113 protein-coding genes, 1 tRNA gene and 1 other RNA gene (2 of these 115 only partly in view) are annotated in these 115343 nt (G+C 33.1%); 38 read left to right on the top strand and 77 right to left on the bottom strand.

Annotated features, from left to right (window positions below; genetic code table 11):
- The 20 genes from ABD745_RS02665 to ABD745_RS02575 all read right to left on the bottom strand — a co-directional run.
- On the bottom strand, nucleotides 1-157 hold the beginning of the coding sequence (locus ABD745_RS02665) for a glycosyltransferase (RefSeq protein ID WP_344824758.1). 851 nt of this gene lie to the left of the window's left edge; 157 of the gene's 1008 nt are visible here — the first part of the coding sequence; the start codon lies at nucleotides 155-157; the stop codon falls past the left edge of the window.
- Nucleotides 154-1140 carry a glycosyltransferase family 4 protein gene (locus ABD745_RS02660; RefSeq protein WP_344824755.1) on the bottom strand — a complete coding sequence of 329 codons (987 nt, stop codon included), beginning with the start codon at nucleotides 1138-1140 and terminating at the stop codon, nucleotides 154-156. Before ABD745_RS02660 ends, ABD745_RS02665 begins: the two co-directional genes overlap by 4 nt.
- Nucleotides 1141-1143: 3 nt before the next feature.
- A complete protein-coding gene (locus ABD745_RS21520) occupies nucleotides 1144-2220 on the bottom strand; it encodes an EpsG family protein (protein ID WP_425549778.1) in 1077 nt (358 codons plus the stop codon).
- A gap of 66 nt (nucleotides 2221-2286) precedes the next feature.
- Entirely contained in the window at nucleotides 2287-3399 is a 1113-nt protein-coding gene (locus tag ABD745_RS02655) for an EpsG family protein (protein ID WP_344824752.1), read from the bottom strand.
- A 1-nt stretch (nucleotide 3400) separates the two neighbouring features.
- Nucleotides 3401-4396, bottom strand: a complete 996-nt coding sequence (locus tag ABD745_RS02650; RefSeq protein ID WP_344824749.1) for a CgeB family protein — start codon at nucleotides 4394-4396, stop codon at nucleotides 3401-3403.
- On the bottom strand, nucleotides 4393-5265 hold the full coding sequence (locus ABD745_RS02645; RefSeq protein ID WP_344824747.1) for a glycosyltransferase family 2 protein: 873 nt from the start codon (nucleotides 5263-5265) through the stop codon (nucleotides 4393-4395). The genes ABD745_RS02650 and ABD745_RS02645 overlap by 4 nt, the downstream gene beginning before the upstream one ends.
- Nucleotides 5266-5268: 3 nt before the next feature.
- Complete coding sequence (locus tag ABD745_RS02640) at nucleotides 5269-5880, bottom strand: CatB-related O-acetyltransferase (RefSeq protein WP_344824744.1); 612 nt, start codon at nucleotides 5878-5880, stop codon at nucleotides 5269-5271.
- Between the two features lie 44 nt (nucleotides 5881-5924).
- Nucleotides 5925-7169, bottom strand: a complete 1245-nt coding sequence (locus ABD745_RS02635) for a glycosyltransferase (RefSeq protein WP_344824741.1) — start codon at nucleotides 7167-7169, stop codon at nucleotides 5925-5927.
- Nucleotides 7170-7173: 4 nt separating this feature from the next.
- Nucleotides 7174-8277 carry a UDP-galactopyranose mutase gene (gene glf, locus ABD745_RS02630; protein WP_344824738.1) on the bottom strand — a complete coding sequence of 368 codons (1104 nt, stop codon included), beginning with the start codon at nucleotides 8275-8277 and terminating at the stop codon, nucleotides 7174-7176.
- A gap of 4 nt (nucleotides 8278-8281) precedes the next feature.
- The gene (locus tag ABD745_RS02625; RefSeq protein ID WP_344824735.1) at nucleotides 8282-9586 is read right to left on the bottom strand and encodes a flippase; all 1305 of its coding nucleotides are present in this window, start codon (nucleotides 9584-9586) and stop codon (nucleotides 8282-8284) included.
- A 119-nt stretch (nucleotides 9587-9705) separates the two neighbouring features.
- Complete coding sequence (locus tag ABD745_RS02620; RefSeq protein WP_344827192.1) at nucleotides 9706-11004, bottom strand: nucleotide sugar dehydrogenase; 1299 nt, start codon at nucleotides 11002-11004, stop codon at nucleotides 9706-9708.
- Between the two features lie 12 nt (nucleotides 11005-11016).
- Complete coding sequence (locus tag ABD745_RS02615; RefSeq protein ID WP_344824732.1) at nucleotides 11017-13380, bottom strand: GumC family protein; 2364 nt, start codon at nucleotides 13378-13380, stop codon at nucleotides 11017-11019.
- 4 nt (nucleotides 13381-13384) lie between these two features.
- Nucleotides 13385-14206, bottom strand: a complete 822-nt coding sequence (locus tag ABD745_RS02610; RefSeq protein WP_344824729.1) for a polysaccharide biosynthesis/export family protein — start codon at nucleotides 14204-14206, stop codon at nucleotides 13385-13387.
- 37 nt (nucleotides 14207-14243) lie between these two features.
- Nucleotides 14244-16172, bottom strand: coding sequence for a polysaccharide biosynthesis protein (locus tag ABD745_RS02605; protein WP_344824726.1), 1929 nt, complete (start codon nucleotides 16170-16172; stop codon nucleotides 14244-14246).
- Nucleotides 16173-16513: 341 nt separating this feature from the next.
- The gene (locus tag ABD745_RS02600; RefSeq protein WP_344824723.1) at nucleotides 16514-16978 is read right to left on the bottom strand and encodes a regulatory protein RecX; all 465 of its coding nucleotides are present in this window, start codon (nucleotides 16976-16978) and stop codon (nucleotides 16514-16516) included.
- 60 nt (nucleotides 16979-17038) lie between these two features.
- Nucleotides 17039-18304 (bottom strand): serine hydroxymethyltransferase, encoded by a 1266-nt coding sequence (gene glyA / locus ABD745_RS02595; protein WP_344824720.1) that lies wholly within the window; start codon nucleotides 18302-18304, stop codon nucleotides 17039-17041.
- Between the two features lie 105 nt (nucleotides 18305-18409).
- On the bottom strand, nucleotides 18410-18826 hold the full coding sequence (locus ABD745_RS02590) for an arsenate reductase ArsC (protein WP_344824717.1): 417 nt from the start codon (nucleotides 18824-18826) through the stop codon (nucleotides 18410-18412).
- Between the two features lie 132 nt (nucleotides 18827-18958).
- On the bottom strand, nucleotides 18959-19432 hold the full coding sequence (locus ABD745_RS02585; RefSeq protein ID WP_344824714.1) for a DUF6428 family protein: 474 nt from the start codon (nucleotides 19430-19432) through the stop codon (nucleotides 18959-18961).
- 58 nt (nucleotides 19433-19490) lie between these two features.
- Entirely contained in the window at nucleotides 19491-19817 is a 327-nt protein-coding gene (locus tag ABD745_RS02580) for an ArsR/SmtB family transcription factor (RefSeq protein WP_344824711.1), read from the bottom strand.
- Nucleotides 19818-19924: 107 nt separating this feature from the next.
- Nucleotides 19925-20824, bottom strand: coding sequence for an NAD(P)/FAD-dependent oxidoreductase (locus ABD745_RS02575; RefSeq protein WP_344824708.1), 900 nt, complete (start codon nucleotides 20822-20824; stop codon nucleotides 19925-19927).
- A 122-nt stretch (nucleotides 20825-20946) separates the two neighbouring features.
- Between ABD745_RS02575 and ABD745_RS02570 the strand changes: the two genes are divergently transcribed.
- A complete protein-coding gene (locus ABD745_RS02570) occupies nucleotides 20947-21327 on the top strand; it encodes a Fur family transcriptional regulator (RefSeq protein WP_344824706.1) in 381 nt (126 codons plus the stop codon).
- Between the two features lie 380 nt (nucleotides 21328-21707).
- Here ABD745_RS02570 and ABD745_RS02565 read toward each other — a convergent pair whose 3' ends face one another.
- The 4 genes from ABD745_RS02565 to ABD745_RS02550 all read right to left on the bottom strand — a co-directional run bounded on the left by ABD745_RS02565 (nucleotide 21708) and on the right by ABD745_RS02550 (nucleotide 26320).
- Complete coding sequence (locus ABD745_RS02565) at nucleotides 21708-22904, bottom strand: efflux RND transporter periplasmic adaptor subunit (protein WP_344824703.1); 1197 nt, start codon at nucleotides 22902-22904, stop codon at nucleotides 21708-21710.
- 55 nt (nucleotides 22905-22959) lie between these two features.
- On the bottom strand, nucleotides 22960-24228 hold the full coding sequence (locus tag ABD745_RS02560) for an ABC transporter permease (protein WP_344824700.1): 1269 nt from the start codon (nucleotides 24226-24228) through the stop codon (nucleotides 22960-22962).
- A 79-nt stretch (nucleotides 24229-24307) separates the two neighbouring features.
- Nucleotides 24308-25537: an ABC transporter permease gene (locus ABD745_RS02555; RefSeq protein ID WP_344824697.1), complete on the bottom strand. Its 1230-nt coding sequence runs from the start codon at nucleotides 25535-25537 to the stop codon at nucleotides 24308-24310.
- A gap of 93 nt (nucleotides 25538-25630) precedes the next feature.
- Nucleotides 25631-26320, bottom strand: coding sequence for an ATP-binding cassette domain-containing protein (locus ABD745_RS02550; protein ID WP_047399681.1), 690 nt, complete (start codon nucleotides 26318-26320; stop codon nucleotides 25631-25633).
- A 426-nt stretch (nucleotides 26321-26746) separates the two neighbouring features.
- Here ABD745_RS02550 and ABD745_RS02545 point away from each other — a divergent pair, with 426 nt between their 5' ends.
- From ABD745_RS02545 to ABD745_RS02530, 4 genes are all read left to right on the top strand, one after another.
- Complete coding sequence (locus tag ABD745_RS02545; RefSeq protein WP_344824693.1) at nucleotides 26747-27721, top strand: ribonucleotide-diphosphate reductase subunit beta; 975 nt, start codon at nucleotides 26747-26749, stop codon at nucleotides 27719-27721.
- Nucleotides 27722-27869: 148 nt separating this feature from the next.
- Nucleotides 27870-29573, top strand: a complete 1704-nt coding sequence (locus tag ABD745_RS02540) for a ribonucleoside-diphosphate reductase subunit alpha (protein WP_344827190.1) — start codon at nucleotides 27870-27872, stop codon at nucleotides 29571-29573.
- Nucleotides 29574-29749: 176 nt separating this feature from the next.
- Nucleotides 29750-30640: a DUF72 domain-containing protein gene (locus ABD745_RS02535; RefSeq protein WP_344824690.1), complete on the top strand. Its 891-nt coding sequence runs from the start codon at nucleotides 29750-29752 to the stop codon at nucleotides 30638-30640.
- A gap of 194 nt (nucleotides 30641-30834) precedes the next feature.
- Entirely contained in the window at nucleotides 30835-31065 is a 231-nt protein-coding gene (locus ABD745_RS02530) for a hypothetical protein (protein WP_344824688.1), read from the top strand.
- A gap of 77 nt (nucleotides 31066-31142) precedes the next feature.
- Here ABD745_RS02530 and ABD745_RS02525 read toward each other — a convergent pair whose 3' ends face one another.
- The 6 genes from ABD745_RS02525 to ABD745_RS02500 form a co-directional block, all read right to left on the bottom strand.
- Complete coding sequence (locus ABD745_RS02525) at nucleotides 31143-31736, bottom strand: hypothetical protein (RefSeq protein WP_344824685.1); 594 nt, start codon at nucleotides 31734-31736, stop codon at nucleotides 31143-31145.
- Between the two features lie 41 nt (nucleotides 31737-31777).
- Entirely contained in the window at nucleotides 31778-32422 is a 645-nt protein-coding gene (locus ABD745_RS02520) for an HD domain-containing protein (protein WP_344824682.1), read from the bottom strand.
- Nucleotides 32423-33262 (bottom strand): alpha/beta hydrolase family protein, encoded by an 840-nt coding sequence (locus ABD745_RS02515; protein WP_425549784.1) that lies wholly within the window; start codon nucleotides 33260-33262, stop codon nucleotides 32423-32425. It abuts the gene before it with no gap.
- A gap of 88 nt (nucleotides 33263-33350) precedes the next feature.
- On the bottom strand, nucleotides 33351-34241 hold the full coding sequence (locus tag ABD745_RS02510) for a PfkB family carbohydrate kinase (protein WP_344824676.1): 891 nt from the start codon (nucleotides 34239-34241) through the stop codon (nucleotides 33351-33353).
- A gap of 86 nt (nucleotides 34242-34327) precedes the next feature.
- Complete coding sequence (locus ABD745_RS02505) at nucleotides 34328-34963, bottom strand: DUF4241 domain-containing protein (RefSeq protein WP_344824673.1); 636 nt, start codon at nucleotides 34961-34963, stop codon at nucleotides 34328-34330.
- A 126-nt stretch (nucleotides 34964-35089) separates the two neighbouring features.
- Entirely contained in the window at nucleotides 35090-37705 is a 2616-nt protein-coding gene (locus ABD745_RS02500) for a valine--tRNA ligase (protein WP_344824670.1), read from the bottom strand.
- 128 nt (nucleotides 37706-37833) lie between these two features.
- On the opposite strand from ABD745_RS02500, the gene ABD745_RS02495 reads away from it, so the two are divergent.
- Entirely contained in the window at nucleotides 37834-38319 is a 486-nt protein-coding gene (locus ABD745_RS02495) for a DUF1573 domain-containing protein (protein WP_047399669.1), read from the top strand.
- 157 nt (nucleotides 38320-38476) lie between these two features.
- Entirely contained in the window at nucleotides 38477-39346 is an 870-nt protein-coding gene (locus ABD745_RS02490) for a PPK2 family polyphosphate kinase (protein ID WP_344824665.1), read from the top strand.
- 70 nt (nucleotides 39347-39416) lie between these two features.
- Here ABD745_RS02490 and rnpB read toward each other — a convergent pair.
- An RNA gene (rnpB, locus tag ABD745_RS02485) (RNase P RNA component class A) lies at nucleotides 39417-39739 on the bottom strand.
- 158 nt (nucleotides 39740-39897) lie between these two features.
- Between rnpB and ABD745_RS02480 the strand changes: the two genes are divergently transcribed.
- The 3 genes from ABD745_RS02480 to ABD745_RS02470 are packed head-to-tail and all read left to right on the top strand — an operon-like array spanning nucleotide 39898 to nucleotide 42739.
- Nucleotides 39898-40389 carry an RNA polymerase sigma factor gene (locus ABD745_RS02480; protein WP_072954385.1) on the top strand — a complete coding sequence of 164 codons (492 nt, stop codon included), beginning with the start codon at nucleotides 39898-39900 and terminating at the stop codon, nucleotides 40387-40389.
- The gene (locus tag ABD745_RS02475) at nucleotides 40382-41056 is read left to right on the top strand and encodes a beta-carotene 15,15'-monooxygenase (RefSeq protein WP_344824660.1); all 675 of its coding nucleotides are present in this window, start codon (nucleotides 40382-40384) and stop codon (nucleotides 41054-41056) included. The genes ABD745_RS02480 and ABD745_RS02475 overlap by 8 nt, the downstream gene beginning before the upstream one ends.
- A 60-nt stretch (nucleotides 41057-41116) precedes the next feature.
- A complete protein-coding gene (locus tag ABD745_RS02470; protein ID WP_344824657.1) occupies nucleotides 41117-42739 on the top strand; it encodes an AMP-binding protein in 1623 nt (540 codons plus the stop codon).
- 54 nt (nucleotides 42740-42793) lie between these two features.
- On the opposite strand, the gene rpoN is transcribed toward ABD745_RS02470, so the two are convergent.
- The 3 genes from rpoN to ABD745_RS02455 form a co-directional block, all read right to left on the bottom strand.
- The gene (rpoN, locus tag ABD745_RS02465) at nucleotides 42794-44257 is read right to left on the bottom strand and encodes an RNA polymerase factor sigma-54 (protein ID WP_344824654.1); all 1464 of its coding nucleotides are present in this window, start codon (nucleotides 44255-44257) and stop codon (nucleotides 42794-42796) included.
- A 159-nt stretch (nucleotides 44258-44416) separates the two neighbouring features.
- The gene (asnS, locus tag ABD745_RS02460; protein WP_344824651.1) at nucleotides 44417-45865 is read right to left on the bottom strand and encodes an asparagine--tRNA ligase; all 1449 of its coding nucleotides are present in this window, start codon (nucleotides 45863-45865) and stop codon (nucleotides 44417-44419) included.
- Nucleotides 45866-46000: 135 nt separating this feature from the next.
- Complete coding sequence (locus tag ABD745_RS02455; protein WP_344824648.1) at nucleotides 46001-46600, bottom strand: CDP-alcohol phosphatidyltransferase family protein; 600 nt, start codon at nucleotides 46598-46600, stop codon at nucleotides 46001-46003.
- Between the two features lie 87 nt (nucleotides 46601-46687).
- On the opposite strand from ABD745_RS02455, the gene ABD745_RS02450 reads away from it, so the two are divergent.
- The 3 genes from ABD745_RS02450 (at nucleotide 46688) to ABD745_RS02440 (ending at nucleotide 50180) form a co-directional block, all read left to right on the top strand.
- Nucleotides 46688-47632, top strand: coding sequence for a helix-turn-helix domain-containing protein (locus tag ABD745_RS02450; protein WP_344824645.1), 945 nt, complete (start codon nucleotides 46688-46690; stop codon nucleotides 47630-47632).
- A 1-nt stretch (nucleotide 47633) separates the two neighbouring features.
- The gene (locus tag ABD745_RS02445) at nucleotides 47634-48434 is read left to right on the top strand and encodes a helix-turn-helix domain-containing protein (RefSeq protein ID WP_344824642.1); all 801 of its coding nucleotides are present in this window, start codon (nucleotides 47634-47636) and stop codon (nucleotides 48432-48434) included.
- A 105-nt stretch (nucleotides 48435-48539) separates the two neighbouring features.
- Nucleotides 48540-50180 (top strand): serine hydrolase domain-containing protein, encoded by a 1641-nt coding sequence (locus ABD745_RS02440; RefSeq protein WP_344824639.1) that lies wholly within the window; start codon nucleotides 48540-48542, stop codon nucleotides 50178-50180.
- A 94-nt stretch (nucleotides 50181-50274) separates the two neighbouring features.
- Here ABD745_RS02440 and rimM read toward each other — a convergent pair whose 3' ends face one another.
- The 4 genes from rimM to ABD745_RS02420 form a co-directional block, all read right to left on the bottom strand.
- The gene (gene rimM, locus ABD745_RS02435) at nucleotides 50275-50817 is read right to left on the bottom strand and encodes a ribosome maturation factor RimM (RefSeq protein ID WP_344824636.1); all 543 of its coding nucleotides are present in this window, start codon (nucleotides 50815-50817) and stop codon (nucleotides 50275-50277) included.
- 12 nt (nucleotides 50818-50829) lie between these two features.
- The gene (locus tag ABD745_RS02430) at nucleotides 50830-51390 is read right to left on the bottom strand and encodes a 30S ribosomal protein S16 (RefSeq protein WP_344824633.1); all 561 of its coding nucleotides are present in this window, start codon (nucleotides 51388-51390) and stop codon (nucleotides 50830-50832) included.
- A 149-nt stretch (nucleotides 51391-51539) separates the two neighbouring features.
- Entirely contained in the window at nucleotides 51540-52058 is a 519-nt protein-coding gene (locus tag ABD745_RS02425) for a nitroreductase family protein (RefSeq protein ID WP_344824631.1), read from the bottom strand.
- Nucleotides 52059-52181: 123 nt separating this feature from the next.
- On the bottom strand, nucleotides 52182-52631 hold the full coding sequence (locus tag ABD745_RS02420; RefSeq protein ID WP_047399656.1) for a GreA/GreB family elongation factor: 450 nt from the start codon (nucleotides 52629-52631) through the stop codon (nucleotides 52182-52184).
- A gap of 70 nt (nucleotides 52632-52701) precedes the next feature.
- Here ABD745_RS02420 and ABD745_RS02415 point away from each other — a divergent pair, with 70 nt between their 5' ends.
- Nucleotides 52702-53058, top strand: coding sequence for a DUF805 domain-containing protein (locus ABD745_RS02415; protein WP_344824628.1), 357 nt, complete (start codon nucleotides 52702-52704; stop codon nucleotides 53056-53058).
- A 35-nt stretch (nucleotides 53059-53093) separates the two neighbouring features.
- Here the strand turns inward: ABD745_RS02415 and ABD745_RS02410 are convergent, their stop codons facing one another.
- Nucleotides 53094-53627, bottom strand: coding sequence for an SRPBCC family protein (locus ABD745_RS02410; protein ID WP_344824626.1), 534 nt, complete (start codon nucleotides 53625-53627; stop codon nucleotides 53094-53096).
- A gap of 211 nt (nucleotides 53628-53838) precedes the next feature.
- Here ABD745_RS02410 and ABD745_RS02405 point away from each other — a divergent pair, with 211 nt between their 5' ends.
- The 9 genes from ABD745_RS02405 (at nucleotide 53839) to ABD745_RS02365 (ending at nucleotide 61564) form a co-directional block, all read left to right on the top strand.
- Nucleotides 53839-55857, top strand: a complete 2019-nt coding sequence (locus tag ABD745_RS02405) for a M3 family metallopeptidase (RefSeq protein ID WP_344824623.1) — start codon at nucleotides 53839-53841, stop codon at nucleotides 55855-55857.
- 85 nt (nucleotides 55858-55942) lie between these two features.
- Nucleotides 55943-56671, top strand: a complete 729-nt coding sequence (locus ABD745_RS02400; protein WP_344824620.1) for a hypothetical protein — start codon at nucleotides 55943-55945, stop codon at nucleotides 56669-56671.
- A 70-nt stretch (nucleotides 56672-56741) separates the two neighbouring features.
- The gene (locus tag ABD745_RS02395; RefSeq protein WP_344824618.1) at nucleotides 56742-57563 is read left to right on the top strand and encodes a carboxylesterase family protein; all 822 of its coding nucleotides are present in this window, start codon (nucleotides 56742-56744) and stop codon (nucleotides 57561-57563) included.
- A 38-nt stretch (nucleotides 57564-57601) separates the two neighbouring features.
- Nucleotides 57602-57985, top strand: coding sequence for a hypothetical protein (locus ABD745_RS02390; RefSeq protein WP_344824616.1), 384 nt, complete (start codon nucleotides 57602-57604; stop codon nucleotides 57983-57985).
- 277 nt (nucleotides 57986-58262) lie between these two features.
- A complete protein-coding gene (locus tag ABD745_RS02385) occupies nucleotides 58263-59222 on the top strand; it encodes a bifunctional helix-turn-helix transcriptional regulator/GNAT family N-acetyltransferase (RefSeq protein ID WP_344824613.1) in 960 nt (319 codons plus the stop codon).
- 3 nt (nucleotides 59223-59225) lie between these two features.
- Complete coding sequence (locus ABD745_RS02380) at nucleotides 59226-59525, top strand: hypothetical protein (RefSeq protein WP_344824611.1); 300 nt, start codon at nucleotides 59226-59228, stop codon at nucleotides 59523-59525.
- Between the two features lie 133 nt (nucleotides 59526-59658).
- On the top strand, nucleotides 59659-60294 hold the full coding sequence (locus tag ABD745_RS02375) for a hypothetical protein (RefSeq protein WP_344824608.1): 636 nt from the start codon (nucleotides 59659-59661) through the stop codon (nucleotides 60292-60294).
- Between the two features lie 244 nt (nucleotides 60295-60538).
- The gene (locus ABD745_RS02370; RefSeq protein ID WP_344824605.1) at nucleotides 60539-61060 is read left to right on the top strand and encodes a 3'-5' exonuclease; all 522 of its coding nucleotides are present in this window, start codon (nucleotides 60539-60541) and stop codon (nucleotides 61058-61060) included.
- On the top strand, nucleotides 61061-61564 hold the full coding sequence (locus tag ABD745_RS02365; protein WP_344824602.1) for a hypothetical protein: 504 nt from the start codon (nucleotides 61061-61063) through the stop codon (nucleotides 61562-61564). It abuts the gene before it with no gap.
- Between the two features lie 31 nt (nucleotides 61565-61595).
- Here the strand turns inward: ABD745_RS02365 and ABD745_RS02360 are convergent, their stop codons facing one another.
- The 4 genes from ABD745_RS02360 to panD form a co-directional block, all read right to left on the bottom strand.
- Nucleotides 61596-62270, bottom strand: coding sequence for a TerD family protein (locus ABD745_RS02360; RefSeq protein WP_344824598.1), 675 nt, complete (start codon nucleotides 62268-62270; stop codon nucleotides 61596-61598).
- A 2-nt stretch (nucleotides 62271-62272) separates the two neighbouring features.
- Nucleotides 62273-62848 carry a TerD family protein gene (locus ABD745_RS02355; protein ID WP_047399638.1) on the bottom strand — a complete coding sequence of 192 codons (576 nt, stop codon included), beginning with the start codon at nucleotides 62846-62848 and terminating at the stop codon, nucleotides 62273-62275.
- Nucleotides 62849-63042: 194 nt separating this feature from the next.
- Nucleotides 63043-64065: a lysylphosphatidylglycerol synthase transmembrane domain-containing protein gene (locus ABD745_RS02350; RefSeq protein WP_344824594.1), complete on the bottom strand. Its 1023-nt coding sequence runs from the start codon at nucleotides 64063-64065 to the stop codon at nucleotides 63043-63045.
- Nucleotides 64066-64069: 4 nt separating this feature from the next.
- Nucleotides 64070-64420, bottom strand: coding sequence for an aspartate 1-decarboxylase (gene panD, locus ABD745_RS02345; RefSeq protein WP_047399636.1), 351 nt, complete (start codon nucleotides 64418-64420; stop codon nucleotides 64070-64072).
- Nucleotides 64421-64819: 399 nt separating this feature from the next.
- Here panD and ABD745_RS02340 point away from each other — a divergent pair, with 399 nt between their 5' ends.
- A complete protein-coding gene (locus tag ABD745_RS02340) occupies nucleotides 64820-65134 on the top strand; it encodes an HU family DNA-binding protein (protein WP_047399635.1) in 315 nt (104 codons plus the stop codon).
- Nucleotides 65135-65208: 74 nt separating this feature from the next.
- Here ABD745_RS02340 and pdxH read toward each other — a convergent pair whose 3' ends face one another.
- Entirely contained in the window at nucleotides 65209-65853 is a 645-nt protein-coding gene (gene pdxH, locus ABD745_RS02335) for a pyridoxamine 5'-phosphate oxidase (RefSeq protein WP_344824589.1), read from the bottom strand.
- Nucleotides 65854-65877: 24 nt separating this feature from the next.
- Here pdxH and ABD745_RS02330 point away from each other — a divergent pair, with 24 nt between their 5' ends.
- Nucleotides 65878-66426 (top strand): YqgE/AlgH family protein, encoded by a 549-nt coding sequence (locus tag ABD745_RS02330; protein WP_344824586.1) that lies wholly within the window; start codon nucleotides 65878-65880, stop codon nucleotides 66424-66426.
- Between the two features lie 110 nt (nucleotides 66427-66536).
- Nucleotides 66537-67121, top strand: a complete 585-nt coding sequence (locus ABD745_RS02325) for an N-acetylmuramoyl-L-alanine amidase family protein (RefSeq protein WP_344824583.1) — start codon at nucleotides 66537-66539, stop codon at nucleotides 67119-67121.
- A gap of 85 nt (nucleotides 67122-67206) precedes the next feature.
- On the opposite strand, the gene ABD745_RS02320 is transcribed toward ABD745_RS02325, so the two are convergent.
- The 9 genes from ABD745_RS02320 to ABD745_RS02280 all read right to left on the bottom strand — a co-directional run bounded on the left by ABD745_RS02320 (nucleotide 67207) and on the right by ABD745_RS02280 (nucleotide 78294).
- Nucleotides 67207-68016, bottom strand: coding sequence for an aminotransferase class IV (locus tag ABD745_RS02320; RefSeq protein ID WP_344824580.1), 810 nt, complete (start codon nucleotides 68014-68016; stop codon nucleotides 67207-67209).
- Between the two features lie 81 nt (nucleotides 68017-68097).
- Nucleotides 68098-68484: an START-like domain-containing protein gene (locus ABD745_RS02315; protein ID WP_344824577.1), complete on the bottom strand. Its 387-nt coding sequence runs from the start codon at nucleotides 68482-68484 to the stop codon at nucleotides 68098-68100.
- Between the two features lie 191 nt (nucleotides 68485-68675).
- A complete protein-coding gene (locus tag ABD745_RS02310; RefSeq protein WP_344827187.1) occupies nucleotides 68676-69851 on the bottom strand; it encodes an aspartate aminotransferase family protein in 1176 nt (391 codons plus the stop codon).
- Nucleotides 69852-70302: 451 nt separating this feature from the next.
- Nucleotides 70303-72045: an OstA-like protein gene (locus ABD745_RS02305; protein WP_344824574.1), complete on the bottom strand. Its 1743-nt coding sequence runs from the start codon at nucleotides 72043-72045 to the stop codon at nucleotides 70303-70305.
- Nucleotides 72046-72048: 3 nt separating this feature from the next.
- The gene (locus tag ABD745_RS02300) at nucleotides 72049-72522 is read right to left on the bottom strand and encodes a Fur family transcriptional regulator (RefSeq protein ID WP_047399628.1); all 474 of its coding nucleotides are present in this window, start codon (nucleotides 72520-72522) and stop codon (nucleotides 72049-72051) included.
- A gap of 67 nt (nucleotides 72523-72589) precedes the next feature.
- The gene (locus ABD745_RS02295) at nucleotides 72590-74584 is read right to left on the bottom strand and encodes a KUP/HAK/KT family potassium transporter (RefSeq protein ID WP_344824559.1); all 1995 of its coding nucleotides are present in this window, start codon (nucleotides 74582-74584) and stop codon (nucleotides 72590-72592) included.
- 120 nt (nucleotides 74585-74704) lie between these two features.
- The gene (locus ABD745_RS02290) at nucleotides 74705-75685 is read right to left on the bottom strand and encodes a pyruvate dehydrogenase complex E1 component subunit beta (RefSeq protein ID WP_047399626.1); all 981 of its coding nucleotides are present in this window, start codon (nucleotides 75683-75685) and stop codon (nucleotides 74705-74707) included.
- A gap of 108 nt (nucleotides 75686-75793) precedes the next feature.
- Nucleotides 75794-76210, bottom strand: coding sequence for a DUF2147 domain-containing protein (locus ABD745_RS02285; RefSeq protein WP_344824555.1), 417 nt, complete (start codon nucleotides 76208-76210; stop codon nucleotides 75794-75796).
- A 152-nt stretch (nucleotides 76211-76362) separates the two neighbouring features.
- Complete coding sequence (locus tag ABD745_RS02280; RefSeq protein WP_344824552.1) at nucleotides 76363-78294, bottom strand: LTA synthase family protein; 1932 nt, start codon at nucleotides 78292-78294, stop codon at nucleotides 76363-76365.
- A gap of 135 nt (nucleotides 78295-78429) precedes the next feature.
- On the opposite strand from ABD745_RS02280, the gene ABD745_RS02275 reads away from it, so the two are divergent.
- The 5 genes from ABD745_RS02275 to ABD745_RS02255 all read left to right on the top strand — a co-directional run bounded on the left by ABD745_RS02275 (nucleotide 78430) and on the right by ABD745_RS02255 (nucleotide 81802).
- Nucleotides 78430-79143 carry a CDP-alcohol phosphatidyltransferase family protein gene (locus ABD745_RS02275; protein WP_344824549.1) on the top strand — a complete coding sequence of 238 codons (714 nt, stop codon included), beginning with the start codon at nucleotides 78430-78432 and terminating at the stop codon, nucleotides 79141-79143.
- A 56-nt stretch (nucleotides 79144-79199) separates the two neighbouring features.
- On the top strand, nucleotides 79200-79964 hold the full coding sequence (locus ABD745_RS02270) for an exonuclease domain-containing protein (protein WP_344824546.1): 765 nt from the start codon (nucleotides 79200-79202) through the stop codon (nucleotides 79962-79964).
- Nucleotides 79965-79967: 3 nt separating this feature from the next.
- Nucleotides 79968-80366: a putative signal transducing protein gene (locus ABD745_RS02265; RefSeq protein WP_344824543.1), complete on the top strand. Its 399-nt coding sequence runs from the start codon at nucleotides 79968-79970 to the stop codon at nucleotides 80364-80366.
- 333 nt (nucleotides 80367-80699) lie between these two features.
- The gene (locus ABD745_RS02260; protein WP_344824540.1) at nucleotides 80700-81305 is read left to right on the top strand and encodes a fumarylacetoacetate hydrolase family protein; all 606 of its coding nucleotides are present in this window, start codon (nucleotides 80700-80702) and stop codon (nucleotides 81303-81305) included.
- Nucleotides 81306-81364: 59 nt separating this feature from the next.
- On the top strand, nucleotides 81365-81802 hold the full coding sequence (locus ABD745_RS02255) for a universal stress protein (RefSeq protein WP_344824538.1): 438 nt from the start codon (nucleotides 81365-81367) through the stop codon (nucleotides 81800-81802).
- A gap of 84 nt (nucleotides 81803-81886) precedes the next feature.
- Here the strand turns inward: ABD745_RS02255 and ABD745_RS02250 are convergent, their stop codons facing one another.
- The gene (locus ABD745_RS02250) at nucleotides 81887-82120 is read right to left on the bottom strand and encodes a DUF6341 family protein (RefSeq protein ID WP_047399618.1); all 234 of its coding nucleotides are present in this window, start codon (nucleotides 82118-82120) and stop codon (nucleotides 81887-81889) included.
- Nucleotides 82121-82162: 42 nt separating this feature from the next.
- Between ABD745_RS02250 and ABD745_RS02245 the strand changes: the two genes are divergently transcribed.
- Together ABD745_RS02245 and ABD745_RS02240 are read left to right on the top strand one after the other, a co-directional pair.
- The gene (locus ABD745_RS02245; RefSeq protein WP_344824533.1) at nucleotides 82163-83059 is read left to right on the top strand and encodes a DUF6427 family protein; all 897 of its coding nucleotides are present in this window, start codon (nucleotides 82163-82165) and stop codon (nucleotides 83057-83059) included.
- A gap of 15 nt (nucleotides 83060-83074) precedes the next feature.
- Nucleotides 83075-83659 carry a DUF3109 family protein gene (locus ABD745_RS02240; RefSeq protein WP_344824531.1) on the top strand — a complete coding sequence of 195 codons (585 nt, stop codon included), beginning with the start codon at nucleotides 83075-83077 and terminating at the stop codon, nucleotides 83657-83659.
- Nucleotides 83660-83759: 100 nt separating this feature from the next.
- On the opposite strand, the gene ABD745_RS02235 is transcribed toward ABD745_RS02240, so the two are convergent.
- The 13 genes from ABD745_RS02235 to ABD745_RS02175 all read right to left on the bottom strand — a co-directional run bounded on the left by ABD745_RS02235 (nucleotide 83760) and on the right by ABD745_RS02175 (nucleotide 100291).
- Complete coding sequence (locus ABD745_RS02235; protein WP_344824528.1) at nucleotides 83760-86621, bottom strand: M16 family metallopeptidase; 2862 nt, start codon at nucleotides 86619-86621, stop codon at nucleotides 83760-83762.
- A 404-nt stretch (nucleotides 86622-87025) separates the two neighbouring features.
- On the bottom strand, nucleotides 87026-87712 hold the full coding sequence (locus tag ABD745_RS02230; RefSeq protein ID WP_344824525.1) for a hypothetical protein: 687 nt from the start codon (nucleotides 87710-87712) through the stop codon (nucleotides 87026-87028).
- 115 nt (nucleotides 87713-87827) lie between these two features.
- The gene (locus ABD745_RS02225; protein ID WP_344824522.1) at nucleotides 87828-89162 is read right to left on the bottom strand and encodes a trigger factor; all 1335 of its coding nucleotides are present in this window, start codon (nucleotides 89160-89162) and stop codon (nucleotides 87828-87830) included.
- A gap of 141 nt (nucleotides 89163-89303) precedes the next feature.
- Nucleotides 89304-89891: a hypothetical protein gene (locus ABD745_RS02220; protein WP_344824519.1), complete on the bottom strand. Its 588-nt coding sequence runs from the start codon at nucleotides 89889-89891 to the stop codon at nucleotides 89304-89306.
- 52 nt (nucleotides 89892-89943) lie between these two features.
- Complete coding sequence (locus tag ABD745_RS02215) at nucleotides 89944-92328, bottom strand: TonB-dependent receptor (RefSeq protein ID WP_344824516.1); 2385 nt, start codon at nucleotides 92326-92328, stop codon at nucleotides 89944-89946.
- Between the two features lie 233 nt (nucleotides 92329-92561).
- On the bottom strand, nucleotides 92562-92918 hold the full coding sequence (locus ABD745_RS02210; protein WP_344824513.1) for a hypothetical protein: 357 nt from the start codon (nucleotides 92916-92918) through the stop codon (nucleotides 92562-92564).
- Between the two features lie 288 nt (nucleotides 92919-93206).
- The gene (locus ABD745_RS02205) at nucleotides 93207-95129 is read right to left on the bottom strand and encodes an ABC-F family ATP-binding cassette domain-containing protein (protein ID WP_344824510.1); all 1923 of its coding nucleotides are present in this window, start codon (nucleotides 95127-95129) and stop codon (nucleotides 93207-93209) included.
- Nucleotides 95130-95320: 191 nt separating this feature from the next.
- Nucleotides 95321-96667 carry a T6SS phospholipase effector Tle1-like catalytic domain-containing protein gene (locus ABD745_RS02200; protein ID WP_344824507.1) on the bottom strand — a complete coding sequence of 449 codons (1347 nt, stop codon included), beginning with the start codon at nucleotides 96665-96667 and terminating at the stop codon, nucleotides 95321-95323.
- Between the two features lie 134 nt (nucleotides 96668-96801).
- Nucleotides 96802-97479, bottom strand: coding sequence for a response regulator (locus ABD745_RS02195; RefSeq protein ID WP_344824504.1), 678 nt, complete (start codon nucleotides 97477-97479; stop codon nucleotides 96802-96804).
- Complete coding sequence (locus tag ABD745_RS02190; RefSeq protein WP_052185988.1) at nucleotides 97448-98176, bottom strand: ATP-binding protein; 729 nt, start codon at nucleotides 98174-98176, stop codon at nucleotides 97448-97450. The genes ABD745_RS02195 and ABD745_RS02190 overlap by 32 nt, the downstream gene beginning before the upstream one ends.
- Before the next feature lie 50 nt (nucleotides 98177-98226).
- Complete coding sequence (locus ABD745_RS02185; RefSeq protein WP_344824500.1) at nucleotides 98227-98835, bottom strand: hypothetical protein; 609 nt, start codon at nucleotides 98833-98835, stop codon at nucleotides 98227-98229.
- A 21-nt stretch (nucleotides 98836-98856) separates the two neighbouring features.
- A complete protein-coding gene (locus tag ABD745_RS02180) occupies nucleotides 98857-99588 on the bottom strand; it encodes a hypothetical protein (protein WP_344824497.1) in 732 nt (243 codons plus the stop codon).
- Between the two features lie 82 nt (nucleotides 99589-99670).
- Nucleotides 99671-100291 carry a DUF5715 family protein gene (locus ABD745_RS02175; RefSeq protein WP_344824494.1) on the bottom strand — a complete coding sequence of 207 codons (621 nt, stop codon included), beginning with the start codon at nucleotides 100289-100291 and terminating at the stop codon, nucleotides 99671-99673.
- Nucleotides 100292-100510: 219 nt separating this feature from the next.
- Between ABD745_RS02175 and aqpZ the strand changes: the two genes are divergently transcribed.
- Complete coding sequence (aqpZ, locus tag ABD745_RS02170; RefSeq protein WP_344827184.1) at nucleotides 100511-101245, top strand: aquaporin Z; 735 nt, start codon at nucleotides 100511-100513, stop codon at nucleotides 101243-101245.
- Nucleotides 101246-101282: 37 nt separating this feature from the next.
- On the opposite strand, the gene ABD745_RS02165 is transcribed toward aqpZ, so the two are convergent.
- From ABD745_RS02165 to aceB, 7 genes are all read right to left on the bottom strand, one after another.
- Complete coding sequence (locus ABD745_RS02165; RefSeq protein WP_344824491.1) at nucleotides 101283-101831, bottom strand: hypothetical protein; 549 nt, start codon at nucleotides 101829-101831, stop codon at nucleotides 101283-101285.
- Nucleotides 101832-101860: 29 nt separating this feature from the next.
- Nucleotides 101861-102841 carry a LuxE/PaaK family acyltransferase gene (locus ABD745_RS02160; RefSeq protein ID WP_344824488.1) on the bottom strand — a complete coding sequence of 327 codons (981 nt, stop codon included), beginning with the start codon at nucleotides 102839-102841 and terminating at the stop codon, nucleotides 101861-101863.
- Between the two features lie 172 nt (nucleotides 102842-103013).
- Entirely contained in the window at nucleotides 103014-103808 is a 795-nt protein-coding gene (locus ABD745_RS02155; protein ID WP_047399602.1) for a metallophosphoesterase, read from the bottom strand.
- A gap of 23 nt (nucleotides 103809-103831) precedes the next feature.
- Entirely contained in the window at nucleotides 103832-104278 is a 447-nt protein-coding gene (locus tag ABD745_RS02150; RefSeq protein WP_344824483.1) for a 6-pyruvoyl trahydropterin synthase family protein, read from the bottom strand.
- Between the two features lie 60 nt (nucleotides 104279-104338).
- A complete protein-coding gene (locus ABD745_RS02145; RefSeq protein WP_344824480.1) occupies nucleotides 104339-104722 on the bottom strand; it encodes an acyl-CoA thioesterase in 384 nt (127 codons plus the stop codon).
- A gap of 94 nt (nucleotides 104723-104816) precedes the next feature.
- Nucleotides 104817-106097: an isocitrate lyase gene (aceA, locus tag ABD745_RS02140; protein WP_425549777.1), complete on the bottom strand. Its 1281-nt coding sequence runs from the start codon at nucleotides 106095-106097 to the stop codon at nucleotides 104817-104819.
- A gap of 122 nt (nucleotides 106098-106219) precedes the next feature.
- On the bottom strand, nucleotides 106220-107794 hold the full coding sequence (gene aceB / locus ABD745_RS02135; protein WP_344824477.1) for a malate synthase A: 1575 nt from the start codon (nucleotides 107792-107794) through the stop codon (nucleotides 106220-106222).
- A 126-nt stretch (nucleotides 107795-107920) separates the two neighbouring features.
- Between aceB and ABD745_RS02130 the strand changes: the two genes are divergently transcribed.
- From ABD745_RS02130 to ABD745_RS02120, 3 genes are all read left to right on the top strand, one after another.
- Nucleotides 107921-109396, top strand: coding sequence for a helix-turn-helix domain-containing protein (locus tag ABD745_RS02130; RefSeq protein ID WP_344824475.1), 1476 nt, complete (start codon nucleotides 107921-107923; stop codon nucleotides 109394-109396).
- Nucleotides 109397-109475: 79 nt separating this feature from the next.
- Nucleotides 109476-110129, top strand: coding sequence for a ComF family protein (locus tag ABD745_RS02125; protein WP_344824473.1), 654 nt, complete (start codon nucleotides 109476-109478; stop codon nucleotides 110127-110129).
- A 114-nt stretch (nucleotides 110130-110243) separates the two neighbouring features.
- Nucleotides 110244-110930, top strand: coding sequence for an alpha/beta fold hydrolase (locus tag ABD745_RS02120; RefSeq protein WP_344824470.1), 687 nt, complete (start codon nucleotides 110244-110246; stop codon nucleotides 110928-110930).
- Between the two features lie 3 nt (nucleotides 110931-110933).
- Here the strand turns inward: ABD745_RS02120 and upp are convergent, their stop codons facing one another.
- Both upp and der read right to left on the bottom strand, forming a co-directional pair.
- Nucleotides 110934-111587, bottom strand: coding sequence for a uracil phosphoribosyltransferase (gene upp / locus ABD745_RS02115; RefSeq protein WP_344824467.1), 654 nt, complete (start codon nucleotides 111585-111587; stop codon nucleotides 110934-110936).
- An 83-nt stretch (nucleotides 111588-111670) separates the two neighbouring features.
- Nucleotides 111671-112981: a ribosome biogenesis GTPase Der gene (gene der / locus ABD745_RS02110; RefSeq protein WP_344824463.1), complete on the bottom strand. Its 1311-nt coding sequence runs from the start codon at nucleotides 112979-112981 to the stop codon at nucleotides 111671-111673.
- Nucleotides 112982-113257: 276 nt separating this feature from the next.
- On the opposite strand from der, the gene ABD745_RS02105 reads away from it, so the two are divergent.
- A tRNA-Gln gene (locus ABD745_RS02105) sits at nucleotides 113258-113328 on the top strand.
- Nucleotides 113329-113913: 585 nt separating this feature from the next.
- On the opposite strand, the gene ABD745_RS02100 is transcribed toward ABD745_RS02105, so the two are convergent.
- Nucleotides 113914-115343 carry the 3' portion of a DndE family protein gene (locus tag ABD745_RS02100; protein WP_344824460.1) on the bottom strand. 148 nt of this gene lie beyond the right edge of the window, so only the last 1430 of its 1578 coding nucleotides appear in the window; the start codon falls outside the window, past its right edge; it ends in the stop codon at nucleotides 113914-113916.

Below are 115343 nucleotides of genomic sequence, written 5' to 3'. Positions count from 1 at the left end.
CCTTATTAGTTGACTTTATTTTTATGCTTTCATCTTTTATTCTAAAATCCAAAAGATAAAAAACCTCTTTATCGGTTTTTTCCAATTCGACAATGAGATAGTCTAATAAAACTTTACCACCACTATTGTTTATATATATTGCATCAATAAGAATCATTTTGCTGCTAAAATTTTTTCGTATAGATCAACATACTGATTTACAATCATTTCCGGACTGTATTTTTTTACATTTTCATGCCCTTTTGAGATCAATTCTTTTTTCATATCATCATTAGATATAATTTTTATTAGTGAATTTCTGATCTCTTCTGTATTATAGGGGTCTATGAGCAATGCTCCAGTTCCTGCGACATTGTTCATGGGTGAAAGATTAGAAGTAATTACAATACAATTTCTCGCCTGTGCTTCTAAAATCGGCAGCCCAAATCCTTCATATAAAGATGGAAAACATAATATATCGTTTTCATCATACAATTTTTTAAGCTCATCATCTGAAATATTGACATAATTATTATAATTCTGATTATTCTTCTTCAAAATCTCCAATTGTGTTTCATCTAATTTTCCTACAATTGTAAGTTTAACATCAAGATCTTTGCACGCTTGTAAAACCCTTTCAATATTTTTATTTGATCTTGTACCTACGATAAGAATTTTAGCTCTCCCTAGGTTTTTTTTTAAATCAACAGGTAAAATGTCAATAGTAATACAATTGGGAATTACCTGAATTTTATTTGCAACAGAGGGCAATAATTTTATGATTTCCTGTTTTGTTTTTTCGGAAATTACGGTGATGTATTTTAATTTTTTGAAAGGTAAATATACCCATATTAAATAATATAAGAATTTTTTGATTCCAGTATATTGGTATAACCCGGATAAGTCATGAACAGTAAGTAAAGTTTTTCTAGAGTCCAAGGCTAATGAAACCCAATGTATATCTCCGGTAATATGATTGATCTCTCCCTGATTTTTTTTAAAATAATCGAGAGCTTTAAAAAATTTAGAAAGAGAATAAGGATTGATAAATGTTTTATAACCAATATTTTTTCTGTCCAATTCTTCTTTTATGACAGAAAAAAGTTTTTCTATGCTTATCTGTCCTTCTAAAGGGTTTCGTTCAAAAAAATGAATTTCCATAGCTTACAATGTAAAAAATATAGTTTTATAAGGTAGAAACAGATGTGGATAATACATGATACTTTTTATACAAAGTACAAGAAAAAACGATATTAATCCTACAGTGTACACATATTTTTTTTCTTTCATAAATAGTGATATCAACCATACATAGAAAAGAGCTTCAAAGATATTGAAATAAATACTAATTCTGGATATTATGAATGTAAAATTGAATGATAACATAACATATGCAAACAGTGAGAACAACATTATATTCAGTACATACTGCAATATACTTTCTTCTATCAATATTTTCAACTTATCTTTATAGATAAACAGTAAAGCTATCGGCAATACGCGTCTTAAAATTCCGAATAAATAAATTTTCAGGTTTATAATATTGGATGTAGATAATGACAAATATCCGAAAAACCTTTCGGTATATGCTTTAGGCAGGAGTAAAATTACTTTTTCCATTATAAATCCATTGAATCCACTAAGCTGTGCGAAAACAGCAAATGCAATTAAATAAAACCAATATTTGTATTGTATATTATATGTAAAGAAAACGAAAACCAAACAAATTATTACGGTTCTGTGAAATAGAGAGGCAATAAGGATAGATAAAATAAACCATAATTTTCTCTTCTCCAGAAAATATATGCTTGCAAAAAACATAATAGAAACCGACATTAATTGTCGCGTACTTCCCATTAATCCAACAGCAAAACAAAAGAAAATAAATACAAATAATATAGGATTTTGTGTAGCTTTTTTAATCGAAAAAAAATACATCAGAAATATCACTGCATAGTAAACAGCATTAAAAAAATAGAATGTAGACTTTAGATAATACTTAAAAAAAAAGACAGTAAAATTATATCCCCATTCGTATCTATCTGTCCAAATACCTTCTAGTTTCATCCTATCAAAATTATTATAGTAATTGGAAAAGTCTGTCCCACTCTCCCATCTGAAACTTTCTAAAAACCACCAAAAAAGTAAACAGAAAACGAATATAATTGTTTTCTTAGTCGCTAATAATTTATCATTAATAAAAGAAAAGCTCAACAAAAAAAGGACAAATATTGGTATCACTTAGCAATTCTTTAAATTATTTTCTAAAAAAATAGTCATATTCTAATATACTATTGATGAGTTTTATTAATAAATAAATCTACGATAGTCCATATTATAAAATAATCCTTTATAGGGATCAAAAAGATCTTTGTAAGCACCTATCGACTGATTAAAATCTATAAATGCAATAATAAATAAAGGAATTATTAATATCATTCTTTTTTTCTTATCCTCTACTAATAAGAGAAGAAACCCTATAAGAATTGGCTCCATTGCATTAAAGTACAAACTTCCTCTACTTATCATTACTAATAAAGATTTACTAAATATAAAATAAAAAAGTATTCCCAGAAAATATCCGTTAAAAATCAAATTATATTGAGGAATTTTTTCCTGTAATTTATTTCTGACGATATAAAAAACAAATAGAAAAAATAATCTTTTTAAAAGACCAAATACTGACAATATAGCTGTTTCTTTCTCTGCTGCTTTTACATACAGCTCTGCTTTCTTACTTGCCTCCTCACTAATTCCACCGGCCATTCCAAATATATAGATAGGAATAGATGAATATCCTATTACTATAGCTCCTAGTAATAATGCCAAAAGTAAGTAACCTTTAAACTCTCTATTAATAAAGAAGAAGAATATAAAAATTAAAGATGTTGCATGAAAAAAATACCCTATCAGTATTAATAAAAAATAATATGTATATTGTTTTTTAAATAAAAATGTTAATGAATATAAGCCCAGTCCTAATGCCAGTAATTGCCGATTAGTTCCCAGATTACCCATAAATAAACAATAGAATACGAGTAAAGTAATAAAAAAATACTTAGAAAAAAAATTTAAAGCCTTAAAGATCAGAAAATAGAAAATCAATGCATTTGTAAAAAGAAATATTGAATATCCATAAGCATATTTATAAAAAAAATGGGCAAAAAAATCATATCCCAGCTCCAATTGATCATTATAGCCTATCCATCGATGCTCATTTCTGAAATTTTCATAATGATTCAGGTAAGGAATCCAGTCTGTTCCGGTTTCCCATCTAAGCCCCATCTGAGTAACTAATATTACAAAACTTAAAAACTTTAAAGTATTCAGCAATGTGCCAGATTCTTTTACGTCTTTAAGATTTAACTCTATGAGAGAAAAAAACACTAAGAAAAATATTGTAAAAAAATAAATCTCCATATTAGTTTATTAATTCCAACATTGTTTTCATTCTCTGTTCATATGTATGATGCTCTAAAAAATGTGCTCTCTGCTGTTCACAAATAGCATATCTTTCTTCAGGTTTATGAATATAATACTGAATTTTTTCTATAGCTTCATAGATATTTTTATACGTAAATTTTTCAGGATCAATCACAGAATACTCTTTGATTATTGGTTTATAGTCACAGATTTGGAAACCTCCAATTCCTGCAATTTCAAAAAACTTTACGTTTACAGATTCTATTTCAGCATAGTGAAAATTATTAAATACTATTTTAGAACCTAATAAAACCTCAGACTTTCTTTCTCCGGTTATAAATTCATTAGTGAAATTATTTTCAACTGCTTTTTGGGGAAATCTTCTGTCTGGTATACCAAACAATTTTATATCTATACCGCTATCTACAAGATTTTTCACCATATTAGCGCGATAAGGATACATTGTTCCAAAAGTTACAACATCTATATTGATGTCTTTTTCTAACGCCGCTTTTTCTTTATCTACAGGTTTATGTACTCTTTGATTAAAGGCTTCAGGAAGATAATGAGCATTCAGATTCATCTTACCTTTCATGAAATCAACGATATAAGGATCTTTGGTAAAATAGGCGTCATAATCTGAAACAAATATCTGCTGATATTCAAAGGTTGTCAAAGCATCAGGATTGATATGGATTACCTTTACGTTTTTCAGCTCATTTTTGATTTTTCTGATGCAACTTGGATGGATAAAACGATACACTCCGATTACTAAATCAGGCTTTTCATCTATAATTCGATTCGCTATTTTAGTAAAAACTTGTTCATCATATTTTGGGAAAAATTTTGTTGCCCAATAATTATATTTATAGGGTATTTTAATAACATCTTTTACATCAATATGAAAGATATTGTGCCCCATGAATTCTAAAGAATCATGAAGATGATATTCCAGACTGTCAAAATCCTTACTTCCTATAATCGCTATTTTCATAAAAGCTTATTTATATTATTTTTAAAGAAACTGATATTTTCTTTAAAACTATAATTTGAGTTCAAAAATCTTATGGGGCTGCATAATAATTCAAAAAAAACATATTTCAAAAAATTCTTACTGTCATTTTTTCTAAAATATAATGTCTGGCTATCCTGTATGATTTTTCTCTTCCAATTATTTACCTTAGAACTTGCACCTTCCAAATGAATTATTTTCGTCTGATTGGTAATATAATTTATTTTGGATAAGTTAACGATTCTCTTTTGTAGATCAGTTTCTTCAAAATAGAGGAAAAATTTTTCATCGAAACCACTTACTTCATTAAATAATTTCCTTCTTAAAAACATATCCGCCCCACTCACCATATCCACTTTTGTAATGTCACTAAAACTAATTTTTTTGTATGTCTTATATTTTGTTTTAAAAAATAAATTTAAATAATCCGAAATATAAAATTTAATCTGAGGAAATGAACCTGCAGTATTAATCATATTTAAATTTTCATCACATAAAACTGCTCCTAAAACGCCGATATTTAATTTACTCTCATTAATTTCAAAAAAATCTTTCAAAATTTTTATTGAATTTTCAATTAAGATCGTGTCAGAGTTTAGTATAAATAAAAATTCTCCGGTAGCATGTTGGTTTCCCAGATTATTGGCCTTCCCAAAACCGAGATTTTCCAGGGAATAGATGTATTTTATATCATCTCTTTGTTCAAAATGCTCTTTGGAGCCGTCTGTAGATCCATTATCTACTAATATAATTTCGTATTCTATATCTTGAGTTTTCGAGATGATAGAATCTATGCAGTTATTTGTGATAACTTTTGTATTATAATTTACAATTATAATGGAAACCTGCATTACTTAATTTTTTATTTTTTTTATAGAATCTAAAATATCTTTATCCAGTGTCTTGTAAAATATGCTATTTTCTTTTTTTATTAATTCAATATCAAAATCAATAAGATTAATTTTTTTTCTCTCTTCGACCAATTCTTCAGGAATTCTCCATCTGATAAACTTTGCAGGATTTCCCCCAACTATCGAAAATGGCTCTACGTTCTTTGTTACAATACTCCCCGCTGCTATTATAGATCCTTTACCTAATTTTATGCCCGACATAATTATAGAATTCGCTCCTATCCAAACTTCGTCTTCAACTTCTATTGCGCCTTTTGTCATGGCATCATCTTGAGGACTGTGTTCAATAAAAACCGATTTAACAGGAAATGCAGAAAAAGTATCAATCTGATGATTACCACCCAAGATAAAACGAACATTAGAAGCAATACTTACAAAGTTTCCTATTATTAATCTTTCATCTTTATGATCATAGGCTTCAATATTAAGTTGACCATAAGAATATTTTCCTACTTTTATCTTATCTATACCGGAAATATGTTTTCCTAAAGTGGTACTATTGTGTTTATTAGCCAATCTCCAATCTACAGATTGTAGGTATTGTCTAAATAACATGATTATTTTAGAACGAATTAAATTTAATAGTTTCAAAAACCTGATCATAAAATCTGATTGTAAATTTTCATCAGCTCATCCATATGTTGTGAAGCTGTTTTCGTTCCTTTTATTGTATTAATTACTCTATTGTATAAATTAAAAATTTCTTCCGAATTCATCAATTTTAAAACAGAATCAATACCTATTTCATTATTCTCAAAAAGAAATCCGTTATTTTCATTAACAAAATCAGGAATTCCACCCATTTTAGTCCCGATAACAGGAACTCCGGCATTTAAAAATTCAAAAACAACCTGTGGAGCATTGTCTTCCCAGATCGATAGTACAAGACCCAGATCAATTTGCTTTAAAATATCAACTAAATCGCTGTGCTGATATCTTCCATGATAAAATACATGAGGCATTGATTGTATTTTCTCTAAAACCGAGCTGTCGATCCCACCATAAATATGAAATTCGTGATCACTGTTTTCTACTAATTTCAAAAACAGATTGGCTCCTTTATGAAAATGTAAATTACCAATGAAGCCCAATTTTAGTTTTTGAGTAGGATCTTTTTTCTCTCTTCCTGTAAAATTATTTCTAAAACTTTCATCAGCCGTATAATTACCAATATGGTTTACAATAAATAAATCATTATCATATCCGTTTTCTTGATAAATTTCTTTTACTCTACTGGAAACAGCAATTATAGAATCAACATTTTTAAATAATTTTTGTCCTTCTAAAAATCTTTCATGATGACCGCTTGAATTTCCTAATCTTTTTATTTTCAAGAGTTTTAATCCTTCCCTTACTCCTGCTGAAATATAGCGGTTATCTATAGTTTCTTCAAAAGAAATACAAGAGTTACATTTTTTATTAGCATCACTATTCGTGCATAATTTTCCATCTTTATCCAAAAGTATGATTCTGTTACACACATATGAATAATCATGAAGAGATACAACTACTTTAGCATATTTCTTGAATACTTGTAAAGCTTTCACAGGCAAATCTATCATCATGTGTACATGAATAATATCCGGCGAAATATCTTTTACTATTTTTTCTAGTAAATCAATATCACTATTATTGATAACACTGCTCAAATGAAAAGGTCTAAGTTTAGGATTTATATTGAGCGTCTTAAAGCTGTAATTCTTTTCTTCCTTATTGTCTTTTGAATAAAGTACTGTTACATCATGCCCATTTTCCGCCATTGTACTAGAAATATTTCTCACATAATTTGTTATTCCTCCATGAAAAGAAATATCAAAACCGGTACAAATTTGAAGAACTCTCATAAATTTAATTTATTTTTTTTATCAAATCCAAAGCCTCACCAATCACATGGTGCATATCCATATATCTATAAGTTGCCAACCTTCCTACAAAAGAAATTTTATCGAGTTTCTTTACTTCATCTTCATATAAAGAAAGTTTTTCCATATCATCTTTCAATCTTTTAGGATAATATGGGATATCATTTTCTTCAGTTTCTTTACTGTACTCTGTAAAATATGACGTTTTTTCATGTTGCTCCCAAGGTGTAAAATGCTTGTGCTCATGAACTCTGGTATACGGAACTTCAGGGTCTGCATAGTTGATCACAGGATTTCCCTGATAATCTCCATCTGCAACTGATCTTTCAAAATATACCGTTCTATATGACAATCTTCCGTATTTAAAATCAAAGAAGGCATCTATAGGTCCAGAATAAAAGATATGATCATACTCCGACAAATCCCAAGAAGAATCAAATTTTGTATTTAATTTTACTTGAATATTAGAAGCAGCAAACATTTTCTCGAAAATTGCAGTATATCCGTCTTTTGGAATTCCCTGATATGGGTTTGCATAATAATTATCATTATAATTAAATCTTACAGGTAATCTTTTCAAAATACTTGCAGGCAATTCTGTAGGTTCACAACCCCACTGCTTTTTAGTATATCCATAAAAGAAAGCTTTATAAAGGTCTTCCCCGATGAATTTCATAGCTTGTTCCTCAAAGTTCTGAGGCTCTTCAATATCCTTTTTAGCAACAGATTCTATAAAAATCTTTGCTTCTTCAGGTTTCATTGCCTTATTAAAAAACTGATTTATGGTATGTAAATTAATAGGCATTGAATAAACATTTCCTTTATAAACAGATTTTACACGATTTACAAAAGGCACCATTTCACAGAAATTCTGAATATAATCCCAAACTTCTTTATTATCAGTATTGAAAATATGGGGCCCATATTTATGTACCATCACATTTGTTTCCGGATCTCTTTCAGTATAACAATTTCCTCCGATATGATCTCTGTCGTCTATAACCGTAATATGATTTTGAGGATCTTTGCTCAATTGTTCTGCAATTACAGCGCCTGAAAAGCCAGATCCTATTATTAGATATTTTTTCATTTTATTATTCTTTTCTATTTTTTAGTGTCAAAATAATTTGTTTGGGTTTAAAATATTCTGCTTCAAAAACTCCAATTTTTTCTTTCTTCAGAGCAAAATACATTAATACTGTTACTAAACATTCGATAATTACACAATTCCATGCAGTTCCAATATACCCCCAATATTTACTCATTATGATATTGAGAATAAATCCTATAATGCTTGCGATAAAAGTAGCTTTAAAAAATACCTTATCTAAACCTAAATTTAACATTAACTGAATTCCAAATATATTTGACATTCCAACAATGAGTGGTATAAATGAAATAATTTTTAAAACAACTATGGAATTATCAAATTTATGTCCATAAATAAGTTTAATTAAAAATGGAGCAAATATTAATATTGCAATTGAAGCAAAAAGAGTTAAATAAAAAACAATAGGCAGAATCTTTTTTATAAGATTTATCCCGTGTTCTCTGGATACAGAAAATCCTTTTCCTATGAATGGATAAAGAGCTGTAGAAATAGGAATTGTCAGCATTAAATTGACTATATTCAAAAAACCTTGGCTAGTTGTATAATATCCAACCTCTTTATTGTCTGCAAAAAACCCCAGAACCACAGTATTGGTAGAAGTATATAAACTAATAACTACTGTAGAAAAAAAAATCATTCTCTCGTTTATAATTAGTTTAAGAGCCTGCCTGACAGATATAAGCTCATACTTTATGTGAAATTTTTTAATGGCATAAAAAAACAAGAAAATATTAATAAGGAGTAAAAAGGATACTGATAAAGTAGGTATCCAAAAATAATCTGAACTTTCTTTTATTAATATAAATACTAATACTGTATTAATAATACCTTTTACAAAATTCAGCTTTGCAAAGATTTCCAATTCTTGAAGCCCTTGGAAAATATATTGTGGAGATATGACGGTAGAGATACATCCGACAAATAATATCACTGCAATGTAAATATCTTTCTGTATTGGCTTAAAAAAGTATATCGAAATTATAAATAAGATACAGGATATTAAAAACAAAATAATTCTGGCTGTAATAACTTCCGAAATAATAGTATTGATATATTTTTTATTTTCAGAATTCTGCGAGATTCTTCTTGTAGCAGTTAAATCAAAACCATAAGCTATCAAAAGAGTAAAATACCCAATAAAAGCAGCAGCGTAATTAATTATACCATATCCATCCGGACCAATAATTCTAGAGACATATGGTACAGTAATCAATGGAAATACATAATTGACAAATTGTATGATTCCCAAAGACGCTACGTTTCTTATTAATTTTTTTTTTTCAAGCATTTATTATCTTTTAGATATGGAAATTAAAATCTCTGGAGTTTAATTGAATAGTATCATTTAATTTGCTTCAATAAACATCTCAAACAAAACCACCACAATCTTGATATAACCTTTTCAGCTTATAATCTTGCATCTACAACATTTCTATCTAAAAATGCTTTAACATCAAATAATACCGACTCTTCATTTTTCAGAGAAATAATATCCAAATCTTTGAATTCATTATGAGAAACGGCTAAAACAATAACTTCATATTTTTTGTCATCTCCAAGATTCTCAAGAGTTTCTACATTATATTCCGATTTTACCTCTTGCTGATCTGCCCAAGGATCATAAATATCTACATTCAGCCCATATTGTTTAAGCTCTGTATAAATATCTACAACTTTCGTATTCCTTATATCAGGACAGTTTTCTTTAAATGTAACCCCAAGAATCAATGCATTTGCATTTTTAATCTGAATTCCTTTCCGGATCATTAGCTTTACCACTTTTCCTGCGATAAATTCCGGCATCATGTCATTCACTCTCCTACCACTCAAAATCACCTGAGGATGATATCCTAGCTGTACAGCCTTGTGAGCCAAATAATATGGATCAACAGAAATGCAGTGACCTCCTACCAGACCAGGACGGTATTTCAGGAAATTAAATTTGGTTCCTGCAGCTTCTAAAACATCATGAGTATCTATACCCACTCTGTCAAATATGAGAGCTAATTCGTTTACGAAAGAAATGTTAACATCTCTCTGGGCATTTTCAATAGCTTTAGATGCTTCGGCAACTTTTATACTTGGCGCTTTATGCGTACCCGCTTTAATAATCAGTTTGTATAGCTGATCTATGTTTTCTGCAATTTCAGGTGTTGACCCAGAAGTTACTTTTTTTATTGTTACAAGAGTATTTACCTTATCTCCAGGTACTATCCTTTCTGGAGAATATCCCACATAAAAATCCTCATTCAGTTTTAATTCTGATTCTTTTTCTAATACCGGAATACATTCTTCTTCTGTGCATCCGGGATAAACCGTAGATTCATAAATAACAACATCTCCTTTTTTTAGAATCCCTCCCAGCATTTTACTTGCTTTAATTAGCAAAGTAAGATCTGGAGCATTAAATCTGTCTATTGGTGTCGGCACAGTTACAATATATACATTTGCATTTGCAATCTCCTCCAAAGAATAAGAAGGTATATACCCTTTTTTAAAATTATTTCCAGAAGCAGCTTCTTTTAAACGCTCTTTTATTTCATAACAATCAGCTTCTAATGTATGATCTTCACCATTTTTAAGTTCTTCAATTCTTTTTACATTAATATCAAAACCATATACAGGTAAATGTTTTGAAAACTCTAATGCTAACGGAAGCCCTACATATCCTTGCCCAATTACTGCAATCTTGTAATTTTCTAGTATATTCATCATTTGTTATTTAAAAATACTTTTTATTTTATCAAAAAAGCTTTTGTGTTCTGCTCCATAACCATATCCATACTTATTACCATAAGCGAAATATTCTCGACTTACATCATTAAGTACAAAAGCAACATTCTTTATCCTTTTACCTTCTATCTGTTTGTTAGCAAAATCGATTAAAGATTTTTCTGTATGCTTTGATCTAGTAACGTATAAAGTTACATCTGCCAAATCTGCCACCAACAAAGTATCTGTAACTAACATTAATGGTGCTGTATCTACAATAATATAATCGTATTTTTCTTTCAGTTCGGCGATAAGATTTTCATATCTTCCATTAGATAGTAATTCTGTCGGATTTGGAGGAATACTTCCTGAATATATTACATCTAAATTAGGATTAAAAGAACTTTGATGTATAATATCTTTGACAACAATCTGATCGTCATAAAGGAATTCCGTAAGACCTGCCAATCCTTTTCTTGCCGTGTTATATCTTTGTAATTGAGGATTTCTAATATCTGAACCTATAATAATTACCTTTTTCTTAGGAGTTGCCATTGTTAAAGCAAGGTTTACAGACACATGAGTTTTACCTTCGCCTTTTACTGTAGAGGTAACAAATACTGTTCTTCCCGGTTGAAGACTTTTCGGAAACATAAAATTCATGTTGGTAATTAATATCCTGAAAGATTCCGCCATTGGTGACAGATCATTTATTTTCACTAATTCATTCTGTCCACGTTCCATGCTTGGAATTTCTCCAATAATTGGTTTTTTATGGGTGAGTTTCTCCAAATCATGTTTTGTTTTTACTTTATTATTAAATAATTGCTGCAAATAAATAATACCTACTGGCAATAATAATCCAAATAAAAACCCAGACAAAAGGATAACCATTGATTTTGGAGCAACCTGAAAGCCAATATATGCTTCATCAACAATCCTAGCCTTGGGAGCAGTAACTGCCATCGATATAGCTGTTTCCTCTCTTTTTTGCAATAAAAGTAAATATAATGCCTCCTTTATTTGTTGTTGTCTTTCAATACTTCTGAAAAGTTTTTCCTGAGCAGGAACTTTAGCAATCTTTCCAGAAATTATATTTTGTTCAGATGACAAACCATTTTTTGCTAATTGGAGACCTGTTTTATTTTTTTGTAAACTCTGGATAACCGAACCCCGAAGGTTATTGATTTGCTTTGTAACATCCATTACCAATGGGTTTTGAGGAGTAGCACTTTCCAGCAATCTATTCCTTTCCAAAACCAGCTGGTTATAAGTTGATACATTGGCAGTAGCACCCGGATTGTTCAATCCTACATTACTCGGAAGCGTTTGATAAGAGTTTTGGTTCGAAACATAACCCAGCAAAGCATCCGTAAGCTCCAATTGAGCATCAATTTCCAGCTCTTTACTTTTAGCTTCAACATTTGTCTGTAATCCAATTTTAGTTTCAGCTTCAATATCCGAAATCTGATTACTCTGCTTGAATCTTTCTTTCTCGCTTTCAACGTCACCTAAATCTCTCCCTACCTGAGTTATACGATCATCTATAAATTTCGCAGTATTACTAAATTCTGTATTTTTATCTGCTATTGCATCTTCATTATATACCTGAACCAACTTATTGATAATCACTTTAGCCTTTTCTGTTTCGCTATAATTCATAGCTAACTTGATGACCGTTGCATCTTTATTTATTAAAGTAACATTAAGTGCGCCCTGATATCTATCTGTCTTGCCCGCAAGATTGGAAATATCCAATAACACTTCATTAGTTTTATTCTTTAATGCATATTGCTCGTTTTTCAATATCATTATATTCGCAAACGGCAAACTAATTACTTTATTAAAAGTTGTAGTGATTGTAGGGATCCCTTCTGAACTCAGTTCTAATTTATCACCATTTATCTTTAAATTCATTAAACGAGAGACTTTTGCAGAAGTCTGCTTTTCTTGGATCATTCTTACCTTTACAGGCGATGTTTCACCAAAAAGCTCATGCTTTATATCTCCTTGGAAAACATCTGTTTCAAGACCTAATTCTCTTACAACCTCTCTTATTAATTTTTTGGATTTTAAAATCTCCATCTCATTTTCCACACCATTACTTCCAATTTTTCCTATTCCGGAAATATCTCTTAATACTGCAAAATCCTGAGTTCCTCCATTGTTTGCTTTAGCATCTTTTATAAGTATTGTAGATGCAACCTCAAACACGGCCACTTGCTTTCTAAGGTATAAATAAGCGAATATAACGGCTATAATAACACTAACTATAAACCAATACCAACTCTTTAAATAAGGCTGTATTATCTCGCGTATATGTAATTCTGAATTTTCCGCTTCCGCTACATAATTATTCTTTTTCATCATTTTCTTATTTCTTAAATAAACCTATTGCTACTGCTATAGCTGTAACACCTATTGAAATAGCAGATAAAATGAGTGGTGTATTAGGATTTTGCTTAGAAATCGTATCTTTTGTATTGTTTGCAGAAACAATTATTGCATCACCTTGTCTAAGATGATAATAGGGAGAGTTTATAAGATTAGCATCCTGAAGATTTACTCTTCCATGTGTGACCTGCCCATTCTCTGTTCTTATAATCAATACATCATTTCTCTTACCAAATGCAGTAAGATCACCTGCCATACCAAGTGCATTTAAAATAGTTGCCTGACCATTACTAACAATATAATCTCCTTGTCTGTTTACTTCTCCTAAAATCGTTATTTTAAAATTAGCGAGTCTTACGTTTACTGTTGGATTAATAACAAATTCAAGCATCTTGTTTCTTAACTCATCTTTGAACTGCATTAATGTTTTGTTAGAAGTATTAAGTTTTCCTAAAATAGGAAAATCTATATCCCCATTTACATCTACAATATAAGAGGGTCCTGAAATATTAACGGTTCCCTGACCTGGAGTATTTCCTCCTGCCAAAGCATTAGACTGAATATACTCTGATGATGAATAATTTTGATTAAATGGTTTCACAACATCCGTATCCTTAGCCGTAACAAGAATAATAAGCTGATCTCCAGGTTGAATTGTGGGTTGAGAATTTATCGTTGAAGCTTCTAATGCAACATTTTCTATATTCTGCAGATAATTCAAATCATTCGGTGCATTAGGATTAGTTTTACACGAAACTAAGACAAATGCTATTAATACAGCCAGTATTTTACCTTTCATCATATTTTAAAAATTGTACAAATATACATTTTATATTTTTCTATTTATCCAGTATTTCATAAATAGAATTGTTACTTCTAAATTCGGGTACGATAGTTTTCAAAATTCTTACCACTTCTACTTTGTCTCTTCTGACTGCAGCTTTAGTAACAAGATTTATCATACTTTCTATTTCTAAAAACTCCATACTCGGATCTTTTGAAATCATAATTTTATCATTATGAGTAGGAAGTGTTTTTGCATCATCGCTTAAAAGCTCTTCATATAGTTTTTCACCCGGTCTTAAACCAGTATAAATAATCTTAATATCAATATTAGGTTCAAATCCTGACAATTTTATCATTCTGTTGGCAAGATCTAAAATCTTTACTGGTTCCCCCATATCAAAAACAAAAATTTCACCACCATGCCCCATTGTTCCTGCCTGCAATACCAACTCGCATGCTTCAGGAATAGTCATAAAATATCTTACAATATCCGGATGAGTAATTGTAACTGGACCTCCGGCTTCAATCTGTTTTTTAAAATGTGGAATTACCGAACCATTTGATCCTAATACATTTCCAAATCTTGTTGTGATAAATTTGGTAGTATTTCCTTCTACATTTTGCAATGACTGAACAAATAATTCAGCAGCTCTTTTTGAAGCACCCATCACATTGGTTGGGTTTACCGCTTTATCTGTAGAAACCATTACGAATCGGTTTACATTATATTTACTCGAAAGAGTTGATATTATTTTTGATCCCAAAACATTTACCAAAATCCCTTCATGCGGATTTTCCTCAACTAAGGGAACATGTTTGTAAGCAGCAGCATGATAAACCATTGAAAAATTATACGCCTGAAATAATGGCTCTATTCTATGCTTATTAGAAACATCTGCCAAAACAAATTTAAACCTGATATGAGGGAATTTATCTTTCATTTCAAGTTCAATATCATAGAGAGGGGTTTCTGCCTGATCTAGGACAACAATTAAAGAGGGATTAAACTGTGCCACCTGTCTTACAATTTCACTTCCGATAGATCCCGCACCGCCAGTTACTAAAATATTTTTATTGTAATGTCTACTTTTAACCTCTTCATTTTCGATCTTAATAGGCTTTCTATTCAATAAATCTTCAATCTGAAGGTTTCTGATAGATCCTCCTAAGTCACTATCTCTTAATTTTTGTACAGAAGGAGCCTTGAAAATATTAAGATCTTTTTCCAAAAATAAATTCACCCAAGAATTCATTTCGTCTTTAGACATCATTTCTTTTACAATAATTACTCCGTCTATCAAAAGTTCTTCTTTTGTATTTCTTTCTATTTTATCTTTAGAAAGAATAGGTTTTCCTAATAATGAAGCTCTTTTTGAATCAGTTCTCTGGGTAAGAAATCCCACTACATGATAAGGAAGGCTTGGATTATCAAGAATTGCTCTTGCAATGGCAATAGACTGTTCATCAATACCTAATACAAGAATTCTTTTCTTTAATGTACTTCTTCTGTATTCTCTAACAATATGAAAAAACTCCTTCACATATAATCTGAAAAGGAATAATCCCATAAAAGAAATAATAAAATACAGTACCAAATAGGGGGTAAGAATAAATTTACCACCGGTAACCCAAAAGTAAATAATATTGATCGTTCCTACCATAAACATGGTACAGAAACAAGAAATCAATAATTTAAAAAGATCTATAAAAGTTGAATGTCTAATAATTCCTGCATATGTTTTAAGAATATACATGAATAAAGTATTCGTAAGTATAATAGCGACAAAAACAATACTTTTATCATCATGATAAATAAACTCTTTCTGAGTAATCTTTTCAATAATGTAGGTAGATATAAATAACGATACTACCAGAATAATAATATCAATTACTAATATTATCCATCTGGGAAGATATCTTACATCCGAGAGACTGACAACATTATCTCCTCCAAAGATTTTCTTTCTAAGAGAGTCGTACATTGTCTTTATTTGTGTTCATATATTATTAAGGTATAAACCTAGATTATTAAAAAAAATAATCTTAAGGCATTCATGCAAAATTAAAATAAAATTTCATCTATACTTTAATTTTAAAAAATAAATTTAATCTGAGTTTTTACCATTTCCCATTTTAAATTTCATTTAAGATATAGAGTAACCCATTTTCAAAAACTATACCATAAAAGTATATTTTAAGGGCTTTTTTTATTTCATTTTTACTGGAAATAAATATTTTCAACAATAATCCATTTCCATTACATTATTATGATAAATATAAAAATTATGTTACATTTTTAAATCAGCTCTAATAAAAATGAAAATTATATTTGTCCAAAAATATCATTTATTTTCTCATATTCAAAACCTCGGCTTATCAAATATTTTATTGTCTTTGATTTTCTTTGATATTCTTTTAATCCGTTTTGTTTGGAATAGTAATCTTCGTAGATTTTTCTGATCGTTTTTTCATAATCATCTTCATCTATTTCATCGAAACACTTATTTATTAATTTTTCGGGAATTTGTTTTTGTTTTAAATTAATTTTAATTTTCGTCTTTCCCCAATGTTTAATATAGAATTTTCCTCTGATATAGCTTCTGGTAAATCTCTCTTCATTTAAATAATTTTCCTTTAAAAGATAAAGCACAATTTCTTCCTTCGCTTCATCAATTAACAGAAACTCCTTCATTTTCTGCTCCACTTCCGCATGACAACGATCCTGATAAACACAATAATTCATCATTTTCAGTTTAATTTCATTAAAAGTGAACGATTTCTTTTCCATATTTATAAAAAAAGAATGAGCACAAAAGCCCATTCTTTATATCTTTAATCGAGATAAGTATTAATAATTAAATAATGCCTTACCTTCCATTAATCCGTTAACTTTCTTTCTAACAGAAGCAATTACTTCTTCATTTTTAATATTGTCAACAACCTCAGAAATAAATCCGGCAAGGGTATCCATATCATTTTCTTTCAATCCTCTAGTCGTGATTGCAGCAGTTCCCAATCTGATACCAGAAGTCGTGAATGGAGACTTATCATCAAACGGAACCATATTTTTATTACAAGTAATATCAGCAAGAACCAAAGCTTTTTCAGTTTCTTTACCGTTTACTCCTTTATTTCTAAGATCAACAAGCATCAAATGATTGTCTGTTCCTCCACTTACAATATCAAATCCTCTGTCTATCATTGATTTTGCCAAAGCCTGAGCATTAGACTGAACCTGTTTTGCATACGTTAAAAACTGATCATCCAAAGCTTCACCAAAAGCAACCGCTTTACCAGCGATAACATGCTCCAACGGACCTCCCTGAATTCCTGGGAAAACAGCTCCGTCAAGAACCTGGCTCATCATTTTAATATCTCCTTTCGGCGTTTTGTGACCGTATGTATTTTCGAAATCTTTCCCCATCATAATCATTCCTCCTCTCGGACCTCTTAACGTCTTGTGAGTTGTTGTTGTAACAACGTGGCAATGTTCGAATGGATTATTTAAAAGACCTTTTGCAACCAAACCTGCAGGGTGAGCAATATCTGCCCAAAGTGTAGCTCCGATTTCATCTGCAACCTCTCTGAATTTGGCATAATCCAAATCTCTTGAATATGCTGAGAAACCTGCAATAAGCATTTTTGGCTTTTCTCTCAAAGCAACTTCTCTCATCTGATCGTAATCGATAAGCCCAGTTTCCTGCTGTACTCCGTAAGAAACCACATCATACTGAATACCTGAGAAATTCACAGCTGAACCGTGAGTAAGGTGACCTCCCATCGAAAGATCCATCCCCATAATTTTGTCACCCGGCTTCAAAACTGCCAAATAAATTGCCGCATTTGCCTGAGAACCGGAATGTGGCTGAACATTTGCATAATCAACTCCGAAAAGTTCCTTAGCTCTGTTAATTGCTAAAGTTTCAACCTCATCTACTACTTCACAACCTCCGTAATATCTTTTTCCGGGATATCCTTCTGCATATTTATTAGTCAATACGCTTCCCATTGCTTTCATTACATTTTCAGAAACAAAATTTTCTGATGCAATCATCTCAATTCCATGGGTTTGTCTTTGTCTTTCTTTTTCAATCAGGTCGAAAATAATGTCCATTTTACTTTTAGTTTTGAAATTTTTCACCCCAAATGTACGGAATTTTCACCAAGATTTTAGTATTGTCAAATATGATTTTTAGATTAAAAATTTAATAAAAAACGGCTAAAGCTCTTCATTAATGAACTTTTCGCAATATTTTTTTATTTCATCACGAACATTTCTAAACTGTTGATTGATTTCTTCATCCGTTCCAACAGCTTTTGCAGGATCTTGGAAGTTGTGATGAAAAACTTTCGCTTTTGTAGGAAAATACGGACAGTTTTCCTTTGCATTATCACAAACAGTAATTACAAAATCAAAGCCTATATTTTTATATTCATCAATATTGTTTGAAGTGTGATGTGAAATATCAATTCCGTCTTCTTTCATTGTAGCGACAGCTTTAGGATTTACGCCGTGAGTTTCAATTCCGGCACTGTAAATTTCTGCCTTATCTTTTGCAAAATATCTTAAATACCCTTCTGCAATCTGACTTCTGCAGCTGTTTCCGGTACAAAGTACCAATATTTTCTTTTTCATATTTTAAACAAATAACCAAATGATATTGATAATGCAAAATTTTGGATCAAACCCGAAAATCAACTGCAATACAATAACTGAGGTGGTAATAATTAATGGTTTTCTGTATTTAATGAGTCTATTTTTCATGGTTTAGCAACATCCGGAATTTGGTGCGCAACGACTTTCTTTATTCTCTGATAATTCACTCAAACTCAATTTCTGCTTTTGTGGAGGAATTCCGCAGGCGTCCTGAGCAAGACACGCTGTTAATTTATTTTTTAAAACAAAATGTTTTCCGTTAAAATCCAAATCATATTTTCCGATGCTTGAGTCTTGATATTCTACTTCAATTTCAAAATTTCCGATTCCTAATTTTTCTTCCGAAAGATTAATAATATGAAGGAGTTTGCCAGGTTTCAAACGATGTTCAAAATCATCCGCATTCCAAAGCTGAAAGTTTACTTTTTCTTCTTTTCTGATAGTTCCGCCGCAATCAATAAAATTTTTAGTTACCATTCCAATTTCTGTCACATGAAAATGTTCAGGCACAAATTTTCCATTTTCCAGTTCAAATTCCACATTGTCTAATGTTGGAAGAATTTTTTTAATTTGTTCTAAGGTCATAATTGTTTATTCTAAATCGTTATATCGCAATATTACGATAATTATTTGCAAAAATTTTTCAACAGCAATTTTGTTTTTTTACTGTGGTAATGATGTTTGAAAAAAACAGGGTCAAAAGTTCGAATGCTTTTTCGTCGATACAATAGCAAACTGAGTTTCCTTCAATATTTCCTTTAATCAATCCTGCATTCTTTAATTCTTTCAAATGTTGAGAAACCGTAGGCTGGGCAAGAGGCAGCTCATTGACGATATCTCCACAGATACATTCGTTCACTTTCAGCAAATATTCAATAATTGCAATTCTTGCGGGATGTCCTAAAGCCTTTGCAATCGTCGCAATTCTGTTTTGCTGTTCGGTAAAAAAATCGGTTTTGGTAGCTCCCATTTTATAATTTATATCGCAATATTACGATAATAAATTTTACTGGCAAATTTTTCCCAAAAAATCCTCACAGAAATCCGTAAGAAAATAATAATATGCATAGAAAATTTTTAAAATTCTTCTTCCGAAAGTTCTTTATTAACAACAGCTCCAGCAAAATTTCCCTGAGCCACAGCATTGGCGACAGATCTCATCATCGTCACATTATCTCCGCAAGCAAAAATGCCGTCAATATTTGTTTTCTGCATAAAATCAACTTTAATAAAACCTTGCTCTGTCAATTCTATACCTAAATCTTCAATATTTATATTTTGTTCGAAGGGAATTTTCGCGTACAAAGCCTGTAAGGGAATTTCTTTTCCGTTTTTAAATATCAACTTTTGAATTTGTCCATTTTTGTGTTCAACTTTTTCGATTTCATCTTCAATGAGATTGATTTTATTTTGATTAAATTTTCTAAGTTGCTCTTCAGTTAAAGTCGATTTTCCGTTGGTAAATAAAGTCAGATGTTTTGTTAAATTAAAAACCAGTTTTGCAAAATCAAAAGCAATAGCACCATTGGAAAGAATACCTGTAACCTGTTCTTTCACTTCATAGCCATGACAATACGGACAATGAATAACAGAAATTCCCCAACATTCGATAAATCCCGGAATATTTGGCATTATATCTTTAATTCCCGAAGCAAGAATCAGTTTTTTTGCATAAAATTTTTTATTATTTTGAGTTTCAACTTCAAAACCTTTATCTTTTTTTGAGGTTTTTGTCACTACTCCATTATGGAATTTTACAGTTTCGTATTTCAAGACTTGTTCTTTCGCCAAATCAGAAATTTCTTTTGGCGTTTTTCCGTCGTGGGTAATAAAATTATGTGAATGCGGAGTCTGTCTGTTACATGGTTTTCCGCTGTCGATGATTAAAACTTTTCGTAAAGATCTTCCTAAAGCCATTCCTGCAGATAATCCCGAATAACTTCCCCCGATTATAATAACGTCAAAATTCTGTTTCATGATTTTGTTGGTTGTTGGTTGTTGGTTGTTGGTTGTTGGTTGTTGGTTGTTGGTTGTGCAAATGTAAAAATAAATTCTCTTTAATGCGACTAAATCGCAATAATAATTTTTATATTTGCAGTATGGCAAAGAGAAATACCATCACAAAACAGTTGATTCTGGATTCGTTAAAGACTTCTAAATCTGCGGTGAGTCAGGAAATTTTACAGAAAGAATTGGGCGAAGCCGTTGATAGGGCAACAATTTACAGGGTTCTGAACAGCTTCTGTGAAGATGGAATTGTTCACAAAATTCTGGGCGACGATGGAAAGTTTTATTTTGCTTTTTGTATTAATTGTTCGGAAAAGAAGCATCAACACAATCATTTTCATTTTAAATGCCTGACTTGTGGAAAAATTGAGTGCTTACCAAATGAAGTGGATGTGAAATTACCGCAAGGTTATGAATCGATGACTTTTAATGGCTTTATTTCGGGGTATTGTAAGGATTGTTCAATTTTGTAAATCGATTAAGTAACCTAATTTTGTCATGTAAAGCTGGATTCCTAGCCCTGATTGAAGCGACATCCTTTTTTGTTGCGGGCGGAGCGAAGCGGAGACCGTAACAAAAAAGATACAGCGGAAAGCGGGAAAAAGCTCCTGAAAAAAATGATAAATTATTGTACAGCACTCCGGAATGAGAAAGTCGGTACTATATGATGTTGAAATTTTGTGGATAACTCTGTGGATAAGTTTGTGGATAACTTTTAAAATACTTAATTATTGCATTCTTTACTAAACTCCGTTTCATTCTGAATGACACAGAAATATCGTTTAATTAAAATAAAAAATCCCGAGAAAACATCCCGGGATTTACAGTTTAAAAAATTTATAGTGTCAGTTTACTATTTTTTTGCTTTTTCTTTTAACTCTTCCTTGTCTTTGTCGGATGGGTTCCAAACTTTTACGTCAGAATTTTTATCAATTCCTGATAAGATCTGAACATTGATTCCGTCGCTTGCTCCAAGCTTCACATAAGTTTTCTTGAATTTTCCATCTTTTTGCTTAACCTCAACAAAAGGAACATCTTTTCCGTTCTTTTTTTCGTACTGAACTAATGATTCATCCAATAACAAAGCATTTTTCTGAGAATTTAAAACAATTTCTCCGTTAGCAGAAAAACCGGCTCTGATGTACTCGTTGTTTGGATTGTAAACATCACCTTCAACCGGGAACTTAATCGTTCCGTTGTTATCTTTCCCTTTTGGAGCAATCATCGTTAGTTTTCCCGGGAAACTTTTGTTTTGAAGAGCACCGATTACGATATTCATACCCATTCCCTGCGTTAATTTTCCGGCTTGAGCTTCATCTATTTCTCCCTGGAAAATCAATGAACTAAGGTCTGCAATTGAACAGATTGTTGTTCCCGCGTTGAACGAGTTCGCTTCAATAACCTGACTTCCGACTTTTACAGGAACTTCAAGAACTGTACCTGCCGCTTTTGAACGGATCTGAGTTGTTGCCAAACCTTGTAACTCAGGAGTTGAACCTGTTTTTACGATCTGTAATGTTTTTTGTGCTGTAATCAATTGCTGATTTGCATTCTTTAAAGTCTGCTGAGTGGAATATAATTGCTGTTGAGCATTCAGATATTCCTGTTTAGAAGCAACTCCCTGCTTGTAAAGTTTTTCTTGCATCTCAAATTGCTTACGCATATTTTCAACATTAAGTTTTGCATTGTTGATCTGAAGCTGTTGGTTATCCACATTCTGTTGTGCACTGTTTACATCAGCAATATTCGGAATGATTCTCACCGTTGCGATCAACTGTCCTGCAGTTACTTTATCTCCTTCATCCACTAAAATCTTATCGATAATTCCCGCTATATTTGGTTTGATTTCGATTTCTTCTTTCGGAACAATTTTTCCTGTTGCCATCACCTTATCATCCATGTTCTGAACAGACGGTTTTCTGGTAAGGAAAGCCTCACTTTCTTTAGAATTGGACTTTACAAGATAACCGATTCCCGAGAACAATGCCACTGCAAATAAAAGCCCCAAGACAATATAAATGGCTTTTTTCCAAGTGAATTTCTTTTTCATATGTATAGTTTATTTTTTATTTAACTAGTTTTATTTTATTTTGATAAATCATCAATTATTCTGATCTTAATGCTTCAATAGGTCTGATTTTCACTGCTCTTTGTGCAGGAATCATTCCGATGATTAATCCTAAAACTACCATCACAGCCATTGCCGCAAAAACGTTTCCGTAATTTACCGTTGGATTGTAGAATGGGAAAGAATCCTGACCTTTTGTTGCAATATCCAAAATCATTAATACAAAAATACCCGACATGAATCCGAGTAAACCGGACGAAAGCGTGATCACAACACTTTCCAGCAAAATCTGATTTCTTACTTCTGATGGTTTTGCACCCAAAGCTCTTCTGATCCCGATTTCTTTTGTTCTTTCCTTTACCGTAATCAAAAGGATATTCGAAATGGCAATTACTCCGGCAAGAATCGTTAATGTTCCTACAATGATTGTTAAAAGCTGCATTCCCGATAAAAATCCTGTCAGTTTTTTAAATTCTTTTCCAAGATTAAAAGTTCCGAAAGCATTGGTATCATCCGGCGAAACATTGTTTTTTGATTTTAATTGCTGTTTTACCTTCGTTTCTACATTATTTACATCTGCATTTGGCTTGCTTACAATCGCGAAAAAATCTACATTATCTCCGTTGTTATACATTTTCGTAAAGGTGGAAAGCGGGATAAAAACAGTTTGGTCATTTTCCATTCCGCCGCCTTTTTTTACTCTGAAAACTCCAATTACATTAAAGAAAATACCTTTAATATTAATCGATTTTCCTAGTGGATTTTCATTCTTTTTAGCATCGAAAAAGTTTTTGTAAACTTCTTCTCCAATCACTACTACATTTTTATTTTGTGAAATATCTGCGTCATTAAGATATCTACCGAAAATTAATTTTTTCTCCGAAATTTTGTTTCCTAAAGGATAATCGCCATTCAGAGTGTAAGTTGCTGACTTCCCATTTTTAGACATTTGTTCACCAGCATTTCCGAAATTCCCTCTTGAATTCTGAGGAGAAATGTAATCTATTTCCGGAATTTTTCTTTTCAGCATTTCAATGTCTGCCAGTTTCAGATGTACCTGTCTGCCCTTCGGGAAACCGTCGTAAGGAATCGATGTATTCTGAGCCCAAAGAAAAATAGAATTGGTAGCAAATCCTGAAAACAATTTATCGAAACCGTTTTCCATTCCTTTTGCCGCTCCAAGCAAACTTACATACAAAAACATACCCCAACCCACACCAATCATGGTAAGGAATGTTCGAAGCTTATTATTCCTCAATGAATAATAAATTTCCTGCCAAGTATCCTTTTTAAATATTATGTTCACTTTTTTATTTAATTATAAATGATGAATGATTAATGATTAATGATCTTTTCAAAATCATAATTCGCTTTTTAAGTCTAAATTATTCCGTTCTTAATGCTTCGATCGGTTTAATTCTTGATGCTCTGTAAGCCGGTACAAATCCTGCAATCAATCCTGAAAAAACCAGTGCGATGAATGCCATAATGATCGTTCCCCAACCTACGCTCGGGCTTTTAATAAAGTATTCTTCAAGATTGTCGCCAATTAAGTTTAAGGCTAAAATTCCCAATCCTACTCCTACAAATCCTGAAACGACAGTAATTACAACACTTTCCTGAACAATAAGAGCAACAATACTTCTTGGCTTTGCACCAATTGCTTTTCGTACTCCTATTTCTTTGGTTCTTTCTTTTACGATGTAAACCATGATATTACTGATCCCAATAATTCCTGCCAACAAAGTTCCCATTCCGATAAATCCTACAATCGCTGTAAGAACCGCCATGAAAGTGAAGGTATCGTTCATGTTTTGGGCATTATTCCAGACTCTTACTCCGTTTTCATCGTCTGGAGAAACATTTTTTCTGGCTTTTAATCGATTTTTTAATTCGTCACCATATTTGATAGCTTCCTGTGGAGTCAGTTTATCATTGTAAGCAATATAATTTATACTTACTGTGTCAGAACCTTTCTTCATCTGCTGCAACGTTGTGATAGGAACTGTGATATGTCTTTCGTCCCAGTCACCACCATCATCAGAGAATACTCCGACTACTTTGAACATGGTTCCGTTAATATCCAGCTCTTTTCCGACCGGACTTCCGTTTTTAATTAAATCACGCTGAACCATTCTTCCGATCACGGCAACGTTTTGTTTCCTATCCAAATCTGTTGGTGTCAAATAACGACCTTCCAGCATTTTTCGGTTTTCGATGATTTTTTCTTCGGGTTCAGCTCCGTTGATCTGGTAATTTCCGCTTTCTTTACCATATTTAACCAATAAATTGGCGGTATATCTCGGTGTAGAACTTCCAACGTTTTCTTTATCTACATTCACAAGGAAATCGTAGTCAGAATTATTCATCGTAACGATCCTGTCGGATTGAAGTCCCTTATAAGCAATAGTCGTTTTTCCTGTAACAATCGAAATCAGGTTTTGGGCATCTCTCGCAAAACCTTGTGTAAAAGCATTCTGCAATCCAGTTCCAATCCCGAAAAGCACAATGAAAATAAATAAACCCAAAGCCACGGTAAATCCGGAAAGCACCGTTCGCAATACATTACTGCGAATAGAACTGAATATTTCCTGCCAACGATCTAGGTCGAACATTTTTTTATTATTAAAAGATTAAAAAATTTAAAGATTAAAGCTTTATGAACTTTTAATTTTTAAATTCTCTTATTATCAAATTTTCAAAATAATCTATAAAACAATCTGCTTTATAAATTCATCACTTTCAATGATTCCGTCTTTCAGAATGACGTTTCTTTTTGTCTGTGCCGCTACGTCGGGTTCGTGGGTTACAACGATGATTGTTTTTCCTTCATTATTAATATCCTGAAGAAGTTTCATAATATCATGCGTTGTTTTAGAATCCAATGCTCCGGTTGGTTCATCTGCAAGAACAACCTTTGGGTTGGTTATCAAAGCTCTTGCAATGGCAACCCTTTGTTTCTGACCTCCGGAAAGCTCATTCGGTAAGTGAGTCGCCCATTCAGCCAACCCTACTTTTTCCAGATATTCCATTGCTTTTTGGTTACGCTCCTTCCTTGGCATATTCTGATAATATAAAGGAAGTGCAACATTATCCAAAGCCGTTTTATATCCAATTAAATTGAAAGACTGGAAAATGAATCCCAAAAACTTACTTCTGTATTCTGCAGCTTTCACTTCAGACAAGTGCTCGATCGGAACATTATCCAATTCGTAAGTGCCGGAATCTTTTTCATCAAGAATACCAATAATATTAAGAAGCGTAGACTTCCCGGAACCGGAACTTCCCATGATGGAAACAAACTCGCCTTCGGAAATATTTAGATTGATTCCCTTGAGAACGTGCAACTTGCTTTTCCCTGTATCGTACGATTTATGTAAATCCTGAATTACTAACATTAAGTGATGTATGATTTTATACCCTATAAGTAGATATATTTTTTAATTTGTTACGAAGAATGGAAAATTCTTTATTTTTATTATTGTTTAGTCATTAACACCTTTATTCATGGTACTTTTTAAATTATTGTTTAACTCCAATTCACTAATAACCTCTATTTTGGACTGATAATAGTTTGTAAGTCAATATCTAAGCGGTCTTCATGTAAATGTGGAAAACTTTTAAGGTTAAAACTCAATCATTTAGTCTTTCACCCTTTCAAATACAGTTCTTGTTTTCTAACTTTGTGCTTGCACAATACAAAAAATAAATCGCTTTCTCGGTTGATAACTTTCACTTATAAGTTACAAAAAATCAGAATGTTGAATATTTTTTGAACTTTATCCACAGTGATCTATTTATTTTAATTTTAAGACATTATTAATATGGGAATTTTTGATAAGAGAGTAAGTTACAAGCCATTTGAATACCCTGAGGTTCTTCAATTTGTAGAGGCGATCAACAAATCGTTCTGGGTACATTCTGAAGTGGATTTTACTGCAGACGTTCAGGATTTTCATTCGCAGTTGGAGCCGCATGAAAAACACGCTGTAAAAAATGCGCTTTTAGCGATTGCACAGATTGAAGTGTCTGTAAAGACATTCTGGGGAAACCTATATAATCATATGCCAAAGCCTGAACTAAACGGTCTGGGAGCTACTTTTGCAGAATGTGAATTCCGTCATTCGGAAGCATATTCAAGGTTATTGGAGGTTTTGGGATATAACGAAGAATTCTCTAATGTGATAGAAATTCCTGCCGTAAAAAAGAGAATTGATTTCTTAACAAATGTTCTTAAACACGCGAATTCCGCAACACCAAAAGAATACGTTTCTTCTCTTTTATTATTCAGTATTCTGATTGAAAACGTTTCGCTTTTCTCACAATTTGCGATTATCCTTTCTTTTACAAGATTTAAAGGATACATGAAAAACGTTTCCAATATTATCGCATGGACTTCTGTTGATGAACAAATTCACGCCAACGCCGGGATTTATTTAATTAACAAAATCCGTGAAGAACAACCATATCTATTAACAGATTCTGATATCGAAGATATTTATACTTTAGTCGATCAATCTGTAGAATTGGAAGGCGAAATCCTTGACTGGATCTTTGAATTGGGAGAATTAAGCGTTTTCTCAAAAGAAGATCTATTAAACTTTATGAAATACCGTGTTGATGACAGTTTAAAGAAAATCAACATGAATACAAAATATAACGTTTCCCCGGAACAATACAGACCAATGATGTGGTTCGAAGAGGAAGTTTTTGCTAATTCTATGGATGATTTCTTTGCAAAAAGACCGGTAGATTATACAAAACACGATAAGAGTATTACGGCCAACGATCTTTTTTAAACTTTAGATTTAGATTTTAATGGGGATAAGGCGCGAGCGAAGCGAGCGTCAGAACAGATAGTATTAGCGATGTCATGCTGAGCCTGTCGAAGCATCTATAAATATATAAGTAATCCTTCTTGGATTTACAATCAATATAAAAAACAAAATTCCGAAGTACAAAAATGCTTCGGAATTCGAAAATATAAAATCTATGGACGAACAAAATAACAACATATGGTGGCTCAACGAAGAATCTGAGCAAATGCTGAACAGAGGTTACCTTTTAAAAGGAGAAACTGTAGACGGAGCAATCGACAGAATTACCACTGCGGCAGCCAAAAAATTATACAAACCGGAACTTCAGCCGGCTTTCAAAGAAATGATCACGAAAGGATGGATCAGTTTCTCATCTCCAGTTTGGGCAAATATGGGAACGCAGAGAGGTCTTCCTATTTCTTGTTTTAACGTTCACATTCCGGACAGCATCGAAGGAATTACTCACAAAATGGGTGAAGTTATTATGCAGACGAAAATCGGTGGCGGAACTTCGGGATATTTCGGAGAACTTCGTAACAGAGGAACTGCCGTAACGGATAACGGAAAATCTTCAGGAGCTGTTTCTTTCATGAAATTGTTTGATACGGCGATGGATGTTGTTTCTCAAGGTGGTGTAAGAAGAGGTGCTTTTGCTGCTTATTTGGATATCGATCACGGAGATATTGAAGAATTTTTATCAATTAAAGATATCGGAAGCCCGATCCAAAACTTGTTTACAGGAATTTGCGTTCCTGATTATTGGATGCAGGACATGATCGATGGTGATATGGATAAGCGTAAAATCTGGGCAAGAGTTTTAGAAAGCCGTCAGCAAAAAGGTCTTCCGTACATTTTCTTTACAGATAATGTAAACAGAAATAAACCACAGGTTTATAAAGATTTAGGATTAACCGTAAATGCAAGTAATCTTTGTTCGGAAATCATGCTTCCGTCAACGAGAGAAGAATCTTTCATCTGTTGTCTTTCATCAATGAATTTAGAATTATACGACGAGTGGAAAGATACGAATGCTGTACAATTGGCTATTTATTTCCTTGATGCTGTTTTATCAGAATTTATCGAGAAAACAGAAGGAAACTACTACCTACAAGGAGCAAGAAACTTCGCAATACGTCACAGAGCTCTTGGATTAGGAGTTTTAGGATATCATTCTTATTTACAGAAAAATATGATCCCGTTTGAAAGTTTTGAGGCAACTCAATTTAATGCAAGAGCTTTCAGACACATCAAAGAACAGGCAGATATCGCTTCAAAGGAATTAGCAAATATCTACGGTGAACCGGAAATCTTAAAAGGTTACGGAATGAGAAATACCACAACAATGGCAATCGCTCCTACGACTTCAAGTTCTGCAATTTTGGGACAGACTTCTCCTGGAATTGAGCCGTTTGCTTCTAATTATTATAAAGCCGGTCTTGCTAAAGGAAACTTTATGCGTAAGAACAAATATCTGGCAAAATTATTAGAAGAAAAAGGTCTTGACAATGAGGAAACATGGAGAACAATCATGTTGAATCACGGTTCTGTACAGCATTTGAAAGAATTAACTGACGAAGAAAAAGCAGTATTCAAAACATTTAAAGAGATTTCTCCGATGGAGATTATTTCTCAGGCAGCACAAAGACAGCAATATATCGATCAGGCTCAGTCTCTGAACCTTCAGATTCCTTCAACAATGCCTGTAAAAGATGTAAACTATCTTTATATCGAGGCATGGAAAAAAGGTGTAAAAACTCTTTATTATCAAAGAAGTTCTTCTGTTTCTAAAGAAATGATGGTAAACTTTGTTACCTGTTCAGCTTGTGAAGCATAACAATCTCAAATAATAATATTAATATATCCAAAACACGCTTTTTTAGGCGTGTTTTTTTGTTTTAAACTATACTATTATTGAATTTATATCTTTTGAATTTATAAAGTAAACACCATAGAAATTTTGTAGTTTTTATTTTATATTTGTTTAAGTGTTTAATTCTTAAAAAAACAGATATGAAATTCGGACAAGTAGAAGATCCTTCAAAAATAGATTTTACATTACCAAAAGATCATCCGAGAACAAAGGAAATTTTGAGCCAGAATAAAAAAGGACTGGAAAATATTTCCATCGGATGTGCAAAGTGGAACAAAACCGACCTGAAAGGATTTTATCCAAAAGGTACAAAAGACGAATTGACGTATTACGCCACTCAGTTCAACTCTATCGAACTGAATGCAACTTTCTACGGAATGCCAACACCGGAACAGGTTCAGACATGGAAAGAAAAAACACCGACAGATTTCAAATTTTTTCCCAAAATCACCAATACGGTTTCGCACTTCAGAAGGCTTTTAAACATTGATGATGTGGTGACGCAATTTGCAACAGCAGTTTTGAATTTTGATGAAAAATTAGGAATGGTCTTTCTTCAGCTTCATGATAATTTCAAGCCGAAAGATTACGAAAGATTAGAACAATTTGTCAACAAATGGCCCAAAGAAGTTCCGTTAGCCATCGAACTCAGAAATACAGAATGGTTTACGGACACAGAAATTTTAGACAAAACCTGTCAGCTTTTTGAAGAGAACAATATCACCAATATCATTGTAGATACTGCCGGAAGAAGAGATATGCTTCACATGCGCCTTACAACTCCGAATGCTTTCATTCGTTATGTAGGAGCCAATGCAGAAAGCGACTACGCAAGGCTGGATGACTGGATGAAACATCTTACGAAATGGAAAAAAGAAGGACTTCAGAATGTTTACTTTTTTGTACATCAAAATATTGAAAAAGCTTCACCTCTACTTTCCGCCTATTTTATCAAAAAAATGAACGATGAATGGAAAACTGACATTTTTATTCCTCAAATGGCAACTGAAAATACAGCAACTTTATTTTAATGTTTCATAATTTTCAACTTTATTCACTAATTAGTGTAATATTTTACATCAAAAAATACAATTTTAACAAAAATAATTCACTTTTTCATCTGAAAAAAAATTAACTGACAATCTCCCTTTTGTATTGTAAAAATTAGTAAATTAGAGAGTACGATAACATATTGAATGTCGAACAATCTAAAAACTTTAATGATATGGAAAAGGAAATTTGTACAATAAGTATTACAACCGACTGGCTTGGTGACGAATATACATTTTATGAAGATGAAAAAATAAAACGAGCCTATGATAACAACAGCCTGAGTTCTGATCTTACAGAATGGTTGGAACCCAAGCAGATAAGTAAACAGAACAAGGACAAGCTTATCAAAAACTGTCCGGAAGAATTTAAGGAAAGAATCATGTTGATTTTAGATTATCCTTAAAGTTTTAAGAAAATAAAAACTGAAAAGTTTATTATAAAACTAAAAATCCCAACCTGAATTTGCACGTTGGGATTTTTTTATCTTCTTTTTCTGATTAATAAAACCAAATTGAGGAACAGCAGAAGAAAATCCAGTGTTACCCAAATTCCTAGTTTTATATTTTCATAATTATAAGCTTCAACCTGTTTTTTGGCAAGATCGGAAAGTCTCGCGCTTTGATTGATATAGTTTTGAACTTCAATAATCTGATCAATATTTTTATTAGGAAGCGAATGCTGCGAAAAATAGACAAGATTTTTCTTTCCCAAATACCCGACAACCCAATATTCATCAGACGTATCCATTTTAAGATATTGAATTCTAAAATATTCCGGACGGATTTTCCCGATATGTTTTGTCTCAATTACCTTACTTGCATCAGAATCATTCAGAATAACCACGTAAAAATCCAAAGGCTGAGGAAGCTTATTGATTACCTGCAAAGCCACAGAATCCTTTACAATTCCCACCGAACTTTTCTTAATAAACCAATAGGTAAAGAAAGAAATTGCAAAAACCAAGGTGACAATACGGAAAAGTTTTGCCCATTCAGCGCCTTTTCCTCTTTTTACTTTTGACAGAATAAGAGAAAAAAACAAAGCCCAGAAAATAAGCAAAACCACGAATACCATATTGCAAAGATACTTATTTTAAAAGGTTTTTGAGAAGGATGCTAATCAACATTCCACTCTTTATAAAACTGGTCAAGGAATTTCAGCATGAAATCATGTCTTTCGCTTGCAATTTCTTTTCCTTTCTCGGTATTCATTAACTCTTTTAACAACAACAGCTTTTCGTAGAAATGATTAATCGTTGTCCCGTTTGATTTTTTGTATTCGTCTTTCGACATATTCAATTTAGGCTCTACATTCGGATCGTACATCGGGTTATTTTTAAAACCTCCGAAATTGAATGTCCGTCCGATTCCAATGGCACCAATAGCATCAATTCTGTCTGCATCCTGAACAATTTTCAGCTCAACAGGAAGGTCTTTCGGAGCTTCTCCTCTATTTTTAAACGAGATATTTTTAATGATAAATAAAACCTGTTCAATCACTTCTTCAGAGGCATTTTCACTTTCTAAAAACTCTCTTGAAACTTTTAATGCAAGAGTTTCGTCACCATTATGAAATTTCGGATCTGCAATGTCGTGAAGCAAAGCCGCCAATTCCACCACTTCCCGGTTACAGTCTTCTGTTTCTGCTATTTTTTTGGACAGTTTCCACACTCTTTCGATGTGAAACCAATCGTGTCCTGCTTCTGCACCTTCCAATTTTTCCTTTACAAATTCTACTGTGTTTTCGATCAGATTCTTCATTTATATCAATTCATTTAAAATAATATTCCAGAGATTTTTATTATAGCTTCTAAAAAAATTAACGTGCCCAATTTCTCCTTTTTCTGACTCGGAAGTTTTGACTAATCTATAAGTTGGTTTAAGATTGGGATAAGTATCATTCAATAGGCTTTTCACTCCTTTTTCGGTTAACCAAACATCATCTTCCGCTCGAATTACGAATACTTTCTGTGTTAAATTTTTAGAATAATCATCAATTTTTTCCAACAAACCGTTGGTTGATTTCTTGTTTAAAATTAAGGTTCTCCAGTCATATGCACAATCTTTTGGAAGACTTTCTCCGAGCCCGAACCAATTTCCCGGGAAATATCCTAACAATGCGGTAGTTAAAGGCTGCGCAATTCCAAAACCGAGATACGCTTCAATTTTTGTTTTAAATTTTAGGTTTCCGACAAAAGCATTTTGGGTTCCTACGAAAATAAATTCTTCAAACATCTCAGAATCCTGATTCATCCCTAAAATTAAGGCTCCGACTGAATGCCCGAGACAATATTTCTGATAATCATTAAAATTAATTTTAATATAATCGGTTAAGGTTTTATAATCTTTTGCTCCCCAAATTCTCATGGAAGCATTGAAACCTTTCATATTTTCCGGTTTTGAAAGTCCGATTCCGCGATAATCGTAAGTAAGAACCGTAAATCCTTTTTCAGAAAAATATTGTGCAAAAGAAAAATAAACCTGCTGTTTCACTCCTGTCGCGGAATTAATTAGTAAAAGTTTGTTATTACTTCTTCCGGGTAAAAAAAGATGAGTAACGATTGAAATATTATCTTGAGTTTTTAACATCAAATTTTCCATATGATAAAGTAAAAAATCCACTATAAAAGTGGAAATTTTACTTTGTATTTTATGTTAAGTTTAAAACTTTCGATATGTAGCAAATAGCTTATGAAAAGAAATCCGAGACTCTCGGAAGTCCTGTTTGGGAACCTTTTTTAAAAGAAACCTTTGCAGAAACCTCATTTCCGAATTTCACACATTCTTCAATAGAATTTTTGTGACACAAAGCAACAGCAAATCCCGATGTAAAGGCATCTCCCATTCCCATCTTATAACTGGTTTTATCATCGTCATTTCTACAATATTTCATTTCCGTTCCGTCGAAATAAACGGTAGAATTGACATCGTCTCTTACAAAAACCTTATTGACATATTTTTTAAGAATATCTTCTCTCTGATCTTCTCCAAAAACAATATGAAGCTCATTGCTTTTTACCACAAGGAAATCTACATTATCTAAAATGTCATCATTTAATTTTTGTGCCGGAGAAGCATACAATCCGATTTTTTTACCAAGTTTTTTTGCCTTTTTGATCGTATATTCAATCACCTTCATTGACACTTCCAGCTGAAGAAGGACAAGATCTGCGGTGTGAAAATATTTATCTGCCGCTTCCACATGTTCGATACTTAGATAATTATTAGCAGCAGGAACTACAACAATCGCAGCATTTCCGTCTGAAGTCGTTACATAAGCTGTTCCTGTGGCTTCCTGATCTGTCTCGTAAACAAAACCTACATTTACATTTTCACCGACCATATTTCTCATAATCTGCTGACCTAGAGGATCCATGCCTACACAGCCAATAAAATATACGCTTGCTCCCAATCTTGCTGTTCCAACCGCCTGATTTGCACCTTTTCCTCCAAAATAACTTTCGGAGTTTCGGGCAATAACCGTCTCATTTTTGCATGGAACTTTTTCAGTTTCAAGGACAAGATCAATCGATGAGCTACCTACAACGATGATTTTCGGCTGTTCTGATGAGAAATTCATTGTGTTTTATATTAGTTTAATTATTTTGTGTTGATTCTGGCAAATTTATAATACGGGAACTGTGTTTCAAAAATAATTAACTTTAATTAACTAATTTCGATAAATTCAGTCACTAATTTCACTGGTGTATTGTTTTTATCATAAGCGATATAACTTGCATAAAAACCTTCACCATATCCGGTTTCAAAGGCAAAAATAGTTCCAGGATGATCTTCTGACGGCTTTAAAAACGCATACTGATCTATTGCTCCGTTTTCATCAAAAAAATATTCATGAAAAAACTCTTCATAAATCCCCATGAAATCTACACCTTTGCTGCGATATAGTTTTTGTTCAAGTACATTCAGACTGCTTTGCGTGTCAACATCCATGAAACATCCCATCCCGCTTTCCACAGGATATCCGAAAACCTCTCCTTCTGCCAGATCTTTTATATTCTGACCTTCTGTTGTTGCCAATTCCCATTTTGAAATTTCGGCATTACTGAAAATAATTTCGGCATAAGCCACACAATTACTTTCTCTTTCTTTGTGTAATAAAACCGAAAAATCACCCTTCGGAAATTCGGCAGAAAAAGGTTTCATATCATTTGTAATCAACGGATCACAAGCGACCAATTTTCCACCGGAAAGATATATTTTTCCAACTTCGAAGCTTTCCAGCAACGGACTTTCGACGAAGTTTTTTGAGAATAGTTTTTTTATGTTTTCTATATGTGTCATTTCTTATTTAAAAATTGCTTCCAATATCAATCTTTGACTGATTTGGCAGTGTTCTATAAAAATTGCCGGAATATGAACAATTAAAGTTAATCTGATATTCCGACAATTCCAATTTATTTTATTTAATTATAAACTTTTCAGCTTTTCTTCTAAAATTGCAATTTTATCCTGAGCATCTTTTTGTTTTTTACGCTCACTTTCTACAACTTCAGGTTTTGCATTGGCAACAAACTTTTCGTTAGAAAGTTTTTTATCAACAGAAATTAAGAAGCCTTTTAAATATTTCAATTCCTCTTCTGTTTTAATTTTCTCCTCTCCTAAATCCAAGTTTTCACTCAAAGGAATTGAAACTTCTGTCGATCCAACCAAGAATGTAAAACTGGGTTTATCTGTTTTTGTTCCAAAATGAATTTCAGAAACGTTTGCTAATTTCTTAATAACAGACTCATTCGCAAATTCTGAAGCGTTGGTATAAATTTCGGCTGCTTCTTTTGGAGAAATCCCTTTTGTCTGGCGGTAATTTCTTACTCCTGAAATTAATTCCTGAGCCGTTTCAAATTTCTTAATGATATCTTCGTTAAAGTCTCCTGCTTTTTTCTGCTGAGCAATTACTAAAGCTTCGCTAATATTTCTTTCAGAGATCAAATGCCAAATTTCTTCTGATTGAAATGGCATAAACGGATGAACTAACTTCATCAATTCTTCGAAGAAATAAACCGTCTTTTCATAAACTTCTTTAGAAATACCTTCCCCATAATTTGGCTTGATCGTTTCCAAATACCAGCCGCAGAAATCATCCCAAATTAATTTATAAATTAAATGTAAAGCATCAGAAATTCTGAATTTTTCAAACTGATCATCAATTTCAACAATTGTTTTGTTCAATTTATTTTCAAACCATTCAATTGCCTGAGTTTCTGTTGAATTTGCAGGTTTATCTTCATGATTCCACATATTGATCAATCGGAATGCACTCCAGATCTTCGACATGAAATTTCTTCCCTGAAGCATCAAATCTTCATCAAAAAGAAGGTCATTTCCTGCTGCAGAACTTAATAAAATACCAACACGAACTCCATCTGCACCATATTTATCCATCAATTCCAAAGGATCTGGTGAATTTCCTAAAGATTTTGACATCTTTCTTCTCTGCTTATCTCTTACAATTCCTGTAAAATAAACATTTTTGAAAGGAACTTCTTTTCTGTATTCCAATCCGGCCATGATCATTCTCGCAACCCAGAAGAAAATAATATCCGGACCTGTTACCAAATCGGAAGTCGGATAATAATAATTGATATCTTTATTTTCAGGATCATTCAATCCATCAAAAACCGACATCGGCCACAACCAAGATGAGAACCAGGTATCAAGAGCGTCTTCGTCTTGTTTTAGGTTGTCAGTTGTCAGTTGCTGGTTGTTGGTTTTTTGTTTCGCAAGCTCTACTGCTTCTTCGATATTTTCTGCAACTACGAAATCATTTTCTCCGTCTCCATAATAAAATGCAGGAATTTGCTGCCCCCACCATAATTGACGGGAAATATTCCAGTCGCGGATGTTTTCCATCCAGTGTTTGTAGGTATTTTTAAACTTTTCAGGATAAAATTTAACCTTATCATCCATTACGACATCCAAAGCCGGCTTCGCAATTTCAGACATTTTCAGGAACCACTGAACAGAAACTTTAGGCTCAATAACTGCACCTGTTCTTTCTGAAGTTCCTACCTTATTTACGTAATCTTCTGCTTTTAACAAAAGACCTTTTTCTTCTAATTCTTTTGCGATCTGCTTTCTTACATCAAATCTGTTTTTTCCTGCATAATGTTGACCATAATCATTCAAATTACCATCATCGTCCAAAGAATCAATCATCTGAAGATTGTGTTTTTGTCCGATTTCATAGTCATTTACGTCGTGAGCAGGAGTAATTTTCAAAGCTCCTGTTCCGAACTCAATATCAACATAATCGTCTTCAATAATCGGAACTATCCTGTTTACGATCGGTACAATTACTTTTTTACCTTTCAGATGAGCATATCTCTCATCATTAGGATTGATACAAACTGCAGTATCCCCGAAAATTGTTTCAGGACGCGTTGTAGCAACCGAAAGGAATTCTTCTGTCCCTTCGATTTTATATTTTAGGAAATATAATTTTCCGTTTTGCTCTTTAAAAATAACTTCTTCATCAGAAATATTGGTTTTTGCTTCCGGATCCCAGTTTACCATTCTGTATCCTCTGTAGATCAAACCTTTATTATAAAGATCAACAAAACTTTTAATTACCTGCTGAGAAAGTGACTCCTCCATTGTGAAACGTGTTCTGTCCCAATCACAAGAACAACCTAGTTTTTTCAGCTGCTCAAGGATCGTTCCGCCGTATTTATCGGTCCATTCCCAAGCGTGTTTTAAAAACTCTTCTCTGGTAATATCAGACTTATTGACTCCTTCAGACTTCAGTTTAGCAACAACTTTCGCTTCAGTAGCAATTGAAGCGTGATCTGTTCCCGGAACCCAGCAAGCATTAAAGCCCTGCATTCTTGCACGACGGACCAGAACATCCTGAATGGTATTGTTAAGCATATGCCCCATATGTAAGATCCCCGTAACGTTTGGCGGAGGGATTACAACAGTGTAAGGCGGCTTATCATTCGGCTCTGAATGGAAATATTTATTTTCCAACCAGTAATTGTACCACTTTTGTTCTGTTTCCTGTGGATTGTACTTTTCTGAAATCTGCATAAATTCTGTTTCTTTAATTTACAATTTGCAAAAATAGTCTAAAGAAAAAAAATTTTAAGTATGAATTAAAATAATTTTTAACTTTGTTTCTCAAAATTTATCTAACAAACATATTAACATTCAAGAATATGAAAAAATTAATCGCAGGAATTGCGTTATTTGGGACATTTGCATTAGCATCTGCACAAACTATTACATTTGATAAAACTACTTTCGACTATGGTACCGTGAAACCAAGTTCTGACGGTATCAGATTCTTTACTGTAACGAATACAGGTGATAAGCCTCTAGTTCTTTCAAACGTAAAAGCATCTTGCGGATGTACAACTCCTGAATTCAGCACGGATCCTATTATGCCGGGAAAATCTGCTAAAATCAAAGTTGGATACAATACTGGTATCAACGGTGGATTCAACAAAATGATCGAAGTTTTTTCTAACGACCCTGCAAACAGCAGAAGCGTAATCTACATCAAAGGAAATGTAGATCCGAATGCTCCAGATCCAAAACCATTAACTCCAGAAGAGTTGAAAGCTAAAGCTAAAGCTGAGAAAGATGCTGCAAAAGCTGCCGCTAAAGCTGCAAAAAAGGCCGCTAAAACTGCTGCAAAATAGTAAATCTCTACTCAAAAATAAAGAAACCGTCTCTACCGAGACGGTTTCTTTATTACATTTATGTAAGTTTAGTTGATAGATGATGGTTTTTCATTGATGGATTATTACTAAACGCTTAACTTAGATACAATTTTAATTTTTAAATAATTATTAAAAAATGGACACCAATTTCTCAGATGACTTTTTAGTTAAAGGAAAATTTTCAATAAAAAAAACTTCAACAAAGTACGAAGGAAAGCTTACAAAAGAAGAAGGCACACAATTACTGATTCAGGAAAAAGAAAAACTTCGCGAGCTTCAGGAGAAATTGTATGCCGACGGAAGTAAATCTCTTCTCGTTGTACTTCAGGCAATGGATGCAGCAGGAAAAGACAGCTTAATTGAGCATGTTTTCGGAGGAGTAAATCCCCAAGGCTGTAATGTAACAAGTTTTAAAACGCCAAGCTCAAAGGAATATTCCCATGATTTTTTATGGAGAAATTATTTGGCTTTACCTCAAAAAGGAATGATTGGGATTTTTAATCGTTCTCATTATGAAAGTGTATTGGTCTGTAAAGTTCATCCTGAATATAATTTAAGTGAAAAAACCTGGAAATCCGTAAAAGATTTTGATAATAATTTTTGGGAAAACCGTTACGAAAGCATTAGAAACTTTGAAAAACACCTTTCTCAAAACGGAACAACCATTGTAAAAATATTTCTAAACGTTTCTAAAGATGAACAAAAGAAAAGGCTCATCGACAGAATCAACGAGCAGGAAAAAAACTGGAAATTTTCAGCAGCTGACCTTCCGGAAAGAGCTTTATTCGACAGATACATGGAATGTTACAAAACCGCTATTAACGAAACTTCGAAAGATAATGCACCTTGGTATGTACTTCCGGCTGATAATAAATGGTTTGCGAGAGTGGCGGCAATACAGATTATTATTGACACTTTAGAGAAAATGGATTTGAAATACCCTCAACTTTCCGAAAAAGACAGATTAGGTTTAGAGGAAGCAAAAAAACAGTTGGAAGGCGAATAGTACATGATAAAAGATGGGAGATGGAGGTTAAAATTGATACACTAAAAACTTCCTTCTTCCAGCTTTAAAAAGAACGAGAAAATCTATAAGCCGGATTTTGTACTTTAAAAAAGTGCCTGTTATTTATCTACGTTTTACATTGCTGCAAAACTTGAGCTGATTACCCCTCGGCTTTCAGAGCGAGCAACTCCTATTTTCATTTCTGAAAAGAACCGATATACTTATCATTGCACCACAAAGAGTTTACCTGGTTTCACTACAGCCGAACTGTACATACTTTCTGTTGCACTTGTCCTACCCTCACGGGTGACGGATGTTATCCGCTTTGATGCTCTATGGTGTCCGGACTTTCCTACCCTTACCGAAATAAGAATCAACAGGCCGATTTTCTCGTAGCTGCAAAGATACAATTTAATGTAACAATTTACTTATATAAACAGTCTCACAATATAAAATTACACTGTTTTTACGAATTGCCACATTGTTAGATTATTAAATTGTTAGATTGAGATTTTGTCGTTATCTTCGTGCAACTAAATTACACATTTACATTGGCTTCAAAGGAAAAAGAATTTGCGCAGCTCATTAAGGATAATCAGGGATTGATTATTAAGGTTTCGCGTCTTTATACCAATTCTTTGGAGGATGAGGAAGATCTTTTCCAGGAAATTGTCTTACAACTTTGGAGAAGTTACGACTCATTTAAAGGAAATTCTAAGATTTCTACCTGGATGTATCGTGTTGCCTTAAATACAGCCATTACCCTTTTCAGAAAAAAAAGCAAAAGCTTACCAACTAACGAGTTAGACATCAATCATGCAGATTTTATCGAAGATGATGACGAAAAACAGCAACAGGTATCACTTTTGTATACTGTAATAAAGACTCTTCCTAATGTGGAAAGAGCTATTGTAATGATGTATCTGGATGATTTGCCTTACAAGGATATTGCAGAAAACCTCGGGATTACTGAAGTAAATGCACGTGTGAAAATGAACAGATTAAAGAAAACCCTTAAAGAACAGATGGAAAAATATGCCTGAATTTGATTTAGACAGCCTTAAGAAAACGTGGCAGGAACAGCCTGTTCAAGAGAAATACGACAACTCTGAAATCCTTCAGATGCTGAACCGTAAATCGCGCAATTATGTGAAATATATTTTCTGGATCAGCGTTTTTGAGTTTTTCCTATTCTCGGTTATGGGTATATTTTATTTCTTTCAGGGTGAGGAAACAAATGGTTTTTTAAACTTTTTAGAGAAACTAGGAGCAAAAAAAACGCCTGAAGTTGAAAGCAATTTTGATACTATTTATTTGGTATTAAAAATATTAAGCCTCATTGTTACTGCTTATTTCGTTTATAAATTCTATCAAAACTACCGCAAAATAAGAATTGAAGAAAATCTTAAAGGTCTCATCACAAGAATCATCAAATTTAAAAAGACCGTTAATGCTTTTATCTTAATCAGCATACTTTTGCTCGTGGCATTCACCTCTATTTTTACTATTTTTATATTTTATGCTTTAAACTCTCAAAATATAGAACCCGAAAAATCGGCTCTTATTATCTTCGTTGTAGGAGTCATTCTCACCACAGGGCTTTCCGCTTTATTAATCTGGCTTTATTACAGATTGGTTTACGGAATTATTATGAGAAAACTAGACAAAAATCTGACCCAATTAAAAGAAATAGATTCTCAGGAAATTTAACATAAAAAGTATGAGTTTAAGATATATTTGTTAATTTTATTTAACCAAATCTTTCACTCTATGCATTTATCTTATGTTCATGGTGCTTCAGAAATTTCATTATTAGGACAAACTATCGGAAGCAACTTAAAACAAACCGTTGAAAAATTTCATAATCAGGAAGCATTAATCTGCGTACATCAAAATTACCGCGCCACTTATCAGGAATTTTATAATCAGACAACCGCTGTTGCAAAAGCCTTAATTTTCTTAGGTGTAAAAACCGGAGACCGTATCGGCATATGGTCGACAAACCGTTATGAATGGGTTCTGCTGCAATACGCGACTGCCAGAATCGGAGTTATTTTGGTTAACATAAATCCTGCTTACAGAACCAGTGAACTGATATTTGTGATCAATCAGTCAGAAATGTCACATATTTTTTCTGCACTGAATTTTAAATCAAGTGATTATAAAAATATGATCGCCGATGCAAGAGAATTCTGCACAACACTAAAATCTGAAATTTTCTTTGATGATAATTGGGAAGAATTTCTGAATAACGGTCAGGAAATTTCTGACGATACGTTACATATTTTTGAAGAGCACGTTCAATTTGATGACCCTGTAAATATTCAGTATACATCGGGAACGACAGGCTTTCCGAAGGGTGTCACGCTTTCTCATCATAATATTTTAAATAACGGATATTTTATCGGAATAAGATTAAAATATACTGAAAAAGACAGGGTTTGTATTCCTGTTCCTTTTTATCATTGCTTCGGAATGGTTATCGGAAATATTTGTTGTACTTCTCATGGCGCATGTATGGTCATTCCGAATGACAGTTTTGATCCTGATATTACACTAAAAGTTGTTTCTGATGAAAAATGCACTTCCTTATATGGAGTTCCTACCATGTTTATTGCTGAATTGGCGGTTAAAAATTTCGATACTTTTGATTTTTCAAGTTTAAGAACAGGCGTAATGGCTGGTTCTGTCTGCCCACCGGAAATTATGAAAAAGGTGGAAAGTCTGATGAATATTAAAGAAATGAGCATCTGCTATGGAATGACAGAAACTTCACCCGTTTCTACTCAAACTTTAATCGGAACACCATTTGAAAAACAGGTAAATACCGTTGGAACCGTTCAAAATCATTTGGAAATAAAAATTATTAACGAAAACGGAAAAATCGTCGAACGTGGTGAACATGGTGAACTCTGCACAAGAGGATATTCTGTCATGCTGAAATACTGGAATGATCCCGAAAATACCAAAAAAGTAATTGATGACGGACGATGGATGCACACTGGTGATTTAGCAATGATGGACGATGAAGGTTATATCACAATTTCCGGAAGGATAAAAGACCTGATTATACGTGGGGGTGAAAATATTTCTCCAAAAGAAATTGAAGACTTTTTATATACTTATCCAAACATTTTAGATGTTCAGATCATAGGTGTTCCGAGTGAAAAATTCGGTGAAGAAGTAATGGCTTGGATAAAAGTAAGAAAAGGCTTTGATGTAACACAAGAAGAGCTTTTAGACTATTGTAAAGGCAGAATTGCTCATTATAAAGTGCCGAAATATTGGAAGTTTGTAGACGAATTCCCAATGACGATTTCAGGAAAAATACGAAAGGTGGAAATGAGAGAAGTCTCAATGAAAGAACTTGGTTTAGAAAAAGTAAATCACTAATTTCAATATAACATCATAAAAAAAGCATTTCAAATTGAAATGCTTTTTTATTTTTTAAAGTTCTTTTCTTAATCTCGCAACAGGAATATTAAGCTGTTCACGATATTTTGCAATCGTTCTTCTCGCAATATTATATCCTTGTTCTTTTAAGATAACAACAAGAGCGTCGTCTGTTAATGGTTTTCTCTTATTTTCTTTACTAATCACTTCCTGAAGATGATTTTTAATTTCTTTTGTAGAAACCTCTTCGCCGTCGTCATTCGTTAAACTGTCAGAAAATAAATCTTTCAGATAAAGAATTCCGTTTGATGTATCTGCATATTTACTTTTTACAACCCTCGAAATCGTAGAAATATCAAAGCCCGTAATATCTGCAATATCCTTCAAAATCATTGGTCTCAGAGACTTTTCATCACCTGTAATAAAATATTCCTTCTGAAACTTTACAATAGCCGTAATGGTCTGCAATAAAGTATTCTGACGTTGATTAATGGCATCAATATACCATTTTGCAGCATCTAGTTTTTGTTTAATGAACAAAGCTGCCTGTTTGTGTTCAGAAGAATTTTTATCGTGAGAATACGTCGTTAAAATATCCTTATATTCTTCAGAAACTCTTAAAGTCGGTGCATTTTTACTATTCAACATCGGAATAACCATTCCGTCTTTTACCTGAATCACAAAATCGGGGATAATTTCCTGATTGATTGTAATGGTCTGAGTATCAAAATTCCCACCAACTTTTGGAGATAATTTTGAAATTTCATCTAATGCAGCTTTCAGATCTTCCTCTTCAATATCATACTTCTGAATGATTTTGTTATAATGCTTGTTCGTAAGAGCATCAAATTGATGTCTCAAAATATTTGCAGCCAGAGAAACCGCTTTATCAGAGCTTACTTTCTTTTCAATCTGCAACAAAAGACATTCCTGCAGACCTCTCGCTCCTACTCCGGGCGGATCAAGCTTCTGAACATAATTTTCAAGAATCTCTTCAATATTTTCTTTTGTTGTATAAATTCCTTGTGAGAACGCCAAATCATCAACAATAGATTTGATTTCTCTTCTTAAATATCCATCAGTATCAAGATTTCCTATAAGATATTCTGCAATTTTAATATCTTCTTTATTAATATTTGCAAGATGAATTTGCTCCAAAAGATAGTCATACAAAGACTGACCTTCCGTTAAAAGACTTTCATTATCGAATTCTTCGTCGTCCGAAGAGTAATTACTTGATGTAGTTTTATAGCTTGGCTCGTCGTCGTAAAGATATTGGTCAACATCAAAATCTGTTTCAATGCTTTCCGTACCTTCACTTTCATAAGTATCCTCTAGTGAAGCATAATCATCTTCCTTAGATTCTTCTTTTGCGATTTCCAATGCCGGATTCTCTTCTAACTCCCTCTCAAGTTCCTCTTCAAATTCCAAAGTGTGAAGCTGGATCAACTTCATCAACTGGATTTGCTGAGGAGCCAACTTCTGTCCTAATTTGAGTTGTAAGTGTTGTTTAAGCATATTATTAATTGGTGTTTAACATAACATATTCTACGAATTTAATAAATTATTTTGACAAAAAAACATTTTAGCACGATTTTTGTATTATACTTACCGACAATAATAAGCTATAAGAATAAACAAAAAAGCCTTAAATTTTACTTTAAGGCTTTTTTATATTTAAAACTCTGCGTTTTTCGGTGTTCTAGGGAAAGGAATCACATCTCTGATGTTGGTCATTCCTGTTACGAAAAGAACCAGTCTTTCCAATCCTAATCCAAATCCCGCGTGTGGTACGGAACCGAATTTTCTGGTATCAAGATACCACCAAAGCTCATGTTCATCTACATGCATTTCTGCCATTTTTTGTTTTAAAACATCTAATCTGGCCTCTCTTTCAGAACCTCCGATGATTTCACCAATTCCCGGGAAAAGTACATCCATTGCGGCAACGGTTTTATTGTCATCGTTCAGTTTCATGTAGAATGCCTTGATCTCTTTCGGATAATCAAATAAAACTACCGGACTTTCGAAATGTTTCTCAACCAAATATCTTTCGTGCTCAGATTGAAGATCAGTTCCCCAATTTTCAACCGGATACTGGAATTTCCCTTTTTTATTTTCTTTTGAGTTCATAAGGATCTCAATCGCTTCTGTATAGCTTACACGTTTGAAACGTTTAGCAATAACATTTTGAAGTTTTTCGATCAAACCTTCTTTTGCTCTGTCTTTTTCAGCTTTTGTTTTCTGCTCTTCTGCAAAACGTTTGTCTAAGAAATCAAGATCATCTTTACAGTTATCCAACACATACTGGATTACATATTTTAAGAAATCTTCTGCCAAATCGATGTTGTCTTCAAGGTTGTTGAAAGCAACTTCCGGCTCGATCATCCAGAATTCTGCCAAGTGACGCGTTGTGTTTGAGTTTTCAGCACGGAAAGTAGGTCCGAAAGTATAAATTCTTCCCAATCCCATTGCTGCAGTCTCGCCTTCAAGCTGTCCTGAAACGGTTAGGTTTGTTTTTTTACCGAAGAAATCCTGTGTAAAATCGATATCACCCTGCTCATCTCTTGGAATATTGTTTAAATCAAAGTTGGTTACGCCAAACATTTCTCCCGCTCCTTCTGCATCTGCCCCTGTAATTACAGGCGTGTTGATATAAAAAAATTGGTTTTGGTTAAAAAATGAATGCACTGCAAAGCTCACCGCATGACGTACTCTGAAAACAGCCCCAAATAAATTAGTTCTGAATCTTAAATGCGCCTGATCTCTCAATGTTTCCAATGAGTGTTTTTTAGGTTGAAGAATTGTTTTATCTCTTTCTTCTGTAAAATTGTCACCTAAAATAATGATCTTTTTAGCTACAATTTCCACTGTCTGTCCTGCTCCCTGGCTTTCTACAACTTCGCCGACAATTTTTAAAGATGCTGCTGTACTGATCTTACTGATAATTTCTTCGTCAAAATTTTCGAAATCAACAACTATCTGCAAATTATTAATTGTAGAACCATCATTAAGCGCAATAAAGCGATTTGAACGGAAAGCTCTTACCCAACCGTAAACAGTAATGTCATGATGTAATACCTTTTTGTAATCCTGTAGGATTTCCTTAATTGTCTGCTTTTTCATTTGTTGATTATAAATTTTTCTATAAAAATTAATGAGCGCAAAGGTACAAAAAAACAGCGCAATTTGATGATTACACTGCCTTTTTACAAAATCATTTATCAATTATTTAACTAAAAACTATGCGTTAAATATCATTTAATTAAAGAATATTGTCTTTTTTCTTTGCTTTCCATTCCTGATTTTCCAGGCGTGATAAGAACTTGGAACATCATATTGCCATTTTGGAAGCAATAAAATAATCAGAATAACGTCGATGTGAGAGATAAATCCTAATACAATTGTAAGGTAAAAAGCCCAGCCCGTTTCTTGAAATCCTATTAAATAAGTAAGCGCAATCAGTAAACTCAAGCCCCACATTTTTGACAAAAAAGCATGTGTACAAGTTTCTTTTCCGAATTTCAGGAAACTGACAAGATAACAAAGTGCTTCCATGATGAAGATCAAAAGAATTCCTTTCCATTCATTTTTTATTAATTCAGGATTGAGAAAATATGAAGCGAATCCTAATGACAGCCAGAAAATCAGATCTGTTTGACTGTCTAACCTTCTGAGTTTTTCTGAGGAAACTCCAACCTTTCTTGCGATAATTCCATCAAAAATATCTGTTAATAATCCAAAGTACATTAATATTAAAATCAAAAATCTAGATTCTTCCTCCTTAAAGTAAGCCAGTAACAGAATAATCGGAGCTAAAATAAATCTTACGGCAATTAAAATGTAAGGTATTGTTTTCATGATAGAAGTTTAAAATTACACTTCAAAATTATCTCCGCAAAACCCCAAATTAAATGTGAAAAAAAATTAAAATAAATCAGTACATTTGTGAAAATCACAAAAGCCATGCACCAGGAACGTTTATTGAAGGAACTCCGAAAAAAAATTGGTGATAAATCCTTGAATGACGAGATTGCCAATATTCTTACTATAAGCTATGATGCAGCGCACCGAAGAACCTCTTTGAAGGCAAAGTTCAGTTTTGAAGAAGCTTTGGAACTGGCAAAATATTACCAGATTTCTCTAGATCAATTTTTGACTTCTGATTATCAGATTTTAGCACAAAAAACTTCAGCTGTAACGCAAACCGAAGATTTACAGTCTTTTTTTCAAAATAACCTCAGCGTTTTTGAAAACCTGCCGCTTTCTGATGGGATCACGATTTATTATTCGGCGAAAGATATTCCATTTTTTTACACCCTTTCAGATACTTTGCTTTCCCGTTTCAAAATTTATGTCTGGATGAATTTGTTGAATGCGAAACAGGTTTTTATTCCTTTTCTTCAATTTTCGCCTCCTTATTTTGAAGCAAATACAAAAGAATTAAGAAAAAAATATGAGGAGCAAAATGTCGTAGAATTGTGGAATGACATGACAGTTTCAAGTATCTTACAACAGATTTCATTTTATTACGACACCGGGCTTTTACAAAAAAATGAAGCTAAAATAATTTTGAATGAGCTCAAAGAATTGATCGGATATATCGAGCAAAAAACTGAAAACAATCCAAAATTTCACTTGTATGAAAATGAATTGATGCATCTTTCCAATGACATCTTTTTTCATCATCCGAAACAGTCACTTTTTGCTTTGCCAACGAATATGTTCGGTTATATTTTGATTAATGATGCCAAAACCTGTAACGAAACATTGAATTATTTTGAACATCAGATCAAAAATTCAAAATCACTAAATACCTCCGGAAACCGTGACAGAAAAATATTTTTCAATAAAATGTACCAACAGATTGAAAATTTAAGCCAAAAACTATAATATGAAAAACCTTCGTAATGGTGAATTTTTCGGACAAACCAATAAAATCCTCAACTTCGACGGATTGACTATTACGGATACGGAATATACACATCCCTTCGTCGATTGGCATTACCATGAAAACCCTTATTTTACCTTTCTGCTACAGGGAAATATGAAAGAAGGCAATAAAAAAGAAATCTATGATTGCTCCGCCGGAACACTTCTTTATCATCATTGGGAAGACTCTCACTACAATATAAAACCGGATATTTTTACAAGAGGATTCCACATTGAAATTACAGAAAAATGGTTTGAAAAGCTTCAGCTCTCAAAAGACAATATTGAAGGAAGTTTCAATATTAAAAACCCAGATTTGAAATTATTGACTTACCAGATTTTTAAGGAAACAAAACTGAACGATGATTCTTTTGAATTGACTGTCAATCAATTATTATTAAACATTTTCAGTCAATTATCAGATCAAAAAGACAGTTCACAAAAAAAACCGACCTGGGTAAAACATATTGATGAAATTCTGCATGAAAATTTTACCGAAAAATTGAGCTTGACTGAACTTTCTCAAACATTGAATATTCATCCGATGCATTTGAGCAGAGATTTTCAGAAATATTTTCAATGCAATTTAGGAGAATATGTAAGAAAATTAAAGGTTGAAAAATCATTGAAAATCTTAAATGAATACGAATCTTTATCAGAAGTTGCCTTGGAATGCGGATTTTCAGACCAAAGTCATTTTATCCGTTGTTTTAAGGAAAATATCGGGATTACACCTTTGAAATACAGGAAGATTTTGAAGTAATATTTATTTTTGTTAACTGTGAAATCTGTGGGAAACTTCCAAACGTTAATTTTATTCTATTTTTTCAGGAAAACGATGTCTATTTTTGTTCAGATAAAATTTAAAATGAAATCAACCCTTTTAGTCGTTCTTATTCTAATTTCCAGCTTTTCTTTAGCACAAAATATTGTTAAGCCTGAAAAAATTGAAAATTCTGTTCAGAAAACACATGCAAACAAAATTGTGTTTTTAGATAAAGTGATTCCCTTTGAAAATATAAAGGAAGCTGATTTTCTAAAAACTATGATATTTAAGGAAGATAAAAATTTCGATATCCGTGTTTTTCTGGATAATTCTTTAGTCAATTATTTACACCAGCTTGATCCTTCTCTAACTATTGATGAATTACTTAAAAAAGGAAATTATCAATTTAATTTCATTGTTGACGGAAAATTAATTTATACCGAGAATTTGAATACCGGAGCAGGAACAGCCGACAGTAAAAAGATAAAAACAAGTTTTAGGATTCCATTTTTAAGTACAACAAATGAAGATTCGTGGGGAAGATATTTATGGATGAGATTTTATCTTGCGAACGGTGGAATTGATGTGCTGAAAGCAGGAAACCATGTATTGAAAATTGAAATTAAACCGTATTTAAAATCATCAATACTGAAAATCGGAAATGTGATTGCACAAGGAGAAATTAAATTAATTGTTCCTCAAAAAAACATCTCTGAAGGCCAGATGACTATCCAAAAAATAAAGCCTAACAGCGGTTGGAAAATTTCTGATGAAAAATTTAACCAACAAAAAATTAAAGCTTTAAATCAAAAAATTGCAGAAAACAGATTCAGGGATATTACAGGAATTATTGTGATTAAAAATGAAAAACTGTTGTTGGAGGAATATTTTAATGGCTATAAAAGAGACAGTTTAAACGATACGCGTTCCGTTGGAAAATCATTTTCTTCAGCATTAATGGGTATTGCCATAAAAGATGGTTATATTAAAAGTGAGAATCAAAGCTTGAAAGAATTTTATGATTTAAAACAATTCAATAATTATTCTTCGAAAAAAGACAGTGTTACCATTAAAAGCTTACTGACGATGAGTTCCGGTTTCGATGGAAATGATCAGGATGAAGAATCTCCCGGAAATGAGGAAAATATGTATCCGACAGAAAATTGGGTGAAATTTGTACTCGATTTACCAATGAGTGAAAATAAAATAGGAAAAACATGGAGTTATTTTACAGCAGGCGTTGTTTTAACAGGGGATATTTTAGATCAATCTGTTCCGAAAGGCTTAGAAAATTACGCTCAGAATAAGCTTTTTCAGCCATTGGGAATTACCAATTATAAATGGCAATTTACACCTCAGCAAAAACCTTCTTTAGCTGGTGGACTGAAAATGAATGCACTGGATTTTGCAAAATTCGGGCAACTTTATAAAAATAACGGAACCTGGAACGGAAAAACTATTTTGGATAAAAACTGGATCAAAAAATCTTTTACCAATTATTTTGCTGATAATAAAGACTTTGAAGGTTATGGATATTTGTTTTGGAGAAAGGTTTATAAAGTCGGAAATAAAAGTTTTGAATCTTACCAATCCAGCGGAAATGGTGGAAACAAAATTATTATATTCACAGAAGTTCCTGTTGTAATGGTCATTACGGCTAAAGCTTACAACAAACTTTATGCTCATTTACAAGTTGATAAAATGGTACAGGAATACTTATTACCCGCTGTTTATGAGCAATAAGAATTGGTAATGAGTAATAAATAATATAGAAAAATTTGGAAAGTCAAGGCGAATTTGCTTCATTAGCTTATTTGCCTTTTTTAGAAAAAGAAATTTATTCGTCTTTTTTAGAAGAAACTAAAAAGACATCGATAAGACCTTCAGGAAGCTGCATTTTGATAAATCTGTCCTCTCTGTTCACTTCAAGAATCCAGTCTTTAATCATCGGAATAACCACCTCTTTCCCATCTAAATTGGTGACAAAATAAATCTGGGCAGTCTGATCATTCACAGATCTGATAACACCACAATCATTCTCATTCTCATCGAAAATATTGTATCCAATGATTTCATGATAGTAAAATTGTTTTCCTGAAAGTTTTGGTAAGGAAGCCAATGGCAAGTAAACATTCTTTCCCAAAGATTGGTCTACCAAAGCTTCTGTAGAATTTTTAAAGGCGATATTCAGAGCATCTAATTTGCTCCAAGATGATTTTGCAATAAAAAAAGGAACCAATAATCCGTTGATTTCAACGAATATTGATTCCAGTTTATTGTAAAGCTCGGGTTGATCGGTATCCAATTTAAGGATAACATTCCCTGCAAGTCCATGTCTGCGCGTGATTTTTCCTAACAAATAGCAATCTTCTTTACGCATATAGGATTTCTCTTAAGCTTCAGTGTTTTCTTCTGTAGATTCAGCAGCAGGAGCTTCTGCTTCTGTAGCAACTTCTTCAGCAGGTGCGTTTGCAGCCTCTTCAGCAGCTTTAGCATCAGCGTCAGCTTGTGCAGCAGCAGCAAGTCTAGCTTCGTTTACTTTTACTTCAGCTTCCAAAGCAGCTTTTTTAGCATCAGCTTTAGACTGAACCAAACCTTCTACTTTACCTTGTACTTTAGAATCTTTAGCTTCTACCCAAGCATTGAATCTTTTTTCAGCTTCAGCCTCATCAAAAGCTCCTTTAGCAACACCACCTTGTAAGTGTTTTTTGTAAAGTGCACCTTTGTAAGAAAGAATAGCTCTTGCAGTATCAGTTGGCTGAGCACCATTGTTTAACCACTTTACAGCAGAATCAACATTCAAGTCGATAGTTGCAGGGTTAGTAATTGGGTTGTAAGTTCCTAATTTCTCGATGAATTTACCATCTCTTCTAGATCTAGAATCTGCAACCACGATGTGGAAAAAAGGTCTCCCTTTTGATCCGTGTCTTTGTAATCTGATTTTTACTGACATAATGTTTGAATTTTATGGGAACTCGTCCCAGTTAAATATTTAAGAGTGCAAAGATAAACAAAAATTCTAATTCAACAATTATTAAATGTAACAATATTGTAGAATTTTTTAATAGAATTTTCATTGGTAAATTGGTACATTTTACGTTGCTAAGCTTGGTCAATTTTTCCCATATAGAAAAGCCCAAGACATTTTTGGTTTTCTTCAATCGTTAAAGAATCTTTCAGATAATCTACAATTTTCGGAGAACTCCAATAGCAGCCGATATTATTTGCTGTACAGGTCAGGTACATATTCTGAACCGCCATAGAAACAGCAGCGATTTCTTCCCATTCGGGAACCATTCCGCTGAAGTTCACAACAATAGAAACTACGGCATCAGCTTTATTGATCTTAAATCCGATGTCATTATATTTCTTTTCTAAAAAAACTTGTGGAGCTTGGGTAGATTTATAGATCTCCTGCATTTCCGAAGCCAATTTTGCTTTTTCTTCGCCTTTAAATATTTTAAAACGCCAAGGTTTTGTGCGTTTGTGGTTGGGAGCAAATGTTGCTGAATTTAAAATTTCATCAAGAATTTCCTGAGAAATTTCTGCTTCTGTATAATCTTTTGGAAAGATACTTCTTCTTTGCTCTATGATTTCCTTTAAAACTTCTGCTTTGTTCATAGACGCAAAATTACAAAAAGTTAATGGGCGATTGTTGATTGTTGTTAGTTTTAATTGCTGAAAATCTAAATGTTTCCTTTGTCGGAATAATAGAGAATTTTAATGAACTTAATTCTTAATTAACTATAAAACTTCAACAATTTTCTGATGAATTTTATTCAAAGTAAATTCATCTCCGGGTTTCATGCCCATCATTTTCTTAGCCATCGGACTTTCGGAGGAAATGGCATAAAAGCGGTCGCCTTCAAAAAAGAACTCTCCCAAAGAAACCGAAATATAAAACCTTGCTTTATTAGTAATAACCAAAGAACCCAGCTGAACTCTTTCGGTTGATTTATTTAGGACTTTCGCCATATTTATTTTTAAATCATTCAGAGCTCCGAGCTGTCTTTGCATTTGGTAGATTTCCTCTTGCATTTCTTCCCTCATACTGTCATATTTCGGAGTCTTTTTTATATCACGGCTTGCTTCTAAGGTAAATTCAATAAATTTTTTAAGCTTTTCAATCTTTTCCGCGATAACGTTTTTTACATAATTTCTTATGCTGCTTTTCTCAAATACTGTCTTCTCCATGAATCGAATCTTTATATAAAGATAATATTTTTTTAAATAATTTATATTTTTGCCTTTTAAAAAAATAACCATGTTTAAAAACGTATTTTCAGTTGAGGGCAGAATCAGAAGGACGGAGTTTGCATTATCATATTTAATATATTTTGGTGTATTGCTTTTCACTGTTATTTTGGCGGGTGTAACCAAACTTGCACTTTTTTACATTCTCGTTGTCATTGCTTGGTTTGCAGGAGTAATTTTCCGAGTGATGCAGGGAGCAAAAAGATGTCATGATCTTGGAAACAGTGGCTGGTTTCAGTTTATCCCATTCTATTTTATAGTAATGGTATTTGTTGACGGAGAACGCGGAACAAACAGATATGGATCAAATCCAAAAAATATTGAAAGTTATAATACTATTAATGAAATCGGTAAAAAAGAATTTTAATTAAAAAAGTCCTGTAAAATTTACAGGACTTTCTTTTATTTTTCAACTAAATTTTTCAGATTATTCAGACCTTCTTCGTAAGATTTTCCCATCTGGTAATCCATCATCGGCCGCATTATTTTCATCATGGGATCCTGTTCTGTATCCATCGTCCAGGTTACTTTTGTTCCGCTACCTTCGGGTGATAAAGTAATTTCAGAAGTTGCCTGTCCTGCAAACGGTCTTTCAAAAATCATTTCTGTTTTTTGTTTTTCATTTAAAACCAGTTCTTTGATTTCCTGACATCCGGCTCCTGCATCGTCATTTTTACTGTCCCAACAATACTTATCTCCCACTTCTCCCGGGTTTCCGGTATAAGTAATTTTCATAGCCGGATCTAATTTCATCCAGGGATTCCATTGGTTAAAAGCCTTCGTTGAACTTATCTGCTGCCATACTTTTTCTTTAGGAGCATTAACTACCATTGATTTTTCATAATGATAATTTTTACCGAAAGCCAGCATTGCGATTACGGCATACACCACAATTAAAAGGATAATTACACCAATAATTTTTAACATTGTTTTCATAGTTTATAAAATATTTAGGGTTAAATTTCAACATCATTAGCATTAAATCTGTTTCAAAATTAGTCATTCCCGCCACATTTAAACTTCGCCTATGACAAGATATTAAAGATAAAGCATTTTTGTCACATCTTCCTTTTCAGGCATCATTTTTGAGCATTTTCGCTATCGATTCATGAGAATCATTAAATTTACATTAATTAAAAATTAGAATATGAATATTTTAACTGAAAAATTTAATACCCCATATCATTCCGCACCATTCAACGATATTAAAAATGAGGATTATCTTCCTGCTTTCAAGGAATTAATTCAAAAATCAGAAGAAGAAATCGATGCTATCGTTAACAATCCTGAAGAGCCGACTTTCGAAAATGTAATTGAAGCATTGGCTTATTCGGGCGAACAACTGGATGCGGTTTCTAATATATTTTTCAACTTAAATTCTGCAGAAACAAGTGACGAACTGCAACAGATCGCTCAGGAAGTTTCTCCGATCTTAACAGAATATTCTTCAAAAATCTCTCAAAACGAAGCTCTTTTCAATAAAATTAAAAAAGTGTACGACGAAAAAGAGAAATATAATCTGAATGAAGAACAGCAAATGCTTTTAAATGAAACATACAAAGGTTTTGTGAGAAGCGGTGCATTATTAAACGAAGAAGACAAAGAAAAATTAAAGAAAATCAGCATGGATTTATCTTTAAAATCTCTTCAGTTCGGACAAAATGTGTTGGCTTCGACCAATAATTATTTCAAACATATTACTAATAAAGAAGACCTTGCAGGAATTCCGGATGCTATTTTAGAGCAATATGCTGAAGAAGCAAAAGAAAGAAATCTGGAAGGCTGGGTTGTAACATTACAATATCCAAGCTATATTCCGTTGATGACATATGCTGAAAACCGTGAATTGAGAAAAGAAATTGCATTGGCAAACGGCAAAAAATCTTTCGACGGAGGCGAATTTGACAATCAAAATTTAATCAAAGAACTTCTTACTTTAAAACAGCAAAAATCAGAATTATTAGGTTACAAAGATTATGCAGATTATGTTTTAGAAGAAAGAATGGCAAAATCTCCAACAAAAGTTATTGACTTTTTGAATGAATTGCTGACCAAAGCAAAACCTTACGCCGAAAAAGAAATCGAAGAATTAAAATCTTTGGCAAAAGCCGACGGAATCGATGAAATACAAGGTTATGACCATGCTTTTTATGCCGAAAAACTTCGTAAAGCTAAATATGATCTGAATGATGAGGAATTAAAACCTTATTTCCCTTTGAATCAGGTTCAGGATGCTGTTTTTGGTTTAGCGAATACATTATTCGGATTGACTTTTGAGGAAAGAAACGACATTCCAAAATATCATGAAGATGTAAAAGTCTATGAGGTAAAAGAGAACGGTGAATACAAATCTTTATTGTATGTAGATTATTTCCCGAGAAAAGGCAAAAGAGCCGGAGCTTGGATGACGAGCTATAAAAATCAATATAAAAAAGACGGCGAAAATTCTCGTCCGCATATTTCTATCGTTTGTAATTTCAGCAAACCGACAAAAGATACACCGAGTTTGTTGACGTTCCAGGAAGTGACGACTTTGTTCCATGAATTTGGTCACGCTCTTCACGGAATGTTGGCAAATACACAATATCCTACTCTTTCGGGGACTTCTGTGAAATGGGATTTTGTGGAACTGCCTTCTCAATTCCTTGAAAATTTCTGTTATGAACCGGAATTCCTGAAAACTTTCGCGAAACATTATAAAACAGGAGAAGTTCTTCCGGACGAAAAAATCGAGAAAATTGCTCAGTCGAAAAACTTTATGGAAGGGTATCAAACGATGAGACAGCTTGGTTTCGGATTGCTGGATATGAATTACCATACTAAGGTTGGAGAGTTGGAGAATAAGACTGTAAAAGAGTTTGAGGATGATTACACGAAAGCAACACAGCTTTATCCGGTAAATCCTGAAACAGCGATGAGTCCGAGCTTTTCGCATATTTTCCAGGGTGGATATTCTGCTGGATATTATTCTTACAAATGGGCGGAAGTTCTGGATGCCGATGCCTTCCAATATTTTAAAGAAAACGGAATTTTCAATCCTGAAATTGCCGCGAAATATAAAGTTCTTCTTTCTTCGGGAGGCACAAAAGATCCGATGGAATTGTATAAGAATTTCAGAGGAAGCGAGCCGAAAGTAGAGAGTTTGCTGAAGAGGGCGTTTGGATAGGAAAAGACAAAAGTTCCTTTAATGTAAAATTGAAGGAACTTTTATTTTTATATAAATTTTAGCCGCAATTCTTGAAAAATAAACTATGAAATTAACTCTTGAGATTGACAATTTAGATATAGATAAAGTTCAAAAACTTATTATAAATCAAACAAGCCATAAGTTTGTACAGCATAGAATTAAAAAAAATTTAGCCACAAAATGTTCAATCATAAAAAAAGATCATTTTTGGAAGAGTTTAATAATGTGCTTACTTACTACACAACAAAGATCAGGTGAAGATAGTTCAGTAACAAAATTTTTAAATCTAGATCCACATCCACTATCTCTAAAAAACTGTTTAGCGCAAAAAGAATTAAACGAGTATGCTTTTTATCAGTTAACTATTGCAAAAGGAATTCGACGCACAAAAAATATTGCAAATGAGATTGAGATAAATTTCAATCATTTACAAAAAAGTAACTGGGAAATTCTTGATGAAATTAATTCTCTTATAAATAAAGATGACAGATTTTTTGAAAGACAAATTGCAAACAATGTTCAAGAAAATTTTAAAGGAATTGGTCCTAAACAATCCAGAAATTTGCTTCAAGATTTAGGATTGACAAAATACGAAACTCCAATTGATAGTCGAATAATAAGATGGCTAAATGAATTGAGATTTCCAATACCATTATCCGCAACTGCTTTACAAGATAAAGCATACTATAATTATGTGAGTGATATCATTTTTGAGCTATGTGAAAAGGCTGAAATAAAACCATGTGTACTAGATGCCGCAATATTTTCATTTTATGAGAAAAATAATTACTAATAATCATTTTATTTACAAATATTAAGCTTAAAAAAACTAGTAAATAAAGTTTATCAAAAATTAAAAAATTATGAAATTCAAAGTACTCTTTTTACTAATTTTCACCATCAATCAAGCTTTTGCACAAAAGAAAGAATTTCGGGACACAGAAGTTGACAGTCTTACCTTTTTGAATAACAGAAAAATAGTAAACAGCTTAAATACCGATAAATTTCAAAGGAAAACATTTATAGAAAATGACATTAAAATTCCATACAGACTTTTAACCCCTAAAAATAACAGCAAAAGAGAAAAATTTCCATTGGTTATTACATTTCATAATTCTTCAAGGATCGGAAATGATAACGAAAATCAACTTGAACCATTCGCTAAAATATGGCTACGAAATGAAATTTATGAAAAATACCCATGTTATGTTGTAGCACCACAATTTAATAAACGCTCTGCAAATTATGAGCTCAATAAACAAGGTCTTCTGATTTCAAAACCATCTAATGAAGTTTTTGCTTTATTAAAATTGATAAAAGATATTGAAAAAGAATATCCCAATATTGATAGAAACAGAATTTATCTTGTTGGCTATTCAATGGGCGGCTCAACTGCTCAAAATCTTATGAATCTGCAACCCGATACATTTGCAGCAGTTGTTTCCGTTGCTGCCGTTCCGGATTTGTCGAATCTTAATAAAATTAAAGAAAAAAATATCTGGCTCATTCACGGCAAAAATGATGACGAAAACCCATACATCGGCAGCGTTGAATTATATAATAAACTTTCCTCCGACAAAAATTTGATCTTTACGACCTTCACAAATCTTAATCATAACAATATTGTGATTCCGTTTCTGATAACGGATGAAATTCCGAAATGGTTATTCGGAAAACGCAGGTAAAAGAAAAATTATTATTGACAATTCCGTAATTTTACCCCATGAATAACATAAACCAAAGATTACAAAACGTAAAAAAGCTCCAGGCTAAAAGATGGGAAAATGAAGATCATTGGGATACTTTAAATGATCTTTTAATTAAAGAGCTGGGTGAAATTCTATTGATTGAACCTCAGAATACTTCGGCTTTGATTAACATAGGTGCAATTTATTCTGATATGGGAGAAAATGAAAAGGCTTTGATGTATCTGAAAAACGCATTGGCATTAGGCTCAAAAGATAAAAACCTGTTTATAAATCTAGCTATCGTAATGGTTTATATGGAAATGCATCAGGAAGAATACCATGAATATCTTGAAGAAGCTGAAGATAAAATTGAAGACCCATTGACTTTTAAAGCTTATTTCGATCCCAATTCGCAGTAAACACGAATTCTACATTTGAAAACTTCAATTTATTAAAATAAAAACACAATCTATACATTCAATTTTTTAAGAAAAATACGGCAAAAGTAACAATCAGCTCTGTTTCAATTCCCAATTTCGGATGGAATAAAGCTGAGGAAAACAATGGTAAATTATTTGGATATCCTGGACAAAAGCACCTTGTTTCACTAATTATAAAATTTTCAATATAATATTTTGTTATAAAATACAAAGTATTTACATTTGCATAATCAGTTATATAACTAATTACTAAATAATGAATGTTTTTGATAAAACCGGAAAAATGGCTTTGGGAAGCCGAATGAGAATATTAACATCAAAAATGACGGATGATGCGGCAAAGATTTATGAGATGTATAATGTAGAGGGATTTGTACCGAAATGGTTCCCTGTGTATTTTTTGCTATCTGAAGAAGGTGAAAAAACAATCACTGAAATCGCTGAAGACATCGGTCACTCTCAACCTTCCGTTACAAAAATTGTAAAGGAAATGACAAAAGCGGGTCTAATTGATGACAGCATCGAATCAAAAGACAAGCGTAGAAACGTTGTTGCTTTGTCTGAAAAAGGAAAAGAACTTTCAAAAAAAATAAAAATTCAATGTCAGGATATCGATAATGCCGTTGAACTGATGCTGAATGAAGCATCTCATAATCTTTGGGAAGCCATCAAAGAATGGGAACATATTCTTGAGAAAAAATCTTTATTTAAGAGAGTTCAGGATCAAAAGAAAATTCGCGAAAGCAAAAATGTGGAAATTGTAGAGTATGAAGAAAAATATCAACATGCCTTTAAATCTTTAAATGAAGAATGGATTTCCACCTATTTTGAAATGGAAGAAGCCGATTACAAAGCTTTAGACAACCCGAAAGAATATATTCTCAACAAAGGCGGAAAAATTTTAGTTGCTCTTTACAACAATGAACCTGTCGGAGTTTGCGCTTTAATCAAAATGAATGACTCTCACTACGATTATGAGATGGCAAAAATGGCTGTTTCACCAAAAGCACAGGGGAAAAATATCGGCTGGCTTCTCGGTAAAGCAATCTCTGAAGAAGCAAAAAAACTGGGCGCTTCTTATTTATATCTGGAAAGTAATACGATTTTAATCCCCGCAATCAATCTTTATTATAAATTAGGTTTTGAAAAAGTAGTTGGTCATGCAACACCCTACAAACGTTGTAATATTCAGATGGAATTGAAATTAAACAATTAAAAAATGTTAGATTTTTATACAATTAAAAAAGATCAGCCGACACCAAGCTATCCTGAGAAAGCAGAACTTATCTTGATTGGACAACTTGACGGCAAAACTTTCAGTAATTTACAAAAGAAAGGAATTATCGACACCCGCTTTGATTATTATTCAGATTTCAGGTGGAATAAAGAAATAGCAGATCAAATAAAAAAGAATATTTCAAATCAAAATTTACAGTTTGATGATGATGTTAAAAAATTACTGCAAATTATATCAATTGTAGAAAAAAATCAACAAGACATTATTGCTTACGGAGACTAATATTTACGAAAAAGAATTTATTTTTAAAACTTGAAGAAATAATATTATAATTAGTTTATAATTCTGAATAATGCAAAATTTTTCGCTACCTTAGTCTGGAAAATACCCAAAAACAAGGCATCACATAACAATTATGGCGGAAGAACTTTATTTTATAAAAACCAACCAAGTTGCTGCAAAGATCAATTTGTACAACAAGCTCTGCCGTGAAGAAGATAATGTCCTTCAATTTCTTAAAGATGATAAGAAAACAAGTCTCGAACTGATAAAGAAAAAAGTTCAGGAAAACGTTGAGAGCCTTTCACAGGAAGAAATCTTGAGTATTTTTGACTGGTTTAAAGCAAAATATAATTCAGATGTGGAGGAAGTAAAAACTCAGCTTTTCGTTCATGGAATTGATATTTTTTATGAAATTCCGTCTTCTTCTGATGTCGAAAGATTTCAACAGATACTTTCGGATTATAAAAAACATTCTCAGACAAATTTTAAATATATTTTCGATTCGGAAAATTTTAATCAATTCCTGATTTACGGGATATTTTTCACCGGTTTAATTGACAAAGAAAAAGGTAAGGAAAATTTCCTTTTTGATTATTTAAAATCAGATCACAAAAACTTGTATTCATTCGCAGAAAATGAATTCAATGAAAAAAAATCCGATTTACTTTCCCAGTCCAACATTTACAGCTGTTTTTCAGATTTATACGACTGTACTAAATTTTATAAAGGTTCTATTATCGAACTTCACGATTTTAAAAATCCTTTATAGGTTGTATTACCATCTGCTTACAAAATTAGTGGAATTTCATTGCTTTGTATTGCGTGAAAGAAAACAGAAAATTCGCTTCTTATGTAGAACATGCTACAGAAAAAGATTTTGAACCTGTTTGGTAAAACTATAATTACATTAGAAAAAGAAGTTTTTTGAACTTTTATAAATACCAAATTTTCAACAATAATTTTCGATATATTCGTTTCAATAAAAATATTTTAATCTGAAAAGGCATGAGAATATGAGCTACATTATGATCGATATAGAATCCGACGGTCCGATTCCCGGGGATTTTTCGATGGTATGTTTCGGAGCGGTGATTGTGGAGGAAAATCTGGACAAAACTTTTTATGGAAAATTAAAACCTATTTCTGATAAATTTAATCCGGATGCTTTGGCTATTTCCGGCTTCACAAGAGAAGAAACGATGAATTTTGATGATCCGAAAGAAGTGATGCTGAAATTCGAAGAATGGATTAAAGAAAATTCTACAGGAAGACCGATCTTCATTAGTGATAATAATGGTTTTGACTGGATGTTCATCTGCTGGTATTTTCATCATTTTATCGAAAAAAATCCTTTCGGATATTCTTCCCGAAGACTTTCTGATCTCTATTGCGGATTGGAAAAAGATACTTTTGCACAATGGAAACATTTAAGAAAAACAGAACATACACATCATCCTGTTGATGATGCCAAAGGAAATGCCGAAGTTTTGCTGCATATGAAAAAGGAAATGGGTTTGAAAATTGGGCTCAAATAAATGGAGTTACCGGAATTTAACTTTTTAACGGAAAAAAGTATTTTAAAATTAAAGTGTATTGACATTGTTGAACCGAACAATGGAAGAATGCTTTATAAAGTCGATTTATTTCTCAATAATAAAAACGTCACAGAAGAATATTTTGGAAAGTGGAATTATATCAATTTCTATTTAACCCAATATTCTCCAAACAATAATGACTGGATTTATATTCCCAAAGAAGGAGAACATTTTTTAATTAAAATTTCAACCTTGGAAAAAGTCGAATTACCTTATATTCCCTTATCTGCGGCTACTTTTATAAAAAATATTTTTGTTCATGATTATTTAATCATTCTTTGTTCTGATCAGATTATCTTTAAAAATCTTATTAATGAAACTGTAATAAAAATCGATAAAGGTGAAAAAGATGCTTACTTTAATGAATTGAGTATTTTAGATTCCGGAAAAATTGAAATTATATTAAACGACAAAAGTTCAAAAATAATCAGTCTTAATATATAGCAAAAAAGTATGCTTTTCAGCATACTTTTCCTTATTTATAGGTATAAGGTACAAGAACCTCAATAAAATTATCTGTCGGATACGGTTCTCCGATAGCCCGGAATTTCCAGTCGCCATTATGTCGGTAAACCTCCGCAAAAACCATGGAACACATTCCGTTCATACTTGCATCACCCGAAAGACTGAATTTTGTAATTTCTCTTCCTTTTGCATCAACTGCACGTATAAAAGCATTTTCAATCATTCCAAAATGCTGCCTGTTGATTAATCCCTGATAAATTGAAACTACAAAAACAATTTTCTGATAACGTTCATCAAGCTGATCCAATTTTACAATTATCTGCTCGTCATCGCCGTCTCCAGCCCCTGTTCTTTTGTCTCCGGTCAACCAAATTTTCCCACTTGGATGACGCATTGAGTTAAAATAAATGACATCACTTTGATACAAAACTACTTCCCTTCCATAACTTCCCGGCAGAGTTTTACCTAAATCCGCCACTTTTCCGTTTTTATCCAAAAGAAAAGCAACCGCATCTAAATCATATTCAGGACCGTCACTGCCACCAAATAATCTTCCAAAGAATCCACCTTGTCTGCGAACATCCCAACCTAAACCGATTGTCACGGTTGAAAGGTCATATACATTATCACCACGCTCATTTTTGCGAAGATTGATTGTCTGACCTTTTTGTAAATTGATTGCCATGTTTATTTAATGATTTGCCCTTTGTAATATTTTTCAAGGAAAAAACCTAAATCTGCTCTGTAACCGATTCCTGAAGCCTCAAATTTCCAGCTTCCGTTGCGTTTGTACAATCTTCCGAATTCTATTCCTGTTTCAATGGAAAAATCTTCATCAAGCTCATATTTTGCGATTTCCTGATGAGTTAAATTATCAATAATTCTGATGTAAGAATTTCTCACCTGTCCAAAATTTTGTTTTCTCCTTTCAAAATCTTCGATGGTTACTACAAAAAGAATTTCATCGACTTTCGGGTCTACTTTTTCAAGATCTACGATGATTGCTTCATCATCGTCGCCATCGCTGTTTTTCCCGCTTGGATCATCACCTGTGTGTGTAAGAGCACCATCCGGAGAATTCAAATTATTATAAAAAACAAAATATTCTTCATTCACTAGTTTTCTGTCTGCATCAATCATAATTGCCGAAGCATCAAGGTCAAAATCATATCCCGTTCCGTCATTCGGATCCCAGCCAAGACCAATTGTCATTTTTGTAAATCCAAGATCAATTCTTTGTCCTTTCTGTAAATTAATTGCCATAATAATGTTATGTGTTTTATGTATTGTTCCATCGAAGTTATGGCGGTTTTAGGAATTTTCCAAAACATTTTGTGACAAAAAATTATGTAAATTGCGAATTATAGAAAATTGAATTTTTCGCAAGATTTAATCATAAAAAAATCCGACTTACTAATCGGATTTTATATTCTTAATATCGTAAAATTTCAGATAAATTATTCTGTGATTTCTTTTTCTGTAATATTATTTCTCGCTTTTGCCAACATCGGAATAGAAATTAGACCCATTGTAAGCATGATGATAATTTGTAATGGCAAAGAAATGAAAGAATAAGTTAAACCAACTTCTCCACCAAGTTCACCACTTTTCCCAACTGAAATAAATAAAGCCATAAAGCCAAACTTCATTGCAAGATTAAAGGCTCCTATTCCTCCACTCGCCGGAATAATCATTCCAAAAGTTCCGACAACAAGAATTAAAAAGCCATCGTCGAAAGTAAAATTCGAAGTTTCTGGTAGTGCGAAGCATACTAAATATGCTGCAAAGTAATATGAAACCCAAATTCCTATCGTATAAAAAATAAATTTTGCTTTTTGCTTAAGTTTGAAAATTGTTGATAACCCTTCAAAAATACCATCAATGAACTTCATAATTTTTTTAAGAAAGGAAACCCGCTCTAACTTCTTTCTAAACACAAAAAATAGCACTCCACAAATCGCAATAATCGCAATAATATAATAATATTTCGGAGGAATTTTTATATTTGAATTTTTGTAAAAAGATAAAATTGCATCAAACTTGAAAATAAGTGTAAGCAATAAGAATACAACCATACAAGCCAAATCCACTACTCTTTCCAGAATAATAGTTCCAATTGATTGATCAACAGGAACTTTTTCAACTCCATATAAAGCAGTTGCTCTCGCTACTTCCCCACTTCTGGGAATGGTAAGGTTCATTAAATATCCGAAAGATATCGACCAAAGCGAATTGGAATTGGAAATATTGTGCCCCATCGGTTCCAGCATGAGATTCCAGCGGATTGCTCTGAACCAATATGCCAAAATCCCGAAACATCCTGCGAATAAAACCCACCAGTAATTAGCTTTCGATATAGATTTTTGAAACGAATTGAAATCAAAGTCTTTTAAGGCAATCCACAAAAAAAAGCCTGCAAAAGCAAGCGAGATTACTATTGTCAGTATTGATTTTAAAGGATTTTTTGATTTTTTCTCCATCGGATTACGTCAAAAGATTGGTCTTTTCGTCCGGGAAAACAATTTTGGGCTGAAAACTCTGTGCTTCTTCAGGAGTCATCTGAGCATAAGCAATGATAATAATGATGTCATCTCTCTGTACTTTTCTTGCCGCAGGACCGTTCAGACAAACTTCCCCCGATTTTCTTTTTCCTTTGATCACGTAGGTGTCAAAACGCTCACCATTATTCACATTTACGATATAGACTCTTTCTCCCACAACCAAACCGGCAGCTTCAATAAGGTCTTCATCTATCGTAATACTACCAATATAATTAAGGTCAGAAGCCGTTACTCTCACCCTGTGAATCTTAGACTTAAAAACTTCTATTAACATGGTGCAAATTTATTAATAAAAATTAATAAATTGGGCTTTTAAAATGAATTTAAAACTAACACATATACAGGTATTTAATTTTATTAAAAATAATTTTTCCTGATTTTACTTACAAAATCTACAACCATATCGCGAAAACCATTAATAGTTTACACTTAATTTCGGATTTAATAAATATAAAAAATAATCTTCAATTTTTGCTAAAGTCAATACACATAAGCATTTGGCATGATTTTAGCAGCGTGTAACGTAGATTTTTCGTAAAAAGTAGAATTATCATATTTTAACCATTTTAACCTAAAATCAAAAATATTATTTATTTTTTTGCAAAAAAATTGCACATTTACAAAATATTATTATATTTGCTATAATTACGAACTAACTTTAATATTAAAAATTATGAACAAGTCTGAATTAATCGACGCAATCGCAAAAGATGCAGGAATCACTAAAGTTGCAGCTAAAGCTGCTCTAGAATCATTCATTGGTAATGTAACTTCTACTCTAAAGAAAAAAGACGGAAAAGTTTCTTTAGTAGGATTCGGTACTTTCTCAGTAGCTGAGAGAGCTGCAAGACAAGGTATTAACCCTGCAACTAAAAAACCAATCAACATCGAAGCTAAAACTGTTGCTAAGTTTAAGGCTGGCGCTGATTTATCTGCTGCTGTTGCTACAGCTAATGCACCTGTTGCTGCTGGTAAAAAGAAAAAATAATCATTCAGATTATAAAAAATTCAACCCTCATCGATGGATGAGGGTTTTTATTGAATTATAAAAATATCTTTATTTTAAGGTGCTAATCTTGAGATTTTCCAATCCAGATTATCAATCAATTCATAAATAATCCTGTCGTGAAGTCTATTGGGTCTTCCCTGCCAAAACTCTATTTCGTAAGGCTTTGCAATGTAACCACCCCAGTTTTCCGGTCTTGGCACTTCGCTGTTTTCGTATTCTTTTTCTAATTCTTTCAGCTTTTCTTCTAAAAATTCTTTGTTTGGAATTTCCTGACTTTGTGGCGAAACTGCAGCTCCAAGCTGACTTCCTTTCGGTCTTGAATGAAAATATCCATCACTCAGATTCTCTGCAATACGTTCCAAATTGGCTTTAATAATAATTTGCCTTTCCAGATTGGGCCAGAAAAAGTGAAGACATGCTTTATGTGTTTTTTCTATCGATTTTCCTTTTTTACTGTCGTAATTGGTGTAAAAAATAAATCCTTCGAAAGTATATTCTTTCAGCAAAACCATTCTTGTGCGCGGACAACCATCTTCTTCCACCGTAGAAATCGCCATTGCATTAGCTTCAGAGATGTTCGGATTTTCACTTGCTTCCAGAAACCAATCCCGAAATTGCTCAATCGGATTTTGTTTTATCTCACTTTCAATAAGTTGGGATTTCTCGTACACTTTTCTCTTATCGTGCAGGTTTTCCATAAATATTTTTTATTAAATTTGAGTATGAATTACTCATACAAAGGTAAAATATTAATTTCCACACCTGACATTTCCGGTGATATTTTTTCCCGATCTGTAGTCTTGATTATTGAACATAATGAACAGGGAGCATTTGGTTTAATATTAAATAAAAAAAACAGCCAAATGAGTAGCAAGTTCAAAAATTTCTTTGATTTTAAGATCGAAGTCTACGATGGCGGACCGGTAGAAAATGACAAGGTTTTCTTTATTGTAAAAGGAAAAAAAGTAACCGAGATTTATACAGAAATCACTCCTGAATTTTATTTAACGGAAGACATAGAAAATATTATCAGCTCTGTTTTAAGTGGTGATCTGGACATTAATGATGTGAAAATATTTTCAGGATATTCTGGCTGGACAGCAATGCAGCTAGATGATGAAATTCTGAAAAAAGTATGGACAGTCGTAGATGTTTACAATCTTGATTACACGCTGCCAAACGATCAAACACTTTGGAAATCGATCATGCAAAATCTTGGCGGAGAGTATTTATTATGGGCAAATTCCCCTGAAGACATTTCTTTAAACTAATAAAAAACAGTCATTTAAGGCTGAATTAATATTTAACAAACTTTAAGAATCCCTTAACCAATTTTAAGCAAAGAATTGGCGTTATTTGTTAAACCAAAATTCACCAAAAAATGAAAGGAACAAAACTTTTTGCTTTAGCAATTTTTTCTACAGCATTTTTATCGTTTACTCCTGTCAGCAAAAAATATATCGTTATCGATGCCGGTCATGGCGGAAATGATATGGGAGCTACCCGTAATGGTATTTCCGAAAAAGAAGTGGTTTTAAATATTGCTAAAGAAATTAAGGAAACAGGCAGATCTTTGGAAAATTACGACATTATTTTAACCAGAGATTCTGATTCATACAGTCAGTTGAAAGACAGAACTGATATGATTAATAAACTGAATCCCGAAATGGTAATCTCCCTGCATATCAACAGCAGCCCGCATCCGGAATCCGTAAAACAAGGACAGGAAATTTACACTCAAAATTCTGAGGCTTCTAAAAAATTGGCTGAGAAAATTTCTCAAAAATTCAATCCCAGTAAAATTGAGGGAGAAAAAAATCTTCATCTTTTAAGAGAATCTAAAGCTCCTACAGTTGTAGTAGAGCTTGGGTATATCAATAATACAAAGGATAGAGAATATATGACCAGCGAAAAAGGTCAAAAAGAAATCGCACAAAAATTCGTCGAAGCTTTCAACGAATACTAAAAAATAAAACAAATTCTGATTTATTCAGAATAAAACCCGGTAAAGGACTTTTGGAACTTTGTTGTTTACCGGGTTTGTCAATTTTCTAAAAACTTCCTTTCCAGCTTTCTATCAATTCTAAAAAGCGAATATTTCCAAAAGTCTTATTTCTTATTTTACCTACAGAAAATATACCTTTCTCATCAGAGATCAACAAAATTTCTTCTGCTTTCTGAGATTCAAAGGCAATAATCTCATGTTCCTGAATATCTGCAAGATTATTTTTATGTAAAAAAGTAATGAAATTTTCCATTAAAGGAGAAATGTAAGAACCTTCAGTCTGTTTTGGAATTTTAATAACATCGCCATCCAAAAACAAAAGATTTCCTGAAGTTGTGCGGGCAATTCTTTTATTGGGATTTAACAGAATAACATCATCAAGATCATTTTCCTGCGCATAAATCCCTCCATAAATATTTTCCGGACTGTGAACCCGGATATTACTTAAAAGGTTATTATTAACGTTAATTTCCTTAATTAAATCCAGTTCTAAAGATCTTTGATGAACAGCAAGAACATCATCCAATTTTATAACTTCATAAAAATAAGAAATTGAAGATTTTGATAACGTAATGCCATCCGAATTTCTGAAAACCTGGAAATTGATAATTCCGTTTTCAATTCCTTTTTCTTCAATAACATTTTTTTGGAAAAGTGACTGAAAAAATTCCAGCGTATATGTCAAAGGAATATTCATCCTCATTTTTCTCATGGAAGCCATCAGGAAGAAGTAACATTCTTCATCCATAATCAATTTGGCATTTCTCACAAAGAAAGAAACCTTCACAGCGTCACCCAAAAGAAACGCTCTGTTCTTTACATTTAATTCGTCTGATGTAAAATATTGATTTTCCAATTTTTAATCTGATTTTTTTTACAAAAAAAATAATGAACGATAAATCGTTCATCAGTTTTTATCATTTAGTACCACCTACGTTTAAGCAGCACCCAATTTTATTCTAAGATTTTCGATAAGATTTTCCCAATACATTGCATTTTCATTCTCATCACCTTCTTCACAGAAATCTGTAATGTTTAACGCTAAATCTTCAGTAATATCATCAATTGTAATCGTCATTTCAAAGAAATGTTTAGTCCCTTCATCCTCTTCCCATCTGAAACGAACAAAACCTTCTGGCTTATATCTAATCAAAGTCGCTCTTTCAGCAGGTCCTCCTCCCCAACTGAAAAAGAAGTCATCGCCCTTCTCTGTTACCTCATCTGCAAACCATTCGGATAATCCCTCTGCAGTTGCCAGATATTCATATAAAATCTCTGATAAACAGTGCATTGGAAATTCGTAATGGACTTTATGTTTCGCCATATAATCTTTGTTTTAATCGTCCCGCAATATATAAATTAATTTTTTTATTACACAAAAATGTGTTTACTTTTTTACATAATCTTCATGATATTTGTCACAGGTTTTCAAATACTTGTTTACATTTGATTTCAAGTGAATAACTCGACTTTCAGACATAAAAAAAACCTTCGGTTTGAAGAGTTTTATCTATATTAATTTTCATTTAAAACATCTAAAATAATTTTACAGCCTTCTCTTATTTCATCTTTTGAAATTGTAAGTGGCGGAGAAATTCTTAGATATTCGTTTCTGTATAATTGCCAGAAAACGATAAGACCTTTGTCCATACATTTTTTTGCAACGTTTAAAGTATATTCCGGAGAACCAAGATTTACCGCTAACATTAATCCTTTACCGTTAATATTTTTAATTTTCGGATGAATCAAAAGTTCTCTGTATAGTTTTTCTTTTTCATCAACTTCATTCATCAAACCACTTTCAAGAACTTCTTTTAAAGTGGCATGACTGGAAGCTGCAATCAAAGGATTTCCACCGAAAGTTGTAATATGACCCAATTTTGGAGAATGCGACAAAGTTTCCATAATTTTCCTTGAACTCATAAAAGCTCCAACAGGAACCCCGCCTCCCATTCCTTTGCCCATTACCAGAATATCGGGAACGATTCCGAAATGTTCGAAAGAGAATAATTTTCCGGTTCTCCCGAATCCAGGCTGAATTTCATCAAGAATTAAAAGAGCTCCGACTTCTTCACATCTTCTTTTTAATTTAATTAAATAATCATCATTCGGAACTAAAAATCCCGCAGCTCCCTGAATAGTCTCCAGGATAACGCAAGCCGTCTTTTCTGTTATTTTATTGAAATCATTTTCGTTATTAAATTCAATAAAAGAAACCATCGGCAATAAAGGGCGAAATTCTCTTTTGTGAGTTTCATTCCCTGAAACGCTTAAAGCTCCATGAGTATTTCCATGATAAGAATCTTTAAAAGAAACGATCTCTTCTCTTCCTGTGTATCTTTTCGCTAATTTTAAGCTTCCATCAATAGCTTCTGCTCCGCTATTAACCAAATACGTGATTTCCAAAGGATCAGGAGTTGCTCCAGCCAATAATTTACACAAAGCCACCGGTTTCTCCTGAGCATATTCTCCATAAACCATTACATGAAGATATTTTTCTGCCTGCTCTTTAATCGCATTAACAACCTTTGGATGTGAATGTCCTAAAGTATTTGCGGAAACTCCTGCTACAAAATCAAGATACTTCTTCCCGTTTGTCCCGTAAATATAACTTCCTTCTGCTTTTTCAACTTCAAAACCAGCTGCGAACTTTGTAGTTTGTGCCTGGTATATAAAAAAATCTTTTTGCATTTCCATTTCCCTGAAAAATTTTAGCAAAGCTAAAAAACATTCGCCAAACTCTGAAAAAATACTGATAGAATAAAAAATCGCTCACAGTAAAATCTGTAAGCGATACCACCAAATCACAAAATATTAATATAGTTTAATATATTTCTGTGATAAATATATATAAAAAAACGAATCAACATATACATTTATTAAAATTTATTTGATTTTCATATCAGTATCGCAAATCAATTCAACATATAATGAAAATTTATCAATGAAAAAACATAATCCTGATAAGGCTTTTCGTTTCACTGTATTTTGAATAAATATTAAAAAAAATTTTAGCTTTTACTATAAAAAAAGTAATTCCAAGTACTAATTTTAAAGGATTTTCATAAAAATAATTCACCATTTCCTATAAGAAAATGGTGAATTGCTATATTTTTAGAAAAAATTTATTGTAAAAAATGAATTATCTTCTTACACGTTTTGGTTTTTTGGCCTCTTCTTTAGCTCTTTCTTTGTCAATTGCTTCCTGAGCTTTATTATATAAAACATCATCAGATTGATATTTTATTTCTCCATAATTTGGTGTATCGACAAGAATATCCTGCCATTTCAGAATACGGTCTTTTGTATTCCAGTTAAAATCCGGAAATTTCCGTTTTGCAGGTTCTATTTTACTCATCGGATAAGTATCAGAATTTGCACCAATATTACAGGCTACAACATATAACATCTTTTCCTCGAAAATTGCATCAATAATCCCACAGGAAGTAAGAGAAATCCCGATTCTTTCTTTTTCCTTTGTCTGTTCGTTGACATCATCGGAATAAGTAATTGCCTGCGCATTTCCGATTACTTTTGCTTCTTTGATGTTGTTATCCTCACCATAATAAATCGTCATCAGCTTACCTTTCACCTGATTGAATTCATCTTTCATATTAAGAGAATCAACTTTGCTGATCGCAAAGGCATTTCCAAGAACTTTCAAAGAATCGATATGTTCTTTCTCGGTATTAAAATAAGCTTCAACTTTGTCTCCTGTGATCTGTTTTCCGTCGCTCCAGAGAATGGGATCCGTATACATGTGAAGAACACCATCCGTTTCATTAAAAGCAATAGAATCTGCTCTTCCTGATGCATTAGATTTATAAAACCTACCTTTTCTGAATGCTCGAAGGAAACTTTTTTTAACTTTAATATCAGCAGGATCAGGTCTTTGGAAAGAAAGAATTTTTTCTGCTGCAAAATACATCGAATCTTTTTCTAAAGCTTTTACAGCATACGGATTTTTGGTCATCATCGCAGAATCTTTCTTTTCAAAAATTTCTCCGTAACCACCTTTTATCCATCTTCTTTCCTTAGGATCGTCAAGAGTTACATTTCCTGTCGCTTTTCCGAAACCGGTAAGTTGATTGTAGTACATTTCGTCACCTGTAAGAATCTTGTCATTATAGAACACTCTTGAGTTCTTGTATAAAAAAGCTTCTTTGGTGTTTGTATTATAATTCCCTTTATCAGTTACGATACGGTTTTTAGGATTCTTTTTGTTGGTAATTGTTGTAGGTCCGTTAATATTAACAATATTAGTATTTTGGTTTTGAACAACGTTATCACCTTCCAGAATATATTGAGCGTCTTCAATTTTTACTCTTCCCGAAAGATCAATTGTACGGGTTGTCAAAAAATAAGTTGCCGATTTTGCATACGTTGTACTCTTCCCATCATTAATTGTTCCTCCTGTATTGTAATAAGCCTGATTTGAAATCCTGTCATAGTACATTGTTTCAGTCTTAATAACTGTTCCTTTCGGATCAGTAAGAACTACATTTTTTCTGGCAATCCCTTTCTGAGTATTTCCGTCATATTCCATTTCATCTGCAGTGATCACGGAACCGTCTGCATTCTGAAGCTTAACATTACCAATTGCTTTTATGAAGTTTTGTTCTTCATAAACAATGACAAGATCTGCATTCAACAATGAACCTTGATGGGAGAATTGAACATTCCCTGTGAAATAATTGTTTCCATCATATTTATCATCCTTCCTTAATTCATCAGAATGGATGTGCTTCACCTTTTCAGCAGGTGGCGCGTTCTTTTTGGGAACTGTAGTTGGTGTAAAATACGGATCCTTCTGCAAAGGTTTTGGTTGATCCTGTGCAAAAGCAAACGTTGAAATAAAAACTAACAGAACAAAAATTAGCCTCATTGATTAATCATTCTTGGTGCCATAAAAATACAGCGAATGAGAATCAATTTTCACGCCAAATGCTCCTTCAATTGCTTCTTTAATCCCTTGGATTCTTGGGTCACAAAACTCAATGATCTCTTCAATCTCTTTATCCGAATCTTTTTTGTAAATCACCAAATGATCATGCTGTTTATCAAAATAAGACTTCTCGTAAGAAGAAGATGTCAATGTTTTTTCCCCAAACTGATGCTTACGGATTAATCCTGCATCAAGGAAGATCTCAATAGTATTGTAAATTGTAGCTTTTGAAACGTGATATTTTTTCTGCATCATCAGAAGATACAGATCATCAACATTGAAGTGATGATCCATATTATAAATCTCTTCTAATATCGTATATCGTTCCGGAGTGTTTCGGAAACCCTTTTCTAATAAGTAGTTTCTCAAAACATCTTTAATAAGTGCAATATTTTTTTCTTTTTGTAAAGTATCCATCAAAAAAATTATCTACAAATTTATTGATTTTTATTTAAATAAATATTGTGTGACTATGTTAAAGAATTTAACCATTGTGACGGATGAATTCGCACTGTTCGATTTTAGAATTTCCAACGCAATCTTCTGTCATAGGCGCAGATTCCACAACTACATTGTGTGAAGTGATACCCCATGCTTTGAAGTCATCACTGCCAATATATTTAACAAAATTGTAGATATTCATGATAATTTTCTCTTTTACCGTAAGAAGTATATCGTTGATATAGGTGTTATCTATAATTACATACTTCATATCCGGTGGAATATTATGAGCTCTTAGCGAAGGGTGACTGCTTCTTGAAGGAATTGTTCCGTCTGCCATTAAATCTCTTATAACCATGTCGAAATAATCATTAATTCTTCTGTCAATCTTAAATCCTAACATAAAATTAATCTTATAAATCGTTCCCGGAAGAATTTCATCAACAGCATATTTAAAAGTATATGGATCTTCCTGATTGACAATACTTAATATAAAATAATGATCCGCTCTTTTCGGTTGTTTTTTGATAATAGAATAAATAATTTTTGATTCTATTTCGTCATTTCTTCTTGCTCTGCTTAAGTAGGCAAGATTCGTTGCATATTTCGGAATTGTTTCATCCAATTTCATATCCTTGATGATAGGAATATATTTATCAAGCTTAATGAATTTGATAAATTTTGTCTTAATAGATCTACCATTATACCAGGCATACATACAAACTCCGATGAATCCTGCCAAAATCACTGTAATCCAACCTCCTTCGAAGAATTTAATAATGTTTGCACTGAAGAAACCTAATTCTATCGACATATAAACTAAAGCAAAAACAAGGATAAAAATTTTATTTACTCTATGTTTTAACAGCCAGAATAGCAATAAGATTGTCGTCATCAACATCGTCACAGTAATGGAAAGCCCATAAGCAGCTTCCATTTTCCCCGATTCTTTAAAGTGAAGAACTACAATAATACATAAAATAAGCAGTCCCCAATTGATTCTCGGGATGTACATCTGTCCTTTCACCCCTGAAGGATAATCGATTTTTTGATTCGGCCATAAATTCAGTGACATTGCTTCAGAGAAAATAGTAAATGATCCTGTAATTAAAGCCTGACTCGCAATAATTGCGGCAGCCGTTGCCATAATTACTCCCGGTACGATCATCCATTCTTCCATAATTCCAAAGAAAGGATTGATGGCTGAAAACCCCGGTTTTCCATAATTGGTTAAAAGCCAAGCTCCTTGACCAAGATAGTTTAAGATCAACATTATTTTCACAAAAACCCAACTTACTCTGATGTTTTTTGCTCCACAGTGTCCTAAGTCTGAATACAGTGCTTCTGCTCCTGTTGTACAAAGGAAAACTGCTCCCAAGATTACAATCGCACTCGGTGAATGTGCAATAAGTTTATAGGCGTAATAAGGATTAAATGATCTTAAAATCTCAAGATTCTCGCTTAAATGAGACATTCCTAATCCTCCTAAAACCAAAAACCAAATCACCATAACAGGTCCGAAAAATTTACCTATAAAACTTGTTCCAAACTGTTGTACTACAAATATCAAAATTAAAATCCCGATAGTAATCGGAACTACAGGTGTGTGAGGATTATAGATTTCAAGACCTTCAATTGCAGACATAACTGTAAGCGAAGGTGTAATTACCCCATCCGCAATAAGCGCTGCCGCACCTATAATAGCGATGAGATAGAGCCAGCCTTTTTTCAGATTTTTAACTAAAGAAAATAAAGCCAGAATTCCTCCTTCTCCTTTGTTGTCTGCTCTTAGGGCAATGATAACATATTTTATCGTCGTTTGAAGAGTCAGTGTCCAGATAATACAGGACAGTGCACCTTCTATGTATTCGTTGAAAGGCATACTGCTGCCTACTCCGCGTGCATTTACAATTGCTTTCATTACGTAAAGCGGTGAAGTACCAATGTCTCCAAAAACAATACCCAAAGACACTAAGACTCCAATGAAAGAAAGCTTTTTGATGTCAAAATGATGACCGCCTTCTGTAACTTCTGCCATATCAGCTAATTTATTTAAGAGCGCAAATTTAAACCAAATTTATAACCCCATGAACTTTTATTCATGAATAGAATAAATGAAAAAACTTCCTTTCGGAAGTTTTTCTCTATAATCATTAAATTATTTAACGTACATCGCTTTTTTGATTTCCTCTTTTACTTTTTCAAGTTTCGGGAACCATTCTGCAAATAGTGCTGCAGAATAAGGCGCAGGTGCATCAGGAGTAGTAATTCTCTTGATAGGAGCATCCAAATAATCAAATGCTTTTTGCTGTACCATATATGTAATTTCTGAAGATACTGAACCAAATGGCCAAGCTTCTTCCAAAATAACCAATCTGTTTGTTTTCTTTACAGACTCTAAAACTGTATCAAAATCTAAAGGACGAACAGTTCTAAGATCGATAACCTCTACAGAAATACCTTCTTTTTCCATATCCTCAGCTGCCTGAATAGCCAGCTTCATGATTTTTCCAAAAGATACCAAAGTAACATCTTTACCTTCTCTTTTAATATCTGCTTTTCCTATTGGCAAGTAATATTCTTCCTCAGGAATTTCCATTTTATCTCCATACATCTGCTCAGATTCCATGAAAATAACAGGATCATTATCTTGGATAGCTGTTTTCAACAATCCTTTCGCATCGTAAGGATTTGAAGGAACAACTACTTTAAGACCCGGAACATTTGCAAACCAGTTTTCAAAAGCCTGAGAGTGTGTAGCTCCCAATTGTCCTGCCGAAGCAGTAGGACCACGGAAAACGATAGGACAATTCCACTGACCACCACTCATCTGACGGATTTTAGCCGCATTATTGATAATCTGATCAATACCAACCAATGAGAAATTGAAAGTCATATATTCTACAATTGGTCTGTTACCATTCATTGCAGCTCCTACAGCAATCCCTGTAAAACCAAGCTCAGCAATTGGTGTATCGATTACTCTCTTGTCACCAAATTCGTCCAGCATTCCTTTTGAAGCCTTATATGCACCATTGTATTCTGCAACTTCCTCCCCCATTAAAAAGATGGATTCGTCTTTACGCATTTCCTCGCTCATTGCCTGTGCAATTACCTCACGAAAAGTATATTCTGCCATATTTATTTGAAAAATTTAGACTACAAAAATAGTGTTTTTTTATTATTTATATACAAAAACGACATCTCATTTGAATGAAATGCCGTTTATTACTTTTATTTAATATAATTAATTAACTTTTTGCCAAGTCTGCGATCTTCCGATGAAAGATAATCCTAGATATCCTCTTACATTCAGGATGTCTCCTTTTCTTGTAACCGTACATTTGTAAGTTTTACCCGTTTTAGGATCTGTAATCGTTCCTCCGGTGAATTCATCGCCATCTTTTTTCAAACCTCTGATGATTTCCATTCCTAAAATTGGTTTGTTTTTTCTGTCGTCTTTACAGTCTACACAATTAGGATTTGCTGGTTTTATCAATAATTGAGAAACTTTCCCATAATACTGATCCCCTTTTTTATAGATTTCTACAATAGATTTTGCCTGTTTCGTTTCATCGTCTATCGTTTTCCATTTACCTTCAATCTGAGCAAATGATAATACGCCAAACAAAGAAAGGACGAGTGTTAATAATAATTTTTTCATATTCTTTATAGTTTTAATTTCAATAAAATATTTTCGTTGTTTAATTACTGTTAAAAATATAAATTAATTTCAAACAAACAAAAATTTTTATTATCCTAGGCATATATAACAATAGATGTACCAATTTCTTAGTATTAAACACTTATTAAATGTTAATACATTTTTCTATTAATGACCCTGTTCATATAATCCTGATACCACGCTTTTGCAATTTGCTTTCCTTTTTGTGCTTCCTCATTCTCCTTCAATTGAGACATCAGATTTTTCTCTAACCCTAGATCTGATTTATCAAAGATTCCTGTAATATCTTTCCCATCAAAACGATAAATATAATTTCCGATAATAAACTGCTCTACAGTGCCATCAGAATTAGCAATAATGGGAGAATATTGTTTGTCACTGACCAGACTTCTTCCCCAGCTTCTGATCTTTTTGTTATAACCTATTAAATCTACCAAAGTCGGATAAATATCGATCTGCTGAGCAAATTCCTGATTTACACCTTTTAAATTATACGCTGGATTTGGAGAATAAAAAATCAACGGAACTGCAAAACGGTTCATCGCTTTTTCATATTCCGGATAATATATTTCATTCGTGTGATCACCCGTGAAAACAAAAATTGTATTATTAAACCAAGGTTGTTTTTTGGCCGTTTCAAAATACTTTTTAATAGAATAATCTGTGTATTGGATAGGTTCGTGCATCTGGTTTTTTCCTTTCTTAAACTTCCCGTTGTATTTTTCAGGAATTTTAAACGGGTGATGCGAAGAAGCCGTAAAAACCGTTGCCATAAAGGGCTGAGTTTCCCCTACATTTTTAGCAAAATACTGTAAAAACGGTTCGTCCCAAATTGCCCACATTCCGTCGAAATCTGCATCATTATTATATTCTGTTTTTCCGAAATAATGTTTAAAGCCTAAAATATTTCCAAAACCCAAGAAACCCATCGACCCATTCGGAGCACCGTGATAGAAAGAAGTATCGTATCCCATTTCATTACAGATTGAAACAATTGACTGAATTTTCTGGTTGGAATAAGGTGAACTTGTAAAGGCGTCCGTCAAACTTGGAATTCCTGCCAAAACAGAGCTCATCCCGTGGATCGACTGCCTTCCGTTGGCAAAAGTATTCGGGAAAATTAAACTTTCATTCGCCAGACTGTCGATAAAAGGCGTGTAGGAAACATAATCTTTAATATTTTTATCCTTATTAAAAGCACCGGAATATTCTCTGCTGAAAGATTCTACAATGAAAATAACAATATTCGGTTTGTCGGTAACTTTTCTGTCATAAACTTTATAAGGCTGAATATTTTCATCAATAAACTTTTCATCCACAAAATGAACTTCTTTAAAACTATTCGTATTCAAGGTTCTGAAAAATGAAAATGTACTGTTCAGAACCATATTTCCCTGAGCCGGAAGTTTTACAAAACGGTTTGCATCTACCAGATTAATTGGTCTTGTGCTATGTTTGAAATCTCCACGAATTCCACCAACTACCAAAACAGCCGTCGCACAAAGCGTAAAAACCGACCATATAAAGTAAGGAATCAGTTTTGTCGGTTTTTGTTCTGTAATTTTCACTTTTTTGTAAAGGAAAATCCAAAGCCACATCAATACAACAAACCATATTAAAACAAAAGGATTTTGAATAACTGAAGAGGTAAAAACCTTGAAAATATTAGATTCATGCTGTGCTACCTGAAACGCAGCAGATGTTAATCTCGTTTGAGAAAATTTAAAGTATACAAAATCTCCGAAATTCATCACGTATGCTATACCGTTCGTGATAAAATACAGCCAGAATAGGATTTTTTGGTAAATTTTCTTTGTATTAATAATAATAGGAATGATACTTAACAAGATAAACAGCGCATTAACATACAAAATTGCCGTAGTATCAAACGCAATTCCGTGATAAGAAAGACTGAAATAATCTGATACCGAATCGATTTTTATCAATCCTCTGTTGAAATACCAGAACAAAAATCTTGCAATCTGATAAAAAAAGTAAGCCAAAAAAATCCTGTACAGCAATATCAGAACTTCCTGTTTTCTAAATTCTTTAAAAAATTTCATCCGCAAATTTACATCAATTTCATATAAAATTAATATAACAATCTAGCAATCCAGAAATGTAACAATAATTGATAGATCGTTAATTTGGTATAGAGTTAAATAGATTTATTGATATAAAGTTTTAATTTTGCAGTTATGAATTTTATTAAAAATAATCTTGCCAACGCAATCACATTAGGAAACCTTTTTTCCGGCTGTATAGGTGCCATACATCTTATTTTGGGTGATTATCAAACGACTGCGATCTGCATCATTCTTTCTTTGATTTTAGATTTTTTTGATGGTTTTGTGGCAAGAGCCTTAAAAGCAAATTCTAATTTGGGCGTTCAGCTGGATTCTTTGGCGGATATGGTAAGTTTCGGGCTGGTTCCGGGATTGACGATGTATGCTGCTCTGGAACCTTTTGGAAAGATTTTTTCAGGAACAGAACTCCCTTTTGAAATTAAATATTTAGGATTATTCGTTACGCTTTTCTCTTGTTTAAGATTAGCCATTTTCAATTTGGACGAAGATCAGAAATATTATTTTAAAGGATTGAATACGCCATCAAATACAATTTTAATTTTCGGATTATATTATGCTTTCAAAGAAAGCCAAAGTTTTGAGTTTTTATTAAATAATGAAGTTCTATTGATTATTTTAACTCTTCTTTCTTCTTGGCTTCTGATCAGTCCGATAAAAATGATCGCTATGAAATTCAAATCGATGAAATTACAGGACAATTATCCAAAATTGGCTTTATTGATCGGTTCAATTATAATTTTGATTATCTTTAAAACTGTCGGAATTCCGATGGTAATTATTTATTATATTTTAATTTCTATTTTGTTTCAGAAACAGCTTAATTAGAAGTTAGAAAAAATACCTTAAAATTTATCAATTAACACATTTTCAAATTATCAGAAATGAATTTAAAATTATATAAACCACTTTGTATTTTTGATCTGGAAACAACAGGAACCAATATCGGAAAAGACAGAATCGTAGAAATCTGTATTTTAAAAGTAAATCCTGATGCTTCGAGAGAGAGCAAAACTTGGAAAGTGAATCCGGAAATGCCGATCCCGAAAGAATGCAGCGAGATCCACGGAATTTATGATGAAGACGTGAAAGATGCACCTACCTTCAGAGAAATCGCTCCAAAAGTGATGGAAATGATTACCGGTGCGGATTTAGGAGGTTTTAATTCTAATCGATTTGACGTTCCTTTATTAGCAGAAGAATTGCTTCGCGCAGACTTTGATTTTGATTTAAATAAATTCAAACTTGTAGATGCACAGACCATTTTCTTCAAAAAAGAACCAAGAAATTTGGGCGCTGCTTATCAATTCTATTGTGATAAGACATTGGAAAACGCACATTCTGCAGAAGCCGATGTAATGGCAACTTTTGAAGTTTTAGATGCGCAGGTTGGAAGATATGAAGATGTTCCGAATGAAGTTGCAGAACTGAGTACTTTTTCTTCTCAAAACAAATTTGCAGATCTTGCAGGAATGATTCATTTTAATGAAAGCGGACATGAAATTTTTGCTTTCGGAAAATATAAAGGACAAAAAGTGAAAGACGTTTTCCAGAAAGATCTTGGATATTACGGATGGCTTCAAAATGCTGATTTCCCATTATATACAAAGAAAGTTTTTACAAAAATTCAATTATCAAGTAAATTTTAAAACATGAGCGAGCTGGTTAAATTTAAATTTTACGAAACGGCTCTTCAAGCCAATCGAGACAAACAAATATTAGCAGAAAGCGGAATCAACAGCTTTATTGCCAATGAACAGCTGATTCAGACTGATTGGTTGCTTTCTCAGGCTGTTGGCGGAATTCAGCTGCAGGTTTTTGAAGAAGATCTGGAAAAATCGAATCAGGTTTTACAGGATTACAAAGAAAACGAAGAATTTTCATTGGAAGTAGAACATACCATTGAAAACCCTGAGTTTGATTTTGTTTGCCCAAAATGTGGCTCTAATCATATTTACAGAGATGACAGCGCAACGAGCTTCTTTGGAATTTCGATTCTGACGAGCCATAAGTTTGTTTGTTATTATTGTGGGAATGAGTTTACGCATTGATAACCTTTAATAGATGCTTCGAGAGCCCCAGTATGACATCTCTAATATTAAACTTTATTTTTGTCATTCCGAACGGAACAAAGTGAAGCTTTGTAACCTAACGCTTGTAACACGGAAATTCCCCTCCTCTGGAGGGGTGGCGAAAATTCTGAAGAATTTTTGACGGGGTGGTTTTAAAACGTAACGATTTTCCTAGCCCCGATTGCAGCGGCATCCTTTTGTGTAGCACAGCGAAACAAAAGATATAGCGGAAAGCGGGAAACAGCTCCTAAAAATAAATCATAAAATAATTGTAAGATTGCTCCTCGCAATGACAAAAAATAAAAAAGAATTATGAAAATAATCTGCATAGGAAGAAATTACAGCGAACACGCAAAAGAATTGGGAAACGAAATCCCTGAAAAACCTGTGATTTTTATGAAGCCGGATACAGCGGTTTTGAAAGGAAATGATTTCTATATTCCGGAATTTTCGAACGATGTTCATTATGAACTGGAGGTTGTCGTGAAAATTTCGAAAGGCGGAAAATATATCCAAAAAGAAACGGCTCATAAAAATTATGAAGAAATAGGTCTGGGAATCGATTTTACGGCACGAGATCTTCAAAGTGAGCTGAAATCGAAAGGTCTTCCCTGGGAGCTGGCAAAAGGCTTCGACGGTTCTGCGGTTGTGGGAAATTTCTTCAAAAAAGAGAATTACAATCTTGAATCTCTAAATTTTTCATTATTACAAAATAAAGAAAAGGTTCAGGATGGAAATACGAAAGATATGATCTTCACCATTAATGATATTATTGCTTTTGTTTCACAATACTTCACGTTGAGAGTTGGTGATCTAATTTTCACGGGAACTCCAAAAGGTGTAGGAAAAGTTGAAGAAAATGACATTCTTGAAGCTTATCTTGAAGATGAAAAAATTCTTGATATCCGAATATTATAAGTAATTTAACATAACTTTTGGCATAATTTTCCTATCTTTAGTAAACAAAGTTAAAGGTTATGATAAATATTGTATTACCCGTAGATTTTGGGGATAAGACAGAGCAGCTTGTAGAAGGAGCGGTAAAATTCGCAAAACAAGTAAACGGTAAAATTTTCCTGATCCATGTTGCACCATCTGATATAGGTTTTGCAATCGGTGATATGGGATTTCAATATTTTCCGGAAGTTGAAGAGAACGAAATAAGAGAAGAATTGGTTCAGCTTAATAAGATCGAACAGAGAATTCTTGCTCATGATGTAGATTGCGAGCATCTTCTTAAACAAGGTATTGCCAAAGATATTATTTTGGATTATGCCAAAGCAAATAGTGCAGATTTCATCGTCATGGGTTCACACGGAAGAAGCGGAATCTATGATGTTTTTGTGGGAAGTTTAACAAAAGGAATTACAAAAGATTCCAATATTCCTGTTTTAGTACTTCCGATTCACGGCTAAAAATAAAGAAAGTTAAATTTTAATCGTTAATAAAAAAGCCGACCAAATAAAATTTGATCGGCTTTTTACTATATAACCAATTAATTAACCTTCTTTTTTGTAGATGTTGGGATCGTAGTAAGGATGCTTGCCTTCCGTTGGAGAATAATATTCTTTGTCTTTATCACCACCCAGTGTCACTACCAATGTATAGCACCAATATGTGAATAGTACACAGCAAACAACAAATAGTACCCAGTTTAAAACATTTCCGAAATTATCAAAGAAACCGAAACTCCATTTGAAAACTTTGCTTAAGAATAGAAAGAAAGACGTCATTATTTTCCTTTTTTAAATTAACTTTGTACAAATTTATAAAAAATGTTTAGATTACTTTCAAAAGAAAGCAATATTTTTTCAATTCCTGTTTATATTGGTTTTCTTCTGTTAATAGTAATAACTTTTAACTTTTTGAATTTCAACACTTATGAGGGTATTATCGCAGGGATTACTTTTTTTGGAATTGCCTTGGGATATTTTTGTTTTCACAGCATTGCATTGAATTATCAGACTCATTTGCCCTTATTTTTATATACATTTTTTATTTTTGGACTTTATCCGGGAAATTTAGATATCGGACTTGCTGTTTCTTTATTGACCAATTCTTTTCTTTTGTTACTTCTGACAAGTACCAATGAAGACATCAGGAAAAAGTCTTATGTTTTAGTAGGTTCTATTGTAGCACTGAATTTTATTTTTCTCCCTACAACATGGCCTATGGCGATTTTTGTGATCATTCATGTCATTGCAACTTCAGAAAGAATAGGATTAAACATTTTCAGATTTTTATTAGGCATAATTTTAATCGTGTTCAGTTATTTTTCTGTCATGTTTTTTATGAATTTTACGACCTGGAATATTGATTATTTCCCTTTTGGAAATATGAAAGTAATAACAGATTATGAAACATTATTACCATTAATTCCGATTGTTATAATGCTGATTTATGCAGTGTATGACCATTTTAAAAATTATAATAAAAAGAGCCCGATAAGCAGATACAAATACACTTTCTTATTGGTATTCTCTGTAGCACAGCTTGTTACTATTATTCTTTATATGAATAAGAGTTATGAATATTTGCTGCTTCTTGCCTTTCCGTCGACAATTATCATCAGCCGGATGCTGAAATTTTTGCCAAAATACTGGATGCAGGAAGTGAGCTTATGGTTGATTATTTTTAGTTTGATTGCCTATAAGGCGATTTATTTATTTTAATTTCTTTAAAAGATTATGATTCAGATAGACGATAAATTGATCTCCGAAGATATTTTTTCTGAAGAGTTTGTTTGCAACCTTTCAAAATGTAAAGGTGCATGTTGTGTGGAAGGAGATGTAGGTGCTCCGTTGGATAAAAGCGAATTGGAAATTTTAGATACTATTTTTGATAAAATTAAACCTTATCTTACTCAAGAAGGTATCAAATCCATTGAAAAAACCGGAACATGGACAACTGATCCGATCGACGGAATGTACGTAACGCCGATGGTTGAAAATCGTGAATGCGCTTACGTGACTTTTGACGAAAAAGGAATTACAAAATGTGGAATCGAAAAAGCCTATGAAGACGGCGCAATTGACTGGCAAAAGCCTATTTCTTGCCACCTTTACCCAATCCGGGTAACAGAATATTCTACTTTTAAGGCCTTGAATTATCATGAATGGAACGTTTGCAGTGACGCCTGTACATTAGGAAAAGAATTACAGGTTCCTATTTACAAATTCCTGAAAACGCCTTTGATCAGAAAATATGGTGAAGAGTTTTACAGTGTTTTAAGTGAAGTTGCCGAAGAATGGAAAAAAGAATATGGCTCTTGATATGTGTGAGAGTTTGAGGATTTTAAAGTTTTAAAATTCTTTATTAAATAACAAAACCGCAGAAGTTTTCTGCGGTTTTTATTTTGATTGAAAAAGTTGATTAGTTTGCTGCACCTGCTTTTATCACAGCAGCTTCTACTTTAGCCTCATCTTTTTTAGTATTTTCCCAACCGTCTTCCGGCATTAATGTCGCTACAATTCTACCTTTTGTAAGATATTTTTTCGCAACATCCTGAAGATCTTTTACCGTTAATGCATTTACTTGATCCTTATAATTTAAGATTTCGTATTTATCACTTCCGTCTAACTGGTTTTTTGTAAGATTACTCATCCAAAACATATTGTCTTTCATTTGGGTATTGTAATCATTCATTTCTCCTTCTTTGTATTTGTCAAGATCTTTTTGCTCAGGACCTTTATCAATTAACTTCTGAAGTTCTGTAATAGCACTTTTTGTCAGTTTATCGGCATTTTCAGGTCCACAAGGGAAACTGATACTGAAGCTGTAATTATTATAAGGAACTTTAGACATTCCCCCTCTGGCTCCACCACCGTAGATTCCGCTTTCGTCTTCTCTTAATTTTTCGATTACTTTAATTGTAGCCACCTCGCCTAAAGCCTCCAAAGCCAAAGCTTCTTTCTGGTTATAAGGTGTTTCTCCTGCATAAGAAATCGTTACCATACTTTTAGGGTCTTTTCCTTTTTTGTATGTTTTTGTGTAATCACCTGTCATCTGTCTGTAACCGGTATCTTTGAAATTCGTAGATTTCCCTGTTGACGGAAGACTTGCAATATATTGTAACACTTCATTTTTAAAGGAAGCTTCATCAATATTACCTATGAAATAGAACTGGAAATTTCCAGCATTTGCAAATTTCTCTTTATAAATATCGTATGCCTTTTTATAATCTGTATTTTCCCATTCTTTTGCCATTGGAATAATCCCGATGAATCTTGGGTTTTTCTGATTCATGAATTTAGCATGCTCACTTGAGAAATAGAATTGCGGATTAGACAATAAATTATCAAGCATTGCAGACTGCTTGGTTTTATATGCGTTAAATGCCTCCGGATTATAATTCAACCCTGTGAAATAAGCATACATAAGCTCCATTGCAGTTCCCAGATCCTTTTTAGTTGTTCTTCCCGAAATACCTTCGTATAAAGGAGTTACAGAAGGATTTACACTTACCTGTTTTCCTGCTAAATAATTGGTAAGATCAGACTTTGATAAACCATTTACTCCAGCTTCAGATAAAGCTGCAAATGCAAACTGAGTTTTGTTAAAATCTGCATCAGGAAGTAAAGAACTTCCTCCCATACTTCTTGCTGAGAAAACAATTTCATCATCTTTAAAATCTGTCTTTTTGAAAGTAACTTTTGCACCGTTGCTCAATGTCCAGGTTGTTGTTCCTAATTTCGCATCCGTTTCAGTTTTAGCAATTTTACCTTCAGATTTGAAAGGTTTAACTAAATTTTTAATGGTCGCTTTTTCCTGATAAGGTTTAAGATCTGCCATTTTTACGCTTTCAAAAGTATTCAACACCATTGCTTCTGTCGGCATCGTCACGTTTTCTTTTTTAGGACCCGTAATTACTACTACTCTGCTGTCGTCTTTTACAAACTTTTTGATGATCTCATTGGTCTGAGCCAACGTTACAGATGGTAAGAATTTCTTTGTATCTTCATATTCCCAGACGATTCCCGGCATTGGTTCCTGCTCCAGAAAGTTTCTTACATATTCATCTACCAAAATATCACTTTCCGTTTTATCACGGTTGTTGTAAGTTCTTTCAATATTAGATAAAACCTGTGCCTTTGCTCTGTCTAATTCGGTTTGAGTAAACCCGAATCTTTTTGCTCTTTCTGTCTCTTCCAAAAGAACTTTCAAAGCACTAAGCTGATTTCCGTCTTTTACCATAGCAAATCCCTGGAAAGCTTCTTTGCTTCTTGCATACGTTCCGCCATGATAAACTGAACCGTACGTAAAAGGAGGATTGGTAGAATTTACCAACTCGCTGAATCTGTTATTCAACATTGTTGAAGTAAGATTTTCGATAATAGTCTGATTATATTGTTCTACCGTAACATCAGGCTGATAAGCTTCAGAATCCTTCATCGTAAACTGCACCATCGATCTCGTTGCATCCGGATCTGTTTCAATGGCTACCAAGGTTTCTTTATGATTCGGTAAATCGAAAACTTTTCTTTCTTTAGGTTTTGAAGGATTTTTATACTTGCTGAAATTTTCTTTAATTTTCTTTTCAACTTCATCTACATTAATATCTCCGACCACCACGATTGCCATAAGATCCGGTCTGTACCAGTCTTTGTGGAATTGTCTTATTACATCGGGCTTAAAATTTTCCAAGACATCTTTTTTACCAATCGGAAGTCTGTTTGCATACTGAGATTTGTATAATAATTTTGGAAGGTATTTGTCTGACATTCTTTTATCAGCTCCCAAACCAAGTCTCAATTCTTCCAAAACAACTCCTCTTTCTTTGTTGATCTGCTCATCAGAAAGTGTAGCATTGAATGCCCAGTCTTCCATTACTTTAAGACCTGCATCAAGATTTCCCGGTTTGTCCAGAGGAACCGGAAGCATGTAAACCGTCTCATCAAAACTCGTATAAGCATTAAGATGCTGCCCGAATTTCACCCCGATTGACTGTAGAAAGTCGACTAGCTTATTATCAGGGAAGTTTTTTGTTCCGTTGAAGTTCATGTGCTCCATAAAGTGAGCCAGGCCTCGTTGGTTTTCATCCTCAAGAATAGATCCGGCGTTGATCGCCAATCTGAAATCTACTTTCTTTTCCGGTAAATTATTTTTTTTGATATAGTACTTCATCCCGTTTGAAAGAGTACCTGTTTTCACAGAAGCATCCATAGGAATATTCTGTGCAAAACCATTTGCAGACATCAGGAAGATCACTGCAAGTGACGAAAACATTTTTTTCATATTGTTTTGATTATTAATTTTTCGGGGTAAAAATATTAATTATTCACCACCAAAGGAAATGTTTAACACTTATTTAAAGTTAAAATTGAGTTAAATATCGTTAAATATTACAATCCCTAATAAACCAATAGGATTTTCGTAATAAACGTATTTGTTTATCAATTATTATTTAATCTATAAATTGTGATTTAAAAAATGTAGAATTTTTTGGAGAATTCGAATTTCGGGACCGAAAGATTTTGGTCAAGGATAATAAACTTTTTTTCATTTTTTGTTTTGTTTTTACAAAAGTATCAATTATTAGAACATACAAATATTTTTTTTCGTTAAAAATAAGTTAAAAATTATTAAATAAATAAAAAAGCCAGACAATGCCTGGCTTTTTTATGTTAAATCATTAGATTCTATTTAAAATCCGCATCAGTAACACCTGAATTAATCGTTACTTTTGTCGTTTTAATAGTAACTTTTTGTCCGTTTCCTTCTGCTTCAATTTCTGATGGGAACTTCATTCCGTCAACAGTCATATAGCTTTTTACAGTAGCATTTCCTTCGTTTGCAGTAGATTTGTATAATAATCCCGTAGAAGCATCAAAATAATGTTTTCCTTTATCAGAAGACAAAACATTATAATCTTTTCCGTCGATTTTCTCAACTGTTACCGTTGGAAAGTTTGCAGCATCGTACCCTAAAGCATCAATAACTTTACTTTTCTTCAATTCTGCAATTTTATCAGCCGGAATATCCATTTTTTGACCTCCCTGTTCGAAATATCCTTTCTCACCATCAAAAAACTGAATCATTTTTTGCCCCATTACAGACTGCTCAGATTTGAATTTATTACCCAGCTTTTTTGTAGTCATGGTAATTTCCATACCTTGTACAGAAAGCGTATTATCAATAATTGTAGATTTTATAGCTTCTAGTTTATCTTTTCCGCCAAGAGCAGAAAGGTAGTTATTAATAACATCTTTAGAAGTTAATTTTGATTTTTCAGCTTCCGTTTTTGCGGGAGCAGCAGTAGTTTTTTGTGCAGCTACCGAAGTAGAAAAAAGTACAGCGCAAAAAAATGGAATGATGATCTTTTTCATATACTAAGTTTAGAAGCGTAAATATATGAATATTGAACGAATAAAATAAGAACGTTTTTCAATAAAAAAACCACCAAAAAAATTGGTGGTTTAAAATATTTACAATTGAAATAAATTACTTTTTAAGTTCTTCTAAAAACTCGTCGTGAGAGATCGCAGTTTCTTTTTTAGTCGCTTTTTCAAGGATTACATCTTTCAGCTTCGTCATAGCAACTTCAGAAGAAATTTGTCTTACCTGCTCCTGGTCTTTCAACATTTCAACAGCATATTTCTGGATTTCCTCATCACCTAAGTGGTGGATTCCGTAGATAGCCAATTGATTTCTTACCAACTGCTCAGCTTGTGCCAAAACATCTGCATAATCTAACTGAATTTCGTTCTCACTCATCAATTTTCCTTCGATGATCTGATATTTCAACTGATTTTTCTCAGATTCAAGAATTTCTTTTGCCTGCTCTTCAGACTGGATATTCTGGTTAGAGAATAATAACCATTTTACTAAGAAAGCTTCAGGAAGTTTTACTTCTTCCTTCTCAGAAACCTGCTCCAATACTTTATTTACAAAGTGTACATCAGCATTTTGCTGGAAATACTCATCTAGTTCAGTCTTTACTTTTTCTTTCAATTCTTCTTCAGAACCGATATTTCCTTCACCATATACTTTATCAAAAAGCTCTTGGTTAAGCTCAGCAAGATTCAAAGAATAGAAATCTTTTACTTTTACCTCAACTTCGTTGTGGTGTAAGTGCTCAACTTCTTCTTTAGAGAATCCTAATTCTTTAGCTAATTCTTCGTCACCAGCAAGAGTTTCTTTAGAAACTTTTACAGACCCGTCCATTTTCAAAGCTTTTACCAATTTGAAAGCTTCTTTATTTTCAGCTGTAATAGTAACGTTCTTTGGATGGTGGTGGTGCTCTCCTTCAGCATCTTCTTCTACAACCTGAGAAATCTCTAAAGCGATGTAAGAATCTTTAGTGATTTTATCTTGAGGAACCTGCTCTGCGAAACGCTTCTGCATGTTTTCAATACTCTTACCAATTTCTTTTTCAGAAGCTTCTACTTTGTAATGAGGAGCTTCATATTTAGCTAGATCTATAGTGAATTCAGGCTCGTAACCTACTTCGAAAGCAACTTCTAATTGCTCAGCATTGTAATCAAGATCGTTTACTGGCTGAGGAACCGGCTGTCCAACTAATCTTAGTTTGTTATCATTTACATATCCGTTCAAAGCATCAGAAACCTGTTTGTTGATTTCTTCGAAAGCAATACCTGCTTCATATTGTTTTTTAACCATACTCAAAGGCACTTTTCCTTTTCTGAAACCAGGAACTTGTGCATTCTTAGCATAATTAATCAATTGTTTCTCAACTTTTTCCTTATAGTCAGATTTTTCCAATGTCACTGTAAGCAATGCACTTACATCATCATGGTTTTTTGCAGTAACCTTCATTATTGATTAAAATTTTAGGTTGCAAAAATATGAAAATTTTATGAAAATCTATCAATTAAAATCAACTTATAACGCCAAATATTGTTAAATAAAAAACCACCGAAAAATTCAGTGGTCTTTGTTAACAAGATTAAAGATATATTAATTAGTAATATTATAATTTGCCTGCGCATCTGTTTCACCTCCGGTCTGTTTTCCGAAAACGATGCCGTTACCGCTTGCTTCAGAATCTTCTGAAACTGTCGCGGGCTCATGATAAAGTGTAAAAATCAACTGGCTTGTTGCAGCCGGGTTTTTAATCGCTTTGTTCACCACCCATTCTGTTTTCAGACCTACACGTTTTCCATCTGCTCTTGTAGAAGAAGCGTCATCTGTACGAGTTAAAACAATATCAGAATTAGGAAAATTGAAAACTAAAAAGTGCTCATCTTTTGCATCTCTGATTTCCTGTGTAGCATCTTCATTTCCATTTTTAAACTCTGCAGTCACCTGATATGTTTTCCCATCCTGCAACTGGATTGCCTGAGCTCCGCCTGCTCCCATACTGTAATTATATGTTTTCACTGTTCCTGCTGCAACATCTTTTACATTCAAAATAATGTTTGTAAGATCCTCCTGAGGAAGGTCATCTTCAGCAGCAGAGCCGTCTCTCTGACAAGAAACAACAGTAATTGTGATGAATAAAACAGCTAATAATTTGATTATATTTTTAGTATTGAATACTTTCATTTTTGTAAAATTTTAAGATTGTAAATTTTGTTTTAATAATTTTCTGAAATCTTTAGAATCTGTATCTAAAGTTTAAAATAAAGTTTCTTCCTGCCTCATCCGAAAAGAATCTCATACGATTGAGATAATCTCTGTACGAAACATCGAAAAGATTATTAACGATAAGACCTGCAGAAAGATTTTTGCTGATGTTAATTCCTGTCTGGATATTCCAAAGAGAATACCCATTTGGTGGAGTACTCAGATCAACTTCTTTTTGCACTTCATCCCCATCTATATAAATAGGAATGGTTGCATTATAAACCGGAAATCTGTTTTGTTTTACAAACGTCTGATTTTCTACCGTAAAGTAGAACTGATTCCAGTTTTCTTTATTGAATTGTAGTGCATTCGAAAAATTCGGGGGCATCATGAGAATCAACGGAACATTATGAGTATCATCTTTTCCATAAACATAACTACCTTTTCCCACGTACGTCAGATTATCCGTAAATTTAAAGTTAACATCCAAGTCTATCCCATACATTTTCGCATCGATCTGCTGATAAGACCAGACCGGAAATACCCCTCTGATCGTATTCTGAACTCCCGTCGGAACTTCATTGATGAAATTTTTAGTGATGAAAAAGTAAGGATTCACAGAAATATTCAAGCCTTTCAACACATTGAATTTTGAATCAACGGTTAAATTAAACTGATGTCCCTGTTCATTTTTCAGTCCCATATCTCCAATTTCAATCACTGATGCAGAATGATGCAATCCGTCTGAAAATAATTCTGCAATATTTGGAGTTCTTCCCACTTTAGCATAATTAAATTTCAAATCAAAACCAGCACTTGGACGATATTCCAGACCCGCGTTGAATGAAAAATTTTCATAATTCAATTGAGGACGTGTAAGAATTCTGTTTTGATCGGTTTTCACATAAAACTGAGGATAAGAATCTGCATATCGACCTTCCCAGTCGCTTTTATCGTACCATTTCGTTACATCATAACGGGTGAAATCATATCTTGCTCCAGCTTCTATATTGAAGTCATGCGAAATTTTATATTTAAAAATCGAATAAATTCCGGCAGCATATTTATCATAATTCGGAATCAAACGTCTTGCTTTTGTCGCCGGATCTGAATAATTATTCTGAAAACTCGCATCAATTCCTGTTTCCAAAGAAAATTTTCCTCTTTCCAGTAAATCATTAAGATTGAACTGATGCGTCATTAATTCAAGATCAAGAGAAGGCGTATCTTTCAATTCACCTCTTCTGATGTCATATTCCTGTCTGTGATTAAACTGATAACTGTATGTCGCAGAAACTTTCCCGATGTTTTCAAATCTCTTAAAAGCGGAAACTTTCGCAATATGATGCTCGATTACCTGTCTCGGATTATCAATATCATAACTAAAATTCCCTGTATAAATAGGAATTTTAGAAGTCGTGGCATTGTAGAAATCTTCATTATTCCCGACATGAGAACCTCTGTAAATCCCGATGTTCTGGTTGGTTAAATAATAATCAAATGAAATTCCTCTTTCATAAGTATTATTCTGAACTGTAAAATTGAAAGACGAAAAATCCATTCCTGTATTCATCAGGTTATAATCCGGAGCATGCTGATCTCCTAATTTTTTGATGCTTCCGCCTGATTTTACAGCCCAGCCGTCTTTCCAGACTTTGGCAATGTCTACATCCAATCCGAGACCTCTTCCGTTAGAAATTCCGGAAAGTCCTACAGAACCTTTGATGGTATCTTTTTTAGGGAAAATCTCAGGTTCCATCACTACTACTCCACCAATGGCATCACTTCCGTACTTCAATGCAGAAGCTCCTTTGATGACATCAATATGCTGAAAATTGTTAATATCAACATTCGGAGCGTGTTCTACTCCCCATTCCTGTTCGGCAAGCTTTACTCCATTATTTAAAATAGAAATTCTGCTTCCGTAAAGCCCGTGAATAATAGGTTTTGATATATTATTTCCTGTCTTCAGCGCAGAAACTCCCGAAATCTTGGTTAATAAATTCCCCAGATTATCGGTAGAATTTCTCTCAATTTCAGATTTATCAAGTGTTTTGATAACCAAAGAACCATTGCTCTTATGATTTCCGTGAATGGTCACGGTTTCGATGTCCTGAATATGATGTTCAAGAACAATCGTCAAATGTAAATCCTGCGTAACTCCTACATTTTCAGTATAATCATTACAATCAGGATGTTTAGCAATGAGTATATATTTTCCCGCAGGAATTTTATCAAAATAAAACTTACCGTTTTTGCCTGTTTTTGTAGAAAAATCTCCAATTCTCACGACTGCATTTTCCAGCATCGTTTTGTCGTGAAAATCCTGAACAGTTCCTTCTACAGCATAAGTCTGTTGTGCGTTTGTAAATGCAAATCCACAAAGGATCAGCATTAAACTATATATCAATTTCATTGTAAATAGATTGATTTCGTGCTTTTTTATGAAGCACATTTTCGTGAAAATTTATGGGTTGGATTTTTGTACAATGTAAAATGTACGATCTATCAATGACTTTAGTAATTGTAAATTAATACATTAATCTTACTATTCTTAACAACTTACAAGTCCTTAATGGTTCAAATTTGCATTAAGAAATATTTAAATTTTAAAAATTTAAGACAAAAAAATCCGGAAAAATCTATGAATTATGAAATTGCGGGAGGACCGCGAAGCTGAAAGGTAAATTTAGTCTGAGACCATATTTTTTCCTGAACAGTAAGAATCTGCTCTACTTCATGTGTATAACTTTGAAAAGAAAAATTGAATTCTTCAGGAACTAAAGAATGTCCTGTAGCCAAGAAATGACAAGCCAAACAGTCGGCTGCTTTTTCTTTTATTACATTTTTTGAAATGGTATTTTCTGTTTTTTTAAAGCTGAAACTTTTAAAAACTTCTTCAGAACTGTGATTATGAAAATTTTGAGAAAACATCGCAAGAAAATATATTCCAAACAATAATTTGGAAATAAAATTCTTTAGATTTCTGCTTTCTTTAAAAATCATCAGTCAAAATTATGAAAATAAATTAAAACCCTACATTAAAGTTTTATTAAAATGCTTTGAATATGTAGAAACGATTGATATTTTGTTACAAAATTTTTATAAAAGTTTGTGTTGAGATGCTTCGAAATCAGCATGACATCGTTAATACTAACTATTTTTTTCTACATCTTGTTTGTCATTCCGTAGGAATCTATGCATAATTTTTAAGGATTGAATTGTAAAAATAAGAGCTTAGATTCCTACGGAATGACAAATGAGACAGAGATTTTTCAAAATTTAAATATAAAATCAATCCAATTGAGAAACCAAATGCTCCCATTCCTGAAGAGCCAATTCCAACTCTTCCTTGATTTTATTATATTTTTCCAATGTTTCGTCAGAAGGATTTTCTTTGGTGAAAGAAGCCTCCATTTCTTCTACTTTCGTTTCAAGTTCGGAAATTTTTTCTTCTACTTTTTTCAGTTTATTCTGAATGTTTTTCTGCTCTTTACTTACAATTGTTGATTGATTGGCAACAGGTTTCTCTTCAACTTTTTTCACCTCAACTTTAGGTTCTTCACTGTGAAGTTTTGCTTTTTCTGCAGAAATTTCTCTGATGCTTTCTTTTTGTCTGAATTCAAGATATTCATTGATATCGCCTAAGAATTCTTTCATTTTACCATCACGGAATTCGTAAATCTTATCACAAAGTCCTTGCAGGAACTCTCTGTCGTGAGAAATTACAATTAAAGTACCTTCAAACTTCTGTAGAGCAAGCTTAATAATCTCTTTAGACTGAATATCCAAGTGATTGGTAGGCTCATCCATAATCAACGTATTGAACGGACGCAAAAGCAATTTACAAAGTGCCAAACGGTTTCTTTCACCTCCGGAAAGCACCTTTGTTTTTTTATTTACCGCTTCACCCTGAAAAAGGAAAGATCCTAACAAATCTCTTACTCTCGGTCTTGTCTCTTCGGTTGCAGAATCTTCAGCTTCTTCCTGAACGGTTTTATTGGGTGTTAAAACTTCTTCCTGATTCTGAGCGAAATATCCGATGTTCACGTTATGTCCAAGATTCCAAGAACCCGAATAATCCTGAATATCTCCAGCCAAAATTTTTGCCAGCGTCGTTTTCCCTTGTCCGTTTTGACCAAGAAGTGCAATTCTGTCTCCTCTCTGAACAATAAAATCTACACCATCAAAAATCTGTTTTTCGCCATAAGATTTACCCAGATTTTCAGCTTCGAAAATAACCTTCCCCGGAACTTGTGACTGTACGAAACGGATATTGAATTTTGAAACGTCTTCGTTATCCACTTCAATACGCTCAATTTTATCTAATTTTTTAATTAAAGACTGGGCAAAAGAAGCTTTGGTAGCACTCGCACGGAATTTATTGATGTTATCTTCCATCTGCTTGATTTCCGCATCCTGATTCTTTTTCGCCTGAATAAGTTTTTCACGGCGGTCTTCACGCATTACTAAATATTTGGAATAATTGGCTTTATAATCGTCAACTTTCCTGTTATTCACATCAAAAGTACGGTTACAAACAGCTGTCATGAACTGTTTATCGTGACTTACCAGAACAATTCCTCCGGGATAATCTTTCAGAAAGTTTTCTAACCAGATAATGGATTCCATATCCAGGTGATTGGTAGGCTCATCGAGAAGCATCAAGTCATTTTTCTGGAGCAGCAATTTTGCCAATTCGATTCTCATTCTCCAACCCCCGGAAAATTCGTCGGTTATTTTCTGAAAATCATCTGCTTTAAAACCTAGACCAAACAACACTTTTTCTATATCACCTTCCAGATTATAGGCATCATGGTGCATCAAAAGGTCATTCAGATCGGTCATTCTGTTGATCAAATCGGTGTAAGAATCACTTTCGTAATCAGTTCTTACTGCCATTTGATGATTCACTTCCTCTAATTCTTCTTTCCATGCATTAATCTGCTCAAAAGCCTGCATTGTTTCGTTCCAGACAGTTCTTCCTTTCACAAAATCAAGATCCTGTTTCAGGAAACCGATGGTAATATTTCCTTCGGGAACTACATTTCCTTCGTAGAAAGTGATTTCTCCGGAAAGCATTTTTAATAAAGTGGATTTTCCTGCTCCATTTTTACCAACCAACCCAATTTTATCATCCTTTTTAATGGTGAAATTTACGTTTTGAAACAGATAGTTTCCCGAATGATGTAATCCTAAACCTTGAACCGAAAGCATGTTAAATAATGATTAATAGTGAATAATGAATTTTCGCGTGCAAAAATACGGAAAATAAAGGAATATAATGAAAAGAAAAAGAGCCACTTAAAAGTGACCCTCCAGAAAAACTTATATTAAAAAAATTTATTCTAAAAAAAGAGCTGTCTAACCAGGACAGCTCTACACCTAAATTTAAAACTGAAAAAGTACTAACATTTATTATAAAAATTCTCTTTAATTAATATTGTACGACTCCAATTATCGTTATTCGGAATATTAGTTCCGTATGCGTAATCCACGATAGAATCTTCTACATGGTGGATTTCTGATTGTAATTTTGACTGGTTTGCGCTGACCTGATCGTCAGAATTGCTCGGTACGTTCAACCCGTTGTTTATGAATTCTACATTTGCCCCGGATCTCGAATTGAGTAGTAAAGCAGGATGATATAATCCAAAATTTGCCGATATATGAGTGTAATCTGCCAGTTTTTCGTAATTATAATCCGGCCTCAAAGCTGAAGAAAGATCTTTGCTATAATTCTCCAAAGCATTGGAAAGCTCAATTAAATAAGGGTGTATGTTTGGATCAATCTCAAAATCTGCTTCACTAAAATTTGTACTGAAAATAAGTTCTTCAGTATTGGATTCTGTCAACATTAATCTTCCGTAAACTTTTGAAAGTTCATTATAAACCAACTCTCTTTCAAGATAAGCCTGTGAAAAAATTTCACCCTGATCCAATCGATAGTTTTGAAGAACACTGTTCCAGATTTTATTTCCTTTTGAATCTGTCGCTGCTGTTCTTACATTTTCAACATAAGCAGTAAGATCATCATTTTTCAAAAAATTTGGAGAAATGTAGACCGATTGGGAACCTTCCAGATATCCCCCACCTACATCTGCATGAACTCCGGGAACGAAAATTTCTTTCCAGACAGAGTTTCCTGTTTCAGATTTTGTATCTTCCATATCTTTAGAATCTTCAAAAAAACCTGTCAACGGAAAAAAGTATCTGCATTCGTTCACGGCACAAAGATGAAGCGCTCTTTCCGTTCCCGGTAAAACCGTCACATCGTAATCGTTGAACGGTGCAGATTCTACGGTATCAAAAACACCTAAAAATTTTATATGAATGTTTCCTGAAACTTTAGAATCAGGACTCAATAATTCATTGCATAAAGCTCTCGCCAACATACATCCTCTGCTGAATCCGTACACATAAAAATTATATTCTTTGGTTGCATCAATTACAATTTTGTTAATAAAATCATATGCTTTTGCCAGTTTATCGTCTGAGGAATATCCGCTGTATCCCATAGGATTTTTGCAGGTTGCCATTGCATAATCGCTGTCTTCAGCACCTGCAACAGTACCGATTCCTTCTATGTAAATCTTTTCATTACCGGTGAATAATTCTGATAATTTATAAATATTGGTAATATTATTGTAATAGCTTTCGTTGTTTTTCGAGGGTTTTTGAGAGGAAGTCGCATTCACTCCGTTGTTTCCAGTTCCGTCGAAGAAAATTCCGACAGAAATAATATCGTTTTTCATGTCACTTTGTGGTTTTATATTAATCTTCATTAATAATGAAGTACTTATTTAATGAACTCTTCAAAGTAACGATGAAAAAAACAGGGATTGTATAGTAAAAAGTACTAAATAAAAAATTCCGTATTTCTACGGAATCAAATTCTTTCTAAAGGATAAATATTGTTAATAATTGCGTAAATTACAATTCCAACTGTATTTTTAGCGCCGATTTTTTCGACGATTCTCTGTCTGTGGCTTTCTACTGTTCTTGGACTGATGAATAATTTTTCTGCAATTTCGTTGTTGGTACATTCCTGACAGATCAGTTTTACGACATCTTTTTCACGGTCGGAAAGTTCGTCGTCCATCTCGAAAAGGGTTCTTTTTTTTGTGGGACTGTTCATATAGGATAAAATCATCTGATGATCTTCCGGTGTAAAGAAAATACCATTTTTATACACCATTGTAATCGCTTCTATGAAAGCATTTCTGTTTGAGTTTTTAGGTAAAAAAGCAGAAACTCCCAACTTCACCATGTAACCCAAAATCGTGGTTTTATAATGAGAAGAAAGGATAATGATTTTAAGATCGGGATATTTTTCTTTCAGAACCTCTACCAGTTCAAAACCGTTCATTGGCTGCATCTGAACATCCACCAAGGCAATATCCGGAAAACTTTCTGCGGAAATATTTTCCAATGTTTCCAAAAAAACCGGTCCGGTTACAGAGGTAGAAACTACCGAAATATTCTGCTCGGAAGACAGTAACATTTTCACCCCTTCAAGGATTAGCTGTTCGTCATCAATTAATGCTATTTTGATTTGAGAATTCATTGTTGTATGGAATTTTAATTATTAAACGGCTGCCTTCATTTAAAACATTTTTCCATTTGTGCGCCGCATTCATAGACTTTATTCTGGATTCGATATTTTTGATACCCATTCCTCTTTTCACCTCTTCATATTCAAAACTCTGTCCGTTATCCGAAATGATAACCGCGAGATTTGTCTTGTTATCTTTAATATAAATCCAGACTCTCGTTGCTTCCGAATGTTTGAGAACATTGGTTGTAAATTCCTGTATAATTCTGTATAATTGAACTTCTATGAAGATGTCTTTTTTCTGAAACTTCGGACTTACATTCATCGAAATATTAATCCTTCCTGATAAATTGGCGATCAGTTCTTCAATATATAAGACCAAACCTACAGATTCCAGATTTACAGGATATAGTGAATGCGAAATGCTTCTTGCAGAATCTATCAGAGAAGACATCTGTGTCGTAATATTTCTTTTAATTATTTCGTCACCTTTTGTATCCAGATTATTCAACCATAATGAAAGAATATTCAGACGATTCCCGATATCATCATGAATCATTACGGCAATTCTTTTTCTTTCCGATTCCTGAGCTTTGATATTTTCTAAAACCAGTCTTTTCTGATGCAAAACTTCTGCTTCATACTGCGCATTTTTTTCTTTAACAATTCTCTGAATAAAACTTCTGTACGCAAGCAAAATAAAAGACATGATGATTACCAGAACGGCAATCAAAGCAATAAAAAAAGTGATATTTAAGGTTATTTCTTTAATTTTAAAAAGGTATAAATGATTGATAAATAAAGGAAACTGCAAAGCAGATTATTAATACTCCATATTATCTTGGCTTCTGCCTCTCCCAAATTTGAAAGCTGACGAAGAAGGAAAAATAAAAACACAGATAAAGTATAATACAGAAAAATAAAACTGTCTGCCAACATAAACCTGTCATTGATTTTACTGTTTTTAATTTCGGTAAGCAGTGCATATCCTGCAAAGCAGATCACCACAATATTTGAAATCACTTTCTTGACATCATCCGTCACATGACTGTTATCAATAAAAAGGTAACCTGCCAGAATAGCAAGCGGGATATACCAGTAATACGGCATCTTCAATTTCCTTATAAACAGAATTCCCAGAACCAAAAGCTCCCCGGAAACATAATAAGGAAAAATAAAACTTAAATCTTTAACAGCGAGCTGATAAAGAGATATTTTAACAATAGCTTCTATCAAAAAAAGAAAAATGATATAATAGACATACCATTTTTCTGTATTTTTAAAAAATTTGTACTTGATAAGTCCTAAGACAGCACAAATGAAAAGTAAACCATTATTGAGATAAAGTATTACTTCGTAAATTTCCACAATATATTTTGGTTAAAATTATTACATATACGGGCAAAGAGGAGGGCATGGCTGCGACCAATCGTATGTATTGGATATTTTTTCTACACTTCCTGTATTTTCAAGATCCTGATAGAAAGAAATAAAAATTAAGGTTGGCAAAACTCTCTGATATACATCAGAAAACTTCAGTCCAAATGAGCAAATCATGTTGGTAAGTCCCGGTTTTGGGGGATTCAGGTTTTCTGAAGGCACATAAAATTTTCTGAAAATTCTGCTTCCTTCAAACTCTGAACATTCTCTGTAAAACCAATTCATTCCTTCATTTCTCCATGATTCTATAGCTTCTACAGCTTTATCCTGCTCCATCATCGGCTTGTTTGAAATTGGCCAATACATATCAGAACTGTCATCAACCGTTCTAAGATCTTTGGATAGGATTGCATTTTTCACAACAGTATATTGCTCTGTTTCTACTAAATTCAGATCTCCCTCCAATTCACTTAAAACACTATACGGATAATCTGCAACAATTATTTTCTGACCCAATGGATCTAAAGGGCAAAGAATTGCAACAAGCTGATCACGATAAATTCCTATTTCTGTACAGAACTCTGTATTCTTATTGACATTTTTCATCCAATCAATCTGTTCAGAATCAAAATTAAAAACATAGTTCATCGGGATCAGGTTTTTAATTGCTGTATAATTTCCACAGCAGTTTGTCCAGTCTGCGATCGCAACATCATATTGTTCTCTGGTGAATGTATTCATATTTTCCACGGTATTTTTAGTGGCATAAAATTATATAAACTAAACTACTTGTGCAAGTATCTCACAGATAATTGAAAATTAGTTAATAATTCCTTACCGTTATATGATAACAGCTTTGTTGCTTTTCTTTTATGTAATAAATCCTACCCAAATTGTAATAATATTTTAATACTTTTTCCAAAGCTGCTTCCATTTTAGGATTATACTTCAGAACACCATTAAAACGGACATAAGAAATATCGAAAGAATTGCCATAATTATGTGAGCTAATTCCTAATGAAGCATTAGAATTCACCCTTCTTAATCTGCATTGATCCTCCAGCGTCCTTGTAATCGACGAAACCGTAAAACTATTTCCTTTTGTATCCTTGCTAAAACGTGTACCCATCTTTTCCAGCATTAATTTCCCTTTAGAAACCATCCATGCTCTGCTATAATCGAGTTTTTGCACATGATATCCTTTTCCGGATTTTTTTATTTTATGGAACTTTCCGTTGTTGATATATTTCAAAACAGTCTTTGAATCCTGTAAAATTTTTACTCCAAAACTTTTTGAAGCATCCAAATGTGGTTTATAAAGTAAAGTCGGCTCCACTTTTAAAACTTCAGAAAAATCATAGCATGGTAAAGCTTTTTTTGCTGCCTGAGAATAAAAAGAGCCATGAATAAGGGATGCAAAAATTACACACAAAAACTTTTTCATTAAAGACGCTTTAAATTATTAAATTAAAAATAATCATTTATGCTATACAATTCAACTGCCATTAAGAATATAATTTTGTCATTTCGACACAGAAATTAAAAATCAGATTATTAAATTCATAATTAATACTCACTCAAATTTGAAATTTATTTAAAATTTATCTTTTTGATTTAAGATTTAAATCCTAAATTTGAGATACATTTTAAAATAAACAATATGATAAAAAAACTTTTTGCTGAGTTCTTCGGCACATTTTGGCTTGTTTTCGGAGGTTGCGGAAGTGCAATCTTTGCATCACAAATTGCTCCGGCTTCTACTGGACAACTAGGGATTTTACTAGTTGGAGTTGCTTTGGCTTTCGGTCTTACTGTTCTAACGATGGCTTATGCGGTAGGTCACATTTCCGGAGGACATTTCAATCCTGCTGTTTCTTTCGGATTATTGGCAGGAGGCAGGTTTCCAGCTAAAGATCTACTTCCTTATGTTGCTTCACAGTGTTTAGGTGCTATTGCAGCTGCAGGAGCTTTATTCATTATTTTGAGCGGTTCCGGGACACCTGATTTTTCCGCACCGGGAGCTTTTGCCACCAATTTTTATGGTGAAGCCGTCTATTTCGGGAAAAGCTATTCTATGGGTGCTGCATTTTTAACTGAATTTTTACTGACAGCGTTTTTCCTTATCATCATTATGGGAGCAACAGACAAATTCGCTGAAGGAAAATTTGCAGGAATCGCAATCGGTTTAGGATTAACATTAATTCATTTAATTTCAATCCCAATCACAAATACTTCTGTAAATCCTGCGAGATCACTTTCTCAGGCAGTTTTTGTGGGAGGAAATGCAATGTCTCAGCTTTGGCTATTCTGGGTTGCACCCATTTTAGGAGCTGTAGTCGGAGGATTAATCTATAAATTTCTGTTACAAAGAAATGATATGGAACCACTAGGTAACTAAAAAAATAAAAAAATCCTGTCAAATTCGACAGGATTTTTTATTTCAACTTCTTTATTTCAAAAGGATTTTTGAAGATCAGCTCTTCGTATTTGCCTTTAATTTCCATTTTTCTTTGTAATAGATTAAGAGCCATTTTTCGAAGGAAAAGATCTTTGTCATTCAAATTCCAATAAGAATCTTCATGAACTTTTTTAGGTTTCCGGATAGAATAAAATTCGGTTTCCCAAGAATCAACATTATGATAAAATTCAATAATTCCGCAATGTTCTGGAATTAAAGTGTGATCGACCATTCCCATCGGCAGCAAAAAACTGAAGGCATTGCAAACATAATCTCCACAGGAAATTTTATCGTGTTTTAAAAATTTTTCGCCCGTTTTTGTATTGATATAAGATTTTTTAAAGTCGTTTTTAAAATCACTTTTAGAAAGTTTAATTTCAATTTCATGACTAAAACCCTCAGAATCAATAATCAGTAGATCTGCCTCCCAATCCGCCTGAAAATAATTAGTCAAAATAATTTCCTTCTCAAAATTACATTGAGAATGGATAAATGCATGAACCAGTTCTTCAATTTTCAACTTCATAAACCTGAAATTTTAAACTTAAAACTAAATTATGAAACCAAAAGGCTGCAACCTCTGATATCCGAATGATCTATTCTTCCTAAAACCTGGAATCTATCTCCAACAATTTTCCCTAAATCCTGAGTGGCAATAAACGAACATGAATGAATATTAGCCAAATCAATAATGTTGATTGCACCAGTTCTTCCCTCTTTTTCGTAATTAAACGGATCTTCTGCGTTTCTTACCATAATTCTCATCCAATTCGGACACTGATATTCGTTTTTTCCTAAAGAGTATGCTTGTGAAAGAAGTTCTGTCATTGAATATTCCGAATAAATTTTATCCGTTTTAAAACCTTCCTGCAAAATTGCCAATAATTCGTCTTTTGTCATCTCTTCTTTTCTTCCTTTCATTCCGCCGGTTTCAATTATCGTTAGAGTATCAGAGAATTTGAGAGTTTTAGAGCTGGAATCACAAAAATCTAAAAAATCTAATAATGCAAAAGAAACCCCGAAAAGAATAACTTTTTTATCTTTTAACTGATTCAGCAATTTAAATAAATCGGAATGATTGTAAAGAAAATATCCATTTTCAGATTTGGCAGATTTTTTCATTAAATAATCCACCATATATATTAAGGAAGAATTTTGTTTTTCAAGATAACTTGGCAAAAGACCTAAAAAAATAAAATCTTCCGGCTTTCCGATGAATTGCTCAAAACTTTTGTAAATACTTTCCTCATAAATATTTTCATCAGCAATAAAATGCTTAGACAAATTCATCTGTGTTGTTCCCGAACTTTGAAAAAATCGGTCAGCTGTCACATTTTTATCAAGGATCCGGTGATTTTTAAACATTTCGATTGGCAGAAACGGAATTTTTGTCAGACAATTCACTTCACCAGGATTAATGTTCAGATAATCTACGAAACGCCTGTATATCTCAACATTTTCGTATTGATAACTAAAAATTTTCAATGATGCAGTCAAAAAGTCCTGATCTGTCTGTATGTCGAATATGTTTTCCACTTCTAAAGTATTTTAAATCTTATGATCTCATTTTAAATCAGTTAATAAAACAAGAATCTCTTTTAATGTTTTTTTAATCTAAAAAAATAATTTTTGGTCAGGTTATTGCAATGGAATAAGCGGAATATGGATTAAAAACAAGAGTGAATTTCGGTTTGCTCTGTGGATTACCTCATTTATGGGGTAATTTTTTTGTGCTTTCTCCGAAAGTTTTTAATTCAAAATCATGTTCGAAAACACCGTATGTAAAATACGAAATCCAGTCTCCTAAATTGATATATTCTGCCTTTCCTTCCAAATTCAAAACCATTGGAAGATGGCGATGCCCGTAAATAAAATAATCGATCTTCTGTGTTTTCAGTTTTTCTTTTGAATAAATAATTAAAAATTCTTTGTCTTCACCCAAAAACTCTTTGTCTTCGTCTCCCGAAATCATTTTATTTTTCTGAGACATATACAACGCGATTTTCATTGCAATATCAGGATGAAGCCACTTGAAAAACCACTGTGCGACGGGATTTGTAAAGACTTTTTTCATTCTTTTGTATCCTTTATCTCCAGGTCCCAGACCGTCCCCGTGAGCGAGCAAAAATTGTTTTCCGCCCATCTCAAAATATTGTTTTTTGTAAAAAACCGTGCATCCGATTTCTTCTTCCAGATAATCTTTCATCCAAAGATCATGATTTCCTACAAAAAAGTAAATGTGAATTCCACGATCTTTTAATTCTGCAATTTTCCCTAAAACACGAACATATCCTTTCGGAATGACATGTTTCCATTCATGCCAGAAATCAAACAAATCACCCATTAAAAACAAAACCTGAGCATCATGCTTAATCTCGTCCATCCAACGGATAAAACGCTCTTCGCGCACTTTACTTTCCTTAGGATTCGGAGCACCAAAATGCTGATCTGAAGCAAAATATACTTTTTTCCCAGGTTCTAAATTGATGGTAGTTTTTAACACCGTTTCGAATTTTATTGAATAAATTATTGATTATCTTCCGCAAACCACTCCCCGTAAGAGTTTTCAGTTTCGTGAAGTTTAAGATATGCCAAAGAAATTCCTTCCGGAAGTTTTGATTTTATTTTTGCAGCAATAGCATACAACATATTTTCGCAAGTTGGCTGAAAAGTGCAGTAAATCACTTTATGACCTTGATTTTCCAAGCTTTCTCCCAATTCTTTATGAGGTGAAAGTCCGTTGATTAAAACTGCATGATCCCAAACATCCACAATTTCCGATTTTACGATACTTTTGATATCTCCAAAATCCACTACCATCCCATTTTTAGGGTTCTCCAAATCATTTACAGGCTTTCCTTTCACTGTTACAAACAGCTTATAAGAATGTCCATGCATATTTTTACATTTTCCGTCGTAGTTGTACAGCACGTGAGCTGTTTCGAATGTAAAAATCTTTGTAATACGTATCATGGTGCAAAGATAAGGAATTTGAATTTTGAATTTACCTTCTCATTTTACAAACTGCATCAATTACAACTTCTCCAGCCAGTCACTTTCCAATCTTTTAATTCTCTGCGTTTTTACATCAATTAAAACCCAAAGCGTCAGCGAATCTACAACGAGTTTACCGTTACAGTAAAACTCAACTTTCCGTGGCTGCTTAGCTCCTTCCGGTGCTTTTGGATAGGTCTTTATTGTAATAATATCACCTAAATATACCTGTTTTTTATATTGAATATGATGATCGAGAAGCATCCAGATATCTTCAGGATATTCAGTGATATGTTTTACAAAATCCCAGTGTTCACCGGCAATTTCTTCCACCCAATGAACATATTGAACATTATTTACATGATTATTTCCGTCAATATGCTGTTCTGTAACCTGTATTTGTTTTTCAAAAATCAAACCCATCTTCTTCAAATATTATTCAAAATTAAGATATAAAAAATAAACCTTCCCAAATCGAGAAGGTTCTAACAATTAAATTTATTTAAAATGGAACTTTTTAATGAAACTGCGCCGTTTCTGTAGAATCTTTCATCGCTACTGTTGCTGAAGAACCGCTTGTAACAATATTCTGGATCTCATCGAAATATCCTGTTCCTACAAAAGACTGATGTTTTACTGCTCTGAAACCCTTCTGCTGCAAAGCAAATTCACGCTCCTGCAATTCAGAATACCCCGCCATTCCTTTTTCTTTATAGGCTAAAGCCAGTTCGAACATTGCCGTATTCAATGCATGGAAACCCGCTAGCGTTATAAACTGGAATTTGTAGCCCATTTTGGCTAATTCCTCTCTAAAATTCAGCATTTCATCAACATTCAACCTCGCTGCCCAGTTGAAAGATGGCGAACAATTATAAGCCAACATTTTTCCTGGAAATTTTGCATGAATTCCATCTGCAAATCTTTTTGCCTGTTCGAGATCAGGATTTGAAGTTTCCATCCAGATCAAATCTGCGTACGGAGCATAAGACAAACCTCTGTCAATTCCCTGCTCTACTCCGTTTTTCACCACGTAGAAACCTTCGGAAGTTCTTTCTCCGGTCACAAATTTTTTATCCCGGTCATCAATATCTGAAGTCAACAAATCCGCTGCGTCTGCGTCTGTTCTTGCAATAATTAAAGTCGGGACACCTAAAACATCAGCTGCCAAACGGGCAGAAATTAATTTATTTATTGCTTCCTGCGTCGGAACCAACACTTTTCCACCCAAATGACCGCATTTTTTTGCAGAAGACAGCTGATCTTCAAAATGTACTGCAGCAGCTCCGGCTTCAATCATTTGTTTCATCAGTTCATACGCATTCAGATTTCCTCCGAAGCCGGCTTCTGCATCCGCGATAATCGGAACTAAATATTCTTTTTCTCCACCTCCACTCACAGATTGAATTTGATCTGCTCTTAATAACGCATTATTTATCTTCTTCACTACAGAAGGTACTGAATTCGCAGGATACAAAGATTGATCAGGATACATTTCCCCAGACAAATTCGCATCTGCTGCAACCTGCCATCCTGAAAGATAAATAGCTTCCAAACCCGCGTCAACTTCCTGTACCGCCTGATTTCCTGTCAAAGCTCCCAATCCCGCAACGAAATCCTGAGAGTTTAATTTGTCCCAAAATTTCTTTGCCATTTCGGCTGCAATTGTATAATCTAATTTATAAGAACCACGAAGTTTCAAGACATCATCTGCTGTGTAAGGTCTTTTTGTACCATTCCAACGTGGATTTTCCAGCCATTCTTTTTCTATTTCCTGAATTTGATCTTGTTTTGTTTTCATAATATTGTTGTTTTAGTTAATTATTGTTTGGTGTTAGTTACTAATTGTTGGTTGTTGGTTGTTGGTTTTTAGTTTTTAGCAAATAGCTTTAAACCCTCAAACACTATATCTTTCTTTCCCACTTAAATAAAAGGATATGCTTTTAGTGTTAAAAATTCTTCAAAGTTTTCACAGAAAATTAATTCATTAAAAAGTTCTTTAGCAAGACTGAACTTTCCATTTTTGAAACGTTCCTCACCAACATATTTTTCGATACGTTCAAGTTCTTCAAATTCCCACTGAAGAATCATTTCTCTTGTTAAGATTCGATCGTCACTTAAAACAGCTTCATTTTTCAGCCATTGCCAGATTTGCGTTCTAGAAATTTCTGCGGTTGCCGCATCTTCCATCAGATTATAAATTGCTGCTGCTCCAATTCCCATTAACCATGATTCTATGTAAAGAATTCCGACATTGATATTTTTTCGGACACCTTTTTCTGTGATTTCACCTTTCGGAATTTCCAGCAAATCATTTTCTGTAATCTGATAATCAAACTTTTTATCAATCTGATTTTGTGAAGGCATAAATTGATCAAAAATATCTTTTGCTACAGAAACCAAAGCCGGATGCGCCACCCAGGTTCCGTCGTGACCGTTTTTCACTTCACGTTCTTTATCTTTTCTCACTTTTCCGAAAGCCTGGCTATTCGCTTCATAATCATTTTTAACAGGAATTTGTGCTGCCATTCCGCCGATTGCATGAACATTTCTTTTGTGACAAATTTCAATTACTCTTTTAGAATAAGCATTCATAAAAGGGGAAGTCATCGTCACCTGATCTCTATCCGGAACAATAAACTGAGGAAGATTTCTGAATTTTTTAATGAATGAAAATATATAATCCCACCGTCCGCAATTCAAACCTGAGCTGTGTTCTTTTAATTCAAATAAAATTTCGTCAATTTGAAAAGAAGCTGTAATTGTTTCAATTAAAACCGTTGCTTTGATTGTTCCCTGCGGAATTCCAAGATAATTTTGAGAAAAAACAAAAACTTCATTCCACCAACGGGCTTCTTTGTGATGTTCTAGTTTTGGAAGATAAAAATAGGTCCCGCTTCCGTTTTCCAATAATTGTTTGATGTTTTTGAAAAAGTAAATTCCAAAATCAATTAATGAAGCTGAAGTTTGTTCGCCATTAATTTCAATATGTTTTTCATTCAAATGTAAACCTCGCGGACGAACTAACAAAACAGCCGTTTTTTCATTTAGCTGATATGATTTTCCCTGCTCATTAGTGAAGTCAATTCTTCGGTTAATAGCATCGGAAAGATTCATTTGACCTTCCATACAGTTTTTCCAGGTCGGAGAATTACTGTCTTCAAAATCTGCCATGAATGTTGATGCACCGGAATTCAAAGCATTAATAATCATTTTCCGGTCGACAGGTCCTGTAATTTCCACTCTTCTGTCCAATAAATCTTCAGGAAGTGGGGAACAAACCCAATTTCCGTTTCGGATTTCTTTAGTTTCAGGCAAAAATTTCGGAAGAATTCCTTTATCAAATTCCTGTTGTGTGTGTTTTCTTTCTTCTAAAAGATCAATTCTTTTTTGATTAAAATTCTGATGAATTTCAACCAAAAAATCGATTAAATCGCTGGTGAAAATTTCTTCATATTGTTGTTGAGCCTTGATTTTCAATTGAGTTTTGGTTTCCATATCGTTTTGATTTTATAATTCAACATTACAAACATAAATAAAAACTTTCACATATAGCGAACGTTCGCTAAAATTATTTAAAAAATTATTATGCGAAAAATCGCTTCTAAATATTATATTTGAATTATGAATTCGGATAGTGACTTTATCAAAACGGTTTTCGGACTAAAACTGAAACAACAAAGACAAAAGAAAAACTGGTCTCTGCAGGATCTTGCTGTAAAGACAGGTTTGTCAAAATCTTATCTCAACGAAATTGAAAATGGCAAAAAATATCCGAAACATGATAAAATAATCCAGCTTTCAGAATCTTTGAATTGCACTTTTGATGATCTCGTTTCTACAAAACTGGACAAAAGTTTAACTCCTTTTAATGAAATTCTGCAATCGGATTTTTTTAAAGAAGTTCCATTGGATCTTTTCGGAATTAATAAAAATAATCTTATCAGCATCATTAGTGATGCACCGAAAAAAGTGACCGCTTTTATCAATGCCCTGATTGAAATTTCGCAGAATTATAATTTGGGAAAAGAACGGTTTTATTTTGCCGTTTTACGGTCTTTTCAGGAATTGTACGATAATTATTTCCCGGAAATAGAAGAAAAGGTTGTTCAGTTTGCACAGGAAAATCAGTTGGAAATCAGTAAAAATTTAAAGGCTGAAGTTTTAGAAAACATTTTAATTGAAAAGTTTAATTACAGCATTCAATCTGACAATTTTGAAACGTATGGAGCTCTGGATAATCTCCGTTCGCTTTTTATTCCTGAGAAAAAATTATTGCTTTTAAATGATAAATTAGAACAGGATCAAAAGACTTTTATTTTTGCTAAAGAAATCGGTTTTAATGTTTTGGAATTAAAGAACCGTCCCAATACTTATTCGTGGTTAGATTTTGGAAGTTTTGAAGAAATTCTCAATAATTTCTATGCCTCTTATTTTGCCGGAGCTTTATTAATCCCAAAAGAAAAAACAATTGAAAAAACTTCAGAATTTTTCCTTCAGAATGATTGGAAACCTGATAGTTTTGAAAATTTAATTGGAAATTTCACCAACTCGCCTGAAACTTTTTACTATCGACTGACCAATATTCTTTCTTCTGAATTAGGAATTAAAGATTTGTTTTATTTATGTCTGGTTAAAAAGAAAAACTCTGATAAAATACAGATTTTAAAAGAATTACACCTCAATCATCAACAAGCTCCACATGCGAATGCAACGAACGAACATTATTGCAGAAGATGGATTGCTGTGAAAAATCTGGCACAATTAAAAGAAAATGAAACGTTAACAGATGCTCAAATTTCTCATTACAAAGACCAAGGTGTAAGTTATCTGGTGATTTCAACTTCACAAAAAAATCCGTTTTCTGATGGAAGTAACAGAAGCTATTGCTTAGGAATTTTGCTAAATTCACAGACGATTAAGAAAATCAATTTCATTAAATCTCCGACACTGAAAACGATAAATGTTGGTGTAACTTGTGAATCCTGCAGTATTGCAGATTGTGAAGTAAGACAATCGCCTCCGATTCGTCTGGAGAAAGAGCATTTTAATTCCAGTATGAAGAATGCGATTGAAAGGATCAGGAAAAATATTTTGTAGTTTTCGGATTTAAAAAATTTACATTTCTATCTTTATATTTTCCATCAATTATATTATCTTAGTCAGACAATACACACAAATGATATTAGACATTTTCTTCCCGAATCGTTGCCTCGGCTGCAACCGGATTATTGACAGCTATTTACTGGTTTGTAATCTTTGTTTTGAGCAAATTCATTTTACACATTACAATTATTTTAATGATAACTTCATAAAAGAGAAATGCAAGCTGCTGTTTCCAGTTCAGAATACCTATGCTTTGATGCAGTTTTCACAAGAAAATTTAAGCAGGAAAATTATTCACGATTTAAAATATAAAAGCAGAGAAAAAATAGGAAAAACTCTTGCAGATTGGACGACTGAACGATTGGATTTTAAAAATGAAAAACCTGATTTATTCGTGTCTGTTCCGTTGCATTCGAAAAAATTGAAGGAAAGAGGTTACAATCAATTGCACCTATTCACAGAAACTTTATCTGAGTTTTACAAAACCCCTTTTGATCATGAATTAATTAAAAGAAATCATTATTCAAAAGCTCAGGCTTTGAAAGATAAACAACACCGTTTAGAAACGAAAAATACATTTTCTCTCACTAAAAATATTTCCGGGAAACATATTTTGTTGATAGATGATGTTTTCACGACCGGAAATACACTTGCTTCGATTGCCTGGGAAATTCTTAAAACCGGAGATAATAAAGTGAGTGTTTTGATAATGGCGATTGACGTTTAAAATGTTAAGTTATAAATGATGAGTTATGAATTTGCATAGCAAAAATTTTTACCTAACAATTTGGTTCTTCTGATCTCATTTCTTTTTCTTAATTTCCCATTCAAACTGATCATTATGAAAAATCTGATTTTATTACACGGAGCTTTAGGTCACAGTGATATTTTTAACCCTTTAAAAAAAGAACTTTCAAAATATTTTACCATTCATACTCCTTTGTTTTCAGGACATGGAACTGTTGAAATTCCGCAAAATGGAATTACCATTGAACAATACACACAGGAATTAAAAGAATTTATTGAGAAAGAAAATTTAAATAATGTCCATATTTTCGGACACAGCATGGGTGGTTATGTTGCACTTTGTTATGCCAATCAACATTCTGAAATTGTAAATTCGATTATGACTTTAGGAACAAAATTCGATTGGACGGAAGAACAGGCAGTGAAAGAAAGTAAGATGCTAAATCCTGATGTCATTGCGGACAAAGTTCCGAAATATGCAGAATCGCTAGAATCTCAACATGGCTCAAAATGGAAACAATTGTTACCCGCGATTGCAGAAATGATGATTTCTCTGGGTAAAAATCCTCCTTTGAAGGATAATTTAGCAACAATTAATATCCCTGTTCAAATTATGACCGGTGATAAAGACAATATGGTGACTCTTGAAGAAAGTATTGAGGTTTACAGAAATCTTCCAAACGGAAAATTGGTCGTACTTCCCGACACAAAGCACCCGATGGATAAAGTACGACCAAATTTATTATTAGATTTAATGAAAGATTTTTGGAATCTCTCTTAAAATTTATCTCTGAAGTTTTTCTCCGTAGCTCAAATCTCCTGCATCCCCCAATCCTGGAGTGATGTAACCTTTTGATGTCAGTTGCTCATCAATTGCTCCAACCCAGATTTTTGCATTTGGATATGTGTTTCCGATGGTTTCAACACCTTGTTTTGATGCGATGGCTGCTACAATATGAAGCTGGCTGGGATTTCCGTTGGTTAATAAATCTTTTATGGCTTCAATTAAGGATGCACCGGTTGCCAACATTGGATCTGCAACAATTAAAGGTCTGCCATCGATGTCCGGACAAGTTAAATAATCCTGTTTAATAGAAAAATAATCGTTTGCATCATGTTTTCTGTATGCTGCGACGAAACCACAATCTGCTTTGTCAAAATAATTTAAAATTCCCTGAAACAAAGGAACTCCTGCTCTTAAAATTGTTGTAATAACAGGCTGAACAGCAATTTCCTTAACTTTAATTACATCTAAAGGAGTCTGGATTTCAATTTCTTTCTCTTCTAAACTTTTACTGATCTCAAAAGCTGCAACCTCCCCGATTCTTTCCATATTTCTACGGAATCTCATACGGTCTTGCTGGATTTCAACGTTTCGAAGTTCATTGATCCAAGAGTTAACTAAAGAAAACTGATCTGATAAAACGACTGTGTTCATTATTGTGAAATAATTTTTTTCTAATTTATAAAATTTAATTAAGAATAAAATCCCTCTTAGAAAAATCTAAAAGGGATCGTAATTTATTTTTGTCTGAAATAGACTTCAATTGGAACTCCGGTAAACCCGAATTCTTTTCTCAATTGGTTTTCGGTAAATCTCTTGTAAGGCTCTTTTACATATTGCGGTAAGTTACAGAAGAATACAAACTGCGGAGACGGCGTTGGAAGCTGTACACAATATTTGATTTTAATGAATTTACCTTTATTTGCAGGTGGCGGTGTTCTTTCAAAGATAGGGAGCATAATTTCGTTTAGCTTCGAAGTCTTAATTTTCTTCTTACGATCTTCGTAAACTGCCATTGCTATTTCAACAGCTTTCAGAATTCTCTGTTTCGTTAAAGCTGATACGAATAAAATCGGAATATCGCTGAACTGACCGATTTTATCTCTGATTGATTTTTCAAAATCTCTGATGGTATTGGTTTGCTTATCTTCAATAAGATCCCATTTGTTCACAACAATTACGATACCTTTTCTGTTTTTCTGAGCCAATCCGAAGATATTCATATCCTGAGATTCCCATCCTAAAGTAGCATCAACCATAATGATTACTACATCAGAATATTCGATAGAACGGATAGAACGCATTACAGAATAGAATTCCAAATCTTCATTTACTTTAGATTTTCTTCTCATTCCGGCAGTATCCACCAATACAAACTCATGTCCGAATTTGTTATAAAGCGTTTGAATACTGTCTCTTGTCGTTCCGGCAACATCTGTTACAATATTTCTGTCTGCATCAAGCAAAGCATTCGTTAATGTAGATTTTCCCACATTCGGACGACCTGCAATCGTAATTTTAGGAAGACCTTCAAATGGATCTTTATAATCTGTAGTAGGGAAATCTCTAACAATATCATCTAAAATTTCTCCAGTCCCAGAACCAGTAGCTGAAGATAAAGTGTAATATTTTTCAATTCCTAACTGATAAAATTCTGTTGCATCTACTTCTTCTTTCGCAGAATCTACCTTATTAATAACAATATATACAGGTTTATTTGATCTTCTCAACATCTCGTGGATCTCATAATCTGTATCCGTAAGACCTTCTTCCACGTTCAGCATGAAGATGATAGATGTAGCTTCATCAATAGCTAATTGTACCTGCTTAGAAATTTCTTCCTGAAAAACATCGTCATTATTTACCTCATAACCTCCTGTGTCGATAACAGTGAAGTCTACTCCGTTCCAGTCAGATTTTCCGTAGTGACGGTCTCTTGTAACACCGGCAGTAGAATCTACGATAGCTTCTCTTCTTTCCAGTAAACGATTAAAAAGTGTGGATTTTCCTACGTTGGGGCGCCCAACGATTGCGACAATATTCGACATAAAAATGTTTAATAATTTGATTATTAATGGGTTTCTCCAACTCTTGGAGCCCAATTTTTTGCAAAGATAGGGTTTTTATTTGACTTAATTATTTTAACAAAGAAAGCTTAAAACGTAAAATAAGCTATGGACAGATCTAGTATCACTCAAATTTCATTAAAAATAATTCTTTGACTATCAATAAATAAAGAACCCAGAAGCGTTTTTAATGAACAAATCTTTAATTTTGATTTTTATATTTAAAATATATTTTATAGATTTGCATCACCAAAAAATAGACCTATAGTGTAACGGTAACACTCCGGTTTTTGGTACCGTCATTCGGGGTTCGAATCCCTGTGGGTCTACATCAAAATAAAAGCAATCAACTGATTATCAGAAGATTGCTTTTTTATTTTAACCCTTTTCATTAGATTGGTCAAGGTTAAGGTCAAGGTCAATTTTAAATATTCATCTCTAGTAATCATTATAAAGAGGGGTTAATCGTAAAATTAAAGTTTAAAATATTTTTAATCACAGACCGCCACAAACAAAAACTGTCATAAAACCAGCCATAAAGTTTACACTAGAATAAACCAGTAAATAAAAGAGTAAGTGGAAAATAAAAACAGATCCACAAAAATCAAATAGAACAAAACTACTTTTGAGAAAAGGCTTGACAGTTGGCAGGGGCATAGAAAAAAAACATTTATCGACCTACGGGGGTAAGTAGATAGTACCTTTTGTCCGTACACTCCAAATATTTTTTGGTGCTAAATTGTTATAAATTCTACTATAAAGGATTGTTGGATTTTTTAGAAAAGTTCGGTGGGGGTTGGTTTATGGATAAAGATTTACCGTTGTGTTTTTGTGCAGACATTTTTTTATTTAGCCATCAAACATCTATAAGACTAGGCTTTATTAGAATTAATTAAAGATATTAAACTTACTTATTATAAATTTTCATCTATTTTAGTTTTCCACCATTGTTTTAATTCAATTATTTTAGGTTCTCCAATATTTATTAAACCTTTTCCTGAATCCAATTTCTTGATTTCAGATTCAAGTTTATATTTACTATTCGGTGTTCCTACAAAGTTACTTATTGCTTTGTAATCTTTGTTTTGCACATTCAGGCAGATTGGTAATTTAACTTGTGATGCAAAATCAAAATCTTTTGTTTTGTAATCTTCAACACCTTGCGAAAGCATTACCACAATAACTCCCTTAGACCTTAAAAGTCTCAATAAATCTTCGAGTGCTTTTCTAGCATTTTTGTTTTTTAAATAAATATGGGCTTCATCTATTACAATTACATATCGAACAGGAAAAATATAATCTTTAGGCTCACAGTCATTTGTAGAGCTGAAGTACGAATTAAAATATCTTAATAAAAGGAATACGACCAACTGTCTTAATGTATCAGAAAGAGCTGGAGGTAAATTCAAATATAAGCTTTGGCTTAAAACATCTGAATTATTTGGATCACAATTAAAAATATTTGTAGATAAGTCTCTTACTACAGAATATAAAGTATCTTGTCTAATTCCATTTTCTTCGTAATAATTTTCTAAATCTTCAAATAATTCTGTAATTGTTGGATATATACCATTTTTCCTATCTAGTAAATCATTAATTAATGTTATTAAAATATTTTCTTGAGCAATTCCCATTCTTGGTACAAATGTAGAAATTGTATCTACAAATGCTCGTATGCTAAAAGGTCTTTGTCTCTCATCTAAATTAATAGATAAAAAAGGATTAAAATCAACACCTCCATCATTTACTATATCTACAAATTTTGCATTAGTAGCTTTTAAAAATGGCTTTAACTGCTCTGGATTCCCTTCGCCTTTATAATCAAAGAATATAAATTTCAATTCATTCTTAGAGTTTTTAGAAATTTGATAAAGAATATCTTTTATAAGTTGAGTTTTTCCAGAGCCTGCCATTCCTGCAATTGCAATGTTTCTGTTATCAAACTCTCGTAAATCGTTTATATTAATGATAACTGATTCATTGTTTTCTGATTTCCCGATCTCAAAAGAAAGTAATTCTTGGAATTCTTTAACATCAGATCTTTTTTTATTCAAAGCGACATGAGTTATATTAGATCTTAAGTTCAATCCTTTTTTAAGTGACTTTAGTAAAACATCTATGTGATTTCCCTTAGAAATGTCTCCGTTTTCCAAATCGTCATTCCAGGTTTTCAAACCGTGATTCAAATGGAGTTTAAATAATTTTATAAATTCATCTTCAAAAGTATTTCTATTATAATGTTGATCTAATATTGATTTGAAAATAACCACATTGGAAGTATCATTTATTATAGTACCAAAAAGAGCTTTATCATCTCTAAATTCCTTACCATCAGATTTTGGAA

This window comes from Chryseobacterium ginsenosidimutans (assembly GCF_039536845.1).
Classification (GTDB): Bacteria; Bacteroidota; Bacteroidia; order Flavobacteriales; family Weeksellaceae; genus Chryseobacterium; species Chryseobacterium ginsenosidimutans_B.
Note: the sequence above shows the minus strand (reverse complement) of the source record. Positions and strands in the feature narration are given on the sequence as shown.

What these genes read in the sequence shown, in the direction of transcription:
- ABD745_RS02660 (WP_344824755.1), bottom strand. Translation starts at nt 1,140, where the DNA reads ATGGAAATTCATTTTTTTGAACGAAACCCTTTAGAAGGACAGATAAGC.
- ABD745_RS02655 (WP_344824752.1), bottom strand. Translation starts at nt 3,399, where the DNA reads ATGGAGATTTATTTTTTTACAATATTTTTCTTAGTGTTTTTTTCTCTC.
- ABD745_RS02650 (WP_344824749.1), bottom strand. Translation starts at nt 4,396, where the DNA reads ATGAAAATAGCGATTATAGGAAGTAAGGATTTTGACAGTCTGGAATAT.
- ABD745_RS02645 (WP_344824747.1), bottom strand. Translation starts at nt 5,265, where the DNA reads ATGCAGGTTTCCATTATAATTGTAAATTATAATACAAAAGTTATCACA.
- ABD745_RS02640 (WP_344824744.1), bottom strand. Translation starts at nt 5,880, where the DNA reads ATGTTATTTAGACAATACCTACAATCTGTAGATTGGAGATTGGCTAAT.
- ABD745_RS02635 (WP_344824741.1), bottom strand. Translation starts at nt 7,169, where the DNA reads ATGAGAGTTCTTCAAATTTGTACCGGTTTTGATATTTCTTTTCATGGA.
- glf (WP_344824738.1), bottom strand. Translation starts at nt 8,277, where the DNA reads ATGAAAAAATATCTAATAATAGGATCTGGCTTTTCAGGCGCTGTAATT.
- ABD745_RS02625 (WP_344824735.1), bottom strand. Translation starts at nt 9,586, where the DNA reads ATGCTTGAAAAAAAAAAATTAATAAGAAACGTAGCGTCTTTGGGAATC.
- ABD745_RS02615 (WP_344824732.1), bottom strand. Translation starts at nt 13,380, where the DNA reads ATGATGAAAAAGAATAATTATGTAGCGGAAGCGGAAAATTCAGAATTA.
- ABD745_RS02610 (WP_344824729.1), bottom strand. Translation starts at nt 14,206, where the DNA reads ATGATGAAAGGTAAAATACTGGCTGTATTAATAGCATTTGTCTTAGTT.
- ABD745_RS02605 (WP_344824726.1), bottom strand. Translation starts at nt 16,172, where the DNA reads ATGTACGACTCTCTTAGAAAGAAAATCTTTGGAGGAGATAATGTTGTC.
- ABD745_RS02600 (WP_344824723.1), bottom strand. Translation starts at nt 16,978, where the DNA reads ATGGAAAAGAAATCGTTCACTTTTAATGAAATTAAACTGAAAATGATG.
- glyA (WP_344824720.1), bottom strand. Translation starts at nt 18,304, where the DNA reads ATGGACATTATTTTCGACCTGATTGAAAAAGAAAGACAAAGACAAACC.
- ABD745_RS02590 (WP_344824717.1), bottom strand. Translation starts at nt 18,826, where the DNA reads ATGAAAAAGAAAATATTGGTACTTTGTACCGGAAACAGCTGCAGAAGT.
- ABD745_RS02585 (WP_344824714.1), bottom strand. Translation starts at nt 19,432, where the DNA reads ATGACCTTAGAACAAATTAAAAAAATTCTTCCAACATTAGACAATGTG.
- ABD745_RS02580 (WP_344824711.1), bottom strand. Translation starts at nt 19,817, where the DNA reads ATGGGAGCTACCAAAACCGATTTTTTTACCGAACAGCAAAACAGAATT.
- ABD745_RS02575 (WP_344824708.1), bottom strand. Translation starts at nt 20,824, where the DNA reads ATGAAACAGAATTTTGACGTTATTATAATCGGGGGAAGTTATTCGGGA.
- ABD745_RS02570 (WP_344824706.1), top strand. Translation starts at nt 20,947, where the DNA reads ATGGCAAAGAGAAATACCATCACAAAACAGTTGATTCTGGATTCGTTA.
- ABD745_RS02565 (WP_344824703.1), bottom strand. Translation starts at nt 22,904, where the DNA reads ATGAAAAAGAAATTCACTTGGAAAAAAGCCATTTATATTGTCTTGGGG.
- ABD745_RS02555 (WP_344824697.1), bottom strand. Translation starts at nt 25,537, where the DNA reads ATGTTCGACCTAGATCGTTGGCAGGAAATATTCAGTTCTATTCGCAGT.
- ABD745_RS02550 (WP_047399681.1), bottom strand. Translation starts at nt 26,320, where the DNA reads ATGTTAGTAATTCAGGATTTACATAAATCGTACGATACAGGGAAAAGC.
- ABD745_RS02545 (WP_344824693.1), top strand. Translation starts at nt 26,747, where the DNA reads ATGGGAATTTTTGATAAGAGAGTAAGTTACAAGCCATTTGAATACCCT.
- ABD745_RS02535 (WP_344824690.1), top strand. Translation starts at nt 29,750, where the DNA reads ATGAAATTCGGACAAGTAGAAGATCCTTCAAAAATAGATTTTACATTA.
- ABD745_RS02530 (WP_344824688.1), top strand. Translation starts at nt 30,835, where the DNA reads ATGGAAAAGGAAATTTGTACAATAAGTATTACAACCGACTGGCTTGGT.
- ABD745_RS02525 (WP_344824685.1), bottom strand. Translation starts at nt 31,736, where the DNA reads ATGGTATTCGTGGTTTTGCTTATTTTCTGGGCTTTGTTTTTTTCTCTT.
- ABD745_RS02520 (WP_344824682.1), bottom strand. Translation starts at nt 32,422, where the DNA reads ATGAAGAATCTGATCGAAAACACAGTAGAATTTGTAAAGGAAAAATTG.
- ABD745_RS02515 (WP_425549784.1), bottom strand. Translation starts at nt 33,262, where the DNA reads ATGGAAAATTTGATGTTAAAAACTCAAGATAATATTTCAATCGTTACT.
- ABD745_RS02510 (WP_344824676.1), bottom strand. Translation starts at nt 34,241, where the DNA reads ATGAATTTCTCATCAGAACAGCCGAAAATCATCGTTGTAGGTAGCTCA.
- ABD745_RS02505 (WP_344824673.1), bottom strand. Translation starts at nt 34,963, where the DNA reads ATGACACATATAGAAAACATAAAAAAACTATTCTCAAAAAACTTCGTC.
- ABD745_RS02500 (WP_344824670.1), bottom strand. Translation starts at nt 37,705, where the DNA reads ATGCAGATTTCAGAAAAGTACAATCCACAGGAAACAGAACAAAAGTGG.
- ABD745_RS02495 (WP_047399669.1), top strand. Translation starts at nt 37,834, where the DNA reads ATGAAAAAATTAATCGCAGGAATTGCGTTATTTGGGACATTTGCATTA.
- ABD745_RS02490 (WP_344824665.1), top strand. Translation starts at nt 38,477, where the DNA reads ATGGACACCAATTTCTCAGATGACTTTTTAGTTAAAGGAAAATTTTCA.
- ABD745_RS02475 (WP_344824660.1), top strand. Translation starts at nt 40,382, where the DNA reads ATGCCTGAATTTGATTTAGACAGCCTTAAGAAAACGTGGCAGGAACAG.
- ABD745_RS02470 (WP_344824657.1), top strand. Translation starts at nt 41,117, where the DNA reads ATGCATTTATCTTATGTTCATGGTGCTTCAGAAATTTCATTATTAGGA.
- rpoN (WP_344824654.1), bottom strand. Translation starts at nt 44,257, where the DNA reads ATGCTTAAACAACACTTACAACTCAAATTAGGACAGAAGTTGGCTCCT.
- asnS (WP_344824651.1), bottom strand. Translation starts at nt 45,865, where the DNA reads ATGAAAAAGCAGACAATTAAGGAAATCCTACAGGATTACAAAAAGGTA.
- ABD745_RS02455 (WP_344824648.1), bottom strand. Translation starts at nt 46,600, where the DNA reads ATGAAAACAATACCTTACATTTTAATTGCCGTAAGATTTATTTTAGCT.
- ABD745_RS02445 (WP_344824642.1), top strand. Translation starts at nt 47,634, where the DNA reads ATGAAAAACCTTCGTAATGGTGAATTTTTCGGACAAACCAATAAAATC.
- ABD745_RS02440 (WP_344824639.1), top strand. Translation starts at nt 48,540, where the DNA reads ATGAAATCAACCCTTTTAGTCGTTCTTATTCTAATTTCCAGCTTTTCT.
- rimM (WP_344824636.1), bottom strand. Translation starts at nt 50,817, where the DNA reads ATGCGTAAAGAAGATTGCTATTTGTTAGGAAAAATCACGCGCAGACAT.
- ABD745_RS02430 (WP_344824633.1), bottom strand. Translation starts at nt 51,390, where the DNA reads ATGTCAGTAAAAATCAGATTACAAAGACACGGATCAAAAGGGAGACCT.
- ABD745_RS02425 (WP_344824631.1), bottom strand. Translation starts at nt 52,058, where the DNA reads ATGAACAAAGCAGAAGTTTTAAAGGAAATCATAGAGCAAAGAAGAAGT.
- ABD745_RS02420 (WP_047399656.1), bottom strand. Translation starts at nt 52,631, where the DNA reads ATGGAGAAGACAGTATTTGAGAAAAGCAGCATAAGAAATTATGTAAAA.
- ABD745_RS02415 (WP_344824628.1), top strand. Translation starts at nt 52,702, where the DNA reads ATGTTTAAAAACGTATTTTCAGTTGAGGGCAGAATCAGAAGGACGGAG.
- ABD745_RS02410 (WP_344824626.1), bottom strand. Translation starts at nt 53,627, where the DNA reads ATGAAAACAATGTTAAAAATTATTGGTGTAATTATCCTTTTAATTGTG.
- ABD745_RS02405 (WP_344824623.1), top strand. Translation starts at nt 53,839, where the DNA reads ATGAATATTTTAACTGAAAAATTTAATACCCCATATCATTCCGCACCA.
- ABD745_RS02400 (WP_344824620.1), top strand. Translation starts at nt 55,943, where the DNA reads ATGAAATTAACTCTTGAGATTGACAATTTAGATATAGATAAAGTTCAA.
- ABD745_RS02395 (WP_344824618.1), top strand. Translation starts at nt 56,742, where the DNA reads ATGAAATTCAAAGTACTCTTTTTACTAATTTTCACCATCAATCAAGCT.
- ABD745_RS02390 (WP_344824616.1), top strand. Translation starts at nt 57,602, where the DNA reads ATGAATAACATAAACCAAAGATTACAAAACGTAAAAAAGCTCCAGGCT.
- ABD745_RS02385 (WP_344824613.1), top strand. Translation starts at nt 58,263, where the DNA reads ATGAATGTTTTTGATAAAACCGGAAAAATGGCTTTGGGAAGCCGAATG.
- ABD745_RS02380 (WP_344824611.1), top strand. Translation starts at nt 59,226, where the DNA reads ATGTTAGATTTTTATACAATTAAAAAAGATCAGCCGACACCAAGCTAT.
- ABD745_RS02375 (WP_344824608.1), top strand. Translation starts at nt 59,659, where the DNA reads ATGGCGGAAGAACTTTATTTTATAAAAACCAACCAAGTTGCTGCAAAG.
- ABD745_RS02370 (WP_344824605.1), top strand. Translation starts at nt 60,539, where the DNA reads ATGAGCTACATTATGATCGATATAGAATCCGACGGTCCGATTCCCGGG.
- ABD745_RS02365 (WP_344824602.1), top strand. Translation starts at nt 61,061, where the DNA reads ATGGAGTTACCGGAATTTAACTTTTTAACGGAAAAAAGTATTTTAAAA.
- ABD745_RS02360 (WP_344824598.1), bottom strand. Translation starts at nt 62,270, where the DNA reads ATGGCAATCAATTTACAAAAAGGTCAGACAATCAATCTTCGCAAAAAT.
- ABD745_RS02355 (WP_047399638.1), bottom strand. Translation starts at nt 62,848, where the DNA reads ATGGCAATTAATTTACAGAAAGGACAAAGAATTGATCTTGGATTTACA.
- ABD745_RS02350 (WP_344824594.1), bottom strand. Translation starts at nt 64,065, where the DNA reads ATGGAGAAAAAATCAAAAAATCCTTTAAAATCAATACTGACAATAGTA.
- panD (WP_047399636.1), bottom strand. Translation starts at nt 64,420, where the DNA reads ATGTTAATAGAAGTTTTTAAGTCTAAGATTCACAGGGTGAGAGTAACG.
- ABD745_RS02340 (WP_047399635.1), top strand. Translation starts at nt 64,820, where the DNA reads ATGAACAAGTCTGAATTAATCGACGCAATCGCAAAAGATGCAGGAATC.
- pdxH (WP_344824589.1), bottom strand. Translation starts at nt 65,853, where the DNA reads ATGGAAAACCTGCACGATAAGAGAAAAGTGTACGAGAAATCCCAACTT.
- ABD745_RS02330 (WP_344824586.1), top strand. Translation starts at nt 65,878, where the DNA reads ATGAATTACTCATACAAAGGTAAAATATTAATTTCCACACCTGACATT.
- ABD745_RS02325 (WP_344824583.1), top strand. Translation starts at nt 66,537, where the DNA reads ATGAAAGGAACAAAACTTTTTGCTTTAGCAATTTTTTCTACAGCATTT.
- ABD745_RS02315 (WP_344824577.1), bottom strand. Translation starts at nt 68,484, where the DNA reads ATGGCGAAACATAAAGTCCATTACGAATTTCCAATGCACTGTTTATCA.
- ABD745_RS02310 (WP_344827187.1), bottom strand. Translation starts at nt 69,851, where the DNA reads ATGCAAAAAGATTTTTTTATATACCAGGCACAAACTACAAAGTTCGCA.
- ABD745_RS02305 (WP_344824574.1), bottom strand. Translation starts at nt 72,045, where the DNA reads ATGAGGCTAATTTTTGTTCTGTTAGTTTTTATTTCAACGTTTGCTTTT.
- ABD745_RS02300 (WP_047399628.1), bottom strand. Translation starts at nt 72,522, where the DNA reads ATGGATACTTTACAAAAAGAAAAAAATATTGCACTTATTAAAGATGTT.
- ABD745_RS02295 (WP_344824559.1), bottom strand. Translation starts at nt 74,584, where the DNA reads ATGGCAGAAGTTACAGAAGGCGGTCATCATTTTGACATCAAAAAGCTT.
- ABD745_RS02290 (WP_047399626.1), bottom strand. Translation starts at nt 75,685, where the DNA reads ATGGCAGAATATACTTTTCGTGAGGTAATTGCACAGGCAATGAGCGAG.
- ABD745_RS02285 (WP_344824555.1), bottom strand. Translation starts at nt 76,210, where the DNA reads ATGAAAAAATTATTATTAACACTCGTCCTTTCTTTGTTTGGCGTATTA.
- ABD745_RS02280 (WP_344824552.1), bottom strand. Translation starts at nt 78,294, where the DNA reads ATGAAATTTTTTAAAGAATTTAGAAAACAGGAAGTTCTGATATTGCTG.
- ABD745_RS02275 (WP_344824549.1), top strand. Translation starts at nt 78,430, where the DNA reads ATGAATTTTATTAAAAATAATCTTGCCAACGCAATCACATTAGGAAAC.
- ABD745_RS02270 (WP_344824546.1), top strand. Translation starts at nt 79,200, where the DNA reads ATGAATTTAAAATTATATAAACCACTTTGTATTTTTGATCTGGAAACA.
- ABD745_RS02265 (WP_344824543.1), top strand. Translation starts at nt 79,968, where the DNA reads ATGAGCGAGCTGGTTAAATTTAAATTTTACGAAACGGCTCTTCAAGCC.
- ABD745_RS02260 (WP_344824540.1), top strand. Translation starts at nt 80,700, where the DNA reads ATGAAAATAATCTGCATAGGAAGAAATTACAGCGAACACGCAAAAGAA.
- ABD745_RS02255 (WP_344824538.1), top strand. Translation starts at nt 81,365, where the DNA reads ATGATAAATATTGTATTACCCGTAGATTTTGGGGATAAGACAGAGCAG.
- ABD745_RS02250 (WP_047399618.1), bottom strand. Translation starts at nt 82,120, where the DNA reads ATGACGTCTTTCTTTCTATTCTTAAGCAAAGTTTTCAAATGGAGTTTC.
- ABD745_RS02245 (WP_344824533.1), top strand. Translation starts at nt 82,163, where the DNA reads ATGTTTAGATTACTTTCAAAAGAAAGCAATATTTTTTCAATTCCTGTT.
- ABD745_RS02240 (WP_344824531.1), top strand. Translation starts at nt 83,075, where the DNA reads ATGATTCAGATAGACGATAAATTGATCTCCGAAGATATTTTTTCTGAA.
- ABD745_RS02235 (WP_344824528.1), bottom strand. Translation starts at nt 86,621, where the DNA reads ATGAAAAAAATGTTTTCGTCACTTGCAGTGATCTTCCTGATGTCTGCA.
- ABD745_RS02230 (WP_344824525.1), bottom strand. Translation starts at nt 87,712, where the DNA reads ATGAAAAAGATCATCATTCCATTTTTTTGCGCTGTACTTTTTTCTACT.
- ABD745_RS02225 (WP_344824522.1), bottom strand. Translation starts at nt 89,162, where the DNA reads ATGAAGGTTACTGCAAAAAACCATGATGATGTAAGTGCATTGCTTACA.
- ABD745_RS02220 (WP_344824519.1), bottom strand. Translation starts at nt 89,891, where the DNA reads ATGAAAGTATTCAATACTAAAAATATAATCAAATTATTAGCTGTTTTA.
- ABD745_RS02215 (WP_344824516.1), bottom strand. Translation starts at nt 92,328, where the DNA reads ATGAAATTGATATATAGTTTAATGCTGATCCTTTGTGGATTTGCATTT.
- ABD745_RS02210 (WP_344824513.1), bottom strand. Translation starts at nt 92,918, where the DNA reads ATGATTTTTAAAGAAAGCAGAAATCTAAAGAATTTTATTTCCAAATTA.
- ABD745_RS02205 (WP_344824510.1), bottom strand. Translation starts at nt 95,129, where the DNA reads ATGCTTTCGGTTCAAGGTTTAGGATTACATCATTCGGGAAACTATCTG.
- ABD745_RS02200 (WP_344824507.1), bottom strand. Translation starts at nt 96,667, where the DNA reads ATGAAAAACGATATTATTTCTGTCGGAATTTTCTTCGACGGAACTGGA.
- ABD745_RS02195 (WP_344824504.1), bottom strand. Translation starts at nt 97,479, where the DNA reads ATGAATTCTCAAATCAAAATAGCATTAATTGATGACGAACAGCTAATC.
- ABD745_RS02190 (WP_052185988.1), bottom strand. Translation starts at nt 98,176, where the DNA reads ATGTCTTTTATTTTGCTTGCGTACAGAAGTTTTATTCAGAGAATTGTT.
- ABD745_RS02180 (WP_344824497.1), bottom strand. Translation starts at nt 99,588, where the DNA reads ATGAATACATTCACCAGAGAACAATATGATGTTGCGATCGCAGACTGG.
- ABD745_RS02175 (WP_344824494.1), bottom strand. Translation starts at nt 100,291, where the DNA reads ATGAAAAAGTTTTTGTGTGTAATTTTTGCATCCCTTATTCATGGCTCT.
- ABD745_RS02165 (WP_344824491.1), bottom strand. Translation starts at nt 101,831, where the DNA reads ATGAAGTTGAAAATTGAAGAACTGGTTCATGCATTTATCCATTCTCAA.
- ABD745_RS02150 (WP_344824483.1), bottom strand. Translation starts at nt 104,278, where the DNA reads ATGATACGTATTACAAAGATTTTTACATTCGAAACAGCTCACGTGCTG.
- ABD745_RS02145 (WP_344824480.1), bottom strand. Translation starts at nt 104,722, where the DNA reads ATGGGTTTGATTTTTGAAAAACAAATACAGGTTACAGAACAGCATATT.
- aceA (WP_425549777.1), bottom strand. Translation starts at nt 106,097, where the DNA reads ATGAAAACAAAACAAGATCAAATTCAGGAAATAGAAAAAGAATGGCTG.
- aceB (WP_344824477.1), bottom strand. Translation starts at nt 107,794, where the DNA reads ATGGAAACCAAAACTCAATTGAAAATCAAGGCTCAACAACAATATGAA.
- ABD745_RS02130 (WP_344824475.1), top strand. Translation starts at nt 107,921, where the DNA reads ATGAATTCGGATAGTGACTTTATCAAAACGGTTTTCGGACTAAAACTG.
- ABD745_RS02125 (WP_344824473.1), top strand. Translation starts at nt 109,476, where the DNA reads ATGATATTAGACATTTTCTTCCCGAATCGTTGCCTCGGCTGCAACCGG.
- ABD745_RS02120 (WP_344824470.1), top strand. Translation starts at nt 110,244, where the DNA reads ATGAAAAATCTGATTTTATTACACGGAGCTTTAGGTCACAGTGATATT.
- upp (WP_344824467.1), bottom strand. Translation starts at nt 111,587, where the DNA reads ATGAACACAGTCGTTTTATCAGATCAGTTTTCTTTAGTTAACTCTTGG.
- der (WP_344824463.1), bottom strand. Translation starts at nt 112,981, where the DNA reads ATGTCGAATATTGTCGCAATCGTTGGGCGCCCCAACGTAGGAAAATCC.